The organism is bacterium, assembly GCA_035308905.1.
Taxonomy (GTDB): Bacteria; Sysuimicrobiota; Sysuimicrobiia; order Sysuimicrobiales; family Segetimicrobiaceae; genus DASSJF01.
Map to the genome: position 1 here is coordinate 56,338 of DATGFS010000048.1, position 112,428 is coordinate 168,765.

114 protein-coding genes, 2 tRNA genes and 1 riboswitch (2 of these 117 cut by a window edge) are annotated in these 112,428 nt (G+C 69.8%); of the genes, 70 read left to right on the forward strand and 46 right to left on the reverse strand.

The genetic code is table 11. The annotated features are described in order from the left end of the window. The 14 genes from VKT83_14355 to VKT83_14420 all read left to right on the forward strand — a co-directional run. Positions 1-817: the 3' portion of a Gfo/Idh/MocA family oxidoreductase gene (locus tag VKT83_14355; protein HLY23643.1), read on the forward strand. The gene continues 179 nt to the left of window position 1, outside the view; the window shows 817 of its 996 coding nt (coding positions 180-996); its start codon lies off the left edge, out of view; its stop codon occupies positions 815-817. Continuing rightward, complete coding sequence (locus tag VKT83_14360) at positions 814-2,031, forward strand: Xaa-Pro peptidase family protein (protein HLY23644.1); 1,218 nt, start codon at positions 814-816, stop codon at positions 2,029-2,031. Before VKT83_14355 ends, VKT83_14360 begins: the two co-directional genes overlap by 4 nt. A gap of 105 nt (positions 2,032-2,136) precedes the next feature. Further along, positions 2,137-3,393 (forward strand): Xaa-Pro peptidase family protein, encoded by a 1,257-nt coding sequence (locus VKT83_14365; GenBank protein HLY23645.1) that lies wholly within the window; start codon positions 2,137-2,139, stop codon positions 3,391-3,393. Between the two features lie 19 nt (positions 3,394-3,412). Beyond that, positions 3,413-4,396, forward strand: a complete 984-nt coding sequence (locus tag VKT83_14370; protein ID HLY23646.1) for an amidohydrolase family protein — start codon at positions 3,413-3,415, stop codon at positions 4,394-4,396. Between the two features lie 9 nt (positions 4,397-4,405). Beyond that, complete coding sequence (locus VKT83_14375) at positions 4,406-5,266, forward strand: branched-chain amino acid ABC transporter permease (protein ID HLY23647.1); 861 nt, start codon at positions 4,406-4,408, stop codon at positions 5,264-5,266. 3 nt (positions 5,267-5,269) lie between these two features. Then, positions 5,270-6,259 carry a branched-chain amino acid ABC transporter permease gene (locus tag VKT83_14380; protein HLY23648.1) on the forward strand — a complete coding sequence of 330 codons (990 nt, stop codon included), beginning with the start codon at positions 5,270-5,272 and terminating at the stop codon, positions 6,257-6,259. 23 nt (positions 6,260-6,282) lie between these two features. Beyond that, positions 6,283-7,563, forward strand: a complete 1,281-nt coding sequence (locus tag VKT83_14385; GenBank protein ID HLY23649.1) for an ABC transporter substrate-binding protein — start codon at positions 6,283-6,285, stop codon at positions 7,561-7,563. Between the two features lie 25 nt (positions 7,564-7,588). Beyond that, positions 7,589-8,353: an ABC transporter ATP-binding protein gene (locus VKT83_14390; protein HLY23650.1), complete on the forward strand. Its 765-nt coding sequence runs from the start codon at positions 7,589-7,591 to the stop codon at positions 8,351-8,353. Beyond that, the gene (locus VKT83_14395; GenBank protein ID HLY23651.1) at positions 8,346-9,107 is read left to right on the forward strand and encodes an ABC transporter ATP-binding protein; all 762 of its coding nucleotides are present in this window, start codon (positions 8,346-8,348) and stop codon (positions 9,105-9,107) included. Before VKT83_14390 ends, VKT83_14395 begins: the two co-directional genes overlap by 8 nt. A gap of 2 nt (positions 9,108-9,109) precedes the next feature. Beyond that, a complete protein-coding gene (locus VKT83_14400; protein ID HLY23652.1) occupies positions 9,110-9,940 on the forward strand; it encodes an isochorismatase family cysteine hydrolase in 831 nt (276 codons plus the stop codon). Next, the gene (locus VKT83_14405) at positions 9,937-10,968 is read left to right on the forward strand and encodes an alcohol dehydrogenase catalytic domain-containing protein (protein ID HLY23653.1); all 1,032 of its coding nucleotides are present in this window, start codon (positions 9,937-9,939) and stop codon (positions 10,966-10,968) included. Before VKT83_14400 ends, VKT83_14405 begins: the two co-directional genes overlap by 4 nt. Positions 10,969-10,980: 12 nt before the next feature. Beyond that, positions 10,981-12,078 (forward strand): alcohol dehydrogenase catalytic domain-containing protein, encoded by a 1,098-nt coding sequence (locus VKT83_14410; GenBank protein ID HLY23654.1) that lies wholly within the window; start codon positions 10,981-10,983, stop codon positions 12,076-12,078. Beyond that, complete coding sequence (locus VKT83_14415) at positions 12,075-13,436, forward strand: dihydroorotase family protein (protein ID HLY23655.1); 1,362 nt, start codon at positions 12,075-12,077, stop codon at positions 13,434-13,436. The genes VKT83_14410 and VKT83_14415 overlap by 4 nt, the downstream gene beginning before the upstream one ends. After that, complete coding sequence (locus tag VKT83_14420; protein ID HLY23656.1) at positions 13,433-14,044, forward strand: LysE family translocator; 612 nt, start codon at positions 13,433-13,435, stop codon at positions 14,042-14,044. The genes VKT83_14415 and VKT83_14420 overlap by 4 nt, the downstream gene beginning before the upstream one ends. Here the strand turns inward: VKT83_14420 and VKT83_14425 are convergent. After that, on the reverse strand, positions 14,041-15,252 hold the full coding sequence (locus VKT83_14425; GenBank protein HLY23657.1) for an RNA polymerase sigma factor: 1,212 nt from the start codon (positions 15,250-15,252) through the stop codon (positions 14,041-14,043). The genes VKT83_14420 and VKT83_14425 overlap by 4 nt on opposite strands. A 72-nt stretch (positions 15,253-15,324) precedes the next feature. Then, positions 15,325-15,600 (reverse strand): YciI family protein, encoded by a 276-nt coding sequence (locus tag VKT83_14430; GenBank protein ID HLY23658.1) that lies wholly within the window; start codon positions 15,598-15,600, stop codon positions 15,325-15,327. A 519-nt stretch (positions 15,601-16,119) separates the two neighbouring features. Between VKT83_14430 and VKT83_14435 the strand changes: the two genes are divergently transcribed. The 3 genes from VKT83_14435 to VKT83_14445 all read left to right on the forward strand — a co-directional run bounded on the left by VKT83_14435 (position 16,120) and on the right by VKT83_14445 (position 17,556). After that, positions 16,120-16,710 (forward strand): pyridoxine 5'-phosphate oxidase C-terminal domain-containing protein, encoded by a 591-nt coding sequence (locus VKT83_14435; protein ID HLY23659.1) that lies wholly within the window; start codon positions 16,120-16,122, stop codon positions 16,708-16,710. Between the two features lie 64 nt (positions 16,711-16,774). Continuing rightward, positions 16,775-17,203: a YciI family protein gene (locus VKT83_14440; protein HLY23660.1), complete on the forward strand. Its 429-nt coding sequence runs from the start codon at positions 16,775-16,777 to the stop codon at positions 17,201-17,203. Beyond that, positions 17,200-17,556, forward strand: a complete 357-nt coding sequence (locus tag VKT83_14445; GenBank protein HLY23661.1) for a YciI family protein — start codon at positions 17,200-17,202, stop codon at positions 17,554-17,556. Before VKT83_14440 ends, VKT83_14445 begins: the two co-directional genes overlap by 4 nt. An 18-nt stretch (positions 17,557-17,574) precedes the next feature. Here VKT83_14445 and VKT83_14450 read toward each other — a convergent pair whose 3' ends face one another. Next, entirely contained in the window at positions 17,575-18,174 is a 600-nt protein-coding gene (locus tag VKT83_14450) for a CGNR zinc finger domain-containing protein (GenBank protein ID HLY23662.1), read from the reverse strand. A 115-nt stretch (positions 18,175-18,289) separates the two neighbouring features. Between VKT83_14450 and VKT83_14455 the strand changes: the two genes are divergently transcribed. Then, the gene (locus tag VKT83_14455) at positions 18,290-19,078 is read left to right on the forward strand and encodes a DUF2066 domain-containing protein (protein HLY23663.1); all 789 of its coding nucleotides are present in this window, start codon (positions 18,290-18,292) and stop codon (positions 19,076-19,078) included. Between the two features lie 44 nt (positions 19,079-19,122). Here VKT83_14455 and VKT83_14460 read toward each other — a convergent pair whose 3' ends face one another. Then, on the reverse strand, positions 19,123-19,338 hold the full coding sequence (locus VKT83_14460) for a hypothetical protein (GenBank protein ID HLY23664.1): 216 nt from the start codon (positions 19,336-19,338) through the stop codon (positions 19,123-19,125). Between the two features lie 163 nt (positions 19,339-19,501). Here VKT83_14460 and VKT83_14465 point away from each other — a divergent pair, with 163 nt between their 5' ends. Then, positions 19,502-20,668: a hypothetical protein gene (locus VKT83_14465; GenBank protein HLY23665.1), complete on the forward strand. Its 1,167-nt coding sequence runs from the start codon at positions 19,502-19,504 to the stop codon at positions 20,666-20,668. Here VKT83_14465 and VKT83_14470 read toward each other — a convergent pair. Continuing rightward, on the reverse strand, positions 20,631-21,080 hold the full coding sequence (locus VKT83_14470; protein ID HLY23666.1) for a TIGR03668 family PPOX class F420-dependent oxidoreductase: 450 nt from the start codon (positions 21,078-21,080) through the stop codon (positions 20,631-20,633). The genes VKT83_14465 and VKT83_14470 overlap by 38 nt on opposite strands. Further along, positions 21,062-21,949: an NAD(P)-dependent oxidoreductase gene (locus VKT83_14475; protein ID HLY23667.1), complete on the reverse strand. Its 888-nt coding sequence runs from the start codon at positions 21,947-21,949 to the stop codon at positions 21,062-21,064. The genes VKT83_14470 and VKT83_14475 overlap by 19 nt, the downstream gene beginning before the upstream one ends. Before the next feature lie 210 nt (positions 21,950-22,159). On the opposite strand from VKT83_14475, the gene VKT83_14480 reads away from it, so the two are divergent. The 5 genes from VKT83_14480 (at position 22,160) to VKT83_14500 (ending at position 26,644) form a co-directional block, all read left to right on the forward strand. Continuing rightward, positions 22,160-22,699, forward strand: coding sequence for a sulfocyanin-like copper-binding protein (locus VKT83_14480; protein ID HLY23668.1), 540 nt, complete (start codon positions 22,160-22,162; stop codon positions 22,697-22,699). A gap of 88 nt (positions 22,700-22,787) precedes the next feature. Continuing rightward, on the forward strand, positions 22,788-23,246 hold the full coding sequence (locus VKT83_14485) for a cupredoxin domain-containing protein (protein ID HLY23669.1): 459 nt from the start codon (positions 22,788-22,790) through the stop codon (positions 23,244-23,246). Further along, the gene (locus tag VKT83_14490) at positions 23,243-24,712 is read left to right on the forward strand and encodes a 4Fe-4S binding protein (protein HLY23670.1); all 1,470 of its coding nucleotides are present in this window, start codon (positions 23,243-23,245) and stop codon (positions 24,710-24,712) included. Before VKT83_14485 ends, VKT83_14490 begins: the two co-directional genes overlap by 4 nt. 11 nt (positions 24,713-24,723) lie before the next feature. After that, the gene (locus VKT83_14495; GenBank protein HLY23671.1) at positions 24,724-25,161 is read left to right on the forward strand and encodes a cupredoxin domain-containing protein; all 438 of its coding nucleotides are present in this window, start codon (positions 24,724-24,726) and stop codon (positions 25,159-25,161) included. Positions 25,162-25,204: 43 nt separating this feature from the next. After that, positions 25,205-26,644 (forward strand): hypothetical protein, encoded by a 1,440-nt coding sequence (locus VKT83_14500; GenBank protein ID HLY23672.1) that lies wholly within the window; start codon positions 25,205-25,207, stop codon positions 26,642-26,644. A gap of 66 nt (positions 26,645-26,710) precedes the next feature. Here the strand turns inward: VKT83_14500 and VKT83_14505 are convergent, their stop codons facing one another. The 5 genes from VKT83_14505 to VKT83_14525 all read right to left on the reverse strand — a co-directional run bounded on the left by VKT83_14505 (position 26,711) and on the right by VKT83_14525 (position 33,241). Next, complete coding sequence (locus VKT83_14505) at positions 26,711-27,373, reverse strand: response regulator transcription factor (protein ID HLY23673.1); 663 nt, start codon at positions 27,371-27,373, stop codon at positions 26,711-26,713. Next, entirely contained in the window at positions 27,373-29,103 is a 1,731-nt protein-coding gene (locus VKT83_14510; protein ID HLY23674.1) for a histidine kinase, read from the reverse strand. Before VKT83_14510 ends, VKT83_14505 begins: the two co-directional genes overlap by 1 nt. Positions 29,104-29,342: 239 nt before the next feature. Next, on the reverse strand, positions 29,343-30,962 hold the full coding sequence (locus VKT83_14515) for a thiamine pyrophosphate-binding protein (protein HLY23675.1): 1,620 nt from the start codon (positions 30,960-30,962) through the stop codon (positions 29,343-29,345). After that, on the reverse strand, positions 30,959-32,179 hold the full coding sequence (locus VKT83_14520) for a CoA transferase (protein HLY23676.1): 1,221 nt from the start codon (positions 32,177-32,179) through the stop codon (positions 30,959-30,961). Before VKT83_14520 ends, VKT83_14515 begins: the two co-directional genes overlap by 4 nt. 60 nt (positions 32,180-32,239) lie before the next feature. Beyond that, positions 32,240-33,241 carry a hypothetical protein gene (locus VKT83_14525; GenBank protein HLY23677.1) on the reverse strand — a complete coding sequence of 334 codons (1,002 nt, stop codon included), beginning with the start codon at positions 33,239-33,241 and terminating at the stop codon, positions 32,240-32,242. A 277-nt stretch (positions 33,242-33,518) separates the two neighbouring features. Here VKT83_14525 and VKT83_14530 point away from each other — a divergent pair, with 277 nt between their 5' ends. From VKT83_14530 to VKT83_14540, 3 genes are all read left to right on the forward strand, one after another. Then, positions 33,519-34,151, forward strand: coding sequence for a response regulator transcription factor (locus tag VKT83_14530; protein HLY23678.1), 633 nt, complete (start codon positions 33,519-33,521; stop codon positions 34,149-34,151). A 98-nt stretch (positions 34,152-34,249) separates the two neighbouring features. Further along, complete coding sequence (locus VKT83_14535) at positions 34,250-35,152, forward strand: trypsin-like peptidase domain-containing protein (GenBank protein HLY23679.1); 903 nt, start codon at positions 34,250-34,252, stop codon at positions 35,150-35,152. 42 nt (positions 35,153-35,194) lie between these two features. Next, entirely contained in the window at positions 35,195-35,839 is a 645-nt protein-coding gene (locus VKT83_14540; GenBank protein ID HLY23680.1) for an NAD(P)-binding domain-containing protein, read from the forward strand. Between the two features lie 143 nt (positions 35,840-35,982). Here the strand turns inward: VKT83_14540 and VKT83_14545 are convergent, their stop codons facing one another. Together VKT83_14545 and VKT83_14550 are read right to left on the reverse strand one after the other, a co-directional pair. Continuing rightward, positions 35,983-36,438, reverse strand: coding sequence for a DUF2269 family protein (locus VKT83_14545; GenBank protein ID HLY23681.1), 456 nt, complete (start codon positions 36,436-36,438; stop codon positions 35,983-35,985). Positions 36,439-36,510: 72 nt separating this feature from the next. Further along, positions 36,511-36,627 carry a VOC family protein gene (locus VKT83_14550; protein HLY23682.1) on the reverse strand — a complete coding sequence of 39 codons (117 nt, stop codon included), beginning with the start codon at positions 36,625-36,627 and terminating at the stop codon, positions 36,511-36,513. 112 nt (positions 36,628-36,739) lie between these two features. Here VKT83_14550 and fdrA point away from each other — a divergent pair, with 112 nt between their 5' ends. Continuing rightward, entirely contained in the window at positions 36,740-38,620 is a 1,881-nt protein-coding gene (gene fdrA / locus VKT83_14555) for an acyl-CoA synthetase FdrA (GenBank protein HLY23683.1), read from the forward strand. After that, the gene (locus tag VKT83_14560; GenBank protein HLY23684.1) at positions 38,617-39,873 is read left to right on the forward strand and encodes a DUF1116 domain-containing protein; all 1,257 of its coding nucleotides are present in this window, start codon (positions 38,617-38,619) and stop codon (positions 39,871-39,873) included. Before fdrA ends, VKT83_14560 begins: the two co-directional genes overlap by 4 nt. A 4-nt stretch (positions 39,874-39,877) precedes the next feature. On the opposite strand, the gene VKT83_14565 is transcribed toward VKT83_14560, so the two are convergent. Continuing rightward, positions 39,878-40,891, reverse strand: coding sequence for a hypothetical protein (locus VKT83_14565; GenBank protein ID HLY23685.1), 1,014 nt, complete (start codon positions 40,889-40,891; stop codon positions 39,878-39,880). A 95-nt stretch (positions 40,892-40,986) separates the two neighbouring features. Here VKT83_14565 and VKT83_14570 point away from each other — a divergent pair, with 95 nt between their 5' ends. The 3 genes from VKT83_14570 to accA are packed head-to-tail and all read left to right on the forward strand — an operon-like array spanning position 40,987 to position 44,776. Continuing rightward, positions 40,987-41,811, forward strand: a complete 825-nt coding sequence (locus VKT83_14570) for a cyclase family protein (protein ID HLY23686.1) — start codon at positions 40,987-40,989, stop codon at positions 41,809-41,811. Next, positions 41,808-43,007 (forward strand): CoA transferase, encoded by a 1,200-nt coding sequence (locus VKT83_14575; protein ID HLY23687.1) that lies wholly within the window; start codon positions 41,808-41,810, stop codon positions 43,005-43,007. Before VKT83_14570 ends, VKT83_14575 begins: the two co-directional genes overlap by 4 nt. Continuing rightward, entirely contained in the window at positions 43,007-44,776 is a 1,770-nt protein-coding gene (accA, locus tag VKT83_14580) for an acetyl-CoA carboxylase carboxyl transferase subunit alpha (GenBank protein ID HLY23688.1), read from the forward strand. Before VKT83_14575 ends, accA begins: the two co-directional genes overlap by 1 nt. A 39-nt stretch (positions 44,777-44,815) precedes the next feature. On the opposite strand, the gene VKT83_14585 is transcribed toward accA, so the two are convergent. From VKT83_14585 to cutA, 5 genes are all read right to left on the reverse strand, one after another. Beyond that, on the reverse strand, positions 44,816-45,766 hold the full coding sequence (locus tag VKT83_14585; protein ID HLY23689.1) for a DUF2877 domain-containing protein: 951 nt from the start codon (positions 45,764-45,766) through the stop codon (positions 44,816-44,818). A gap of 78 nt (positions 45,767-45,844) precedes the next feature. Beyond that, a complete protein-coding gene (locus VKT83_14590; GenBank protein ID HLY23690.1) occupies positions 45,845-46,426 on the reverse strand; it encodes a (2Fe-2S)-binding protein in 582 nt (193 codons plus the stop codon). 20 nt (positions 46,427-46,446) lie between these two features. Continuing rightward, on the reverse strand, positions 46,447-47,361 hold the full coding sequence (locus VKT83_14595; protein HLY23691.1) for a xanthine dehydrogenase family protein subunit M: 915 nt from the start codon (positions 47,359-47,361) through the stop codon (positions 46,447-46,449). Further along, positions 47,358-47,846: a carbon monoxide dehydrogenase subunit G gene (locus tag VKT83_14600; protein ID HLY23692.1), complete on the reverse strand. Its 489-nt coding sequence runs from the start codon at positions 47,844-47,846 to the stop codon at positions 47,358-47,360. Before VKT83_14600 ends, VKT83_14595 begins: the two co-directional genes overlap by 4 nt. Then, on the reverse strand, positions 47,843-50,176 hold the full coding sequence (cutA, locus tag VKT83_14605) for an aerobic carbon-monoxide dehydrogenase large subunit (GenBank protein HLY23693.1): 2,334 nt from the start codon (positions 50,174-50,176) through the stop codon (positions 47,843-47,845). The genes VKT83_14600 and cutA overlap by 4 nt, the downstream gene beginning before the upstream one ends. Positions 50,177-50,253: 77 nt before the next feature. On the opposite strand from cutA, the gene VKT83_14610 reads away from it, so the two are divergent. Genes VKT83_14610 through VKT83_14620 form a run of 3 tightly spaced genes read left to right on the forward strand, consistent with a single transcriptional unit; the run spans position 50,254 to position 51,289 of the window. Continuing rightward, complete coding sequence (locus tag VKT83_14610; GenBank protein ID HLY23694.1) at positions 50,254-50,598, forward strand: GIY-YIG nuclease family protein; 345 nt, start codon at positions 50,254-50,256, stop codon at positions 50,596-50,598. Then, the gene (locus tag VKT83_14615) at positions 50,595-50,915 is read left to right on the forward strand and encodes a hypothetical protein (GenBank protein HLY23695.1); all 321 of its coding nucleotides are present in this window, start codon (positions 50,595-50,597) and stop codon (positions 50,913-50,915) included. The genes VKT83_14610 and VKT83_14615 overlap by 4 nt, the downstream gene beginning before the upstream one ends. Beyond that, positions 50,912-51,289: a hypothetical protein gene (locus VKT83_14620; protein ID HLY23696.1), complete on the forward strand. Its 378-nt coding sequence runs from the start codon at positions 50,912-50,914 to the stop codon at positions 51,287-51,289. Before VKT83_14615 ends, VKT83_14620 begins: the two co-directional genes overlap by 4 nt. 19 nt (positions 51,290-51,308) lie before the next feature. Here the strand turns inward: VKT83_14620 and VKT83_14625 are convergent, their stop codons facing one another. Continuing rightward, positions 51,309-51,548, reverse strand: a complete 240-nt coding sequence (locus VKT83_14625) for a glutaredoxin family protein (protein ID HLY23697.1) — start codon at positions 51,546-51,548, stop codon at positions 51,309-51,311. A gap of 259 nt (positions 51,549-51,807) precedes the next feature. Continuing rightward, on the reverse strand, positions 51,808-52,263 hold the full coding sequence (locus tag VKT83_14630) for a DUF302 domain-containing protein (GenBank protein HLY23698.1): 456 nt from the start codon (positions 52,261-52,263) through the stop codon (positions 51,808-51,810). 179 nt (positions 52,264-52,442) lie between these two features. On the opposite strand from VKT83_14630, the gene VKT83_14635 reads away from it, so the two are divergent. The 7 genes from VKT83_14635 to VKT83_14665 all read left to right on the forward strand — a co-directional run bounded on the left by VKT83_14635 (position 52,443) and on the right by VKT83_14665 (position 59,377). After that, positions 52,443-53,417, forward strand: a complete 975-nt coding sequence (locus tag VKT83_14635) for a MoxR family ATPase (GenBank protein HLY23699.1) — start codon at positions 52,443-52,445, stop codon at positions 53,415-53,417. Between the two features lie 58 nt (positions 53,418-53,475). After that, complete coding sequence (locus VKT83_14640) at positions 53,476-54,693, forward strand: VWA domain-containing protein (GenBank protein HLY23700.1); 1,218 nt, start codon at positions 53,476-53,478, stop codon at positions 54,691-54,693. Then, positions 54,690-55,799, forward strand: a complete 1,110-nt coding sequence (locus VKT83_14645) for an XdhC/CoxI family protein (protein ID HLY23701.1) — start codon at positions 54,690-54,692, stop codon at positions 55,797-55,799. Before VKT83_14640 ends, VKT83_14645 begins: the two co-directional genes overlap by 4 nt. A 1-nt stretch (position 55,800) precedes the next feature. Then, entirely contained in the window at positions 55,801-56,388 is a 588-nt protein-coding gene (locus VKT83_14650) for a nucleotidyltransferase family protein (GenBank protein ID HLY23702.1), read from the forward strand. A 26-nt stretch (positions 56,389-56,414) separates the two neighbouring features. Continuing rightward, positions 56,415-57,719 carry an MFS transporter gene (locus VKT83_14655; protein HLY23703.1) on the forward strand — a complete coding sequence of 435 codons (1,305 nt, stop codon included), beginning with the start codon at positions 56,415-56,417 and terminating at the stop codon, positions 57,717-57,719. 66 nt (positions 57,720-57,785) lie between these two features. After that, positions 57,786-58,898, forward strand: a complete 1,113-nt coding sequence (locus VKT83_14660; protein HLY23704.1) for an LLM class flavin-dependent oxidoreductase — start codon at positions 57,786-57,788, stop codon at positions 58,896-58,898. After that, complete coding sequence (locus tag VKT83_14665; protein ID HLY23705.1) at positions 58,898-59,377, forward strand: isoprenylcysteine carboxylmethyltransferase family protein; 480 nt, start codon at positions 58,898-58,900, stop codon at positions 59,375-59,377. Before VKT83_14660 ends, VKT83_14665 begins: the two co-directional genes overlap by 1 nt. A gap of 88 nt (positions 59,378-59,465) precedes the next feature. On the opposite strand, the gene VKT83_14670 is transcribed toward VKT83_14665, so the two are convergent. Beyond that, positions 59,466-59,816 (reverse strand): hypothetical protein, encoded by a 351-nt coding sequence (locus VKT83_14670; GenBank protein ID HLY23706.1) that lies wholly within the window; start codon positions 59,814-59,816, stop codon positions 59,466-59,468. Between the two features lie 56 nt (positions 59,817-59,872). Then, entirely contained in the window at positions 59,873-61,684 is a 1,812-nt protein-coding gene (gene mobB / locus VKT83_14675; GenBank protein HLY23707.1) for a molybdopterin-guanine dinucleotide biosynthesis protein B, read from the reverse strand. 188 nt (positions 61,685-61,872) lie between these two features. Between mobB and fdnG the strand changes: the two genes are divergently transcribed. The 5 genes from fdnG to VKT83_14700 are packed head-to-tail and all read left to right on the forward strand — an operon-like array spanning position 61,873 to position 68,411. Next, a complete protein-coding gene (fdnG, locus tag VKT83_14680) occupies positions 61,873-64,950 on the forward strand; it encodes a formate dehydrogenase-N subunit alpha (protein HLY23708.1) in 3,078 nt (1,025 codons plus the stop codon). Further along, the gene (fdhE, locus tag VKT83_14685) at positions 64,947-65,885 is read left to right on the forward strand and encodes a formate dehydrogenase accessory protein FdhE (GenBank protein ID HLY23709.1); all 939 of its coding nucleotides are present in this window, start codon (positions 64,947-64,949) and stop codon (positions 65,883-65,885) included. The genes fdnG and fdhE overlap by 4 nt, the downstream gene beginning before the upstream one ends. Positions 65,886-65,888: 3 nt before the next feature. Next, a complete protein-coding gene (locus VKT83_14690; protein ID HLY23710.1) occupies positions 65,889-66,716 on the forward strand; it encodes a 4Fe-4S dicluster domain-containing protein in 828 nt (275 codons plus the stop codon). Beyond that, positions 66,716-67,567, forward strand: coding sequence for an NrfD/PsrC family molybdoenzyme membrane anchor subunit (gene nrfD / locus VKT83_14695; protein ID HLY23711.1), 852 nt, complete (start codon positions 66,716-66,718; stop codon positions 67,565-67,567). The genes VKT83_14690 and nrfD overlap by 1 nt, the downstream gene beginning before the upstream one ends. Then, complete coding sequence (locus tag VKT83_14700; protein ID HLY23712.1) at positions 67,515-68,411, forward strand: metallophosphoesterase; 897 nt, start codon at positions 67,515-67,517, stop codon at positions 68,409-68,411. Before nrfD ends, VKT83_14700 begins: the two co-directional genes overlap by 53 nt. Here the strand turns inward: VKT83_14700 and VKT83_14705 are convergent. Next, positions 68,395-68,814, reverse strand: coding sequence for an OsmC family protein (locus tag VKT83_14705; GenBank protein HLY23713.1), 420 nt, complete (start codon positions 68,812-68,814; stop codon positions 68,395-68,397). The genes VKT83_14700 and VKT83_14705 overlap by 17 nt on opposite strands. Positions 68,815-68,940: 126 nt before the next feature. On the opposite strand from VKT83_14705, the gene VKT83_14710 reads away from it, so the two are divergent. From VKT83_14710 to VKT83_14720, 3 genes are all read left to right on the forward strand, one after another. Then, on the forward strand, positions 68,941-69,423 hold the full coding sequence (locus VKT83_14710) for an adenosine-specific kinase (GenBank protein ID HLY23714.1): 483 nt from the start codon (positions 68,941-68,943) through the stop codon (positions 69,421-69,423). Next, positions 69,420-70,118: a ribose-5-phosphate isomerase RpiA gene (gene rpiA, locus VKT83_14715; GenBank protein ID HLY23715.1), complete on the forward strand. Its 699-nt coding sequence runs from the start codon at positions 69,420-69,422 to the stop codon at positions 70,116-70,118. The genes VKT83_14710 and rpiA overlap by 4 nt, the downstream gene beginning before the upstream one ends. A 71-nt stretch (positions 70,119-70,189) precedes the next feature. Continuing rightward, positions 70,190-70,498, forward strand: a complete 309-nt coding sequence (locus VKT83_14720) for an isoamylase early set domain-containing protein (GenBank protein ID HLY23716.1) — start codon at positions 70,190-70,192, stop codon at positions 70,496-70,498. Between the two features lie 93 nt (positions 70,499-70,591). Here the strand turns inward: VKT83_14720 and VKT83_14725 are convergent, their stop codons facing one another. After that, the gene (locus tag VKT83_14725; protein ID HLY23717.1) at positions 70,592-70,774 is read right to left on the reverse strand and encodes a hypothetical protein; all 183 of its coding nucleotides are present in this window, start codon (positions 70,772-70,774) and stop codon (positions 70,592-70,594) included. 184 nt (positions 70,775-70,958) lie between these two features. Between VKT83_14725 and VKT83_14730 the strand changes: the two genes are divergently transcribed. Genes VKT83_14730 through VKT83_14745 form a run of 4 tightly spaced genes read left to right on the forward strand, consistent with a single transcriptional unit; the run spans position 70,959 to position 75,779 of the window. After that, positions 70,959-71,345: a metal-sensitive transcriptional regulator gene (locus VKT83_14730; protein ID HLY23718.1), complete on the forward strand. Its 387-nt coding sequence runs from the start codon at positions 70,959-70,961 to the stop codon at positions 71,343-71,345. A 13-nt stretch (positions 71,346-71,358) separates the two neighbouring features. After that, positions 71,359-73,647, forward strand: a complete 2,289-nt coding sequence (locus VKT83_14735; GenBank protein HLY23719.1) for a heavy metal translocating P-type ATPase — start codon at positions 71,359-71,361, stop codon at positions 73,645-73,647. A gap of 38 nt (positions 73,648-73,685) precedes the next feature. Then, on the forward strand, positions 73,686-73,913 hold the full coding sequence (locus tag VKT83_14740) for a heavy-metal-associated domain-containing protein (GenBank protein HLY23720.1): 228 nt from the start codon (positions 73,686-73,688) through the stop codon (positions 73,911-73,913). A 54-nt stretch (positions 73,914-73,967) separates the two neighbouring features. Further along, positions 73,968-75,779 carry a glycoside hydrolase family 15 protein gene (locus tag VKT83_14745; GenBank protein HLY23721.1) on the forward strand — a complete coding sequence of 604 codons (1,812 nt, stop codon included), beginning with the start codon at positions 73,968-73,970 and terminating at the stop codon, positions 75,777-75,779. Here VKT83_14745 and VKT83_14750 read toward each other — a convergent pair. From VKT83_14750 to VKT83_14775, 6 genes are read right to left on the reverse strand one after another with little or no spacing between them, the layout of a single operon-like run. Further along, positions 75,776-77,137: a dihydroorotase family protein gene (locus tag VKT83_14750; GenBank protein ID HLY23722.1), complete on the reverse strand. Its 1,362-nt coding sequence runs from the start codon at positions 77,135-77,137 to the stop codon at positions 75,776-75,778. The two genes, VKT83_14745 and VKT83_14750, sit on opposite strands and share 4 nt — an antisense overlap. Positions 77,138-77,156: 19 nt before the next feature. Next, the gene (locus VKT83_14755; protein ID HLY23723.1) at positions 77,157-78,077 is read right to left on the reverse strand and encodes a dihydrodipicolinate synthase family protein; all 921 of its coding nucleotides are present in this window, start codon (positions 78,075-78,077) and stop codon (positions 77,157-77,159) included. 51 nt (positions 78,078-78,128) lie between these two features. After that, positions 78,129-79,115 carry an ABC transporter permease gene (locus tag VKT83_14760; protein ID HLY23724.1) on the reverse strand — a complete coding sequence of 329 codons (987 nt, stop codon included), beginning with the start codon at positions 79,113-79,115 and terminating at the stop codon, positions 78,129-78,131. 2 nt (positions 79,116-79,117) lie between these two features. Further along, positions 79,118-80,149, reverse strand: a complete 1,032-nt coding sequence (locus tag VKT83_14765; protein ID HLY23725.1) for an ABC transporter permease — start codon at positions 80,147-80,149, stop codon at positions 79,118-79,120. Between the two features lie 26 nt (positions 80,150-80,175). Continuing rightward, positions 80,176-81,639, reverse strand: a complete 1,464-nt coding sequence (locus VKT83_14770; GenBank protein HLY23726.1) for an ATP-binding cassette domain-containing protein — start codon at positions 81,637-81,639, stop codon at positions 80,176-80,178. A gap of 21 nt (positions 81,640-81,660) precedes the next feature. After that, complete coding sequence (locus VKT83_14775) at positions 81,661-82,866, reverse strand: BMP family ABC transporter substrate-binding protein (GenBank protein ID HLY23727.1); 1,206 nt, start codon at positions 82,864-82,866, stop codon at positions 81,661-81,663. A gap of 155 nt (positions 82,867-83,021) precedes the next feature. Between VKT83_14775 and VKT83_14780 the strand changes: the two genes are divergently transcribed. Continuing rightward, positions 83,022-83,100 (forward strand) — tRNA-Asp (locus tag VKT83_14780). Positions 83,101-83,144: 44 nt separating this feature from the next. On the opposite strand, the gene VKT83_14785 is transcribed toward VKT83_14780, so the two are convergent. Further along, positions 83,145-83,492, reverse strand: a complete 348-nt coding sequence (locus tag VKT83_14785) for a DUF4870 domain-containing protein (protein ID HLY23728.1) — start codon at positions 83,490-83,492, stop codon at positions 83,145-83,147. Here VKT83_14785 and VKT83_14790 point away from each other — a divergent pair. After that, the gene (locus tag VKT83_14790) at positions 83,474-84,721 is read left to right on the forward strand and encodes a glycosyltransferase 87 family protein (GenBank protein ID HLY23729.1); all 1,248 of its coding nucleotides are present in this window, start codon (positions 83,474-83,476) and stop codon (positions 84,719-84,721) included. The genes VKT83_14785 and VKT83_14790 overlap by 19 nt on opposite strands. Here the strand turns inward: VKT83_14790 and VKT83_14795 are convergent. The 7 genes from VKT83_14795 to VKT83_14825 are packed head-to-tail and all read right to left on the reverse strand — an operon-like array spanning position 84,718 to position 92,825. Then, positions 84,718-85,959: an AMP-binding protein gene (locus tag VKT83_14795; GenBank protein HLY23730.1), complete on the reverse strand. Its 1,242-nt coding sequence runs from the start codon at positions 85,957-85,959 to the stop codon at positions 84,718-84,720. The two genes, VKT83_14790 and VKT83_14795, sit on opposite strands and share 4 nt — an antisense overlap. Beyond that, positions 85,947-86,756: an ABC transporter ATP-binding protein gene (locus tag VKT83_14800; GenBank protein ID HLY23731.1), complete on the reverse strand. Its 810-nt coding sequence runs from the start codon at positions 86,754-86,756 to the stop codon at positions 85,947-85,949. Before VKT83_14800 ends, VKT83_14795 begins: the two co-directional genes overlap by 13 nt. Positions 86,757-86,775: 19 nt before the next feature. Beyond that, positions 86,776-88,077, reverse strand: coding sequence for an ABC transporter substrate-binding protein (locus VKT83_14805; GenBank protein HLY23732.1), 1,302 nt, complete (start codon positions 88,075-88,077; stop codon positions 86,776-86,778). A gap of 32 nt (positions 88,078-88,109) precedes the next feature. Further along, complete coding sequence (locus tag VKT83_14810; GenBank protein ID HLY23733.1) at positions 88,110-89,177, reverse strand: branched-chain amino acid ABC transporter permease; 1,068 nt, start codon at positions 89,175-89,177, stop codon at positions 88,110-88,112. Between the two features lie 14 nt (positions 89,178-89,191). After that, positions 89,192-90,082, reverse strand: a complete 891-nt coding sequence (locus tag VKT83_14815) for a branched-chain amino acid ABC transporter permease (protein ID HLY23734.1) — start codon at positions 90,080-90,082, stop codon at positions 89,192-89,194. A 2-nt stretch (positions 90,083-90,084) separates the two neighbouring features. Continuing rightward, entirely contained in the window at positions 90,085-92,019 is a 1,935-nt protein-coding gene (locus VKT83_14820; GenBank protein HLY23735.1) for an AMP-binding protein, read from the reverse strand. Further along, positions 92,016-92,825 carry an ABC transporter ATP-binding protein gene (locus VKT83_14825; GenBank protein HLY23736.1) on the reverse strand — a complete coding sequence of 270 codons (810 nt, stop codon included), beginning with the start codon at positions 92,823-92,825 and terminating at the stop codon, positions 92,016-92,018. The genes VKT83_14820 and VKT83_14825 overlap by 4 nt, the downstream gene beginning before the upstream one ends. Positions 92,826-93,019: 194 nt before the next feature. Between VKT83_14825 and VKT83_14830 the strand changes: the two genes are divergently transcribed. After that, positions 93,020-94,252: a copper amine oxidase N-terminal domain-containing protein gene (locus tag VKT83_14830; protein ID HLY23737.1), complete on the forward strand. Its 1,233-nt coding sequence runs from the start codon at positions 93,020-93,022 to the stop codon at positions 94,250-94,252. A 112-nt stretch (positions 94,253-94,364) separates the two neighbouring features. Here VKT83_14830 and VKT83_14835 read toward each other — a convergent pair whose 3' ends face one another. Beyond that, complete coding sequence (locus VKT83_14835) at positions 94,365-94,634, reverse strand: hypothetical protein (protein HLY23738.1); 270 nt, start codon at positions 94,632-94,634, stop codon at positions 94,365-94,367. 94 nt (positions 94,635-94,728) lie between these two features. On the opposite strand from VKT83_14835, the gene VKT83_14840 reads away from it, so the two are divergent. Together VKT83_14840 and VKT83_14845 are read left to right on the forward strand one after the other, a co-directional pair. Beyond that, a tRNA-Phe gene (locus VKT83_14840) sits at positions 94,729-94,804 on the forward strand. Between the two features lie 449 nt (positions 94,805-95,253). After that, positions 95,254-96,270 (forward strand): methyltransferase, encoded by a 1,017-nt coding sequence (locus VKT83_14845; GenBank protein HLY23739.1) that lies wholly within the window; start codon positions 95,254-95,256, stop codon positions 96,268-96,270. Positions 96,271-96,360: 90 nt separating this feature from the next. Here the strand turns inward: VKT83_14845 and VKT83_14850 are convergent, their stop codons facing one another. Together VKT83_14850 and VKT83_14855 are read right to left on the reverse strand one after the other, a co-directional pair. Further along, entirely contained in the window at positions 96,361-96,915 is a 555-nt protein-coding gene (locus VKT83_14850; protein ID HLY23740.1) for a dihydrofolate reductase family protein, read from the reverse strand. Positions 96,916-96,947: 32 nt separating this feature from the next. Further along, on the reverse strand, positions 96,948-98,012 hold the full coding sequence (locus VKT83_14855) for a sensor domain-containing diguanylate cyclase (GenBank protein HLY23741.1): 1,065 nt from the start codon (positions 98,010-98,012) through the stop codon (positions 96,948-96,950). A gap of 153 nt (positions 98,013-98,165) precedes the next feature. Beyond that, a riboswitch (cyclic di-GMP riboswitch) is annotated at positions 98,166-98,288 on the reverse strand. A gap of 317 nt (positions 98,289-98,605) precedes the next feature. Here VKT83_14855 and VKT83_14860 point away from each other — a divergent pair. Next, the gene (locus VKT83_14860; protein HLY23742.1) at positions 98,606-99,691 is read left to right on the forward strand and encodes a membrane dipeptidase; all 1,086 of its coding nucleotides are present in this window, start codon (positions 98,606-98,608) and stop codon (positions 99,689-99,691) included. Between the two features lie 10 nt (positions 99,692-99,701). Here the strand turns inward: VKT83_14860 and VKT83_14865 are convergent, their stop codons facing one another. From VKT83_14865 to VKT83_14875, 3 genes are read right to left on the reverse strand one after another with little or no spacing between them, the layout of a single operon-like run. Then, complete coding sequence (locus tag VKT83_14865) at positions 99,702-100,307, reverse strand: cation transporter (protein ID HLY23743.1); 606 nt, start codon at positions 100,305-100,307, stop codon at positions 99,702-99,704. Next, the gene (locus VKT83_14870; GenBank protein HLY23744.1) at positions 100,295-100,732 is read right to left on the reverse strand and encodes a type II toxin-antitoxin system VapC family toxin; all 438 of its coding nucleotides are present in this window, start codon (positions 100,730-100,732) and stop codon (positions 100,295-100,297) included. Before VKT83_14870 ends, VKT83_14865 begins: the two co-directional genes overlap by 13 nt. Beyond that, positions 100,710-100,943, reverse strand: coding sequence for a hypothetical protein (locus VKT83_14875; GenBank protein ID HLY23745.1), 234 nt, complete (start codon positions 100,941-100,943; stop codon positions 100,710-100,712). The genes VKT83_14870 and VKT83_14875 overlap by 23 nt, the downstream gene beginning before the upstream one ends. Positions 100,944-101,066: 123 nt before the next feature. Here VKT83_14875 and VKT83_14880 point away from each other — a divergent pair, with 123 nt between their 5' ends. Next, positions 101,067-102,062 carry an aldo/keto reductase gene (locus VKT83_14880; protein HLY23746.1) on the forward strand — a complete coding sequence of 332 codons (996 nt, stop codon included), beginning with the start codon at positions 101,067-101,069 and terminating at the stop codon, positions 102,060-102,062. A gap of 5 nt (positions 102,063-102,067) precedes the next feature. Here the strand turns inward: VKT83_14880 and VKT83_14885 are convergent, their stop codons facing one another. Continuing rightward, positions 102,068-103,054 (reverse strand): VWA domain-containing protein, encoded by a 987-nt coding sequence (locus tag VKT83_14885; protein HLY23747.1) that lies wholly within the window; start codon positions 103,052-103,054, stop codon positions 102,068-102,070. Between the two features lie 109 nt (positions 103,055-103,163). On the opposite strand from VKT83_14885, the gene VKT83_14890 reads away from it, so the two are divergent. The 9 genes from VKT83_14890 to kdpB form a co-directional block, all read left to right on the forward strand. Continuing rightward, positions 103,164-104,528 (forward strand): hypothetical protein, encoded by a 1,365-nt coding sequence (locus tag VKT83_14890; protein ID HLY23748.1) that lies wholly within the window; start codon positions 103,164-103,166, stop codon positions 104,526-104,528. Between the two features lie 107 nt (positions 104,529-104,635). Further along, positions 104,636-106,210 carry an APC family permease gene (locus tag VKT83_14895; protein ID HLY23749.1) on the forward strand — a complete coding sequence of 525 codons (1,575 nt, stop codon included), beginning with the start codon at positions 104,636-104,638 and terminating at the stop codon, positions 106,208-106,210. Then, positions 106,203-106,430 (forward strand): hypothetical protein, encoded by a 228-nt coding sequence (locus VKT83_14900; protein ID HLY23750.1) that lies wholly within the window; start codon positions 106,203-106,205, stop codon positions 106,428-106,430. The genes VKT83_14895 and VKT83_14900 overlap by 8 nt, the downstream gene beginning before the upstream one ends. Beyond that, on the forward strand, positions 106,427-107,017 hold the full coding sequence (locus VKT83_14905) for a universal stress protein (protein HLY23751.1): 591 nt from the start codon (positions 106,427-106,429) through the stop codon (positions 107,015-107,017). The genes VKT83_14900 and VKT83_14905 overlap by 4 nt, the downstream gene beginning before the upstream one ends. Before the next feature lie 41 nt (positions 107,018-107,058). Further along, complete coding sequence (locus VKT83_14910; GenBank protein ID HLY23752.1) at positions 107,059-107,535, forward strand: TrkA family potassium uptake protein; 477 nt, start codon at positions 107,059-107,061, stop codon at positions 107,533-107,535. A gap of 2 nt (positions 107,536-107,537) precedes the next feature. Beyond that, on the forward strand, positions 107,538-108,212 hold the full coding sequence (locus tag VKT83_14915) for a TrkA family potassium uptake protein (protein ID HLY23753.1): 675 nt from the start codon (positions 107,538-107,540) through the stop codon (positions 108,210-108,212). A gap of 262 nt (positions 108,213-108,474) precedes the next feature. Continuing rightward, positions 108,475-108,558, forward strand: coding sequence for a K(+)-transporting ATPase subunit F (gene kdpF / locus VKT83_14920; GenBank protein ID HLY23754.1), 84 nt, complete (start codon positions 108,475-108,477; stop codon positions 108,556-108,558). Further along, positions 108,555-110,372, forward strand: coding sequence for a potassium-transporting ATPase subunit KdpA (gene kdpA, locus VKT83_14925; GenBank protein ID HLY23755.1), 1,818 nt, complete (start codon positions 108,555-108,557; stop codon positions 110,370-110,372). The genes kdpF and kdpA overlap by 4 nt, the downstream gene beginning before the upstream one ends. 10 nt (positions 110,373-110,382) lie before the next feature. Continuing rightward, on the forward strand, positions 110,383-112,428 hold the 5' portion of the coding sequence (gene kdpB / locus VKT83_14930; protein ID HLY23756.1) for a potassium-transporting ATPase subunit KdpB. 45 nt of this gene lie beyond the right edge of the window; the window shows 2,046 of its 2,091 coding nt (coding positions 1-2,046); the start codon lies at positions 110,383-110,385; the stop codon falls past the right edge of the window.

The window sequence follows — 112,428 nt, forward strand, 5'->3', positions numbered from 1 at the left end:
CCTGCTGCGCGACCGCGAGGTCGACATCGTGTACATTTCGACCCCGAACGCGCAGCACGCGGAGCAGGCCCTCGCCGCGGCGCGCGCCGGCAAGCACGTCCTCTGCGAGAAGCCGCTCGCGCTGTCGGTGGGCGACGCGCGGAGGATGGTCGACGCGTTCGAGGCGGCGGGCCTGAAGCTCGGCACGCACTTCCAGACGCGCCACCATACCGCGTTCGCCGAAACGAAGCGTCTGCTGCAGCAGCGCGCGATCGGGGACGTGATCCTGATACAGATCGAGGTGAGCTCCGGCGTGAACCAATTCCGGTCGTGGCGCGCCGACCCGCAGCTCGCGGGGCTCGGCTCGATCAACAACATCGCGGTCCACCCCTTCGATCTGGTGCGCTACCTGTTGGGGGCCGAGGTCCGGGAAGTGACGGCGATCACGGACGTCGGCCGGGCCGCGGACCTGGAGCATATGGTCCTCGCGCTGCTTCGCTTTCAGAACGAGACCTTGGCCTACGTCAACGCGAACCAGAAGGTGCCGAACTTCCAGCCGGACATCGCTATCTACGGCACGGAGGGCCGCATCCTCGGCATCGATTGCACGCGGCCGTTCCTCGACGGCGAGCTGCGGGTCCTCACCGCGTCCGGCGAGCAGGTCACCAAGCATTCCAGCAGGGACGCGGTCGTGCGGTCGATGGCCGCCTTCAACGACGCGGTCGCGCACGATCGCGAGCCGAACGCGTCCGGGTTGGACGGCCTGCGCAGCGTGCAGCTGACCGACGCCGTGATCCGGTCGGCGCGCGAGGGACGCCTGGTCGAGGTCGCGTATTGACCTGGTCGCGCGGCGCGGGGGCCGCGGACTACGAGGCGCGCGTCGACATGGCGCGCCTGCGCGCCGGACGGGTCGAGCGCGCGCGGCAGGCGATCGGGGCGGCGGACCTCGACGCGGTACTCGTCTGGAAGGAAGAGAACGTCCGCTATCTCACGAGCCTGCGCCCGCAGATCATCGCCGGCAAGAACGGCGTACTGAACGGCGCGCTCTGCACGCGCGACGGAACCACGGCACTCCTCGTCTCCGGCGGAGATCGCGACCGCGCCGAGGCCACGATGCCGTGGGTCGGCGATTGGGAGACAATCCCCATCCTCGAAGAGCCCGGCCTCATCCGTCACGTCGCCTCGGAAATTATCCCGGGCCTGCTGCGCCGCCGGGGGCTCCGCGGCGCGCGCGTCGGCATCGACCTGGCGAGCAAGCTGCTGATGGACGCGCTGGCGGAGACGTGCGCCGACATCCGCTGGGTGGACGGCGACGCGGCGATGCAGGCGGCCCGGCGCATCAAGACGGCGGAGGAGCTGGCGGTGATCGAGGAAGCGACGGCGATCGCCGAGGCGGTCACGGCAACCGCGACCGCCGCCGTCCGCGAAGGGGTGCGGGAGTGCGAGGTCGCCGGCGAGGCGCTGCGCACGCTCCACCGGCTCGGCGGCGAGTATCCCCACGTGACGACGCCGTTCGTGGCGAGCGGCGAGCGGATGTCGCCGCCGACGCGGCTCGCGACCGACAAGCTGATCCGCGAGGGCGACCTCGTGTTCATCGACATCGGGGCGATGTGGAACGGCTACTTCGGCGATATCGGCCGGACGGTGGTGTGCGGGGAGCCGTCGCCCGAGCAGCGGCGGATCTACCGCGCGGTGTGGGACGGGCTGCAGGCGGGCATCGCGGCGATGCGCCCCGGCGCGACGAACGCCGAGGTGACGACGGTGATCCGCGACCGCGCGGCGTCGCACGGCGTCGGCGAGCGCTTTCTCAGCCTGTTCATCGGCCACGGGATCGGGTGCGGCTCGAACGAGCCGCCGTATATCGGCGAGGCCTTTCCCGGCGCCGCCACGGTGACCCTCGAGGCGGGGATGGTGTTTGCGGTCGAGCCGCTGATCTGGCTTCCGGACGTGCCGGGAGGCGGGGGCGTCCGGCTGGAAGACATGGTGGCCGTGACCCCGGCCGGAGCGCGCCGGATCTCGCGAAGCCCGTACTGCGCGGCGCTGCTCGCCTAGGCACCGGTCGATAGACTCGCGGGAGCGATAAGACGAGTGCGTCGGAGCGACCCCGGCTACGCGGGGCGGGGCGCCTGGCGCGAACGCAAAAGGGGGGCCACATCGATGACGTACCACCCGTTTATTGCCGGGCAGCACGAGCTCCAGCCCCGGCGCGTCTTCAGCACGTCCGGGACCGATTGGCAGGGCCGCGTCAACTTCGACCGGCTGCGCGGCGAGCGGCTGGCGCGCGCGCGCGAGATGATGGACAAGCACGATCTCGGCGCGCTGATCCTGTTCGTCGGCGAGAACGTCCGCTACGTCACCGGCGTGTACCAGGGCAACTGGAAGAACAACATCTTCATCCGCTACGCGGTGCTGCCGCGCGGCAAGGATCCGGTGCTGTTCGAGACGGTCGGCAGCGACATGGTCTGCGCGCAGATGGACGCGCCGTGGCTGACTGAGGTCCGGCCGGCGATCACCTGGAAGTGGTCCGAGGGCGCGGAGGGGGAGATGGCCGCGCGCATGGCCGGGTCGATCGCGGACGTGCTGCGCGAATCCGGCGTGCACAAGGAGAAGATCGGCATCGATATCATGGACATGGTCGCCTACCAGTCGCTGACGAAGGAAGGGCTCAACATCACGAACGGCTGGCCGGCGATGTCGCAGGCGCGGGTCATCAAGACCCAGGACGAGCTGGAGTGCCACAAGATCGCCGCGGCCCACGGCGACGCCGCGATGTATATGGCGAAGCATGAATGGGCCAGGCCCGGCGTCCGGGAGGCCGAGGTCTGCGCGAAAGTCAACGAATACCTGTACCGCAGCGGCTTCGACTTCGTCTACGATATCATCGTCGCGTCCGGCGGCAACACCAGCCCCTACCGCCGGTGGCACACCGACAAGATCATCCGTCAGGGCGACCTCATGATCATCGACATCAACGCGGTCGGCCCGGGCGGCTACTTCATCGACTTCGTGCGCTGCTGGAAAGTCGCCGCCAAGCCGACCCAAAAGGAGAAGGACCTCTACAAGGAGTGCTACGATTCGCTCTACGCGGCGATCGGCGCGGTCCGCGCCGGGGCGACCTCCGCGGACGTCGCGAAGCACTTCCCCGTCTACGACGATGACAAATACGGCAGCGTCTCGCTGCAGCAGTTCGCGCACAGCATCGGGCTCAGTCTGTACGAGGGGATGTGGATCTCCCGCGCGTACTCGCTCAAGTACCCCGCGGAGCTCAAGAAGAACATGTATTTCGCGATCGAGACGTTCGCGGGGCATCCGGGCCTCGAGCAGACCGTCCGCCTCGAGGAGAACATCGTCGTGACCGACAGCGGCCACGAGCGGTTCACGCTGTGCGAGCACGCCGACGACATGATGGCGTAACGTACCCCGCCGGCGCCGCATGATTGTCGACGTTCACAGCCACGTCTTTCCGGAGCGGTTCCTGGCCGCCCTGGACCGGGTCGGCGCCCGGCACGGCGTCAAGGTGGAGACGCGCGGCGGCGAGCGGATCGTCTGGAGCAGCCCGCGCCAGCGCTCCGCGATCGGGCCGGTCTTCTGGGATGTCGCGGAGCGCCTGGCGGCGCTCGACCGCTGGGGCATCGCGGTCCAGGCGCTGTCGCTTTCTCCGCCGATGCTGTACTGGGCGCCGCCGGACGTCGGGCGCGAGCTGGCCGCGGTGTTCAACGACGAGATCGCCGCGATCAGCCGCGCGCATCCCGGGCGGTTCCTCGCGTTTGCGACGCTGCCCCTTCAAGATCTCGCCGCGGCGGTGGCGGAGGCGGAGCGGGCCGCCCGCGCCGGCTGCCGGGCGCTGTACGTCGGCACGAACGTGAACGGCCGCTACCTCGACGACCCGTCGTTTGAGCCGCTGTGGGAGTGCGCGGTGCGGCGCCGGCTGCCGGTCTTCACCCATCCATTGAACAACGCCGGCGAGGAGCGCATGGGCGAGTGGCACCTCGGCAACTCCGTCGGCAATCCGAACGAGACCGCGCTCGCCGCCGCCCGCCTGATCATGGCCGGCGTCCTCGACCGGCACCCCGATCTCGAGATCGTGCTCGCGCACGGCGCAGGCTCGCTGCCGTTTCTCTTGGGACGGCTCGACCACACCTACGCGGTGCGCCCGGAGGTCCAGGGCGCGCTCCGCCGGCCGCCGTCGGCGTACCTCAAGCGCTTCCACGCCGACACGATCACGCACGGCGACCGCGCCCTCGCCTTCCTGATCGAGGCCGCCGGACCGGACCGCGTGCTCCTCGGCACGGACCTGCCGTACGACATGGCGGACCCTGATCCGGCGGGCCGCCTGCGGCGCCTAGCCCTCGCGCCGGCCGACGCCGCGGCGATCGAGGCCGGCAACGCGGCCCGGCTCCTCGGGCTCGAGCTCTAAGGCCCGGCCGTGGGCGCGTCGTTCTACCTGCAGCAGGCGCTCAACGGTCTCTCCTTCGGCGCCCTGCTGTTCCTGCTCGCGAGCGGGCTCACGCTCATCTTCGGGCTGATGCGGGTGGCCAACATCGCGCACGGCTCCTATTATCTGCTCGGCGCGTACGTCGGGCTGTCGGTCATGCGCTGGACGGGCGTCTTCCCGCTGGCGATCGTGGCCGGCGGGGCCGCCGTCGCGGCCATCGGCATCGTGATGCAGCGGTGGTTCCTGGCGCGGTTCCATCAGCAAACGCTGCCTCAAGTGCTGCTGACGATGGGGTTCGCGTTCTTCTTCTCCGACCAGGCGCTGCTGGTGTGGGGCGGCGATCCGCAGAGCATCCCGGTCCCGAAGGTGCTCTCCGGCACGCTGGTCCTCGGCCCCGTGTACTTTCCGGCGTACCGCCTGTTCGTGATCGCGGTGGGGCTCTGCGTCTTTGTGGGATTGTGGCTGTTGCTCGAGCGCACGCGCCTCGGCGCGACCGTGCGGGCGGCCGTCGACGACGCCGAGATGGCGCGCGGCCTCGGCATCAACGTCGGGCGGGTGATGACCGGCGTGTTCGCGCTCGGCGCGTTCCTCGCGGCCGCGGGCGGGGTGATGGGCGGCGCGTTCCTCTCGATCTACCCCGGCGCCGACTTCGACGTGCTGCCGCTGACGTTCGTGGTCGTGATCATGGGCGGCCTCGGGAGCCTCAAGGGCGCGCTGATCGGCAGTCTCCTCGTCGGGCTGCTCGACAATTTCGGCAAAGCGATGTTCCCCGAGCTGTCCTATTTCACACTCTTCGCGCCGATGGCGCTGATCCTCGCCGTGCGGCCGACGGGCCTCTTCGGACGGGCCTAGCGTATGTGGCGGTCCTACGGCGGTCTCGCCGCCGGCACGGCCGTTATCGCGGCCCTGTGCGCGCTGCCGGCGGTTGCGCCGACCTACTACCTGCACCTGCTCACGCTCACGTTTTGCTACGGGATCATGGCGATGAGCCTCGACCTGCTCGTCGGCTACACGGGACTGGGGTCGCTCGGCCACGCCGCCTATTTCGGCGTCGCCGGGTACGTGGTCGGGGTGCTGGCCACGACGCACGCGTGGGGGTTCTGGCCGGCCGCCGCGGCCGGCGTGCTCGCGGCCGCGTTCACGGCGGCGCTGTTCGGGCTGCTGGCGATCCGCGCGACCGGCCCGTATTTCTTGATCATCACGCTCGCGCTGGGACAGGTCGTCTGGGGACTGGCCTACCGGTGGGTGTCGGTGACCGGCGGCGACAACGGGCTGCGCGGGATCGCGCGGCCGGTGCTGGCGGCCGGGCTCAGCATGGGCCGGATTCAGGTCTTCTACTATTTTGCGATGGCGCTGACGCTCGTCGCGGCCCTCGTGATGCATCTCATCGTGACGTCCCCCTTCGGCCTCTCGCTGCGCGGGATCCGTGAGAGCGAGTCCCGTATGCGCGTGCTCGGCTACAACGTCTTCCTCCACAAATACCTGGTCTTCATCCTCGCCGGCACGTTCTGCGGCCTGGCCGGCGTGCTGTACGCGTACTACAACGGCTTCGTCTCGCCCGCGGACGTGCACCTCGTCGCGTCCGCGAACGCGCTGCTCATGGTGATTCTCGGCGGCTCCGGCACGCTCTTCGGGCCCCTCGTTGGCTCCGCGCTGCTCGTCTTTCTGCAAAACATGCTCAGCGGCATCACGCAGCGCTGGCTGACGATCCTCGGCGCGATCCTCATCCTGGCGGTGATGTACGCGCCCCGCGGCGTGGTCGGCGCCGCGCGAACGCTGCTCGCCCGCGGGGCCCGCGTACGCGGGACCCGGGTTTCGGCCGTCGAACAATCGCACACCACGTAGAACCGGCCACGGAGGTGGGGGGCTTGGCAAGACATCGCATCATGCGGCGGACGCTTCTCAAGGGAGGCCTCGCGCTGGCGGGAGCGGCGGCCGCCGGGGGGCTCGATCGCCTCCGCCCCGTCGTGTACGCTCAGCCGTCGCCGGCGTTCCGCATCGGCTTCATCGCGGATGTCACGGGCAACGTCGCGCCGAGCGGCCGCGATATGCTCGACGGCTTCCAGATGTACCTGTCCGAGAAGAACTCGATGCTCGGCGGAAAGCAGGTCCAGTTGATCGTCGAGGACGCGGGCGGCGTGCCGGCCAACGCGCTGACCAAGGCCCGCAAACTGGTGGAGCAGGACCGGGTCCACCTGCTGACCGCGCCGCTGCTGGCCAACGAGGCCTACGCGGTCCGCGATTACGTCGCGGAGCGGGGGACGCCTATGATCTTCATGGTCGCGTCCGCGGACGATCTCACCCAGCGGAAGGGCGCGCCGAACTTCGTCCGCGTCGGATGGTCGAGCAGCCAGCCCTCGCACCCGTTCGGCGAATACGCGGCGACGACGCTCAAGTACAAAAGGATCGCCGTCATCGGCAGCGACTACGCCTTCGGCTACGAGGTGGTCGGCGGGTTTCAGAAGACGTTCGAAGAGCACGGCGGCCAGGTCGTGCAGAAGATCTGGACGCCGCTCGGCACGCCGGACTTCAGCCCGTATGTCACGCAGCTGCGCCGGGACGTCGACGCCGTCTACGCGACCGAGACCGGCGTGGACGTGATCCGCTTCGCCAAGGCGTACCGGCAGTACGGCCTGAAAGACAAGATCCCCCTCATCGGCGGCGCGCTGCTGTCTGATGAGAGCCTGCTCCGCGGCATGGGCGCACCGGAGGACGCGACCGGCATCATCACCTGCCTGCACTGGGCCGCCGGCCTGACCACGCTCGCGGCGAAGAAGTTCGTCGACGCCTACAACGCCAAGTATAAGAAGGACCCGTCGTACTACGCGGAGACCAACTACACAGGCGGCATGTGGATCGATACGGCCGTGCAGCGCATCGACGGCAAGGTCGACGACCGCGCCGCCTTCCTACGCGCGATGCTGGCCGTCCAGCTGCCGAACGCGCCGCGCGGACCGGTCCGGCTCGACAGCTACCACAACCCCATCCAGAACGAGTACGTGCGAAAGGTCGAGTACCAGAACGGGCGCCTGGTCAACACCGTGATCCACACCTTCCACAACGTCTCGCAGTTCTGGACGTTCGCGCCCGCGGAGTTTCTGAAGCAGCCGGTGTACGACCGCAACTATCCGCCCTGCCGGTACTGTTAGCAGGCGGGCGCCGGCCGGCACGACGGTGACGGGGCAGGCCGTTCTGGAGCTCGACCGGATCTGCCGCCGGTTCGGCGGCCTCGAAGCGATCCGGGACGTCTCCATGTCCGTGCCGGAAGGGTCGCGCCGCGCGATCATCGGGCCGAACGGCGCCGGCAAGACCACGCTGTTCAACATCATCACGGGCGAGCTCGCCGCGACGTCGGGACGCCTCAGGCTCTTCGGCCGCGACGTGACGGGCCTGCCGGCGCACCGGCGGGCCGCGCTCGGGCTCGGGCGCACGTTTCAGATTACCAACCTCTTCGGGCCGCTTACGGTCGAGGACAACATGCTGCTCGCGGTGCAGGCGCTCGGGCCCTCGAAGTACGCGATGCTGCGGCCGCTGCGCCGCGACCGGACGGTGCTCGACCGCGCACGGGCCCTGCTCGAGCCGGCGGGGCTCTGGGAGAAGCGCGACACCGAGGTCCACGTGCTCTCCTACGGCGAGCAGCGGCAGCTGGAGGTGCTGCTGGCGCTGGCCGGGCGTCCGCGGCTCCTGCTGCTGGACGAGCCGGCGGCCGGGCTGTCGCCGGGCGAACGGCGGGAGATGGCGCAGTTCATCAAGGCGCTCGATCCGGGGCTGACGCTCCTGCTCATCGAGCACGACATGGACGTCGCGTTCGAGATCGTCGACGCGATCACGGTGCTGCATTTCGGCTGTGTGGTGGCGGAAGGGACGAAGGAGGCCGTGCGCGCGGATCCGTCCGTTCAGGAGATCTACCTCGGCGCCGAGGCGGACGCGCATGCCTGAGCCCGTCCCGTCTGACGCGGGACCGTCTCGCGGGATGCGCGAGCCTGCCGTGCTGGCCGTCGACGACATCCACACCTATTACGGCGACTCCTACGTGCTGCAGGGTGTCAGCCTCGAGGTGCGGCCCGGCGCCGTCACGGCGCTCCTCGGCCGGAACGGCATGGGCAAGACGACGCTGATCCGGTCGGTGGTGGGGTTCGCGCGGCCGCGGCGGGGCCGCGTGATGTTCGGCGGCCGTGACATCACCCGCGCGCCGAGTCACGAGATCGCGCGGGCCGGCATCGGGCTCGTCCCGCAGGGCCGCCGCATCTTCCCGTCCCTCACCGTGCACGAGAACCTGACGGTCGCGGCGCGCGACGCGAACGGTGCCGGCGGCACGCCGTGGTCGATCGAGCGGGTCCTCGGCCTGTTTCCGCGGCTCGGCGAGCGCGCCGGGCACCGCGGCAACATGCTCTCCGGCGGAGAGCAGCAGATGCTCGCGATCGGCCGCGCGCTCATGACGAACCCGCGCGTGCTGCTGATGGACGAGCCATCCGAAGGCCTCGCGCCGCTGCTGGTCCGGTATCTCGGCGACGCGATCGTCCGCCTCCGCGAGGAAGGGCTGAGCATCCTGCTCGTCGAGCAGAACCTGCCGATGGCCCTCCGGGTCGCCGGCGACGTGTACGTACTCAGCAAAGGCCACGTGGTCTATCACGGCGCGCCGGCGGACCTCGCCGCCGATTCGGCCGTCACGCACCGGTACCTGGGGGTCTAGCGATGACCGAGATTGTCGACCGCCGTCCGTTCGTTGACGCGATCCGCGCGCAGCTGCGTCTCGATCCCGCGAAGACCGCCGTGCTCGCGGTGGACGTCCACCGCGGCCATCTCGACCCTGAGGTGGCAACGATGCCGGTCTCCGCCGCCGACGCGCGGCGCGTGCGCGCCGCGGTGGCGCGCCTGCTGGGCGGCGCCCGGGCGGCCGCCGTGCCGGTCGTCTACGTGCTGCTGACGTACCGGCGTACGACACCGCCGGGGCTGGAGAGCATGGTCAACCCGTTCTGGAAAGCGGTCGAGGCCGCGCGCGAGTCGATGACGCCGGGGCGGCGCAGCACGATCGTCCGCCATAATCAGGAAGGCTCGGTGCAGACCGAGCTGCCGCCGGAACTCGCGGCCCAGCCCGGCGACTACGTGATCCGCAGCAAGAAGCGGCTCAGCGCGTTCTACGGCACCGACCTCGAGACGCTGCTGCGGGCGCTCGGGACGGAGACCGTGGTGATTTGCGGCATCAACACCAACACCTGCGTGCTCTGCACGGCGTTCGACGCCTTCAACCGCGATCTGCGGGTCGTCGTCGCCGCGGACGGGGTCGCCAGCATGTACGGCGACGACCTGCACGTGCTCGGCCTGGAGAACATTCAGCGCTGCCTCGGCTGGGTGCTCCCGGTGGAGAAGATCCTCGCGCAGTTCGGCGGAACGGTCGCCTCACGCGGCGTGCCCAAGACCGGCGCGGCGGAACGCTCCGGCTCACGCCGTAGGCCTGCGCCGGCGTCGCCCCGCTCGCCCGGCACCAGCCGGCGGAAGGCGCCGGCGTCGCACCGGTCACGGTGAAGGCGCAGCTCCTCGACGCCTGGGGCGGACCGCTCCGGTACGGCGAGCACCGCGATCCGGCCGCCGGGCCGGGCGAGGTCCTCGTCGCGGTCCGCGCGTGCGGCGTCGGCTTGACCGTCGTGAACTACATGGGCGGCAGTCTCGGCCGGCCCGAGTCCCTGCCGCGGGTGCCCGGACACGAGTTCACCGGCGTCGTCGTCGAGGCCGGACCGGGCGTGACCGGCCTGCGTCCGGGGGACCGCGTGATGAGCTACTTCTACCTGACGTGCGGCCGCTGTGAGTGGTGTCGGGCCGGCCGCGAACCTCTCTGCCGGAGCCACGGCGGGTACGTCGGCGTGCACCGCGACGGCGGCTACGCGGAGCTGGTCGCGCTGCCCGAGGCCAACGTGCTGCCGCTGCCGGACGGCGTGCCGTTTGTCGGCGGCACGGTGATCCCGGACGCGGTCGCGACCCCCTACCATGTGTGCGCGTCCCGGGCGGCGGTCCGGCCCGGCGACCGCGTGCTCGTCGTCGGCGCCGCGGGCGGCGTCGGCATCCACATGACGCAGATGGCGCGGCTGTTCGGTGGGCGCGTCGTGGCCGTGGACGTCGACGACGGGAAGCTGGAGCACTGCCGGCGCTTCGGCGCGGACGCGACGGTGAACATCACGGCGCCGGACGCGCACGACCGGGCGCGGGCGGCGTTGGACGACGGCGCCACGGTGGCGATCGACCTGGTCGGCAGCCGCGAGACTCTCGCGTGGACGTTTGGACTGCTCGGCCCGGCGGCCCGCATGATCATGCTGACGACGTTCGAAGGGGCCGGCCTCGACGTGGCGCCGCGTCAGATGGTGATGGGCGAGCTCACGCTGCTCGGATCGCGCTACTGCTCCCGGGCGGAGGTGCTCGCGGCGGCGCGGCTGGTCCGCCACGGGCAGATCACGCCGGTCGTCTCCGAGGTGCGGCCGCTCGAGGACGTCGAGGATCTTCACGGCCGGCTGCGTGCCCGCTCGCTGTTCGGGCGCGGCGCGGTCATGATGGAAGCCTAGGCGGAGGGACCCATGCGGGCGATGGCGGTCGTAGAATACGGCGCGCCGCTGCGGCTCCTCGATCTGCCGCGGCCGGCGCCCGGTCCGGGACAGGTGCTGGTGCGGGTGCTCGGCTGCGGAGTCTGCCGGTCGGATCTCAAGATCGCCGACGGGGCGATGCCGTTCTCGTCCTCGCTCCGCCTGCCCCACGTGCCCGGGCATGAGATCGCGGGCGAGATCGTCGGGTTCGGACCGCCGGAGCCGACCGGGGCTACCGGGACGGGGGGCGCCGGCGGCGGGGCCGCCGCGCCCGGCCGTGGCGGTCTGCGGACCGGCGATCGCGTCGTCGTCTACAATTACTGGGGCTGCCGGACCTGTCCGCACTGCCAGGCCGGCGAAGAAAATCTCTGCGAGCGCCTCCGCGGATGGACGGGGTTCACGTCGCCCGGCGGCTTTCAGGAGTATCTCGTCGTGCCGGAGGACTGCGTGCTCCCCTTGCCGCCGAACGTGCCGCCCGAGCACGGCGGCCCGCTGTCGTGCGCGCTCGGGACGGCCTACCACGCAGTGGTCACGCAGGGCGCCGTGCGCGCCGGCGAGAGCGTGGCGATCCTCGGCGCCGGTGGGGTGGGGCTGCACGCGGTCCAGGTCGTGCGCGCCGCGGGGGGGCGCGCGCTTGCGGTCGATCTCCAGCGGCACCGGTTGGACGCGGCGCGAGTGGCCGGGGCGGAGGGGGCTTTTCCCGCGGGGGCCGACGCGGGCGGAGCGGTGCGCGAGGCGACGGGCGGCCGCGGCGCCGATATCGTCGTCGATACGGTGGGGCATCACGGATCGCTGCTCGCCGCGGCGGACCTCGTGCGGACCGGCGGGCGCGTCGTCCTCGTGGGCTATACCGTGGCCGCCGCGGACTACCCGCCGCTGCCCACCGAGCGCGTCGTGCTCGGCCAGATCACCGTGATCGGCTCGCGGTACGTGACGCGGCGCGAACTGCGCCGGGCGTTCGACCTGGTGGCGCGAGGCCTCGTGCATCCGATCGTGGCGGAAGAAGTCCCGCTCGAGCGCGCCAACGACGCGCTCGCGATGGTCCGTGAGGACCGCGTGACGGGGCGCGTGGTCGTCCGCGTGGGGCGATGATCGATCTCGCGGTGCGGGGGGCGACCGTCGTCGGTCCGCGCGGGCGGTACCGCGCCGACCTGCACGTCGACGGCGGCAGGATCGTCGCACTCGGCACGCTCGAGGTGCAGGCGCGCGAGGTCGTCGACGCCGCGGGCCTCGTCGCGATCCCCGGGGTAGTGGACACCCACGTCCACTTCATGGATCCCGGCGAGACGGAGCGGGAGGACTTCATCACCGGCAGCGCCGCGGCCGCGGTGGGCGGCACGACCACGGTCGTCGAGCACACGCACGCGGCGCCGGTGCGCACCGCGGCCGACCTCCGCGGCAAAGTGAGCCACCTCGCCGAGCGATCCCTCGTCGACTTCGCGCTGGCCGCGCACGTGTGGCCCGATCAGGTGCCGCATCTCGACGACCTCTGGGCCGCGGGGCCGGCGTACCTCAAGATCTTCACGTGCGAGACCCACGGCGTGCCGGCCGTGCCGGCCGGGCATCTGCTGCGCGCCTTCCACGACGTCGCGCGGTGGAACGGCATCGTGCTCGCGCACTGCGAGGACGATGCGATCACCCGGGACCGGGCGGAGACGCTGCGGGCGGCCGGGCGCACGGACGGCGGCGTCATCCCGGAGTGGCGCGCGCGCGAGGCAGAGGCGGTCGCGACCGACGAGGTGGCGGCGCTCGCCCGCCTCACCGGCGCGCGCGTCGTGATCGCCCACACGAGCCACGCGCCGATCGTCGATCTGATCGCGGCGGCGCGGCGGGCCGGGGCGCGGCTGTGGGTGGAGAGCTGTCCGCAGTACTTCTACCTCGAGGAGCGCGAGGTGCTCGAGCACGGCCCCTTCCGCAAGTTCACCCCGCCCGCGCGCATTCGGACGCCCGAAGACGCCGACGCGATGTGGGCGCGCCTCGCGTCCGGCGCCGTCACGCACGTCAGCACGGATCACGCGCCGGCCACCCGGGCGCAGAAACAGCACGGGGACATCTGGGCGTGTCCGTTCGGGCTGCCGGGCGTCGAAACGACGCTCTCGCTGATGCTGACCGCGGCCGCGAACGGCCGCGTCACGCTCGAGCGGGTCGTGGACGCGCTGTGCGAGCAGCCCGCGCGGCTGTATGGATTCTATCCGCGCAAGGGGACGCTCGCCCCCGGGGCCGACGCCGACATTACGCTCGTCGACCCCGCCCGCCGGCGGCGGCTCGCCGACGCCGGCGTCGTCAGCAAGGCGGGGTGGACGCCGTACGCGGGCCGCGACGTGACCGGCGCCCCGGTGATGACGTTCGTGCGCGGCCGCCTGGTCGCGCGGGACGGACGGCCGGTCGCGGAACCCGGGTGGGGGCGGTGGCTGCCGGGCGCGGGCGCACGCGAGGGGGCCGCCCCGTGAGCCTCGACTTTCTCGTCACATCGCTGATCGTGGTCGTGTCGCCCGGCACCGGGGTGCTGTATACGCTGGCGGCCGGCCTGTCGCGCGGCTCACGCGCAAGCGTCGTCGCCGCGTTCGGCTGCACGCTGGGCATCGTCCCGCACATGGCCGCGGCGATCATGGGGCTGGCGGCGCTCCTGCACGCGAGCGCCGTGGCCTTCCAGGCCCTCAAGTATCTGGGCGTGATCTATCTACTGTATATGGCCTGGAGCGCGCTGCGGGATCGGGGCGCGCTCCGCGTAGAGGAGACGCCCGGCGCCCGCTCGGCGGCGCAGGTGATCGTCACCGCGATCCTGATCAACATTCTCAATCCGAAGCTGTCGATCTTCTTCTTCGCCTTCCTGCCGCAGTTCGTGAGCGCCAGCGAGCCGCACGCGCTCTCGCGAATGCTGGAGATGAGCGCCGTGTTCATGCTGCTGACGTTTGTCGTCTTCGTGGGATACGGGCTGTTCGCCGCGTCGGTCCGCAGGCACGTCATCTCGCGTCCCCGCGTGTTGACGTGGATGCGGCGCACGTTCGCCGGCGCGTTTGTCGCGCTCGGCATCAAACTCGCGTTCGCCGATCGCTAACCCGGCAGTTCGCTCAGGCGCTTTTGCAGAAACCGCCGCTCCGGCTCCTGCCCCACGAGCGCGAGGGCTCGAGTATACGACGCGCGGGCGTCCGCGGTTCTGCCCAGCCGCCGGCAGAGGTCCGCGCGCGCCGCGTGCGCGAGATGGTAGTCGCCGAGGTCCCCGCGCGCCAGCAGGGCGTCGATGAGCGCCAGTCCGGCCGCGGGGCCTTCGCGCATCGCCACGGCCGCGGCGCGGTTCAGTTCCACGACCGGCGACGGATACGCGGCCTGCAGCACGTCGTAGAACCCGACGATGCGGCCCCAATCGGTCGCCGAGGCGGACGGCGCTTCCGCGTGCACCGCCGCGATCGCCGCCTGAAGCGTGTAGGGGCCGACGCGCCGCGACGCCAGGGCCCGTTCCACGAGGGCCACTCCCTCGGCGATCTGCTCCCGGTTCCAGAGCGAGCGGTCTTGATCGTCGAGCAGCACCAGCTCGCCCGACGGTGAGGTGCGCGCCGCGCGGCGCGACTCGTGCAGCAGCATCAGCGCGAGCAGCCCCATCACCTCGGGCTCCGGCAGCAATTCTAAGATTAGGCGGCCGAGACGGGTCGCTTCGGCGGAGAGGTCCGCCCGCACGAGCGACGGACCGGCCGACGGAGCGTACCCTTCGGTGAACACGAGGTAGACGACGCGCAGCACGCTGTCCAGGCGGGCGGGCAGATCCTCCTTCGGCGGCACCTGGTAGGGGATCCGCGCGTCGCGGATCTTCCGTTTGGCGCGGACGATGCGCTGCGCCATCGTGGGGGCCCCGGCGAGGAAGGCGCGCGCGATCTCCTCGGTTGTAAGTCCGCAGACCTCGCGCAGCGTGAGCGCCGCCTGCGCCTCCGGCGCGAGCGCAGGGTGGCAGCACGTGAAGATCAGCCGGAGCCGGTCGTCCTCGAGCTCGCCGTGCTCCCGTCCGGCCGCGTCGGCGGCGCCGAGTTCGAGGTCCTCGGCGATCTTGACGAGCGACGCGTCGAACCGCGCCCGCCGGCGCAGCGTATCGACCCCCTTGAAGCGGCCCGTCGAGACGAGCCACGCGCGCGGGTTGGCCGGCACGCCGTCGCGGGGCCACTGCTCGACCGCCGCGGTGAAGGCGTCGTGCATCGCTTCCTCGGCGAGGTCGAAGTCGCCCAGCAACCGGATCAGGGTGGCGAGGACGCGCCGCGACTCGGCGCGGTACACCATATCGACCGCCTCACGCGCCTGTTCGGCAGAGTTTCCACTGTGCGGCTTCATCGACAGCGCAATCACGGTCCTTTACCCCGGCTCCTCAACCGGCCGGATCTCGATGCTGCCAAACTGGGCTTCCGGCATCCTGGCCGCGACCCGGACGGCGTCGTTGAGGTCGCGGGCCTGGATCAGGACAACGCGGTGCAGCCGTTCCTCGGGATCGGCGGCGGGGCCTTCGGCGGCGGGGCCTTCGGCGGCGGACAGCCTGCCGTTCCGAACCCGGACGGTCAGGGCGTCCCGGCCGTGCGCCGCCGCCCCATCAGGGTCTTTCTTCTTATTGTAAATCAGGCACGCGTATTTCATAGCTCCCTCGGATAGAAGCGGTAACCGCATACAGTAGTCGTTTGGAGAGGTGTCGGATCGACATGCAGGGCCGGCCCAGGCCGGCGGTAGGCCGGCGGGCATGTCGATTTCGCGCCGCGCGTACGACTATAGAGTGGAAGAAGAACGGAGAGGAGCTTCTGAAGAAGGGGTGCGTGCCGGCATGTGGACCCGGTACCTGGTGCCGCTGGGCCGCGTAGCGTTTGCCGCGGTCTTCATCGTGTTCACGCCGCCCGATTTCACGCCGCAGGGCATCGCCGAGGCCGCGCAACAAGGGGTGCCGCTGGCGCCGGTCTTGGTGCCGCTGGCCGGTCTGATCGCGCTGGCCGGCGGGGCGAGCGTCATTTTGGGGCGCAGTTTGGGTTCTTTCTGGCCAACACATCGAGGATCGGCACCGCGCTGCTCATCGCGTATTTCGGGGCGGGGCCGTTCAGCCTCGACGAGCGCGCCGCGGCGCCGCGGCCAAAGGACTGACCGGCGCCGGGCCCAAAAGCACCCGGCATGGCCGACCCGATTCAGGAGATCGTGCAGGAACGCGAGCGGGCACGGGAGCGCGGCGATCCGCTCGCCGAGGTGTGCTACCTGGTCACCGTGGCGTCGGCCGACCGCGCGGAGGCGCGCGCCCTGACGCTCCGGGACATCACCGAACGCGGCATCGGCGTCATGGTCAACCGCACGAGTCCCAAATGGCTGCAGCTGTCGCAGACCGAGACCGCCACCGTGCTGATCCACTGGCCGAGCGTGCGGCGCCAGTACCGGATCTGGGGAACGGTCGCGCCGATGGAGCCGGAGCGGGTCGACGCGTACTGGCGGCGCAAGACCCACGGCTCCAAGCTGCTGGAGTACTACTATACGGAATTCCAGCCCCAGAGCGGGACGATCGCCTCGCGCGAGGAGTTTCTGGCGGGGATCGAGGCGCTGCGCCGGCGCTATCCGAACCTCGACGCCGTGCCGCCGCCGCCCAGTCTGGCGGGGATCTACGTGGTGCCCCGCGAGATCGAGCTCTGGCACGGCTCGGAGGAGCGGCTCCACGACCGCCGGCGGTACCGCCGGTCCGGCGCGGACTGGGAGTGCACGACGCTCGTTCCGTGATGTCGAAAACGGCCCCGCCCGTTCGACTACATGACGAACGAGACGCGCGAACGGAGGAGAACAGATGCGGTTCATGATGCTGATGATCCCGAAGGGCTACGAAAAGGCGCACCCCGGCGCGGTGCCGAGCGCCGAGGCGGTCGACGCGATGATGAAGTACAACGAAGCGCTGCGGACGGCCGGCGTGCTGCTGGCGCTCGACGGGCTGCACCCGCTCTCGGCGGGCGCGCGGGTGGAGTTCTCCGGCGGCAAGCACATCGTGACGGACGGGCCGTTCATCGAGGCGCGGGAGGCTCTCGGCGGGTACTGGATGATCGACGTGCCGTCGAAGGCCGAGGCCGTCGCGTGGGCGTCGCGGTGTCCGGGAGACGACTGCACGATCGAGGTCCGTCAGGTGTTCGAGATGTCGGAGTTTCCGGAAGACGTCCAGAAGGTCGCGGCCAAGTACCCCGAAGTCGGGCGGCACGTGGAGCAGCGGAAGGAGAAGAAATGAAGTACATGCTTTTGGTCTACGGGAACGAACAGGCCTGGGATGAGGCCGAGCGAGAGCAGTGCTATAAGGATTCCGCGCAGGTGGCGCACGATCTCAGAGCGGCCGGCCTGGACGCCGTCGCCGCCCCCCTGCATCCGGTCGCAACGGCGACGAGCGTGCGCGTGCGGGAGGGCAAGCGGTTCGTCACCGACGGACCGTTCGCGGAGACGCGCGAGCAGCTCGGCGGTTACTTCATCGTCGACGTTCGGGATCTGGACGACGCGATCGCGATCGCCGGCCGGCTCCCGAGCGCGCGCCTCGGCACGATCGAGATCCGGCCGATCATGGAGATCCCCGGCCTGCCCTCGCACTGAGCGGAGCGGCGGCGGCGGTCAGCGCGCCGGTCCCGCCGGACTGGGCCCTCGAGCCGGAGCGCGATGGTGCGATCGGTAGGCCTGCGCCTTCATGCGGTTCCCGCAGATCGACATGACGCACCACCGGCCGGAGCGGTTTTTCGAGTGGTCGTAGAACGCCCAGTGGCAGCGCCGGCACGCCTTCAGCCGGTCCCACGTCCCGTCCATCTGCGCGGCCATCGCGGCGGCCAGCAGGCGTCCCAGCGCGCCGACCACCCCCGCGGCCTCCGGTTCCAGCCGCATCGTCCCGTCGCGCCGGAACCGGATGACGAGGCGCGCATCCCGGGCGAGACGGCCGAGCGCCGCGGCGGCCGCGCCGCCCGCGGGCACGCGGTTGTGTGCGAGGGTGAGCCGCCGAAGGGCTTCGCGGACCTCCAGCGCGCGCCGCAGATCGGCGCCGCCGACGCGCGCGGTGCGCTCGAGCAGCCCGTGCGCCGCCAGCCACCGGCGGAGATCGGCCGGTGCGACGAACTCGTCCGTGCGCAGGCCGAGGTGCGACCGCTCGACGTTGTAGGTGTTGATGAACTGCTGCACCAGGCGCAGCGCTCGCGGCGCCGGCCGCCGTCCCCCCGGTTCCATCCGCACCCCTCCGTTCTGCCGGTCCCATCGTAGCACGGCCGACGGGCGCCGGAGCAGGAGGGATAACCTATGTTATAAAATTGATGGTTACTTGAACCGTGCGAGGTCCAGGCGTATGCGACGGCTGGTGGCGCTGCTTCTGGTTGTTGCCGCACTTCCGTTCACCGCCCGTTCCGGCAGGGCCCAGGACGTGAGCGGTCTCTATCAGGCGACGGCGATCGTTACGGGCTCGGACCGGCGCTACCGCAATGTCGGATTCGCGCGGTGCCTGCGGGAGGTGCTGGTGAAGGTCTCCGGGGAGCCCCGGCTCGGCCGCGATCCGCGGGTCGACCGGCTGGCCGCGGAAGCGAATATCTTCATCGGATCCTTTACCTACGTGGATCAGATGGCCGGCATCAAGCACAAAGACGACCAGGGAACCTATGATCGGCCGTTCGATCTCACCGTGCGCTTCGTCCCGGCGCTGATCGACAAGATCCTCGCGGATCTGGGAGAACGGCCGTGGCCCGGTGCGCGGCCGGCGATCGTGCCGGTGCTCACGATCCGCGGCTACAGCACCGCCTACGCGCTGACCGCGGAGACGCCCGCGGGAGCCGACCTGCGGACCTCCTTCGCCGCCATCGGGCGCGACTTCGGCATGCGGGTGCGGTTCCCGGCCGCGTCCGAGTTCGACGCCGCGGGCGCGGCGGGCCCCTCGACGGGGCAGTCCTCACCCGGCGACGCGGTCGTCGCCGGCACGCTGGTCTTCGAACGGACGCTCCCGGGGTGGGTCGGGGCGTGGCAGATGCGGTACGGCGGGGTCGACTACGCGTGGGGCATTCGCGGCGTCAACTTCGACGAGGCGTTCCGCGACGTCGTGCGCGGCGTGGTGCGGGTCGCATCCGGGCACGGCGCGCCGGATTGACCCAGGACGGATCCCGATCGCGGGCGTCCTAACCGCGCGTCAATCTACGCGTCGTCGTATCGGTCGTATCCCGAGGGATCTTTCACGATCTTCGCCGGTTTCTCGCCGAGCACTTTCTTCAGGAGGTCGAGCGCGTTCCGTTTCGATTCTTCGGCGCTCTCGTCCATCGCCTTGCCCGCTTCCTGGAAGGTCTTGTTGGTGACCGACTTTCCTGTGGGTTCGGCTCCGGCGTGCCCCGCTCCCATGGGGTTGTCCGGCATCTTGCATCCGCAGTTGTAACACATCGCTTTACCCACCCCCAACCGGTTTCCGGCGCGGCCCGACCGTCGCGCCTGGACTCGCTTGTACTTTCTCCTTCGGCGTCGATGATTAACCGACCCTCAACCGAGGACGTCGCACCGCGCCCGGCGTATCTGATCCGGCATGAAGAACAACGCAGCCCGCGCGTCGCAGTTCACAAGGATCGGTTACCTCGACATCCCCGGCGGCGGCCAGGTAGTTGTCGACGGCCGCTGGGCCTACGTCGGGCATATGGCGCCGCCGCACGGCACCAGCATCATCGACGTCGCCGACCCGCGCGCGCCGCGGCTCGTGGCGGAGATCTCGATCCCGGGCAACATCCACTCACACAAAGTGCGCGTGCTCGGCGATCTCATGCTGGTCAACCACGAACGGTACCCGTCGCACGGCGCGGGCCCGTCGGGCGCCCCCGTGGATGAGCCCGCGGTGGGCCTCACGCTCTACGACATCGCGGATCGCGCGAAGCCGCGTCCGATCGGCCGGTTCCCCACCGCGGCCCGCGGCGTCCACCGCTTCGACCTCGCCGGGACGCGCGTCTTTCTCTCGACGGAGTGGGAAGGCTTCTCGACCAACATCCTCTCCATCGTGGACGTGGCGCGCCCGGCGCATCCCGAGCTGGTGAGCCGGTGGTGGCTGCCCGGCCAGCACGTCGCAGCCGGTGAGCGGCCGCCGATCGGCGGCCGCCATTATTGGATGCACCTAGCGCTCGCCCGCGGCGAGCGGGCCTACGCGGCGTGCGGGCAGGCCGGCGCTGTGATCATCGACATCTCGGATCTGCGCGCGCCCCGTACGATCGGCTCGGCGGCCTGGAACCCGCCGTACACGTCTCCGACGCACACCGTCCTGCCGCTGCCGCATTCGATCCGCGGCCGCCGGTTCGCCGTTGTCACCGACGAAGACGTCACGGACGACGTCCTCGAGGATCCGCCGGCGTTCATGTGGGTGCTCGACATCACGAACGAAGCGCGCCCGGTGCCGGTCGCGACCTATCAGGCGGATCCGGAGGGTCTCGTCGTGCCGGGCCGCCGGTTTGGGGCGCACCAGCCGTGGGAGGACGTGGGACCGGACAACGTCGTCTTTCTCGCCTGGTTCAGCGGCGGCGTGCGCGCGGTCGACGTCTCGAACCCCTACGCGCCGCGCGAGGTGGGCTGCTACGTGCCCCCGGCGCCGGACGGCGAGCCCGCGCCGCAGACCAACGACATCTTCGTCGACGGCCGCGGCCTCGTCTATGCGATCGACCGGTACCGCGGTCTCAGCGTCCTCGAGTTCGCCCCGTACGCGGCCAGGTAACGACCCGCACCGGCGTGACGGCGAGCACGGGGCGCTCTTCGAGGCGCATCGTCCGGTACTGACGGTACTTCAGCCGGAGCGCACGCAGCGCCGCGGCATGCCCGGCCGCGCCCGGCCGCAGCACGCGCGCGGTGCCGAAGACGAGGACGTACCAGAGGCGCCGCCAGTCCTCCCGATACGCGTCGACGACTAGGGCGACGTGCGGATTGGCGACGATGTTGCGGACCCGCTTGAGGCGCAACGGGGCCGCGCGCTTCGGTTTCTCGTCGATCGGGGTGTAGAGGCGCCGGCCGACGGCCGCGAAGCAGATCGGAACAACGTGCGGACGGCCGCGCCGGTCCGCGGTGGCGAGCCGAGCCACGCGCGCGCGGGCGAGGACGATCCGCAGACCCGCTACGCGGAGCCCAGCCACCGCTCGGCCAATGTGATGAGGGCGGTGTGGTCCTCGGCGGCCAGACCGGCCTGAGATGCGGCCCGCCAAGCCTGCCGCACCACCTCGCCCAGGATCATCGGGACGTCGAGACCCGCGGCCACGTCGAGGCAGATGTCGAGGTCCTTCAGGTACTGCGCGACCGTGAAGCCGGCGGTAAAGCGGCGCGGCAGCATGTGCTGGGCGACCTTGTTCTCCGTCGTGTAGCTGCGGCCGGTCGAGCGGTTCACGGCCTCGAGCATCCGCTCGGGCGCGAGTCCCGCCCGCCGGGACAGGGCGACGGCTTCGACGGCGCTCCAGATCGTCGTCGCGGACATGAGGTTGTTGATCGTCTTGGCGACGTCGCCGTCTCCGGGCGCGTCGCCGACGTGGACGATCCGGCCGAAGACTTCCAGGACCGGCCGCTGCGATTCGAGGAGCGCCGCGGGCCCGCCCACCATCACGCACAGCGTGCCCTGCTCGGCGCCCCGCACGCCGCCGGAGACCGGCGCGTCCAGGACGCCGACGCCGCGGCCGGCGAGGTCTGCCGCCAGCCGGCGCGTCACGCCCGGATGCGAGGACGTCATCTCGAGGAGCGTCTGCCCGGCGCGGACGGCCGCCACCAGGCCGTCTTCGCCGTACACGGCGCGCTCCACCGCCGGGCCGTCCGGCAGCATCGTGATGATCACGCCGGCGCGGCCGATGGCGTCGCCGATGCTCCCCGCGGCCGCCGCGCCGCCGGCGCGGGCGGCCGCGACCGCCTCCTCGCGAATGTCGTAGGCCGCCACCTCGTAGCCGGCGCCGATCAGGCGCCTGACCATCGGCTGTCCCATCCGGCCTAATCCGATAAACCCGATCCGGTTAGTCACCATAGCGCCTGTATTTCTGTGCCGCGCGGATCAGTTCATGCGGGGACGGCCGTATCGGGTCGGGACCCTATGCGGCGTCACGGCAAATCGCCATCCCAGGCTGGCGGCCTTTCGGGATGGCCGCGGGCCGCCCCGGGACTAGAGTACAGATAACGGCGGTGGGAACAGCGCCGCTCGAGACGCACCGGTCCACCATAGAGAGGGGAGACGGCCATGATGACGGCGAGACTGGCAAGAGTGATCCAGCGGGGGCTCGTAGTGGCGGTCATCGCCGGAGCCGTGGCGATGGTTCCGGGGACGGCGGGCCTGGCCGCCGCGGCGCATACCGTCGACATCTCGATCGTCGCGGGGAAAGACGCGGCCGGTGGGGGGTTCGATTTCAACGGCTACCGCAACGGCGCGATGACGATCACCGTGCCCGTCGGCTGGCAGGTCGCCGTGCACTTTGTGAACGTCAACGACCTGCCGCACAGCGTGGCCGTGCTGGCGGTCGGCGCGGACAAGTCGCCGGCGCCGGGCGGGAGCCCCGTCTTCTCGGGCGCCACGACCAAGGACCTCGCCGGCGGACTTCCCAAGGGCGGGAAGCAGACCTTTACCTTCGAGGCCTCAAAGGCCGGGACGTACGAGTTCGTGTGCGGCGTGTCCGGACATGCGGTCGCCGGGATGTGGGACAAGCTGGTCGTCTCGGCCTCGGCCGAGGCGCCGAGTGTGACGCCGGCCGGCGCGGCGACGCTCACGGTGGGCGGCAACTAAGTCGAGAACGGAAGCGGGGGGCCCGGCGGGGGCCGCGCGTCGCGCGCCCGCCGGGCCCGGTTACACCAAGCTGAGGGGAGGCAGGCTGATGAGAGGCCGACGGTACCTGGCGATGGTGGCGGGCGGGGTGATCCTCGTGGCCGGTCTCTTCGCGGTCCGGCTGGGCGCCTCTCCGCTGCCGCACCCGCGGACCATCACGCTCGAGGCATCGCAGTGGCGGTACACGCCCGGCATCGTGACCGTGAACGAGGGCGATCCCATCACCCTCATTATCAAGGCCAGCGACGTGACGCACGGATTCTACCTCGACGGCTACAACGTGACCGAAACGGTCGTGCCCGGCCAGACGATCACCGCGCGGTTCGTGGCGACACGGAGCGGGCGGTGGATGTTCCGCTGCGCCGTGACCTGCGGTCCGTTCCATCCCTACATGATCGGCTGGCTGCGGGTGCAACCCAACGTCACGCTGCGCTTGGGCCTGCTGGCGCTCGGCGCGATCGGCGCCACCGCGCTGTACGCGGCGTGGGAGGAGGGAAGCGGACGATGAGCGCGGAGAAACGGGTGGTGGCCCGCACGGCGACGGCCGAGGCGGTGGACGCGCCGGCGGCGCCGCGCGACGTCTTCCTCGGATTCGTGCCGGTGGACGCGCGCCTCGAGCTGACCAAGGCGCCGTGGCTGCGGCGCCTGCTGCGAAGCCGCTGGACGACCTTTCTGCCGACGGCGCTGAACCTCTTTCTGTTCCTCGTGATCCTCGCCGCGGGCATCGTGGGGACGCCCGTCGGCAACGCGAACATCGCGATCGTCTTCATCTGGATTTTGTGGTGGTCCGCGCTGATGCTGGTGCTCGTGCCTTTCGCGTCCCGCCTGTGGTGCGGGATGTGCCCCCTGCCGGTGCTCGGCGAATGGGTGCAGCGGTTTTCGCTGGTGGCGCGCCGGTGGCACAAGCCGCTCGGCCTCTCGATCAAATGGCCCAAGAAGCTCCGCAGCATGTGGCTCGTGAACGGCGTGTTTCTCGGCGTCGCCGCGTTCAGCGGGATCATCACCACACGGCCCTGGGCGACCGTGGCGCTCCTCGGCTCGATCATGGTCCTCGGCACGGGACTCTTCCTCGTCTACGAGCGGCGGACGTTCTGCCGCTATCTCTGTCCCGTCGGCGGCTTCCTCGGCCTGTACGCCAACTTCGCCGCGATCGAAATCCGGCCGAAGAGCCAGCCGGTCTGCGTGGGCCACAAGTCCAAGGAGTGCATCCTCGGCAGCATGGCGGGGCACGGCTGCCCGTGGCTCGAGCAGCCGACCAACCTCAAGCGCAATACCTACTGCGGGATGTGCTTCGAGTGCTTCCGCTGCTGCTCGCAGGACAACATGGGCCTGTACGTCCGGCCGTTCGGCACGGATCTGCTCGTGGAGTCGCACCGCGGCCTCGACGAGTCCTGGAAGGCCTTCATCATGCTCGGCGCGGCGGCCGTATACTCCGCGACGATGATGGGACCGTGGGGCACGCTCAAGGACATGGCAAACTTGCGGTCGTTCGGCGGGTGGGCGCTCTTCGCCGTCGGGCTCATCACGGTGCTGGCCGGCGTGCTGCCCGCGCTGCACGGCGCGTCCGCCTGGCTGTCCTGGCGTCTGGCGGGGCGCACCGTGCCGCTCAAGAAAGTGTTCACGAACTTCGCCTACCACCTGGTGCCGATCGGCCTGCTCGCGTGGATCGGATTCAGCTTCGCGATCCTGCTGCCGAACGGATCCTACGTGATCCGGGTCATCTCCGATCCCTTCGGCTGGGGCTGGAACCTCTTCGGCACGGCGCACTTTGCCTGGACCCCGGTGCTGACGAGCTGGCTGCCGGCGCTGCAGGCCGCCTCGCTGCTGTTCGGGTTCGTCTACTCGCTCGATGTGGCGTGGAAGATCGCCCGTCAAACGTTCCCCGCGCCGGCCGCCGCGGCCCGCGCGGTGGTGCCGCAGATCGTGCTGCTGGGCGGGATCACGGCGGCGTTCCTCTGGCTCTTCGTCGGGTAAAGGAGGCCGAGATGCGAACCTTCATGAGGGCGGTATCGATCTGGGGACGGCGGAGGCTGTTCCAGCTCCGCGCGGTCGGAACCGGCGAGATCGTCGCGCTGGCCGTCGTGGCGGTGGTCCTCGTGGTGGGCCCGGCGAGCGTCTTCGCGTACGGGCGGTGGATGGACCGGCACGTCGCCGTGGTGCACGCGCGGCAGTGGCAGTACGCGCCCAATGTGCTGCACGCGACGGCCGGGGTGCCGCTGCGGATCCGGCTGGAGTCGGACGACGTCGTGCACGGATTCAAGGTCATCGGGCTGGACGCCCAGGTGACCCAGCTGATTCCCGGGAAATCAATGGAGTTGACCGTGACGGCGCCGAAGCCCGGTACCTACCTCTACATGTGCACGACCTACTGCGGGTTGAAGCACGCCATGATGTTCGGCAAGCTCATCGTGACGGCTCCGTAGGGAGCTTGTACCAACGCACAACGGACATAGGGGGGAACGCGCTGTGCCTGGGACGCTGAAAGCGCTCAACACGACGATGATGCGCGCGCTCGTTGGTGCGCGCGCCGCCCTGCTCGTCGCCGTCGCGCTCCTCATCGGGTGCGTGTGGGTTCGACCGGCGGATGCCCTGCCGAGCTTCGCCGCGCAAATGGGGGCGCCGTGCAGCGCCTGCCACGTCGGCGGATTCGGCCCCCAGCTCACGCCGTTCGGCATCGCGTTCCGGGCGAACGGGTACACCTGGGGCGGCGGCACCGGTCCCTGGGCGCACATTCCGGTCAACCTCGTCGTATCGCCGACCTACCAAACCCAGGCCGCGGCGCAGCCGGCGGCGCCCACCGGGTACGGCAGCGCCACGAATAACTACTTCAACCTCCTCGGCAGCGGGACGTCCGTGTTTATCGCGGGCGGGCATTCCTTCGGCGGCCAATTCGGCATCGGCGGATTCGAACAGATCGGGTTCATTCAGACGCCGGGCGGGCCGCTGGTTGCCTCCGAGGCGACGTCGGATCTCGCCATCACGAAGCCGATCACCCTCAAGGATCACTCGCTGCTGCTGGGCTTCCACTTCACGAACACGGCGTCCGGTGGGGATCCGTACAACACGCTGTACAACGGCTTCGCCTTCCCGTACATCATTCCGTTCATCGGGCCGTTCCCGAGCGCCAACCCGACGATCGCCGCGCTCGGCACGACCGTCTACGGCATGAGCCTGTATGGGCTGTATGACAACAATCTCTACGTCGAAGCCGGGCTTTACCAGTCGTGGGGCCCGAATACGCTCACCACGATGAACATTGGGGCGTCGAGCCTCGGCACGATCGCCGGCGGGGCGCCCTACTTCCGCATCGCCCGGCAGCAGTCATGGGGCGGCAACTTCCTCGAAGTCGGCGGTATGTACATGAGCATGCCGATGCAGAACGTCCCGGGTGCCAACGCGGTGACCGACCAGAACCAGTACGTCGACTGGGGGTTCGACGCCACCTACCAGCACACGTATGGGCCCAACGTCCTGGCCATCACGAGCAACATCCTGTTTGAGAGCCAGACGCTGACGGCCTCCCAGGCCGCGGGCCTATCCAGCAACGGGACAAACACTCTCACGCAGTTCCGTATCGCCGCCTCGTATTACTGGCACAACACGTACGGGGCAACCCTCGCCTTCACGAGCACGACGGGAAGCACCGATCCGACGCTGTACGCCCCGGCCGCGCTGACGGGCAGCGCGAACGGCAGCCCGAATTCGCAGGCGATCATCGCGCAAGTCGATTGGACGCCGTTTGGCAGCGACACGACCCACGCCGGCTACCCGTGGCTCAACGTCCGGATCGGCCTCCAGTACACGGCCTACCTCTCGTTCAACGGCGGCACGGCGAATTACGACGGCTCGGGGCGCAACGCCGGCGACAACAACACGCTGATGCTGTTCACCTGGTGGGCGTTCTAGCAGTCTAGCAGGTTGGGGCCGGGAGGAGGCGGCCGCGCGCCGTCTCCTCTCCGGGCGCGGCATTCGTTACGGCGACGTCGGATCGCTGTCGATCAGCCGCTCGCGGATCGCGAAGCGGACGAGCTCCGCGCGGTTGTGCAGGCCGAGCTTGTTCATGATGTTGGTGCGGTGGCGCTCGACGGTATTGGGGCTCAGGCCGAGCTGTTCGGCGATCGCCTTGCCGGTTAGGCCCTGTGCGATCAGGGTGAGCACTTCGCGCTCGCGCGCGGTGAGGGCCGGACCGGACCCCTCGCTCCCGCGCTCCCCGGCGCGGCGGTACTCAGTGAGCATGCGCTTCGCCTGCTCGGGCGTGAGGTACGCCGTTCCGGCCGCCGCGGCCCGCACGGCCTCGAGCAGCTGCGCCGGGTCGGCGCCTTTGAGAACGTAGGCTTCGGCGCCGGCGGCGAGCGCCTCGAGAAAGAATCGCTGGTCCCCGTGCATGGTCAGCGCCACGACGTGGACCTCCCCGATCTCCGCCTTCATCCGGCGAATGGCCTCCAGGCCGCCCATCCCCGGCATGTTGAGATCCATGACCGCGACCTCGGGCCGAAGGGTCCGTGCCAGCGCGAGTGCTTCCTCTCCCGTGCCGGCCTCGCCCACCACGGCGATGTCCTGCTTGCTCTCCAGAAACGATCGGATGCCGGCGCGGACGATCCGGTGGTCGTCCGCGATCAACACCCTAATGGGCATCAGGCTTCTTCCACCGGGATGGCGGCGAAGACGCGCGTCCCCGACTGCGGCCGCGACGTCACGGACAGCGTTCCGCCGAGCAGCGCGACGCGCTCCCGCATCCCGGCCAGCCCCCAGCCGCGGCCTTCGTTCGGCACCGCGAGCGGCTCGACGGCGAAGCCCCGGCCGTCGTCCTCGACGACGATTTCGAGTGCGTCCGCGACGCGGGCCAGCGAGATGGCGACGTGCCGGGCTTCGGCATGCCGCACCACGTTCGTAATCGCCTCCTGCGCGAGGCGGAATGCCACGAGCTCGAGCCGGCGGGGAAGGCGATCGTGCTCTTCCAGTCCGGAGACCGTGACGCGCAGGTCGACGCCGGCGGGAGTCAGGTGCGATTCAGCGCACCAGCGGATGGCGGGAATCAGTCCGAGGTCGTCCAGCACCGCCGGACGAAGGTCCAGCATGAGCCGCCGCACGTCCTCGATCATGCCGGAGGTTTGGGCACGGATCGTCTCGAGCCGGGAACGAACTTCCCCCGCCTCCGGCCCCAGCGTGTCCTCGGCGGCGCTCAGCTGCAGCACGAGGGCGCTCAGTCCCTGGCCGATCTCGTCGTGCAGCTCCCGCGCGATCCGGCGGCGCTCGTCCTCCTGCGCGACCACGATGCGCTCGAGCAGCTGGCGCCGGTGGGCGTGCGCGGCGCTGAGCTCCCGCGTGCGGTTGGCCACCCGGTCCTCCAGTTCGCGGTTCCACGCCGCGATCTCTTCGTGCGATGTGCGCAGTTTCACGCGCATCGCTTCGAAGGCCTGGGCGAGGACCCCGACCTCGTCCCGCCGCTCGACGCCGACGGCTTCGTCGAGGTTGCCGCCGGCGATATGCTCCGCGGCGGTCCTGAGGCGCGCTAGCGGCCGCAGGACGCCCTTGGTGTCAAAGAAGGCGAGCGTGGACATGCCCCCGACGATGACCGCGCCAAGGGCCAGCAGGCCGTTCAGCAGCGCGTGCGGCAGCGAGAGCACGACGTCGCGCGGCTCCTCGAGGTTGACGGCCCACCCGGGATAGCCGGGGAGCGGCGTGTAGGCGACGTAGTGCGGGCGCCCCGGAACGTTGTGGAAGGCGATGGCGGTCTGTCCCGGCCGGACCAGCGGCGCGAGGATCGGCAGATGCTCGCTCGCGTGCCCGACGTCCGCAAGCACGGCCGCCGCGCGAACGGTGCCGCTCGGATCCAGGATCTCGAAGTCGGCGGGCCGTCCGGCGCGCTCGTCGAAGGCGCCGGTGAGCGCGAGGCGTTCCAAGTCGACCGCGCCGACGAGCACGTCGCCGTCCGCGAGCGGGACGGTGAGCGCCGTCAAATGAACGTTCGGCGCGACCGGAATCGAAGGCAGCGCGGCGGCGCCGCCCGACGACGCGTCCGCGACCGCCGCGGCAAGATCCGGGGACATCGCCCCGAACCACGCGGCCGGTTGAGCCCAGAGCACCCGGCCGTCCGCGCGCACGATCGCGAGTCCGGCAAATCTGGTCGACCACGCAGAGTTCTCGAGAACCGCGGCCCGCCGGTCGGGGGCGGTCTCCTGGGAGAGCTCCCAGCCGAGATCTTCGAGTTCGTGCCGGTAGCCTCCGAGCATCGCCGCCAGCCGGCCGGCGAGCGCCGTCGCGACCTGTACCCGCTGCTGAATGACGGTCGACGTGCTTTCTTGGACCGCGCGGACCGCGATCACGGCAAAGACGGCCAGAATGACGGCGGTGGCCGCCGCCACGCTGAGGGTGATCCGGGTCTGAAGGCCGAAGGATCGACCCGGCCGCGCCGAAGCCGTTGTGCCGGACGTAGAAACCGTGACACCCCCCATAGATGGACGGCGTTCCGCCTGTCCCTACAGTATGGCGGTGCGGCTTGGCCGCCGCCATCCGGTATGGGTTCGATTAGGGACGTCGGGCCCCGGCCGGATGGCCGCCGGCGGCGCTGTCGCGGGCTACCGCGCCGTCCGCCGTTGCGGCATTACGTCGAGTAGTCGGCGTAGCGCGCGGTCTGGGCGCGGGCGGTCGGATCCGTAATCACGTTGACGATCGCGGGCCTGCCGCTCGCCGCCGCGCGCTCGAGCGCCGGCCGGATCTGCTCGGGATCTTCGACGTACTCGGCGTGGCAGCCGATCGCGCCGAACATCAGGTCGTAGCGGGTGAAACCGAGGTTGCGGCCGGTCTTGGGCCGGTCGATGGCGGTCCAGCCCCCGTTGTTCGAGATCACGCAGATGACCGGCAGGCGGTGCCGGAGGGCCGTGTCCAGTTCCATCGCGTTGAGGCCGAACGAGCCGTCGCCGTGGAGCACCACCACGAGCGCCTCGGGCATCGCGGCCTTTGCCCCCAGCCCGAACGGCAGGCCGACGCCCATGCAGCCGTACGGGCCGGAGTTGAGGCTGTGCGGCGCGTAGAAGGGGATCGCGCTGCGCGCGTAATTCAAAATCTCCTGACCGTCGACGCAGAGCACCGCGTCGCGCGGGAGGAAGTCGCGGACCTCTTTGCACAGCCGGAGCGGGTGGATCGGCCGGCCGCCGGCGGCCATCCGCTCTTCCTGCTCGGCGCGTTTCTCTTCGTCCTCGCCGGCAAGGGACGAAATCCAGGCGGCGCGCCGCTCCGGGTGGAAGCGGCCGCCGCCCGCCGCCACGAGCTGCGCGAGCACGGCCCGGGCGTCGCCCGCGATCCCGGCGTCCACGCGGCGGTTGCGGCCGATCTCGGCGGGGTCGATGTCGATCTGAATCAGCTTCGCCTGCGGGTTCATGCGGGGTGGCCGCGCGTAGCCGATGACGTAGTTCTGGCGGGTGCCCACGAGTACGACGAGGTCCGCGTCCCGCCAGGCGGTGCCCCGCGCGCCGAGGAAGCACAGCGGGTGGTCCTCCGGGATGACGCCGCGGCCCTGGGGGGTGGTGTAGAAGGGAATGCGCGCCTGCTCCACGAGCGCGCGCAGTTCATCCTCGGCCTCGGCCCAGAGCACGCCGCTGCCGCTGATCACAACGGGCCGCTCGGACGCGGCGATCATCGCGACCGCGCGGTCGACCAGTGCCGGATCTCCCAGCGGGCGGCGGCGATCGTCCGGCGCCGAGGTCCACCGCACGTGATCGTCCGGGACCTCGCGATAGAGGACGTCTCCCGGCATATCGAGGTAGACCGGTCCCGGCCGGGCGCCGAACGCGTGGCGGAAGGCCGCATCCACGAACTCGGGGATCCGCCGCGGATCGTAGCACCGCTCCGCCCAGCGGGTGATCGGCCGGAATACCGCGACCTGATCCGTTTCCTGAAAGGCGCCCATCCCGGACTGCGAGACCGGGGTGGAGCCGCCGATCGCGACGACCGGCGCCGAATCCACGAACGCGTTGGCCAGTCCGGTCACGAGGTTGGTCGCGCCGGGACCGCTGCACGCCATGCACACCGCGGGCCGCCGGCGCAGCCGGCTGTAGGCGTTCGCCATCATCGCGGCCGCCTGCTCGTGCCGGACGTCGATCATCCGGATCTCCCGCTGGCTGCAGGCGTTCTCGCAGTCGATCATGGGACCGCCCATCAGGAAGAAGATCACGTCGACGCCGTGATCCTTGAGCGCGCGCGCGAGAATCTCGTTGCCCGTCATATCACGCCCTGCTCGTGGAGCCGGGCCAGCTCGTCGTCGCTCATCTCCAGCAACTCCGTGTACACCTCGCGGTTGTGCTGACCGAGCAGCGGCGCCGCCTGCACCCGGACGTGCGACTGCTCCATCTTGACCGGCCATCCCGGCATCTTGAGTGCGCCCCTCGTCGGATGGTCGACGCTCACAATCGCCTCCCGGCGGTTCAGATGCTCATCCCGCGTCAACTCCAGGGTGTCGAACGTCGCCCCGGCGGGGACGCCGGCCTTGCCGAGGCGGTCCATCGCCTCCCGCTTCGTGTACTGGCGTGTCCACGCGGTGATGGCCTCGTCGATCGGGCCGGCGTTCGCGGCGCGCTGCAGCGGGTTCGCGAATCGCGGGTCACCCTTGAGGTCCTGACGGCCGATCACCTCGAGCAGGCGTTCCCACTGGTGGTTGCCGGCCCGCGTGGTGTAGATGAACACGTAGTCGTTGGGCCCACCCGGGCTGCACGGGTAGATGCCGCTCGGCGCCGTCATGCCGAGCTGACTCTGATTGCCCCACCGCTCCGCCGCGTGGCCGGTCAGCAGCTGCCGGGCGAACGAGATCCGGCAATAATTGATGACGGCCTCCTGCATCGCCACCTCGACGCGCTGCCCGGTCCCGGTGCGCTGCCGCTGGACCAGCGCGGCGAGGATGCCGATCGCCAGGTGCAGCCCGGCGCCGGTGTCGCCGATCGTCGGCCCCGGCTTCAGCGGCGGCTCGTGCGGCAGCCCGGTGAGGCTCATCGCGCCGCCGGCCGCCTGCGCGATCATGTCGAACGCGGGATAGTTGCCGAACGGCCCGTCAGGGGCGAACCCCTTCACCTGCGCATAGATGAGCCGCGGATTGAGGCGGCGGACCGCGTCGTACCCGAACCCCAGACGCTCGATGATGCCCGGCGCGAAGTTCTCGACGAAGACGTCCGCCCGCTCGATCAGGCGGCCCAGCAGGCGGCAGCCGTCGGGGGTCTTGAGGTTGAGCGTGATCGAGCGCTTGTTGGCGTTGAGGAGCAGAAAGTAGTACGAGTCGAGGCCGGGGACGTCGGTCGACGCGGCGCGACCCTGCTCACCCCGGCCGGGCGGTTCGACCTTGATGACGTCGGCGCCCAGCCAGGCGAGCGTCTCGGTGCACGAGGTGCCGGCCTCGAACTGCGTGAGGTCGACGACCCGAACGCCGCTCAGCGCCGTTCCCGCCTCGCTCATTCCCTGCACCTTCCACCGAGCGGGCCGGGCGTCCTCTCGTGGTCGGAGGCCGGCACGCCGCTAGGGCGGCGCGGGCACGTTGATCTGCTTCACCATCATGTCGTTCACGTAGACCAGCGCCACGAAGGGGACGGTTCCGGAGGCGGACGCGGACACCGCGTCGCCCGGCGCGTGCAGACCCAAATCGATGGTCTGCTGCGTACCGTCCGCGTTGACCACGACGAGCCGGACCGGCTGCCGGGCGGGCCCTTGGGGCACGACGATCCGCAAGACCAGCTGCGTCTGCGCCCCCGCGCGCCGTACCGCCGACGTGACGGCCGCCTGCGCCGGCGGCGCGGCGGTTTGTCCCGGAGGAGCGGGGGCCGCCTCCTGGGGGAACAGGTCGACGCGGGCCCCCGCGAGCGCCTGCCGCGCCTGATCCAGGAGCGCCGCCCGCTGCGGTTCGGTCAGCGCGGTGTTCTGGGCGAGCCCGCGCTCCGCGGCGGCGAGCGCCGCTTCCGGCGACGGGTATCCGAGGTACAGCGTGCCCGCCGGCTTGAACGCGCCTTTCAGGTCGCCGTGGATCCGCACGCCGTCGAACATGCCGGTTCCGCCGGTGCCGCGGATGTGGACGGTGGCGTCGGCAGGATCATAGCCGCCCATGCCCTGCACCGGCTGGTCGATGACCACCGACACGGTCGCGTCTCCGGCCGGTCCGTGCAGCACCACAGGGCCGGCCTTGCCCTGGGCGGTAGTCGTCGCGCTCACGAGCACCATCGTCATGTGCGCTTCCATCGTGAGCGACGTCTGACCCTCGAGCGGGATCCCGAGCACCGGGAGGGTGATGTCGAGATCCTCCCGCTGCGTGGTGCTGCCGCTGCTGACCACGGGCGTCGGGACGATGCGGGTTTCGGCTTTGCCCATGTCCGTGATCACGATGTGGCCGCTCACCGGTACGGCCAGGGCGGTGGCGTCGGGTGACGCGGTTTGGGCGCCCGCGCATACGGACAAACCGAAGACCGCCGCGAACGCCAGACCGGCGCCTCCTCGGCGCCGGAGGCTGCGAGCCACGCCGGTAATCATACGATGCCTCCCGCGGATCTTCTGACGGCGCATCTGTGAGGTCGGCCCGTCACGGACAGGTTTTCCCCGGGTTGCGGGCAGACCCATTCGAGCAGATTGTCGAGGCACCACGTACGTCGACGCCGGGCACAAGAAGGGCAACGTCGTCATCACGCTGGCGCCTCGCGATTGAGCGTTTCGTAAATTGCTGCGGCCCTGACACGTAGCCCGCCGTTCCGAGGCTGCGGGGAATCCCGCTGCCTTCCCGCGGCGTTTCGCGCGTCAGCGAGGCTGTTGTATGGTCGCGAACCCCATCAACCTTATTCTCGTCGTCGACGATCCCGACGCGCGGTCGGAACTGGCCGCGCGCCTGGCCGTGCATTCCGAGTGCGCCGTGGTCGGGACGCTGTCTTCGACCGACGACCTCGCGGCGGTCGCAGCGGCGGCAGAACCGGATGTCATCGTTTGGGATCTCGGCGACGACCCCGAGCGGGCACTCGCGCGCCTGTCCGAGGCGCAGACGCCGGGGCTGCCCATTCTCGCCATCGTCGAGGACGATCGCGACGGAGTCCGTGCGCTCGCGCTCGGCGCCGCGGGCCTGCTGTCGCGCGCGGCCGATGCGGAGCGGCTCGTCCTCGCCGCCCGGGCCGCCCTGGGAGGACTTCTTGCGCTCGATCCCTCTGTCGCCGGTATCGCAGGCGTATCACGGGGTTCCCACGCCGGCGCACCGGTCGAGACGCTCACCGGCCGCGAGCGGGAAGTCTTGATGTTGATGGCCGAGGGGCTGGCCAACAAACTGATCGCGGGGCGCCTCGGCATCTCGGAGCACACGGCGAAGTTCCACGTGCATACGATCCTCGGCAAGCTCGGCACGCAGAGCCGGACGGAGGCGGTGGTGCGCGCCGCCCGGCTGGGCCTTATCGCGATCTGAAGCCGGACACTACCTGATCGAACGATGGGTGTGAGGCCGGCGGCGGTCGGCTACGCTCTGAAGCGTACCGACACCAACGCTGAACGAGGGGTGATCATGTGAGCGCTTCACTGACAACGTTTTCCGACGCGCTGGCCGGCGTCGCCGAGACGGCCGGGCCGGCGGTGGTGCGCGTCTCGGGGGGACGCCGGCCATCCAGCGGCGTCGTTTGGTCCGCGGACGGGGTGATTCTGACCACGGAGCACGCCGTGCGGCGTGACGACGAGATCGTGGTGACGCTGAGCGACGGCCGCGAACTCGCCGCCACCCTGGTGGGGCGGGATCCCGGTACGGACCTCGCGCTGCTGAGAGTTCAGGCAGGCGGGTTACCGGTGCCGGGATGGCGGGAGACGGAGGGCCTGAAGGTCGGACAGGTGGTCCTGGCCCTCGGCCGTCCGGGGCGTACGATCCGGGCCCGGCTTGGGATACTGAGCGCGGTCGGACAAGAGTGGCGGGTGCCCGGCGGCGGCCGCATCGACCGGTACGTCGAACCGGACATCGAGCCGGCCTTCGGGTTCTCCGGGGGGCCGCTTCTCGACGCCGAGGGGCGGGCCATCGGACTGAATACCGCGGGGCTCCGCCGCGGGCTCGTGCTCACCATCCCGACGGCCACGCTCCGCCGCGTTGCCGGCGATCTCCTGGCGCACGGCCGCGTGAGACGAGGATACCTCGGCATTGCCGCGCAAACAGTGCCTGTCCCCGCGGCGCTGGAGCAGGCGGTCAACCAGCGCGCGGGCCTCTTGGTGCACGCGGTGGAGCAGGGGAGCCCGGCGGAGCGTGCGGGCATGTTGATCGGCGATCTGGTGTTCTCGATCGGCGGACGGCCGGTATACCGGGCCGACGAGCTGATGGGACTGCTGACGGAGGACCGGATCGGCGCGACGGAGAGCGTCCGGTTCGTGCGCGCCGGCAAGGTGCAAGAGGTCCAGGTCACGATCGGCGATCGGCCCGCGGCCGCCTGAGCGGATTCGGCCTGCGGTATAAGTTTCAACGGAGGCGACGCGATGAACGTCGGCATCTTGGGCAGCGGCAATGTCGGCCAGGCCCTCGGCCGCGCGTTTCTGACGCTCCAGCATCACGTGATGCTCGGCTCGAGAGACGCCGAGAACCCCAAGGGAATCGCGTGGATGAAGCAGTCGGGCGCCCGCGCCTCTCACGGCACCTTCGCGCAGGCCGCGCAGTTCGGCGAGATCGTCGTTCTCGCGACGCTCGGGACGGCGACCGAGAGCGCGATTCGGCTCGCCGGTCCGCAGCACTTCGCGGGGAAGGTCGTCCTTGACGTGACCAACCCGCTGGATTTCTCGAAGGGGACGCCACCCGTGCTCGCCGGCGGGGTGGGAGACTCCGCCGGCGAGCGGAACCAGCGGCTCCTGCCGGACGCGCACGTGGTCAAGGTTTTCAACACCGTCGGAAGCCCCTTGATGTTTCGCCCGCAGCTGCCCGGCGGGCCGCCGAGTATGTTTCTCTGCGGCAACGACGCCGCGGCGAAGAAGAGGGCCGCGGAGATCTGCAAAGACTTTGGCTGGGACGTGGTCGACGTGGGCTCGATCGGGGCTGCGCATTACCTGGAAGCGATGTGTCTCGTGTGGGTGCTCGCGGGGGCCAGCTCCAACAACTGGAATCTAGCGTTCAAGCTGCTGCGCAAGTAGCGACGGTCGCGCCGCCGCAGGCGGGGACCGGCCGGCACGGCCGCCCGTGTTATGATCGACAGCCACGTTCTCGCGGCAAGCGGGGGCCTCTCCGCGTGGTCACCCCTGCTGAACGTGCGGGTGAGGTAGCCCGCCCGCCGGTGTTAGCCGCCGGGCTTTGTCACCATCATGAAGACAATAATCACGGCGATGAGGATGAGCAGGATGCCGAGGGTCCTGCCGCGGGCCGCGCTCCCCTTGAACTCGGGCGAATCGGGGCCGCCGGTCTCGAGCGTCTGTATGCCCCGCCGCAGCGTCGGAGTGTAGCCGGCCGCGGCGATCACAACGAGTATGACATAGAGGATCAGGCTGGTCAGGACCCAGTGCGTGGCGACCGGGATGTGCCCCATGCCGGTCATCGCGAATCCGGTGATCAGCAGCAGCCCGTACGCCGGATTGGCGATCCGGTTGTCGAGCATTCGCACGCCGCGCAGGACGAAGGCGAGATGCTGCCGGTCCCGCCCCGCGAGGGTGAACCAGACCCCGTACGTGATGTTGGCGCCCAACGCGGTGATTGTCAGGAGGACGTGAATCCACTTCACGATCAGGTAGGCACTCATCCGTCACCTCCGCTCACGGGTTGTCCCGCGGCGCTCTAATCTCGATCGGGATGGCGTCGGGCCCCTCGCATATCAAAAACAGGTTCGGTCCGCCCGCCGGTCGGTACAGCGCAGACCGAAGTGCTTTTCGAAGAACTCCCGTGCGGCGTCGACGTCTGCGACTTGAAGGTCGATATGGTTCAGTTTCATGAGGGACACCGTCCTTCCTTCGACGGGAGCGCACGCGTGGGGCAAAGGCCGGGTGCCGCTCCCGTCGAACACAGCGAGCGATGAGCATGCCGCCGGTCGGGTCGATTCTCCGATGATCGTACGCGGTACGGTGCGGCCGAGCGCGTATCACGATTCCGCGGCGCTGATGCGCGTGCAGCAGGCGCTGCGCGGGTTCCCCGGCATCGACGAGGCAGGCGTCGTCATGGCGACGCCCGCGAATCTGGACCTGCTCCGCCAGGCCGGGCTCGATCCGGAGAACCTCACGGCACCCGGCGGCGGCGCAATCCCGGCGCGAGCGATCGTGTCGAACGATCTCGTGGTGATGGTGCGCGGCCCCGGCCCGGCGGAAGTCGAGGCGGCGCTCGGCGCGGTGGATGAACTGCTGGCGCGCCGTCCGGATGCCGGCGCATCCGAGGGTTCGTACCGGCCGCATTCGGTGGCGACGGCCGCGCGGCAGCTCGCGGGCGCGAATCTCGCGCTCGTCTCGGTGCCGGGCCGCTTCGCCGCCGGCGTGGCACGGGAAGCCCTCGGCGCGGGCCTGCACGTCATGCTGTTCAGCGACAACGTCCCGCTCCAGGATGAGGTCGACCTCAAAGGCGCCGCGGTGGAGGGCGACCGCCTCGTGATGGGACCGGACTGCGGCACGGCGATCCTGGGCGGGGCGGCCCTCGGCTTCGCCAATCGGGTGCGGCGCGGCGCGGTCGGCTTGGTGGGAGCGTCCGGGACCGGCATTCAGGAGGTCGCGGCGCTCATCCACCGGCTCGGCGGCGGCATCTCCCACGCGCTCGGCACCGGTGGGCGAGATCTTTCGACGGAAGTCGGCGGGACCACCACGCGGCAGTCCCTCGCGATGCTCGGGCGCGATCCCGAGACGCGCCTGATCGTGCTCGTGTCGAAGCCGCCGGCCGCGGCGGTCGCGGCGGCACTGCTCGAGCAGGCCGCGTCGCTCGGCAAACCCGTCATCGTGATCTTCACCGGGGCGGCGGCGACAGCGCCGGCGGTGTCCGGGAGGAGTCTCCGGCCGGTCCGCACCCTCGAGGACGCGGCGCGCCTGGCCGCGGCGTCAGGCGGCGGCGCCGCCTTGCTTGCGGACGATCGTCCGGCGCTGGACCGCATCGCCGCAAGGGCGCGCGACACAGCGCGGACGCTCGCGTCCACTCAGCAGTATCTGCGCGGACTCATGAGCGGGGGGACGCTGTGCGCCGAGGCCGTCGTGCTGCTCGAGGGGACGCTCAGGCCGCTGTTTACGAATGTAGCGGCCACCCGGGCCCGGCGCCATGAGGGCGCCGGGCCCGGACACGGCCACACGATCCTCGACCTCGGCGACGATCTGTTCACGGTCGGCCGTCTGCATCCGATGCTCGACATGACGCTGCGCGCGGCGCGCCTCAGGCAGGAGGCCGCGGATCCCGAGGTCGCCGTGGTGCTGCTCGACGTCGTGCTCGGGTTCGGCGTCCACCCCGATCCCGCGGGCGCGCTCGCGCCGGTGATCGCGGACGCCCGGGCGGCCGCGCGTTCCGCGGGCCGGCACCTCGCCGTTGTCGCGTCGGTCTGCGGGACCGACGACGATCCGCAGCAGCGAACGCGCCAGGTCGCGCGGCTCGAGTCGGCGGGGGTATTCGTGGAAGAGAGCAACGCGCGCGCCGCGCTCCTCGCCGGCGCCATCGCCGGCCGCGTATTTGACCCCGGCGCGATCGCCGCGATGCTGACCGGAGCAGGGCGGGCGGACGTAGAGGGAACTCCGCGCGATCGGACCACCGCGCCCGCCGCGAACGGGCGCCGCCCCGTCCGTTCTCCGGCGTCCGATGCGGCGGGGGCACTCCTCGCGGGCCCGCCCCGCGTCGTCAACGTCGGGCTCGGCGTGTTCGCCGAGAGCCTTCGGGATCAGGGCGTGCCGGTGATCGATGTCGAGTGGCAGCCGCCGGCAGGCGGGGACGCCGCGCTGCTCGAGCTGCTGGAGCGGTTGACGTGAGCGGCACGCGGACCGGCGAGATGATCGATCGGGCGAACGCGGAGGCGATCGCGCGCGTCATGGCGGCGACCCCGGTGCTGGCGGGAGTCGCCCGGGCGGGCGACGTGATCCCGGCGCTGGGGGACGATCTGCTCCTGCACGCCGGGCCCCCCATCGGGTGGGAGCGGATGTCCGGTCCCGTGCGCGGCGCCGTGATCGGCGCGCTGCTCTACGAGCGGCGGGCGCGCACCGAGGCGGAAGCGGCGGCGCTCGCGGCCTCCGGCCGGATCCGGTTCGAGCCCTGCCACCACCACGCGGCCGTCGGCCCGATGGCCGGCATCATCTCCCGGTCGATGCCGCTCTGCGTCATCGAGAACCGCGCCGGCGGTACCCGCGCCTACACGACGTTTAATGAAGGCTACGGCAAGGTGCTGCGATACGGCGCCTACGATGAGAGCGTGGTCGAGCGGCTGCGCTGGATCGAAGGAACGCTCGGCCCGGTGATCGGCCGCGCCCTCGAGCTCGCCGGGGGCCTCGACATGAAGGCCCTGATTTCCCAGGCGCTCCAGATGGGCGACGAGGGCCACAATCGGAACAAAGCCGGATCCGCGCTGCTCAGCCGTCTCCTCGGGCCGTTCATCGTCCGCTCCGGCGTGCCCACCGCGCAGCAGGCCGAGGTGTTCAGTTTCCTGGCCGGCAACGACATAGCGATGCTGAATCCCGTGATGGCCGCGTGCAAGGCCACGATGGATGCCGCCCACGGCATCGCGCACAGCACGCTGGTGACCACGATGGCCCGGAACGGCACCGACTTTGGCATCCGGGTGAGCGGCTTGGGGGACCGGTGGTTCACCGGGCCGTCTGAGGTGCCGCGCGGCCTCTACTTCCCCGGCTTCACGGCCGAGGACGGGAACCCCGACATGGGAGATTCGGCGATCACTGAGACCGCGGGGATCGGCGCCTTCGCGATGGCCGGTGCGCCCGCGATCGTAACGTTCATCGGGGGCACGGTCCACGACGCGGTTGCGTCGACGCTCGAAATGTATGAAATCACTCTGGCCGAACACGAGGCGTTTCGCATTCCGGCGCTCGATTTCCGCGGCACGCCGGCGGGCATCGACATCCGCAAGGTCATCCGGACGGGCATTCTGCCGCGAATCAACACCGGCATCGCGCACCGGCAGGCTGGGATCGGTCAGGTCGGCGCCGGGCTCGTCAGACCGCCGCGGATCTGTTTTGAAGAAGCGCTGCGGGCGATGGCGGACGCGATTTGAGCTGTCACTCGACGAGTGCCGCGAGGGCCTCGACGCCGCCCCCGAGCGCGTCCCGCGGCCACGGAATGTCGAGGGCGGTCCACCGCCGGCCGGCATCGGTGCTGTGGTAGACGGCGTGGTTGTTCGCCGCGTACACCGCTGCGGGGGCATCGGGATGGGTCGCGAATTGGCTGACCGAGGTCCCCTTGGCGTCGGGGAGGCCCTCCATCGCGGTGCGCCACGCCTTCTCTTCCGACCGCTGGTACACGTACGACTCCGCGTGGGGCGGATCGTACGCGCTCCAGGGGCCGTCCGCGCAGGAGACGATGACGGTGTCCGGATCCTCCTGATCCACTACGATCCCCACGAGGTACCGGTGCCGCAGGCCCTGCATATGACGCGTCCACTTCCGTCCGGCGTCGAGGCTCTCGAAGTAACCGTCGCCCGCGGCGGAGTACACGCGGTTGGGCGCGAGCCGGTGGGTGGCGGCGGTGTGCGTGTCGTACGGTCCGCCTGGCACGCGATCGTCCCATGTCCGTCCGCCGTCCGGCGTGCGGAGGAGCGCTCCGGCCTCGATTGCGACGTAGAGTCGTCCGGTGGCGACCGGATCCGGTTCGATCCAGCGAACGTGATGGGTATCCGGGCGCGGCGGAAAACTCCACTCGGCCTTTGACGGGAGCGCGAGCAGGCCCGCCGACTCGATCCACGACGCGCCGCCGTCCGCCGAGCGGAATACGCCGCTCGGCTCCGTTCCCGCGTACACGACGCCGGCGCCGTCGCCGGACTCCGTCGCACTGACGGCGATGGACATGACGGCCGGGTGCGTGACGCCCGCGCCGGCCGGTTCCCACGATCGCCCGCCGTCGTCGCTCCGCCAGACGCCCCGGCCGAGCGTGCCGCAGTACACGCGCGACGGCGCGAGCGGATCGATCGCGACGCACTCGGCCGAATGTTCCTGCAGGTGATGTTCGACCGTCCAGTCCAGGGCGTGGCGGGCGATCAGCAGGCCCTGTTCGGTCGCAACGAAGAGAGTGAGCATCTACGCTGATTCTACCCCCACGGCATGATTCTCGCGCCGCCGGGTGGAACTGTGTGTGCGCAGCCCGCACGTCCAACTTCGGGGAGGCGTCGCCCATGGCGTTCAAGGCGGCGGATCTGAGCCGGGTCCGCGTGCTCGACTTGTCCCAAAACTTTAGCGTGGACTCGCCGCCGTTCGCGTTCTACGAGGGGCCCACGGTGAAGTGGGTCAAGAAGATGGCGTTCGAGGGCGTCAACGCGCAGTGGATCAGCAGCACCAATCACATCGCGACGCATCTCGATTCGCCCCTCCACTTCAACGATCCGGGGCCGGACGTGGCCGGGATTCCGCTGGAGTCGCTGCTCGGGCCGGCCTGCGTCGTCGATTTGAGCCAGTTCGGCGTGGGCGACTACGACATCTACGGACCGGAGCACTTCGAGCGCTGGGAGCGCAAGCACAAGATCAAGATCCAGCGGGGCGACATCCTCGTGATCCACACCGGTTATCACCACTACTATAACGAGGACTGGTACAAGACGCGCAACCGCGAGCGGCCCAACCTTCCGCGCGCGTTCCTCAAGCATCCCGGCCCGCAACTGGAGTTCTGCGACTGGGTGCTGGATCGGGGCATCCGGTGGCTCGCCGTCGACGCGATCTCGACCGACCATCCGTTCAACACGAACGTCCGGCGGGCGCGGCCCGATCTCGTACCGGAGGTCGAGAAGAAGATCGGGATGTCGATGGACGAGGCGTTCCCGTGGCCCAAAGCCTACCAGGCCACGCATACGTACCTCTTCCCGAAGGGCGTCTTTCACGTGGAGAACGTGGGCGGGATGATCGACGAGGTGCTCGACATGCGCGTGTGGTTCGGCGCGTTTCCGTTCCGGTTCAAGGGCGGCGAAGCGGCGTTCTGCCGCTGCTTCGCGTTCGTGCAGAAGTGACCCCGGCTTCCGCGGGCGGCCCGCTCGCGGGCCTGCTCGTCGCCGACCTCACCCGCGCGCTGGCCGGTCCGTACTGCACGATGATGCTGGCCGACCTCGGGGCCCGGGTGATCAAGGTCGAGACGCCGGACGGCGGCGACGACACGCGTGGCTGGGGCCCGCCGTTTATCGAGGGCGAGAGTGCCTACTTCATGAGCATCAATCGCAACAAAGAGAGCCTCACGCTCAACCTGAAGGACGAGCGGGGGCGGGACCTGCTGTGGCGCCTGCTCGGCGGCGCGGACGTGCTTGTGGAGAATTTCCGGCCCGGCACCATCGACCGGCTGGGGTTCGGCTACGAGACCGTCCGCGCGCGGCTGCCGCGACTCGTGTACTGTTCGATCTCGGGCTTCGGCCAGACCGGGCCGTACCGCGAACGCCCGGCGTACGACCTGATCGTGCAGGGGATGGGCGGGCTGATGGCCATCACCGGCGAGCCGGACGGCAGCCCGATGCGCGTCGGGGTCGCGGTCGGCGATATCTGCGCGGGCATGTTCGCGGCCTACGGCATCCTCGCCGCGCTTCGGGCGCGCGACCGGACGGGGCAGGGGCAGTGGGTCGACGCGGCGATGCTGGACGGCCAGGTCGCGTGGATGACGTATATGGCCGCGAACTATTTCGCGACGGGGGAGAATCCGCCGCGCGTCGGTTCGGCGCACACGAACTTGGTCCCGTACCAGCCGTTCCCGACCAAGGACGGGTTCGTCACGGTCACCGTGGGGAGCGAAGGCCTGTGGCAGCGGTTCTGCCGCGCGCTCGACGTCCCGCTCGCCGACGATCCCCGGTTTGCGACCAACGCCGCCCGGGTCGAGCACCGGCGCGAGCTGCTCGCGGCGCTGGACCCGGTGTTCCGGGGCCGCACGACCGCCGAGTGGCTGGCGCGGTTGGGCGACGCCGGGGTGCCGGCCGGTCCGATCTCACGGATCAACGAGGTGATGACCGATCCTCAAGTGCTGCACCGCGAGATGGTGGTCGACGTCGACCATCCGCGGGCCGGCCGCGTGCGCGTGAACGGCGTCCCGCTCAAATTTTCCGGCACGCCCGGCGCCGTCCGGACGCCGCCGCCGGTGCTGGGCGAGCACACCGAGGCGGTGCTGCGCGAGCTCGGATGCCCGGCGGCGGAGGTCGCGTCGCTGCGCGCGGCCGGGGTCGTCTAGTGCTGCGGCGTCCCCGTCCGGTCCCGGCGCCGATCGCGTGCCCGTCGTGCGGGCTCGAACATCCGGCGCAGGCGCTCGAGGAGCGCCTCTATGTGTGCGCCGGATGCGGCCGCTGCCTCGCGATGCCGTCGCCGTCCCGGATCCGCATGCTCGCCGATCCCCGGACCTTCCGCGAGCTCGACCGCGGCCTCATCTCGGTCGACCCCCTGCAGTTTATCGACCGCAAGCCCTACCGCGCGCGGCTGATCGAGGCCCGCCGCCAGACGGGACTCCGCGAGGCGGTGACGACCGGGCTGTGCCGGATCGGCGGCCGGCCCGTCGTGCTCGTGGTCTTCGACTTCGAGTTTCTCGGCGGCACCATGGGATCGGTGGTGGGCGAGAAGGTGGCGAACGCGTTTCAGCATGCGACGCGCCGCCGGCTGCCGCTCGTCAGCGTCGCCGCGAGCGGCGGCGCGCGGATGCAGGAGGGCATGCTCTCGCTCATGCAGATGGCGAAGGTCGCCGCCGCCGAGGCCCGGCATGACCGCAACGGTCTTGCCTTCATCTCCATCCTGACCGATCCGACCTTCGGCGGCGTGACCGCCAGTTTTGCCACCCTGGGCGACGTCATCCTCGCGGAGCCGGGGGCGCAGATCGGGTTTGTCGGACCTCGCGTGATCGAGCAGACCACAGGAGCCTCGCTGCCCCCGGACTCACACCGCGCGGAGACGTTGTTCCGGCACGGCCTCGTCGATCTGATCGTGCCGCGGGAACGGCTGCGCGCCACGGTCTCGTACCTCGTCGGCCATCTCGACCGTCCCGCGGCGCCGCGCGCCCGCGCCGATCGGGCGCCGGCCGGGGCCCGGGGCGGCGGCCTCGCCGCCTGGGAGGAGGTGCAGCTCGCGCGGCACGTGGCGCGGCCCACGGCGCTCGACTACATCACGCGCATGACGGCCAACTTCGTCGAGCTGCACGGCGACCGGCAGGGCGGCGACGATCCGGCGGTCGTCGGCGGCCTCGCGGAGATGGACCGGCAAACGGTCATGGTGATCGGACAGGAGCGGGGCGGCACCCTCGAGGCCCAGGCCGAGCGGCACCGCGGCATGGCGGGCCCGGGCGGCTACCGCAAAGCCCTCCGTCTGGCGCGGCTCGCCGCCAAGTTTCACCTGCCGGTCGTGACGTTCGTGGACACGCCGGGGGCCGATCCGAGTTACGAGGCGGAGCGGGGCGGCATCGCCCTCGCGCTCGCGGAAAACCTGGCCGTGCTGGCGGGGCTGCCGACACCGATTGTTTCGGTGATCATTGGCGAGGGCGGCAGCGGCGGAGCGCTCGCGATGGCGGTCGCCGACCGGGTGCTGATGCTCGAGCACGCGATCTACTCGGTGATTTCCCCGGAGGGCGCCGCGGCGATTCTCTACCGCGACGTGGCGCAGGCGCAGAGCCTTTCCACGGCCCTCAAGATCACCGCGCACGACCTCAAGCGCCTCGGGGTGATCGACGAGATCATCCCCGAGCCCGAGGGCGGCGCCCATCTCGACCACGCCGCCGCGGCCGCGGCGGTGGCGGCGCACGTCACGGCCGCGCTCCGCGCGCTGCGGCGCGTCCCGGTGTCCAAACTCCCGGACCGGCGATACGAGAAATACCGGCACGTCGGCCGGACCGGTGTCTACTGGCGCGAAGTGGTGAGGGGCGAGATGCAGGAAGCGCTCGACGCGCTGGCCCGCCGCTTCCCGCGCGGCGAAGGCCCCTGGCGGCGGGTGCGGTCGGAGACGGATACGCCGCCGGATTAGCGCGCCGGCGGACGAGTTGGACCGGAAGGGTCAGATCGTCTAAACGGCCGGGGGGTTCGACGCGGCGACCGGTCCGCCCGCCCGCACGGGCGCCCGCCAGGCCGCGGCCCCGCCCAGCAGCGCTCCGATCCCGACCACGAACCCGGTGAGCATATCGGCGCCCGACGTCTCGCCGGTCGCGAGCACCGGCGCCGCCGCGGCGGCAATCCCGGCGCCGCCGCCCGCGGCGAGGGCCGCGAGCAGCGGGTGCCAGCGTTCGCCGACTTGGCCGTCGAACGCGGCGCGGAGATACGCGGCGCTGATCTCGTGGGTCCGCGGGGCCGCGGTCTCGACCAGCAGCGTCGCGATCTCGTCCAACGCGGTGTCCCCGCGCTGCTGCCGGACGAGCGCGAGCGCCAGCAGCACGCCGGCGATGAAGTCGTCGCCGGCCGGAGTCAGTCCGGGTCCGAGCCCGGCGAGGGACGACGCCACGACCTTCAGCCGGCGGCGGTCCCGCTGCGCGAGGGACTCGGCGAGGCCGCCGATCAGCGCGTGGCTGCGGGGAAAATGGGCGACGCGCTCGAGCGGCCCCGGCAGGTCTTCGTCCTCGAGGTGGGGCAGCAGGCGGGCGAGACTTTCGGCCGGGGCGCGGCGCGAGACCTCGCGGCACAGCTCCGCGAGACCGCGGTCGAGCGTCTCCGGGTCCGCCGACAGCGCCGCGTACGCCTTGGGATCCCAGATCGCGGCCCCCTCCAACTCGATGGTGATCAACTCGCCGATGCCGAGGCGCGCACCGTTGGACGCGAGACTCGTGCCGAGCGATAGGCCGTTGAATAGCTGTGCGGGGTCGGCCGGAATCACGAGGTTGAGCGGACCGTTGCCGAGCGGCTGATGGACGATCGCGTAGACCTCGTCGTCCTCGTCGGTCGCGTACACGCTGTGCGGATGGACCGCGATGACCTCGCCGATCCATCCTTCTTGGCGGATCGCGCGTGCGACCCGCCAGCTCATCGATAGCGCCTCGATCGTATGGTCCATGGTGATCGGCTGCCGTTCCGTCTCCTTCGCGTCACCGCGCGCCCGCCGCGGTTACCGCGCCGTTCTGCGCGCGCGGCCCCGCCGTGGGTGTTCGGGAGTTCGCCGACGCCCTCGGGCGCCCTTCTTGGCGGCCGCCCGGCGCGTCTCATCCGCCGGTGCCGTAGATGTTAGCACGGCGGCGGCGGCCGCAACAGCCTTGACAATGTTCTGGTAGCCGGTGCAGCGGCACAGGTTGCCGGCGAGACCCTCGCGGATCTCGCGTTCGGTTGGATGCGGATGATCGCGCAGGAACGCGACCGCGGTCATCAGGAAGCCCGGCGTGCAGAATCCGCACTGCAGCCCGTGGTGCTCCCAGAACGCCTGCTGGATCGGATGCAGCCGGTCCCCGTCCGCGAGGCCCTCGACCGTCCGCAGCTCCGCGCCTTCCGCCTGCACCGCGAAGAGCAGGCACGATCGGACCGCGTCGCCGTTCATCAAGATCGTGCACGCCCCGCACACACCGTGCTCGCAGCCGAGGTGCGTGCCGGTGAGCCCGCAGTCCTCGCGGATGAAGTCGGCGAGCGTCTTGCGCGGTTCGACGCGCCCGCGATACGCGCGTCCGTTGACCGTCAGCGTCACGTCGCGCGGCGTCATGGTGTCGCGCTCCCGCGCCCTCATGCGGCGCTCCCGCCGCGCGTCTTCGGTGCGCGCCGCACGCCCGGCGGCGCGTCCGCACGGCCGAGCGCCTCGCGCAGCGCCCGCACCGTCAGGACGCCCGCGACGTGCCGCCGGTAGTCCGCGGAGGCGTGCAGATCGCCGTCCGGCTCGATCGCGCTCCGCACCGCGTCCGCGGCGTGCTGCCACAGGTCTTCGGACGGGCGGGATCCGGTCAAGAGGCGCTCCGCCGCGTCCGCCCGCACGGGCGCCGGTCCGACCCCGGTGAGCCCGATGCGGGCCTCGGTGATCACCCCGCCGCGGAGCGCGAGCACCACGCCCACGCCCGCGAGCGCGAAGTCCCCGTGACGGCGGGCGATTTCCATCCACGACCAGCCGGCGCCGCGGGGAAGCGCCGGGACCCGCACTTCGGTCAGCAACTCGCGCGCGTCGATCGACGTCGTGAGGTAGGTGACGAACAGGTCTGCCGCGCGGATCGTCCGCGCGCCCTTCGGGCCGCGCACGGTCACTTCCCCGCCGAGGGCCGCGAGCACCGCGGGGATCTCCGCCGCGGGATCCGCGTGCGCGACGCTGCCGCCGATCGTCCCGCGGTTGCGGATCTGCGGATGGCCCACCCAGCCGAGCGCGTCGCGCAGCAGCGGACACCGCGACGCGACGAGGGGGGAGCGTTCCGCGGCGCGCTGGCGCACCAGCGCGCCGATTTTCAGGACTCCGCGCGCCTCCCGCAGCCCGTCGAGTCCGCGCACGCGGTTCACGTCCACGATCACCCGCGGACGCGCGAGGCGCATGTTCATGAGCGGGACGAGACTCTGGCCGCCGGCCAGCACCTTCGCGTCGTCGCCGTGGGCCGCGAGCAAGCCCACCGCCTCCTCGATCGTGCGGGGCGCATGGTATTCGAAGGCGGCCGGCTTCACCGGTCCCCTTGTCCCGACGCGGAGGGATTCGCCGGCGCGGCGCCCGCGGCGCCGCCGAACTGCTGCTCGAGGCATTTGAAGAACTGTCCGATCAGCATCTTCCCGACGCCGCTCAGCATCCGCTGGCCGACGCCCGCGATGAGGCCGCCCACCTGGATGTCGCCGACCCACCGCAGCAGCGTCTCGTTGCCTTGGGGCTCGAGGTCGACCGTGCCTTCGCCCCTCATGAAGCCGGCGCCGCCCGAGCCCTCCAGCACGATCTTGTAGTGCTTCGGCGCCTGCTTGTCGGTGATCGTGAGCGTGCCGGCGTACGTGCCTTTCACCGCCGCGATCCCGATCGAGAGCGTGGCCTTGTACTTGTCGGGCCCGTCCGGCGTGAGCTCCTTCAACCCGGGCGTGCAGCGGCGCAGCGCCTCCGGGTCGTTGATCGTGTTCCACACCGTTTCCACGGGCGCGGGCAGGGTGTTGGTGCCGTCGAGTTTCATCTGGACCTCCGTGCTTCTGTGATCATCTGATAGAGCCGGCTCGGGTTGAGCGGCATCGCCGTCACGTGCACGCCGAGCGGCGCGAGCGCGTCGTCGAGCGCCTGGGCCAGCACCGCGGGCACCGGGATGACCCCGGCTTCGCCCGCGCCCTTCACGCCGAGCGGATTGAGCGGGGACGGCGTTTCGAGGTGGTCGACGTCGATCGGCGGCAGGTCGGCGGCCGTGGGCAGCAGGTAATCCATGAAGGTCGTGCTGAGCGGCTGCGCCTGCTCGTCGTAAACCAGCTGCTCCCAGAAGGCGCCGCCGAGTCCCTGCGCCACGCCGCCGTGGATCTGGCCCTCGAGCACGGTCGGGTTGATCACACGGCCGCAGTCGTGCACGACCACATAACGATGGAAGACCAGGGTGCCGGTCTCCGGGTCGGCCTCGACGATGCAGGCGTGGACGCCGTTGGCGAACGTGCCCTGGGGCGGGGCGAAGTAGCGGATCGCTTCGAGGCCCGGGCCGTCCCACTCCGCCGGCATCGCGAAGCGGAGCGGATTGGCGGCCAGCGCCACGTCGCCGAGCGGCACCGCGCGCGCCGGCACGCCGCGGACAAAGGCCGCGCCGTTGGCCAGCTCGATCTCGGCGGCCGGCGCTTCGAGGATGCCCGCCGCGACGAGCTGGGCCTTTTCGCGCACCGCGTTGGCGGCGAGCGCCACCGCGTTGCCGGCCACCGTCGCGGCGCGGCTCGCGAACGTGCCGGTGCCCCACCCGAACAACCCCGTATCGCCGGTGTGCACGATCACGTCGCGCGGGTGCACGCCGAGCGCGTCCGCGGCGAGCTGGGCGAACGACGTCGCGTGGCCCTGGCCCTGCGTGCCGACGCCCGTCGCCACGGCCACGCGGCCGGACGGCTCGACCGTCACGCGCGCGCCCTCGTAGGGGCCGATCCCCGTGCCTTCGACGTAGCAGCCGATGCCGAGCCCGGCATAGCGGCCTTCCGCGCGCAGCGCCCGCTGCCGCGCCGGCCACCCCGCGTAGTCGATCATCTCGAGCGCGCGCTCGAGGCACGCCGGGTAGTTGCCGCTGTCGTAGCGGAGCGGCGCCTGATCTTGATAGATGAGGCCGACGTCGTACGGAAACGCGTCGGGCGGAATCAGGTTGCGCCGGCGGACGTCGGCGCGGTCGATGCCGAGCTCGCGCGCCACGCGGTCGAGGAGGCGTTCCATCACGAACACGCCGTGCGGCCGGCCGGCCCCGCGATAGGGGCTCACGCTGGTCTTGTTCGTGAACACGGCCTGAAACTCGCAGTGGTAGGCCGGGAGGCGGTACGGGCCCGGGAGCGTCGTGCCGGCGACGATCGGCACGATGAGCCCGTACGGGTTGTAGGCGCCGGCGTCGTACAGGAACACCGTTCGCACCGCCAGGATGCGGCCGTCCGCGTCCACCGCGATCTCCGCGTCGTGGATCTGCTCGCGCTCCTGGTTGGTCGCGACGAAGTGCTCGCGGCGGTCCTCGATCCACTTCACGGGCCGCCCGAGGCGCATCGCGGCGAACGGAACGAGGATCTCCTCCGGATAGAACATCATGACCTTCGCGCCGAAGCCGCCGCCGACGTCGGGCGCGATGACCCGGACAGACTCCTGCAAGAGTCCGAACATCCGCGCGAGCCCGTTGCGGATCGGAATCGGCGCCTGCGTGCTGTCCCAGACGTCCAGCCGGCCGGTGCGCGCGTCCCAGGCGGCGACGACTCCGCGCGTCTCGATCGGGGAGGCGGTGCCGCGATCGAGGATGAGCCGCTCCGCGAACCGGTGCGGGGCGCCGGCGAGCGCCGCCTCCACATCGCCGACGCGCTGCGTGTAGCGGGCGCAGACGTTCGACTCCATGTCCTCGTGCACGCGCGGCGCCCCGGGGGCGGTCGCCGCGTCGAGCGTCGCGACGGCCGGCAGCGGCTCGTAGTCCACCTCGATCAGGTCGAGCGCGTCTTCCGCCGCGTAACGGCTCTCCGCCACGACGAACGCGACGGCCTCGCCCGCGTGCCGGACCGTGTGGGGCGCGAGCGCGTACTGAGTCTTGTGGTGGGTAAGCGCCGGGTGCGGGATCAGCTTCGGCAGCGGGCCGTTCACGGGACCGAGGTCCGCGGCCGTGTACACGGCGAGCACGCCCGGCGCCTGCCGCGCCCGCCGGACGTCGACGCGGCGGAGGCGGGCGTGCGCGTGCGGACTGCGGAGCACCGCGCCGTGCGCGAGGCCGTGGATCTGCACGTCGTCGACGAAGAGGCCGCGTCCGGTCAACAGGCGGGGGTCTTCGTTGCGCGGGATGCGCGCGCCGACGTAGCGCGTGCTCATACGGGTCGCAGACTCATAGGGGAGTCTGCCTTCGATGACTTCGGAGGTGATTCCTATAGTGAAGCGAACTTGGCGGCGTGAACGCGAAGACGCCGCGCCGTCTGCACTTCCTGTACCTGCTTCGCTGCGGGGACCGCACGTATTATATCGGATACACGACCGACCCCGCGCGGCGGCTGGCCGCGCATCGCGCGGGCCGCGGCGCCCGCTACACGCGCGGCCGCGGGCCGGTGCGCCTCGTGGCGCTGTGGCGCGTGGCGACGCTGGGAGCCGCGCTCCGGCTGGAGCGCCGGTTGAAGCGACTCCCGCGCGCGATCAAGCACCGGCTGGCGCAGGGTTTTGTTCCCGACGGCCTGCGGGGCGTGCTGCGGCCCGCCGCTGTGGAGCGCCGCGTGGCCGCGCGGGTCCGGCCGGCGCGATGACGTACTTCGCGGTGTTCCGGCAGCCGGGTCCGGCCTGGGATCCTTCGCGTCCGATGCGCGGGCAGGATCGTTGGGACGCGCACGCCGCGTTCATGGATGGGTTGGCCAAAGAGGGGTTCATTGTCCTCGGCGGGCCGCTCGGCGACGGCTCGGAATTCCTGATGGTCGTCAACGCGGAGAACGAAGCGGTGATCGAAGCGCGTTTCGCCGAGGATCCGTGGGTGCCGATGCGCCTCTTGCGCATCGACCGGATCGAGCCCTGGCAGATTCTTCTCGGCCGTCTGCCCGCGCCGGCCGCACAGGGAGACGAGGGGTGACGCGCCGGGCCGCGAAGCGGCGGCGCTCCCCGGCCGCGTCTCGACGCGCGGCGGGCACCGGTCTCGCCGAGCTGCTCCCGGCGGTGTGGCGCCAGATCTTCGTCGACGGGCTCGCGGAGGTGTCGATCGGCCGGCGTCGCCTCCCGGTCGGCTTCACGACGGCGAAGCACCTCCGTACGGTCGAGGTCCCGTACCGCCGCCACCGCTTGTTCGGAATCGAGCAGAACCCGCGGACGTCGTCCCGTTGGGCGAAGCTGGCGCGGCAGGGAAAGCGGATCATGCAGTTCAACGCGGGCGGCCGCTACGTCGCGAACGTCTGTGAGGGAAAACTCTACCGCTATCCGGCGTGGCGCGCGATGAAGCTGCCCGCCTAGCCGGTCTCCGCCGCCGCGGTTACGCGCGCGGGAAGCGGCTCAACGCCGCCCGCAAGGCCGGCGTCGTGACGATGCCGCTCGCGATCTCGCGGCCGTCGACCGCCACGACGGGAATCCGGTACCGGTAGCGCGCAAACAGGTCGGCATTCTCGGTGATGTCCACGTGCTCGACCCGGTAGGCAAATTCCGCGCGGAGGCGCTCGAGAATCGCGGTCGCCTTGTCGCAGAGCGTGCAATCCGGTTTGCCATAGACGATCACCGTGGCGGGGCCTCGACGTGCACCCTCGCGCGGAACGTCGGAGGCGGCGCCCCCTGACGGGGATCTTCGGCCGGGCGCGCCGTTTGGCTCCATGCCGGATGCTTCCGCACGGCGGCCCCGGGAGGCCTGCCCGGCGGGGCCGGTCTGGTGAGGGCCTCCACCCGTAAACTGTTGACTTTTCTCCGTTCGGGCCGGAGCCAGCACCGGCCCGTTTTCGTTCAGACCAACTCCGGGAATACCGCCGACCGGACCGATGTCTTCACGGTCGTGGCGGGGCCGTAGGGGCGGCGGCCCCCGTCGTGAGGCCGGCGGTTTCCGATCCCAGCTTGTCGATCACCCGGTGCAGGCGCGCCGCGGCATCCTCGGCGATGGGCCGGAGAGCCTCGTTTCCGACCAAACCGAGGGCCGGAATGGGATCCATGACCGACACGACCGAACGTTCCCCGTCTTCATAGACGATGATATTGCACGGTAGAATGAGGCCGATCTCGCGTTCCGCCTGAAGGGCGCGGTGCGCCAGCGGCGGGTTGCAGGCGCCGAGGATCACATACCTCCGGAACTCGACGCCGAGCTTTTCTTTGAGCGTTTTCTGCACGTCGATCTGGGTGAGCACGCCGAATCCTTCGTCCTTCAGCAGCGCAACCGTACGCGTCACGGCCTCGGGGTACGCGAGGCCGACGTTCGTCCCAAATCCGTACCGCGTCTGCACGGCCATGCAAGTCACCTCGGGGTATGTCGTCGCGTGACCGCATTGTCGTCCTGCGGCGCGGGCGGGCGCAATCGGGCCCGCGCAGGACGGCGGATCGGGTCCGGAGCCGACGGCGGGGGGACGAAGGTCGGCCCCCGCAACGTTATGTTATGATGAGCCGGTAATTTTTGTGGCGGAGGGCGCGCGTGGCACAAGCGGTACGGTACCCGGAGGGTTTCGGGGGCATCCCCCAGATCGTCGAGATCCTGGCCCGGCAGGGCTATATCGCCGACCGGGAACTCGCGACGTCGGTGCACCTCAGCGTGGTGCTCCACAAGCCGCTCTTGATCGAGGGCGCGGCCGGGGTCGGCAAGACCGAGGTCGCCAAGGTCATGGCGCAGGCGATCGGCACGGATCTCATCCGTCTGCAGTGCTATGAGGGGCTCGACGTCCACACCGCGCTCTACGAGTGGAACTACCAGCGGCAGATGCTGCGGATCAAACTCGAAGAGGCGACCGGCCGTCCGGTTGAGGAAAAAGAGTCGCTGATCTTCAGCGAGCCGTTTCTGCTGAAGCGGCCGCTGCTGCAGGCGATCACCGCGGAGCACGCGCCGGTGCTGCTGATCGACGAGGTGGACCGCGCGGACGAGGAGTTCGAGGCGTTCCTTCTCGAGGTGCTCTCCGACTTCCAGGTCAGCATCCCGGAGATCGGTACGATTCGCGCCCGGCAGGTGCCGTTCGTCGTGTTGACCAGCAACCGCACCCGCGAGCTCAGCGACGCGCTGCGCCGGCGCTGTCTCTACCTTTGGATGGACTATCCGAACTTCGACAAAGAGCTGCGGATCGTGCACGAGCGCGTCCCGGACATCGACGAGCGCTTGGCCCGGCAGATCTGCGGCTTCATGCAACTGGTGCGCCAGGCGCCGCTCGACAAGATTCCGGGCGTCGCGGAGACGCTCGACTGGAGCGCGGCGCTCATGGCACTGCACCGCGACCACCTCGATCCGCAGGCGATCACGGAGACCCTCGGCTGCCTGTGCAAGGATCAAGAGGACCTCGTCCGCGTGAAGAGCCAGTTTCTGCGTCCGATCCTCGACGCGGTGGAGTCCGTGGAGGCGAGCGGCGATGGATGGACGCCCGAGCGAACCGCCTCGCTCGCAGCCCAGCTTCCTCAGCGCTGATCCCGGGCGGCCCGCGCCGCTTCGTTCCCCGGGCGGTGACGAGGGCGCCGAGGGCGCGGTGAAGTGGACGCGTCCGGGGAGCCTCGCCGCGAACCTGACGCTGTTCGGTCGGCGGCTGCGCGGGCGCGGTCTGCTCGTCGGTCCGGCCGAGACCGGGCTTGCCCTCACCGCGCTCGAGACGATTAACCTCGCCGACCGCGATGCGGTGCGCCTCGCGCTCCGCACCGTGCTGTGCTCGCGCGCGGAAGACCTGCCGGCCTTCGACGAAGAGTTCGAGCGGTTCTGGCAGGCGCCGGCCTTCGGGCCCGTGATGCCGGGACCCGACGAGGACACGGCCGAGACCGACGCCGCGGGAGCCGCGCCGGAGAGCGGGCGCGCCGAGCTCACCGTCACCGATTGGGCCGAGGAAGGCAGTCCCTCCGAGGACGAGCGCTCCGTGCCGGCCTACAGCCCCGCCGAGCTCCGCGCGTCGAAGGACTTCAGCGCGTTCTCCGCCGACGATCTTGAAGAGATCACCGAGCTGATCATGCGGATTGCCCGCCGCATCGCGATGCGCCTGTCGCGGCGGATGCGCGCGGCGCGCCGCGGAGAGCGCGTCGACCTCCGCCGCACGATCCGCCGCAGCCTCCAGTACGGCGGGGACCCCGCGGCGCTGGTGTGGCGCCGGCGGAAGATCCGGAAAGTCCGCATCGTCCTGCTCTGCGACGTCAGCGGCTCGATGGACGTGTACAGCCGGTTCCTGGTGCAGTTCGTCTACGCGCTGCAGGGGGTGGTGGGGCGCGTCGAGTCGTTCTTCTTCAGCACGTCGCTTACGCGGGTGACGGACGCTCTGGCCCATCGGGACATCCGCCACGCGCTGGCGGAGGCGTCGCGCCACGTGCCGGACTGGTCGGGCGGCACCAAGATCGGCGCATCGCTGCGCACCTTCAACGAGCAGTACGGATCGCTGGTGGACGGCCGGACGATCGTCGTGGTCGCCAGCGACGGGTGGGATACCGGCGACCTCGACGTGCTCGTCGCGGCGATGCGCGTGCTGCGCGCGCGGGCCGGCAAGGTGATCTGGCTGAACCCGCTGCTCGGCAGCCCGGGGTACGAGCCGGTGACGCAGGGGATGGCCGCCGCGCTCCCGTTCGTGGACGTCTTCGCCTCCGCCCACAACCTCGCCAGCCTGCGGGTGCTCGAACGGCATCTGCGGCGGCCGCGCGGGGCGCGCGGCCGCGGGTCGGTGCGGCGCGTCCTGCTGCGCGCGCTGGCGAGCCGGGGAGGGTTGGCATGAAGGAGCTGCGGGACATCCTCGACGCGCTGGCCGAGGCGCAGGCCCGGGGAGAACGGACCGCGCTCGGCACGGTGATTCGCGTGCGCGGTTCGACGTACCGGCGCGAGGGCGCGCGCCTCCTGATTCGCGCCGACGGCCGCACGGTCGGGTCGGTCAGCGGGGGCTGCCTGGAGGGCGACATCGCCGAGATCGCGCGCGGGGTGCTCGACTCGGGGCAGGCGCGGCTCGCGCAGTACGATCTGACGTCCGACGACGACGCGGTGTGGGGCCTCGGGTTGGGCTGCAACGGCGCGATCGACGTGTTCATCGAACCCGTCGCGGGCGATCTGCCCGCGCGGCTTCGCCGCGCGATCGACGAGCGGCGGACGCTCGTCCTCGCCACGCTCATCGCCGGGCCGGAGGGGCTCACCCCGGGGGCGCGCCTCTACCTGCCCGAGGACGGTGCCGCGGAAGGGACGCTCGGCGATCCGGCGCTCGACGCCGCGGCGCGGGCGGCGTCACGCACCCAGCTCGACGCCCACAAGTCGGCCGTGGTATCGCTCGCGGGGTCGCGCGGCCCGGCCGAAGTCTTCGTGGAGGTGCTGGTCCCGCCGCTGCCGCTCCTGATCTGCGGCGCGGGGCACGACACCCTGCCGGTGGCGCACCTCGCGCACGAACTCGGCTGGTGGGTGATGGTGGCCGACAGCCGCCCCGCGTTTGCGACGCGCGATCGCTTCCCGGGCGCGGACGAGGTCGTGCTCGCGGACGACGCGGACGTGCCTAAGAAAGTCCGGATCGACCGCAACACATTCGTCGTCGTGATGACGCACAACTTCCTGCACGACCGGACGCTGCTGCGCGCCCTGCTCGGAACGCCGGCCCGGTACATCGGCCTGCTCGGCCCCCGCGCGCGCACCGACCGGCTGCTCGCGGACCTGGCGCGCGACGGGGTGCCGGTCGACGACGGGCAGCGCGCGCGCCTGTTTGCGCCGGTCGGCGTGGACCTCGGCGCGGAGTCGCCCGAAGAGATCGCCCTCAGCATCCTCGCGGAGATCCTGGCCCTCCACAACGGGCGCCGCGTCGCGTCCCTGCGGGAACGCGGCGGGCCCATTCACGCGCGCGCGTAACGTGATCGCGGCGATCGTGCTCGCCGCGGGACGGGCCACGCGCATGGGCGAGCCCAAGGTCTTGCTGTCCCTAGGGGACCGGACGCTGCTCGCCCACGTCATCTCGGCCGCGCGGGGATCGGACTGCGCGGCTGTGCTCGTCGTCGCGGGATCGCACGCCGCCGAGGTGCGGCGCGAAGCGGAGCCTCTGGGTGTCCGCGTGGTCGTCAATCCGCGGTACGCCGAAGGCATGGCGACGTCGCTCGCGGCCGGGATCGCGGCGCTGCCGCCGGACTGCGAAGCCGTGGTGGTCCTGCTCGGTGATCAGCCGCGCGTCGGCGCCGAGACGATCGACCGCCTCATCGCCGCCTACCGCGCGACCGGAAAGCCGATGGTCTTGTCCCGGTACGGTGAGGTCGCCGGCGCCCCGGCGTTGATCGCGCGTCCGTTGTTCGCGGACGTCGCGGGCCTCACGGGGGATGCCGGCGCGAGAGGGCTGGCCGCGGGCCGCCCGGATCAAGTCGCCGAGGTGCCGCTCGCTCCGGACGAGGCGTGGGACGTCGACACGCCGGAGGATCTCGCCCGGCTCAGGCAGGCTAACAAACCGTGACACCTCGGCGCGCGACGCGGGTCCGGGTGTTGGCTCCCGACTCCGCCGCCGGTGCCCCCGCGGCGCCGCGGCTTGGTCTCCGCGCGAACCTGGCGCAGTTCGGCCTTCTCGTGCTTATCAACGCTTTCGTGGGCGGGATGGTGGGGCTTGAACGCGCGGTCCTGCCGCTTATTGCCGAACGGGACTTTGGTCTCGCATCGCGGAGCGTTATCCTCTCGTTTCTGATCAGCTTCGGAATCGTGAAGGCGCTGACCAACCTCGTCGCCGGCCGGTATGCCGGGGTCGTCGGCCGCAAGCGGCTGCTGGTCGCCGGCTGGCTCGTAGGCCTGCCTGTCCCGTTCATGATCATGTGGGCGCCGTCCTGGGGCTGGGTCACCGCCGCCAACGTGCTCCTGGGAGTCAACCAGGGCCTCTGCTGGTCGATGACCGTCATCATGAAAATCGACTTGGTCGGCCCGAGGCGTCGCGGGTTCGCGATGGGCCTCAACGAGTCGGCCGGTTACGGCGCGGTGGCGCTGGCGGCCCTGGCGTCGGGGTATCTCGCCGCCGCCTACGGGCTGCGACCGGTACCTTTCTATCTCGGTGTGGCGTTCGCGGCGCTGGGATTGGCCCTGTCGGCCGCCTTTGCGCGCGACACCACCGAGCACGCGGGACACGAAGCCCGCGTGCACCACGAGGGCGCGGCCGTCCCGCCGTCGTTTGGCGAGATCTTCGCCCGAACCAGTTGGCGCGACCGGACCCTGTCCGCCTGCAGTCAGGCGGGACTGGTGAACAATTTGAACGACGGGATGGCCTGGGGTCTCCTCCCGTTGTTCTTCGCCGCATCCGGCCTCAGCGTTGCGCGCATCGGTGTGCTGGCCGCCATCTATCCGGCTGTGTGGGGGGTTGGGCAGCTCCTGACCGGGGCGCTCTCGGACATCTGGGGCCGCAAGTGGATGATTGTCTTGGGAATGTGGGCCCAGGCGTTCGGGATTTGGCTCATCGTTGTCGCCCCGCGACTGAGTGCCGGCGGCGGGCGCTTCGGGCTGTGGGCGGCGGGTGCGGTGCTGCTCGGTGCGGGCACCGCGCTCGTGTATCCGACACTGCTTGCCGCGATCGGTGACGTCGCCCATCCCTCCTGGCGGGCGTCCGCGGTCGGTGTCTATCGTCTCTGGCGGGACCTGGGATACGCGATCGGCGCGCTCGTGTGCGGAGTGGTGGCGGATCTCTTCGGACTGTCCTGGGCGATCGTCACGGTCGGTGGATTGACATTCCTCTCCGGCGTCCTGGTGGCCATTCGGATGGCGGATGCGTCTTCGACGGTGCGGCCGGCGGTGCCACGCGTGGTTTGACCGGCAGAGGGAATCCCACCGGCAGTTTGTGAACCATGAGCGCACGAGTTGTCGCGGAGGCCGCCGATGAGTGTCCAGCTCGGACTGTTTACGATGCCGTTCCATCACCCGAGCCGCGACTACGCCGTGATTCTCGAAGAAGACCGGCAGGCCGTCGTGCTGGCCGACGCCCTCGGGTACTCCGAGGCGTTTGTGGGCGAGCACTTCACGTCGTGGAGCGAGCGCATCGCCGACCCGCTGCAGTTCTTCTCGACGGTGATCGAGCGGGCGCCTGCGATTCGCTTCGGCACCGGCGTGCTGAACCTGCCGCAGGCGCATCCGCTGACCGTCGCGGCGCGGGTCGCGCAGTTCGACCATCTCAGCGGGGGACGCTTCATCATGGGCGTCGGGTCCGGCGGATTGGTGAGCGACCTCGAGGCGTTCGCCGTCACCGACGCGGAGGCGCGCGTGCGCATGCTCGCCGAGGCCGTCGACATGATCCTGGCGATCTGGCGCGAGGATCCCCCGTACGACCTGCGCGGGCACGCCTGGACGATCTCGCTGAAGGACGGGATCTGGCCGGAGTTCAAAGTGGGCTGGATGCCGAAGCCGTATCAGCGGCCGCACCCGCCGATCGCGCTGTCCCTCGTGACCCCGAATTCGGCGAGCGCCCGCGTCGCCGGGGAGCGCGGCTGGATTCCGATCTCCGGCAACTTCTTCAACAAGCGGTATCTGCGCGGACACTGGGAGCGCTACGCGGAGGGGTGCGAGGCGGTGGACCGGCGGCCCGATCCCGCCGTCTGGCGCGTCGCGCGGTGCGTGCTCGTCACGGACACGGACGCGGAGGCCGACGCGTACCTCGCCGATTCGACGAACGGGCTGTCCTACTATTACACGTTCTTCCGGCACAGCTTCAGCCTGGGCCGGAAGGCGCTGTTCATGGTCAAGCCGGATCCGGAGATGCCCGACGAGGCGGCGACCGTCGACGCGATCAAGCGCGCGCAGGTGATCGCGGGCGCCCCGGATCGCGTGCTCGACCAGCTCGTCGCGCTGCGCGATGAGATCGGCCACTTCGGCACGCTGCTCATGACCGGACACGACTGGGATCGGCCGGCGCTGTGGCGCCGCTCGATGGAGCTGCTCGCGCGGGACGTCATGCCGCGATTCCGCCGGCACGCCGACGCGACGCGGAAACCTTGATGCCGCGGGGACATGGGGACGCGAAGGATACGGCCGCGGTGATCGCGCCGCCGCCGCTGATCTACCTGGCGGGGCTGGTCGTCGGGCTCATCGTCGGCGCGGCCGTCCCGACCCCGTTTCTCGCGCGCGGCGCCGCCTCCGTGGTCGGCGCGGTGCTCATCGCGGCCGCCCTGTGGCTGGCCCTGTGGGGCGTGCGCACCATGCGGCGCGCCGGCACGTCCGTCCGGCCGGACGTCCCCACGACGGCGCTCGTTACGACCGGGCCGTTCGACTTCAGCCGCAACCCGTTGTACGTATCGCTCGCGCTTTTGTACGCCGGAATCGCGATCACCGCCCGATCGCTGTGGGCGCTGCTGCTGTTGATTGTGGTGCTGGCCGTGGTGGACCGGGGGGTCATCGGTCGGGAAGAGCGGTACCTTGAGCGAAAGTTTGGTGTCGACTACCGGGAGTACAAAACACGAGTCCGGCGCTGGCTGTGAGCGGTTTGGCGTTTTGCGAAACGTCGGGGCCGGAGCCTTACCCGAACGAATCAGCGTTTCTTCAGAACGTGGGTACCAGCCCCGCCCGTTACCACTCGTCGTCGCTGCCGGGCTCCCAATCGTCGTCGTCTTCGACGATCTGGCTGCGCGGATCTTCGTCTTCCCCGAGCCAGTCCATCTCCTCGTCGTCTTCGTGCTGGGCGGCAGGAAGCGGCTCGCGCACGGCCTCCGCTTCGACGGTTTGGGCGGCGCGGGCGGCCGCCGGCGCCGGTCCGCGCTTCGCGGGGGTGCGGGCTTCCGGGGTGCGGGTCGCCGCCTTGGTGGCGCGGGCGCTGGAGGTCTTCCGGCCGGTCCGAGTCGTCGTCCGGGCCTGACCGCGGGCCGGACTCGTTCTGGCCCTGGCCGCCGTCTTCCGCCCACGTGTCGCCTTGCGGGTCATTCCTTCACCTCCAAGTCGGGAATCACGCCTACCTATTATACTGCCGGAGTCAATTGTTACCGCCGCGCCGCGACGGAGTCAAGCAGGGCGACGATTCGTGCGGTGATGCGATCGAGTGTCTTCTCGAACGCGGGCTCGGAGAGGGCGGCGGCGGCGGGGATGGTCATCCACGGCTCGCCCGCCCCCGCTCCCGGCTTGGGCGGGCCGATCTGAACGATCGGGTGCCCCGCGGCTCCGAAGCCCTCGATGAGCACCACGTCGGGCGCGTCGTGCGCGGCCCCGGCGGGCCCGCGGATCAGTGATGCCAGCGGCATCTCCCCGGAGATGCGGATCGTAGTTTCCGACGGCCCGGCCAGGACGACCCGCAACGCGCCCGCCTCGATCATCCGCGCGCTGTCGCTCTTTGGCCGGTCGATCTGGAATCCGTGCGCGGCGTGCTTGATCGCGCCGACGCGGAGCCCGCGCGCCGTGAGCCGCCTGATGAGCCCGACGGTCGCGGCGGTCTTCCCGCTGCCGGATGCCCCCACGAGGCCGATGACGAGCGGGCCGGGCGTTGCCGCGGCGATCCGGAAGTATTCGCGGTCTTCAGGCCGGTTAAGACGCATCACCGCCACGCGGGAGCCCGGCGCGAGGGACGGCGTTCCGCCCGGCAGCAGCACGAGGGCATTCGCCGCCGTAAGCAGCGTCAGGCGGCCGAGCGAGGCGTCGGTGAGCAGATGGACGGTGCGCTCGTCGGCCGCGTCGAGCCGTCCCCACAGGGCGCGCAGCCGGTCCGTCGGCCGCGCCCATCCGTCCGCGAGCGCCATCATCTCCACGGGCCGCACGACGAAGCGCGCGCCCGCCAGGCGGCGGAGCACCGGCCGCACGAGAAGATGGAAGGCGGCCAGACAGGCCACCGGCGTTCCCGAGAGCCCGATCGCCCACGTGCGCCCAGCCCGCGCCGCGAAGAACGGCCCGCCCGGTTTCAGGTCGACGCGCCCGGCGTACCGCCGCGCGCCGAGATCCAGCCACGTGCGATGCACCAGGTCGTAGCGGCCGACCGAGACGCCGCCGGTCGACAGCACGACATCGTAGCGATCCTGCATGGCCGAGAACGCGCGCGCCGTCTCCCGCGGACGATCGGGGATGATGCCGCGGTACTCGACCTCGCATCCGGCCGCGGCGAGCTCGCCCGCGATCGTCACGGCGTTGCTGTTGACGATGCAGCCGGGCGGCGGCGGCGGCCCCCCGGCCGCCAGCTCGACGAGCTCGCTGCCCGTGGCGACGAGCGCGACGCGCGGCCGGCGGTAGACCGAGACCGCGGCCACGCCGCACGCCGCGAGCGCGCCGCAGGCCGCGGGCGGAATCGGTTCGGCCGGCGCCGCCAGGATGTCCCCCGGCTGAATTTCCTCGCCGGGCTCGGCGACGTGGCGTTTCCCCGGCGCGGCGCGGTCGAGATGGAGCGCCGTTCCATCCGCGCGCACCGCTTCGAGCGGCAGCACGCGGTCGCCCCTGCGGGGCACGGGGGCGCCCGTGGTGATCGACCAGGCCTCGCCGCGCGCCGGTCCCGGCCCGGGTGGCTCGCCCATGACGGACGTTCCCGTGATCCGGAGCGTGACGGACCGGCCTTCCGCGGCCCGGGCGATGTCCGCGTCGTGGCAGACGTAGCCATCCATCGCGGCGCGCCGGATGCGGGGCACGGCCGCGGGCGCGCGAACGCGTCCCGTCGCGATTCGACCCGCCGCCTCCCACACCGGGACGGTCTCGGCCGGAAGGGGTTGGACCGCGGCCAGGAGCCGTTCCAAGACCTCTTGAAGGTCGGCGCCGGGAGCGCCGCGCGTCACCACGGCCGGTCTTTTCCACGCCGCGCTGCGCAGGCCTCCCCGCACGACGGCGCCGGCCCCGCGCGGCGGGGAAGGAGGCCCGGCTGAATCGTGGAATAGGGCCCCCAACTTCACAGTCCCTCACGGACACCCGGGGAGGACCGGTACGAAAACCCGATTACATCCCCGTTTCGCCATCCCGCCACATCACGGCGGCGTTCCATGAAATTGACCCCACGGAGGAGGCGTACGCGATGACCACCGCGGTTACCCGTCGTGGTTTGCTCAAGTTGGCCGGTGCCGGCGCGGGCACGGCGGCGTTCTCGGCGCTCGGCTTCGATCTCGCCGAGGCCACCGAGGTCAAGCAGCAGCTTCACATCGCGGGCGCGACGGAGTCGCACTCCCTCTGTCCCTACTGCGCGGTCGGTTGCTCGCTGATCGCGTACACGCGCAAGCGCGCCGACGGCAGCACGGAGATCCTCCAGATCGAAGGCGATCCGGACAGCCCCGTCAACGAGGGCCGACTCTGCCCGAAGGGAGCGAGCGCGATGTCGATCGCGACCTCGAGCCGGCGGGTGGACCAGCCGCTCTACCGCGCCGCGGGCGAGACCGCCTGGAAGCCGGTCTCGTGGGATTTCATGCTCGACCGCGTGGCGCGCCTGATGAAGGACGCCCGCGACCGGACGTTCGTGACCCAGGACGCCAAGGGCAATACCGTCAATCGCTGCGAGGGGATCGGATTCGCCGGCGGCGCCGCGTTCAGCAGCGAGGAGGGCTATCTCGCGACCAAGATCATGCGCGGGCTGGGGGTGGTCCACTTAGAGCAGCAGGCCCGTGTTTGACACGGGCCCACGGTGGTCAGTCTGGCCGCCACGTTCGGAAGAGGAGCAATGACAAATCATTGGAGGGACATCAAGAACGCTGACCTGATCCTGATCAACGGCGCGAACCCCGCGGAGGCCCACCCCGTGGGCTTCCAGTGGTTCGTGCGCGCCAAGTTGGATCCCAAGCGCGGCCCGGGAAAGGGCGGCGGGGCGAAGATCGTCCATGTGGATCCGCGGTTCACGCGGACCTCCGCGCTCGCGGACACTTACCTCCGGATCCGCACCGGCACGGACGTCGCCTACTTCGGCGGGCTGATCAACCACGTGCTCCAGAACAACCTCCACCACGCCGAGTACGTGCAGCACTACACGAACGCGTCGTGGCTCGTCAAGGACGGCTATGGATTCAAGGACGGCCTCTTCTCCGGGTACGATCCGGCCAAGCGGACCTACAACGTCGCGACGTGGGGCTACGACGCGGACGCGCAGGGCATCGCGAAGCGGGACATGACCCTGCAGCACCCCCGTTCGGTCTTCCAGCTGCTGAAGGCCCACTACGCGCGGTACACGCCCGAGATGGTGTCGTCGATCACCGGGATCCCCAAAGACGACTTCCTGAAGGTGGCGGCGCTGGTCGGGGAGATGGGCAAGCCCGACAAGGTCATGACGATCGTCTACGCCGTCGGCCTGACGCACCACACGACCGGCGTGCAGCTGATCCGTTCCGGCGCACTCTTACAATTGCTCCTCGGCAACATGGGCCGCCCGGGCGGCGGCATGAACGCGGAGCGCGGCCACGCGAACATTCAGGGCAACACCGACCACGCGATCTCGTGGGAGATCCTGCCGGGGTATCTCGCGATCCCCGCGCCCGGCGAGAAGAACCTCGCCGACTACGTCAAGGAGAAGGCGCCGAAGAAGTCCGACCCCAACTCGTGGAACTTCTTCGGGACGAACTACAAGAAGTTCATGGTCAGCCTGCTCAAGGCATGGTACGGCGACGCCGCGACCAAGGACAACGAATTCGCGTTCGACTACATCCCGAAGCCGGCCGGGAACTCATCCTGGATCTCGTTCTACGACGACGCGCTGCGCGGCAAGATGGACGGGATCATCCTCAACGGGATGACCGCGACGAGCATCGGCCCGGATTCGAATCAGGTACTCCAGGCGCTGGCCAACCTCAAGTGGCTGGTCGTGATGGACCCGCTGCCGACGACGAGCTCGGAGTTCTGGCACGGGCCGGGCATGAACCCCGCCGACGTCAAGACCGAAGTCTTCATGATGCCGGCGACCCACTGGATCGAGAAGGACGGGTCGTTCGTAAACAGCGGCCGCTGGTCGCAGTGGAAGGACCAGGTGATCCCGCCGCAGGGCCAGGCCCGCCACGACCACTGGATCATGGCCGACCTGTTCAACCGCGTGAAGGCGCTCTATCAGAAAGAAGGCGGCAAGTTCCCGGATCCGATCATGCATCTGACCATGAACTACAAGGATCCGCTGAAGCCGGAGCTCGACGAGATCGCGCAGGAGGTCAACGGCAAGGATCTCGCGACCGGCAAGCGGCTCGCCACGTTCGCCGCGCTCAAGGACGACGGCACCACGATCGCCGGTGACTGGATCTACACCGGCAGCTATCCCGAGAGCGGCAACCTCATGAAGCGGCGCGACGGCGTGCAGGACCCGAAGAAGAACGACCCGACCGGCATGGGCTTCTACGCCAACTGGGCATGGAGCTGGCCCCTCAACCGCCGGGTGCTTTACAACCGCGCCTCCGCCGATCTCGACGGCAACCCGTGGGATCCCGAGCGCGCCGGCATCAAGTGGAACGGGCAGCGGTGGGTCGGCGACGTGCCGGACTACCCGCCGGCGATGAACCCCAAGGACCCCAAGGCGTGGCTGCCGTTCATCATGACGGGCGAGGGCACCGGCCGGCTGTTCAGCAACACTCCCCTCGACGGACCGTTCCCGGAGCACTACGAGCCGATCGAATCGCCGGTGGAGAACCCGCTGCACCCGCAGAACTCCGCGAACCCGGTGGCGTTCCTGTACGACCAGGCCGCGGGGCGGCCGAACCGGTTCGGGACGGTGGCCGATTACCCATACGTCGCCACGACGTACCGGCTGACCGAGCACGAACACTACGTCACGCAGCACGTCGAGCACCTCGTCCAGTTGCAGCCGGAAGCGTTTGTCGAGATTCCCGACGGCCTGGCCGCGGAGAAGGGCATCAAGAACGGGGACATGGTGCGCGTGTCTTCGAAGCGCGGCAAGGTCGAGGCGCGCGCCATGGTCACGAAGCGCCTCGGCCCGCTCACCGTGGCCGGCAAGCAGGTGTGGCAGATCGGGATTCCGATTCACTGGGGCTTCGTCGGCATTTCGGCGGACCAGCATCCGGACAAGTCGCAGCACTGGCTCGCCAACACGCTCACGCCCTTCGTCGGCGATGCCACCGCTCGGACGCCGGAGTTCAAGGCGTTCCTGGTCAACCTGGAGCGCATGGGATGAGGGCACCGGCCGTGCTCGCCACGCCCTGGGCCGCCCGGCGCGACCGGGCGGACGTCCTGCGCGAGCGCTACCCGTTCGCGCGAGAGCCGCTCGCGCTGTACCGGGCGCTCGTGGACGTGCAGGAGCCTGTCTGGTCGGCCGCCCGGCTGGACGCGCCGTCCGCGGCGGACGTGCCCGGGTACGCGGCGGAGCGACTGCTGCCGCGGGTCATCGAGGCGACCGCCGCGGCGGGACCGAGGGCGCTCGCGGAGATCGTTCGTGCGCAGTTCGCCGGGGCGCCGGCGGATGCGCGCGCGGAGATGATCCGGCGCTGGCTCGACGGGGAGGAGCAGACGCCCGTCGAGCGCTACCTCGCGCGTGCCTCCGTCGGCCCGGTGCTCGAGGCGCTCGGGGATCGTGCCGCGGACGCATGTGCCGCCGGCCGCGCGGATCGCGAGGCCCGCGACCCGCGGCATTGTCCGGTGTGCGGCGCGCTCCCCCAACTCGCCTTTATCGCGGCGCCGCCGGAGTCGCTCGCCGCGGGGCCGCGGTCGCTCCAGTGCTCGCGCTGCGGGACGGCCTGGGCTTATCCGCGGCTGACCTGCGCGTCATGCGGAGAGCAGGATACGGCGAAGTTGACCGTGCTGGCTGAGGAAGGCGCGGACGAACGGGCCCTCACCGGCAGCACCGTCCGCGGTCTTCGCGGTCGGTCCGACCCCGGCGGCCCGGGGCCCCGCTCGCGCGGGACTAGCCGGCGGGATGCGCCGGCGTCGCCGCGTTTTCCGCACATGCGGATCGACGCCTGCGCCGCCTGTTCCAGGTATCTCGTCTCCATCGACCTCGGGCGCGATCCGCGCGCGGTGCCCGCGGTCGACGAGTTGGCCGCGATTCCGCTCGATCTCCATGCCGTGGACCGCGGTTTCATCAAAATCACACCGAATCTGATGGGGGCGTGAGCCATGCCTGAGGCCGTCGGCTTTTTCACCGACTCGAGCGTCTGCATCGGCTGCAAAGCCTGCGAGGTCGCCTGCAAAGAGTGGAACGGGCTCCCCGGCGACAAGCCGAAGTTTATGGACAGCTACGACAACACCGGCGCGCTCGACGAACAGAACTGGCGGCACGTCCAGTTCATCGAGCGGATGGACGACAAGCCGGTCCAGACCGGCAACGGCGCCGCGTGGCTCATGCTCTCCGACGTCTGCAAGCACTGCAAACACGCGAGCTGCATGGAGGTCTGTCCGACCGGCGCGATCGTGCGGACCGAGTTCGACACGGTGTTCATCCAGCAGGACGTCTGCAACGGCTGCCGCTACTGCATCTCCGCGTGCCCGTTCGGCGTGATCGGGTTCAGCGCGCAGACCGGCACCGTGCACAAGTGCACGTTCTGCTACGACCGGCTGCAGGCCGGCATGACGCCGGCGTGCGCGCAGGCGTGTCCGACGCAGTCGATCCAGTTCGGGCCGCTCGCTGAGATGCAAAAGCGCGCCGACGCGCGCCTCGCCGCGCTGCACGACCAGGGGTACGCGCAGGCGTCGCTCTACGGCCGCGACGAGGCGGTCTACGGCGGGCTCAACGCGTTCTTCTTGCTGATGGACAAGCCCGAGACGTACGGCCTGCCGAACGCGCAGAATGCGGTGCTCCCGCGCCGGAACAACAAGGGCGGCTACTTCGGCATGGTCGCGACGGCGCTGCTCGGCGCGGTGGCCGCGGTCGTCGCCTTCCGCGACCGGCGCATGAACGAGCTCGGGCGCGGCAAAAACGGCGCGACGGCGGGAGGGACCCGGTGATGGCGGAACATTTTGTCCGGCCGCCGGACTGGACGTGGTACATTCTGGCATACTTCTTCTTCGCCGGCCTGACCGGCGGCATGTACGCGATCGGCGCGATGCTGCGGCTGTGGGGGCGGTCCGGCGACGAGACCGTCGCGCGCACGGCGTTTCTCTGGGCGTTCCCGATCCTGGTCGTCTGCCCGATTCTCCTGACGATCGATCTCGGGAAGCCGCTGCGGTTCTTCCACATGCTGGTATCGACGACGCCGGGGCAGGGCGGGCTGATCTTCCATTACTGGAGCCCGATGTCGGTCGGCAGTTGGGCGCTGCTGGTCTACGGCGTCTTCGCGTTTGTGTCGTTCCTCGAGGCGGTCCGCGGGCGTCCGGGCGGCGGCCGGCTGTTCACCGCCATCGGGGGGCTCCTCGGTCTCTTCGTCGCGTCGTACACCGGAGTGCTGCTGAGCGTGTCCAATCAGCCCCTCTGGAGCGACACCTGGACGCTCGGCGGGCTGTTCCTCGCCTCCGGGCTGACCGGGGCGGCGGCGCTTCTGGCCCTGGTCGCCCGCAGCGAGGCGGCCGCCGCGGGCACGGACGCGCGGCTCCGGGTCGCCGACGGCTATTTCGCGCTGATCGAGCTCGTCTGGATCCTGCTGCTGTTCGCGACGCTCGCCGCGGCCGGGACGCTGTCGGTGGCGCTGCGGGCGCCGTGGATCGTGCTGTGGCTGGTCGTGCTCATCGGCCTCATCCCGCCGCTCATGGCGCTCGGCGGCCGGGAGCGCGCCCGCCGCGGCGGGGCGCTGGTCGCCCTGCTGGCGCTTGTCGGCGTGCTGGCGCTGCGGGCCGCGATCATCTTCAGCGCGCAGGGTTAGCGCCGCCGACTTCACCGAGTTCGGTGCCGCCGTAGACCGGGTCCAGGTCGGCGTCGTCGCCGATATCCACTGCGGCCCGGACCGGGATGTCCTGCCGGGCAGTCGAACTCCCATGCTGCTCGATCGCTTCATCGCGGCGATGCGGGACGCGCGCCCCGCGTGCATCGTCGACTTGGGCGACCGCATCAACAGCGTCGCGGCCGGCCAGGACGGTGTCCGGGAACGGTACGTCCGCCGGCGCCTCGAGGATGCCGGCGTGCCCGTGTACCACGTGCTCGGCAACACCGATGTCGAGCATCTCCCCAAGCACGACGCGCTGGCCGCGGTTAAAAAGGGGTGGGCGGCGGAACTGATCGATCTCGGGCCGCTGCGCCTGGTCTTGCTTGATACCGTCGACCCCGCGGTCGACGTCAGCGGGGTCCCCGGTCGAGGGTCGGCCGGCGGCTCGATGGGCGCCGCGCAGATCGACTGGCTTCGCGCGGTGCTGGCCGAGCGCGCGGCGCCGTGCCTGGTGTTCGGCCACCATCCCCTCGACGAGCCCGCGCTCGACGGACACCATTACTTTGCCGCCAGCCCGCCGCTCGCCGCCGTGCGGAACCGCGCCGAGGTCCGAGCGGTCCTCGAGGGTGCGCCGGCCGTGACCGCGGTGTTCTCCGGCCACCTGCATTGGACCCGCGCGGCCCAGATCAACGGGATTCCCTACGTGACGATCGGCTCGCTCGTCGACACGGCGTATACGGGCGGCGAGCCCGCCGGTGCGTACGCGCTCGTGACCGCCGGTGCGGGCGCGCTGGAGGTCGGCGTCTTCGGCCGCGCGCCGGCCGAGTTCACGTTTCCGCGGTGATCCGCCAAGTATAGGTCAGTTCGGCGCTCGCCCGCAGCATCGCGGAGACCGAGCAGTACTTTTCCTGGCTCAATTCCACGGCGCGGCCGGCCTGCTCGGGCTTGAGGTCCCTTCCGCGGAAGATGTACTCGAGACGGACGTGCGTGAAGATTCTTGGGTGCTCATCCCGGCGGTCGCCGGACACGCGGATCTCGAGGCCGGCGAGCGGCGCGCGCATCTTGCCGAGAACGGAGACGACGTCCATCCCGGTGCAGCCCGCGAGCGCGAGGAGGAGCGTTTCCATGGGCGACGGCCCCTGCCCGGTGCCGCCGTGCTCCGGCCGCGCGTCCAGGGTGATGGTTCCACCGGACTCCGCGGCGCCCCCGAAGCGCATTCCGCCCTCCCAGCGCAGCGTGGCGTCCATGCCGTCACCGTCCTTTCTCGATTCGGGGGACAGTTCGACACGATCGCCAGGAAAGCACCTTTGAACGGGTGAAGGAGACAGGGCGTCGGCGCGGCGCACACGGGAGTCGCGGAGGCACGAACCTCGATGGAGACGTACGTGGTGCGGGTGGAGAACCCGGACGGGCTCAATGTGATTCTGGGCCAATCGCATTTCATCAAGACGGTTGACGACCTGCACGAAGCGCTCGCCGGCGCCGTGCCGAACATCCGGTTCGGGTTGGCGTTCTGCGAAGCCAGCGGACCGCGCCTGATCCGCACCAGCGGGACCGCGCAGCCTCTGGTCGATCGCGCGGCGGGGGCCGCGAAGGCGCTCGGATGCGGACACGTGTTCGTCGTCTTTCTCGACGGCGCGTTTCCGATCAACGTGCTCGGGGTGATCCGCGAGGTACCCGAAGTGTGCCGGATCTTCTGCGCCACCGCGAACCCGCTCGAGGTCGTGGTGGCGGAAACCGAGCAGGGACGCGGGGTGCTGGGCGTGATCGACGGTGAGCCTCCGCTCGGTGTGGAGGGGCCCGACGACGTCCGCGCCCGGCGGGAGCTTCTCCGGAAGTTCGGTTACAAGTTGTGAGCGGAGACGGCCCGGGCGGGCCGCTCGAGCGGTACAAGCGTGATGCCGCCCTGGCTGCGGTCGCCGCGGAAGTGCGGGACGGCATGCTGGTGGGTCTCGGCAGCGGCTCGACCGCCGCGTACGTCATCCGCGAGATCGGGCGCCGCGTCCGCGAGGGCGGGTGGCGGATCCGAGGCGTGCCCACCTCCGAGCGCACGGCCGAGATCGCCCGTGAGGTTGGGATCCCGCTCGTTGCGCTCGAGGAGGCGCCGGACGTCGTCATCGACGGCGCGGACCAGATCGATCCGTCCCTCGCCATAATCAAGGGCGGCGGGGGGGCCCACGCCCGGGAGAAGATTGTCGCCACGGCGGCCAGGCGGGCCGTCATCGTCGCGGATTACACGAAGGCGGTTCCGCACCTCACCGGTCCGGTGCCCCTTGAGGTGCTCCCCTTCGCCGCCTCCTGGATCATGCGGGTGCTGCCCGAGCGGATCCCGGGGGCGGAGGCCCGTCGGCGGACGCGGGACGGCCGGCCGTTCGCGACCGACAACGGCAACCCCGTTATCGATCTCACCTGCGGCGTCATCGAGGACCCGGCCGCGGTGGCCGCGACCCTCGAACACATGCCCGGTGTTGTCGAGCACGGCCTGTTTGTCGGGATCGCGCATGTTGTGTACTTCGCCGGCCCTAAGGGAATAAAGATAGAAAAAATCTAGCGGTGCGATGTTTAGCCTTAACATTGCTCTGGGAAAATACTTTAGGAACGAATCCCCAGAGGCGGTGACATATGGCTACGCTTATACCGGTGACGTTTCGCTTTCCGGCGCGGCTGATGCCGACCGCACGGGCTGTTTCGGTGATCGGTTCCTTCAACGGCTGGAATCCCCAGGTGCATCGTCTACGCCGCACGCCCGATAACGAGTGGGCCGTGACGGTGTACCTGTCGCCCGGCCGCGCCGTGTACTGCTTCTCGGTGGACGGCGTGATGTGGCTCGATCCCGCCGATGAAGGACGCGTTCCCAACGGGTGGGGCTCGGAGTACTCGGTCAGGCACGTCGCGTCGGGGGTGGAGGCGGCCTTCGCGCATTCCGCCTAACGGCTCGTTCTGAGCTCGGTAAAAAACGAAGCCGGCGTCCCGATCGGGACGCCGGCTTCGTTTCACGCTGCCGCCGGCAGCGCCGGCTCCGGCTTAGAACACCAGCCAGTGAAGCAGGGGAATGGCCAATAGGCCATACCCAAACGCCAAGAAGGATCCCGCGATCAGGTGCTGCACTTCGTCCGTCACGCGAAGGACGCGCAGCGTCAGCGCGGTCAGCGGCAGACCCCACCCCAGCATGATGACTCCGGCCAGCCCCACATGCGCAACCGACATCCGGCTCTCCCCCCGAAGACCACCAGAGCGGCTTCATCCTAGCACAAAGCCGCGGCCCCGTTGAAGGGGACGCCGGCCGCCCGGCCGGCAGCGCGCCGCCGCCGTGGCGTTGACACCGCCGGTGCCGGTCCGCTATTGTATGAGCACCCCCCCACCCCTAGGGGGGAGGGAGGCTTGTCCCCCGATGCCGCGAAACGTGACCGGGCTCGACCCCAAGGCCAAGGCCCAGATTCTCGCGCGGCTGCGCAGCATCGAAGGGCACTGGCGCGCGGTCGTCCGGATGGTCGACGAGGACCGGTATTGCGTAGACGTCATCAAGCAGATCAGCGCCGTGCAGAGCGCCGTCGACAAAGCGACGGCCCTGCTGCTCGAGCGGCACCTCAACCACTGCGTGACCGGCGCGATCCGGTCGGACAATCCCCGTCAGCGCGAGCGCGCCATCGCCGAGCTGCTCGAGGTCTTCGAAAACCGCCGGCAGTACGCGTCGATTACATCGTTGCCGGCGCGCGTTGGCTCGCGCCCGCAGGCCCGGAGCCGGCCGGCACGGTCGAACGGCGGCGGCGCCTCGTAGACCGGAGAATGCGATGACGGCGGAAACGCGCGCGGCCACGGCCACGGTCGATCTCCCCATCGAGGGGATGACGTGCGCGTCGTGCGTTCGCCGAATCGAGAAGTCCCTGCGCCGCGTCGACGGGGTGAGCGAGGCGATGGTGAACCTCGCCGCGGCCAAGGCGCGCGTCGTCTTCGATCCGGCCGTGGCCACCGTGGAGCGCCTCGGCGCCGCGGTGGAGCAGGCCGGGTATGCGGTGGGACCCGCGCCGGAGGCCAGCGCGGCGTCGGGAACGCCGGCGGCGCCCCGATCCGGGGAGGACGATCCGGCCCAGCGCGAGCTGCGCGACTTGCGCGTCAAGTGGCTCACGAGCCTGATGGTGGGCGCGGCGATGATGGCGCTCATGTATCTCCCCCTTCACCTCGACATGACGCTTTGGGCGCCGGTGCTCCTGATCGCGGCCTCGGTCGTGCAGTTCTGGGCGGGCGCGGTGTTCTATCGCGCGGCATGGGCCGCCGCGCGCCACGGCGCGGCCACCATGGATACGCTGATCGCGCTCGGTACGGGCGCGGCATACGGCTACAGCGCGTTCGTGACGCTCTGGCCGTCGCTGGCGCGGCGCTGGGGATTCCCGCCCCATCTCTATTACGACTCCGCGGTCATCATCATCGCCCTGATTCTCCTCGGGCGCTGGCTGGAGCGCCGTGCGATGAAGCAGATGGGGGCGGCGATCACCGCGCTGATGAGCCTGCGTCCCAGGACCGCGCGCGTCGTTCGCGAAGGCGCCGATCGGGATGTGCCGGTGGAGACGGTGCTCGCCGGTGATCTGATCCGCGTCCGGCCGGGGGAGACGCTGCCGGTCGACGGGGTCGTGCTGGAAGGGGCCTCGGCCGTCGACGAGAGCATGCTGACCGGAGAAAGCCTGCCGGTCGACAAGGCGCCCGGCGACACCGTGATCGGCGCGACGCTCAACACGAGGGGCTCGTTCGTCTTCCGCGCGACCAAGGTCGGGAAGGAGACGACGCTCGCGCAGATCGTCCGCCTGGTCGAAGAGGCGCAGGCGTCGAGCGCGCCGATTCAGCGGCTCGCCGACGCCGTCGCCGGCGTCTTCGTGCCGGTGGTGCTGGCCGTCGCGCTGCTGACGTTTGCCGGCTGGCTGCTGCTGGGGCCGGAGCCGCGGCTCACCTTTGCCCTCACCGCGGCGATCGCCGTCCTCATCATCGCGTGCCCCTGCGCGCTTGGGCTCGCCACCCCGACGGCGATCATGGCCGGCACCGGCACGGCGGCGGAGCACGGGGTCTTGATCCGCGGCGGCGGGGCGCTGGAGCAGGCGCGGCGGGTGACCAGCATCGTGCTCGACAAGACCGGCACGCTGACGGCGGGCCGGCCCGAAGTCGTCCGCGTCCTGCCCGCCGGCGGTATCGAAGAGTCGGACGTGCTGCGGCTCGCGGCGGGCGCGGAGCGCGGGTCCGAGCACCCGCTCGGCGGCGCGATCGTCGCCGCCGCTCAGGCGCGGCGTCTCCACATCCCGCAGGCGGAGCGGTTCGAGTCGATCACGGGGAAGGGGATCACCGCGATCGTGGAAGGCCGCCGGCTGGCCATCGGCACCCGCGCCTTTATGGACGAGATCGGCGCCGCGCTCGACGGCCTGGGGGACCGTGCCGCCGAGATCGCCCGGACGGGCGCCACCCCGATGTTTTTGGCCGTGGATGGCCGCGGCGCGGGTCTGATCGCCGTGGCGGACCGGATCAAGCCCGGGGCTCGGGAGGCGGTCGAGTCGCTGCGGGCGCTCGGGCTCGAGGTGTGGATGGTGACGGGGGACCACCGGCTCGCGGCCGAGGCCGCCGCCGTCGAGGCGGGGATCGATCCCGCACACGTGATGGCGGAAGTCGCGCCGCGCCAGAAAGCGGAGAAGGTCAAGGCGCTGCAGGCCGCCGGGCAGGTGGTGGCGATGGTCGGCGACGGGATCAACGACGCGCCGGGGCTCGCGCAGTCCGACCTGGGCATCGCCATCGGGACGGGGACCGACGTCGCGATGGCGGCGTCCGACGTCACGCTCGTCGGCGGCGAGCTGCGCAACATCGCCGCGGCGATTGCGCTGTCACGGGCCACGGTCCGCGTCATCAAGCAGGGGCTCTTCTGGGCGTTCGCCTACAACGTGGTGCTCATCCCCGTCGCGATGGGCGCCCTCTACCCGTTCTTGCACGTCCTGCTGAACCCCGTCTTCGCGGCGGGGGCGATGGCGATGAGCAGCGTCAGCGTCGTGACGAACGCGCTGCGGCTGCGCGGATTCCGCTGGCCGATCAGCGGCCAGCAACCGTGAAATCGAAGCCGGACCGGCGATACGGGAGGAGAGCGTCTATGACACGGGTCGTGCTGCGGGTGCCGGATATCTCATGCGAACATTGCGAGCGGACCATCACACAGGCGCTCGGGCGCACGGCCGGCGTCCGCGCGGTCGAGGTCGACATCCCGGCCAAGGAAGTCCGCGTCTCCTACGACGAGGGGTCCGTCGATCTCGGGCGGCTCAAAGCGGTGCTGCAAGCGGAAGACTACCCCGTTGCCTCCGCCGCCCCGGCGGACTCGTAGGGAGTGCATTCTCAGGCCGCGCCAAGTCAACCACGTCGGGGGAACAATGAGAACGTGGGATACCTGCCCATCGAACGGTATGGTGTGGTCGGTGATCTTCGAACGGCGGCTCTGATCGGGGTCAACGGTTCCGTCGATTTCCTGTGCTTTCCCCGGTTCGACTCGCCGTCCATCTTCCAGGCGCTGCTCGACGACGAGCGGGGCGGCCGGTTTGCCATCACGCCGCTCGTCGAGGACGTCCGGCACCGGCAGCACTACCTGTGGGATTCCAACGTCTTGCTGAGCCGCTTCCTGGCCGCGGACGGCGTGGCGGAGATCTCCGATTTCATGCCCCTCGAGCCGCCCGGCGGCGCGCCGCAGCTCGTCCGCCGCGCGAAGACCGTGCGCGGCGAGGTCCGGTACCGGCTCCTCTGCGCGCCGCGATTCGACCACGCCCGCGCCCGGCACCGCGCGGTCGTGACCGAGGATGGCGTCGTGTTCACCCCAGACGCGACGGACCTGCCGGCGCTGCGACTCCGCGCCGAGGTGCCGATGCGCGTTCGCAACGGCGACGCGGTCGCGGAGTTCACCCTGGCCGCGGGCCAGACGTGCGCGTTCATCCTCGAAGAGGCCCGGCAGGGTGAGGCTCCGGCGGCCGAGTTTGGTGGCTACGTCTCCCAGTCGTTCAAAGACACCCTCAACTACTGGCGCCGGTGGATCGCGCGGTCGACGTATCGGGGCCGCTGGCGTGAAATGGTGAACCGGTCCGCGCTCGCCTTGAAACTCCTCACCTCCAGCGAGTTCGGGTCGATCGTGGCGGCGCCGACGTTCGGTCTGCCGGAAGTCGTGGGCGGCGAGCGCAACTGGGACTACCGGTTCACCTGGATCCGCGACGCGTCGTTCACCATCTACGCGCTGCTGCGCCTCGGCTACACGGACGAGGCACGGGCGTTCATGCACTGGATCGCGCTGCGCTGTGAGGACATGAACCCCGACGGGTCGCTGCAGACGATGTACGGCATCGACGGCCGCCGGGACCTGACCGAAGCGGCGCTGCCGAACCTCGCCGGGTACAAGGGATCCAGCCCCGTCCGCACCGGCAACGACGCGTTCCGCCAGCTGCAGCTCGATATCTACGGCGAACTCGTCGACAGTATCAATCTCTACGACAAATACGTGGTGCCCATCTCGTCGGGGTTCTGGGAGGGGCTCACGCGGCTGATCGAGTGGGTCTGCGACAACTGGCGGCAGGCGGACGAGGGCGTCTGGGAAGTCCGCGGCGGCGCCAAGGAATTCTGCCAGTCACGCGTGATGTGCTGGGTCGCGCTCGACCGGGCGCTGCGGATCGCCCGGCGCCGGTCGTTTCCCGCACCGATCGGGCGCTGGCACGACATCCGTGACGAGATCTACCACAGCGTCTTCCACGACTTCTGGGATCCCACGCGGCAGGCGTTCGTGCAGCACAAAGGCGCGTCCGCGATGGGCGCCGCCAATCTCCTAATGCCGCTCGCGCGGTTCGTGAGCCCGGTGGACCCGCGCTGGCTCTCCACGATGCGCGCGATCCAGCACGACCTCGTGGACGACTCGCTGGTGTACCGCTACCGGGTCGAGCAGGCGCCGGACGGTCTGCGGGGGCACGAGGGTACGTTCAATATGTGCTCGTTCTGGTACGTCGAGGCGCTGTCGCGGTCCGGCGACATCGAGCAGGCGCGGCTGCTCTTCGAGAAAAACTTCGGGTACGCGAACCACCTGGGCCTCTACTCCGAGCAGTTGGGGGCCTGCGGCGAGCACCTCGGCAACTTTCCCCAGGCGCTGACGCACATCGGGCTCATCAGCGCGGCCTACGATCTGAACCGCCGGCTCGAGGCCGCCGGGCAGGGGACTTAGGGACGCACGAACGTGCCGTCGCCCGGGCGCGCGACGACGCGCGTCTGCTCGTAGGCGGGCCGGCCGCGCACGAAGGTGTGCGTGACGCGGCCGCGCAGCGCCATGCCCTCGTACGGCGTCCAGCCGACGCCGCTGTGTAGCTCGGCGCCCCGCACCGTCCAGGTGGCCTCGGGGTCGAGCACGGCGATATCCGCGTCGGCGCCGGGCGCCAGCACGCCCTTGCGCGGGAACAGGCCGAAGTTTCTCGCGGGCTGCTCGGCGAGGAGGCGCGCGGCGTCGAGAATCGAGATCCGCCCCGCCGCGACCCCCGCGTGGTGGAGCAGCGGCAGCAGCGTCTCCACGCCCGGGGCGCCGGACGCGTTCGCGAAGATGTCGGTCCGGTCGCTCTTCTGCGCCCGCGCCCAGGGCGCGTGGTCCGACGTCACCCAATCGACCCGCCCGGCCGCGAGATACGCCCACAGGCCCTGGACGTCTTTGCGCGACCGCAGCGGCGGATTGATCTTGGCGTAAGGCCCGAGCCGTTCCATCGCCTGTTCGTCGAGCACGAGATACTGGATGCAGGTTTCCACGGTCGCGTGCACGCCGTCCGCCCGGTAGCGCTCGACCAGGTCGAACGACCGCGTCACGCTGGCGTGGACGATGTGGACGTGCACGCCGGCATGAAGGGCGAGTTCCAGCACCCGGTTGACCGCCTCGGTCTCCGAGACCGGCGGCCGGGTCCGGCCGTGGGCCATCGGGCCCGTGTCACCGGCCGCCCGTGCCGCGGCGGTCGCGCGATCGACGATGTCCTGGTTCTCACAGTGCACCGCGACGAGCCGTCCGGTCCCGGCGATGCGGCGGAACGCCTCGAGTATCTCGCCGTCCGGGATCCGCGGAAAGCGGATCGGATGCGATTCGTACGTTGAGATCTTGAAGGCGCAGGCGCCGGCCCGGGCGAGCGGCTCGATCGCGTCGAGGCCGCCTTCCTTGCGGATCGTGCCGTAGAGCGCGACGTCGCAGACCGCTTCCGCGCCGACGTCTTCGACCTTGCGCTCGAACGTTTCGACGTCCGGGACGGCCGCGGGCATGTCGTACGGCATGTCCACGACGGTCGTCACGCCGCCGGCCACGGCGGCCGCGGTGCAGTGCGTGATCCCCTCCGCCGGTTCGCTCCGGGTGTGCACGTGCGTGTCCACGGCGCCCGGCAGGACATACGATGTCCCGGTCTCCACGGTCCGGGCGGCGGCCGGGAGGCCGCCGCCCGCGTCGCCGATCGCCGCGATACGGCCGTCCTGCACCGCTACGTACCCGTCCTCGAGCACCCGCTCGGGCAGGACGACGCGGCCGCGAACGACGAGATCGCAGCGCGCCTGCGACATCAGCCGCTCCGCCGGGCCGTCAACGCGCCGCCGCCGGGCTGGACGCCGGCTCGAGGTGTCCGCGCGCGACGAGGTGCCCGACGATCCGGTCGAGCTGCCGCAGCGTCATCGCGTCCGCGACGGCGCCGGGATGCCGGACGGTGGCGGTGCGGATCGCTCCGCGCCGGACGAGGATTTCCTTGCGCAGCGAGACCCCGATGCCGGGCTGAAACTCGAACCGCGCCAGGTTGACGAAGTCGTAGAACAGGGCCGCCGCTCCCGCCGCGTCGCCGGCGCGGTGGAGGCGGTAGAGGCGGACGAGCAGTTCGGGGTAGGCCAGCCCGCTCATGATGCCCACCGCGCCGCGCTCGAGCTCTTCGAAGGCGTAGAGTCCGCCGAGCGCGCCGAAGATCCCAAACGTCTCGCCGGCGAGCGCGCGGATGCGTTCCATCTTGGGCCCGGTCGGCGCGTCCTCGAGCTTCACGTACTCGACCCGCTCCAGCTCCTTGTAGAGGCGCGCGAGCAGCGCGGGCGTCATGAGCACGTCGGTCGCCGGCGGGTAGTCCTGGATGATCAGCGGGACCACCGCGGCCTTCGCGACGCGCTCGTAGTAGCCGAAGAGCACGCCCTCGTTTTGGATGCGCGGCGGCGTCACCAGCAGCGCGTCCGCGCCGAGGCCCTCGGCCCGGCGGCACGCCTGGATCGCCGCGTCGGTGCCGTTTGCGCCGGCGCCGACGACGAGCGCCTTTCCCGCCGGCAGCGCGCGCCGGAACGCCTCGACGACCTGATCGCGCTCCGCGTCCGTCAGCCGGTCGACCTCGCCCATGACGCCGAGAACCGCCAGCCCGTCGACGCCGCACCGGAGCATGAACGCCGTCATCGTCTGAATGCTCTCGACGTCGATCCGTCCCTGCTCGTCGAACGGGGTGGGGGTAATCGGAAAAATCCCGGCCAGTGCCATCGTCGATCCTCCGTGAGAACGCGTGCGCTATGGCTTCGTCGGGCGGGCCGGCTATTCTTGCTCCAACGGGGCGCCGAGCGACGCGGGCGGCGACGACTGCAGGGCGCGCAGCGTGCGGAGCAGCCTGCGGCGCGCGCCGGGCGGCAGCCGGTGCAGCGCGCGGTGAATCCGCTCCGAGTTGCCGAGCGCCACGAGCAGCAGCGCGAGGATCATCAGCGGGAAGGGCAGCGTGGGGAACACCTGGGTCGGAACGCGCGGCATCAGACTCTGCAGCACCGTGCCGAGGGTCTGGAGCAGCACGAACAGGTACGCGCCGCCGGCTCCGCGCAGCGGATCCCAGTTCCCGAAGATCACGATCGCGAGCACGATCCATCCGGTGCCCTCGATCCCGTACGGACGGCTCCAGCCCGGTTTGACCGCGAGCGAGAAGGCGGCGCCGCCGAGCCCGACGAGCGCCCCGCCCGCGACCGCGTACAGGTACCGCGTGCGCGTGACCGCGATGCCGCGCGCCGCGGCCGCCGCCGGATGCTCGCCGACCCCGCGCAGGACGAGCCCGGGGGCCGTCTTGGCGAGATACCACCAGACGGCCGCGGTCGCGACGAAGCTCAGGTAGACGAGCGCGTCCTGCTGGAACAGCACCGGTCCCACAAGCGGCCATTGCGCCAGGACCGGGACCGGCGCGGGCGAGACCTGCGGCCCCGGTACGTGCGCCACCGGCGCGCCGAGCAGATACGCCAGGTTCTGGCAGAGGAGCGTCAGCACGAAGCCCGTCGCCACCTGGTGCTGCCGGAGGGTGAGACTCGCGAACGCGACGACGAAGCCGGCCGCGGCCCCGACCGCCATTGCGGCGGCCGCGCCCGCGGGAACGCTTCCCGCCGCGCGCGCCGCGGCGAATCCCGTCATTGCGCTCAACAGCAAGAGGCCGTCCAACGATAGGTTGATGACCCCCGATTTCTCCGCGAGGGTCTCCCCGAGCACCGCGAAGATCACCGGTGGCGACGCGGCGACGACGGCGGCGATAAGCGGCACCGGATCCACCGTCAGGTCCCCTCGCGCAGGAATCGAGTCTGGAAGCCTCTCAACAAGATCACACACAGCACCAGCAGGCCCTGAAGCACGCCTCCCATCGAGGAGTCGAGCTGCATCGCCAGCGGGAGCTGCAGGCTGCCCATTGAGATCGCCGCGAACGCGGCCGCGATCGCCGCGCAGGCCACGGCATGCTGCCCCGCGAGCAGCACCACGAGGATCGCGAGGTATCCGTTGCCGGCTGAGATCAGCGGAAACAACTGGTGCCGGGAGTAGGCGCCGGCGACCAGGGCGAACCCGGCGAGCCCCGCGAGTGCGCCGCAGAGCGCGAATGCGCGGAGGGTCTCCCGGGTCGTCGCGATGCCTCGGAGCTGCGCGGCCCGCAGACTGTGTCCGATCGCGGTGAGGTAGAGGCCGAAGTAGGTCCCGCGGAGCGCCGCGGAGACCGCGCCGATCGCCGCGAGCCCCAGGAGGACTTCGATTGGCACGGCGACGCGCGAGACCCGGAGCGCCGGCAGCCACAGCGCCGGGTCAAACGGCAGGGTGCCGCTCGTCGACGCGATGCCGGGGCGCGCCCACGGGCCCAGCACCAGGTACACGGTGAGGCTGCCGGCGATGAAGTTGAGCCCCAGGCCGCCGAAGATCTCGTTCACGCGTCCGTACGCCCGAAGCGCGCCGGCCAGGAGCGCCCAGAGCGCGCCGCCCGCGGCTCCGGCGAGGCCGGCCGAGACGAGCGCGAGCCAGGGCGGTCCGAGGTGCTCCAACGCGCGCAGGGCGCCGGTCGCACAGACGGCGCCGAAGATCACCTGGCCTTCGATCCCGATGTTCCACAGGCCCGCGGCAAAGGTGACCAGCAATCCGGCGGCCGCGAGAAGCAGCGGGGCCCAGGCGGCCAGGACGAACGTCGCGCGCTCCGGCGATCCGACGGCGCCGGCGAGGATCAGACTGTACGCCTGCGCGGGCGACGCCGACACGATTCGAAGCACGGCCGCGCCGGCGAGTGCCGTCGCGGCGAGGCCCGCCGCGGCGAACCCCAGACGCCGCACGACAGGCGGGACGGCGCGGCGGCGGCTCAGAGTCCCTTGCCTCCGATGAGTTCTCCGAGTTGCGCGACGGTGGCGCGGCGGGCGTCGATCGGCGCGGAGACGCGGCCGCCGGAGAACACCACGATCCGGTCGCTGCGATCCAGGAGCTCGTCGAGATCCGAAGACGAGAACACGATCGCCGTGCCGTGGGCGCGCCGGTCGAGCAGCCGCCGCCAGATCTCCTCCGCCGATTCCAAGTCCAGGCCGCGCGTCGGATGTTCCATGAGGAGCACGGTGAGGCGCGCGGGCAGCAGCGCGAGCAGCGCCCGCTGCTGGTTGCCGCCGGAGAGCGCGCGCACGTCCGTGTCGGGCGTGCCGCGAATGTTGAACTCACGGATGCGCCGGGCCGCGGACCGGACGGCCTGCCGCCGGTCGACGAACGCGGATCGCCGGGGCTCCGCGATCGCGGCGTGTTCCGCCACCGTGAGCCCGGGGATCAATCCCTCGCCGAGGCGTCCGGCCGGAACGTACCCGATCCCCGCCGCGAGAAAGTGTTGGTAGGGACGGCCGGTCAGGTCGCGTCCGCCGATGAGGATGCGCCCGCCGATCGGCGGGATCAGTCCCGCGCACACCTGGAGCAGCAGCCGCTGTCCGCTTCCCTCGAGGCCCGCCAAACCGACGACCTCGCCGGCCGAAACTTGAAGAACGACGTGCTCGAGGGTGAGGAGCGTGTCGCCGACCGCGAGATCGGCGAGGTCGAGCACCGTCGGGCCGAGCCGGATCCGGGGCCGCGGCGCCCTGGGCAGGTCGCGGCCGAACATCAGACGCACGAGCGTGCCGGTCTCGCACGGGATCGGCGCCTCGCCGGCGACCCTGCCGTGGCGCAGGACGGTGACGCGGTCGCAGATCTCCTGGACCTCTTCCAGTTTGTGGGACACGAAGAACACTACGCGGCCCTGCGCGGCCATGGCGCGCAGGGCCGCGAAGAGCTGCGTCCGCTGCGACGCGGAGATCGCTGTGGTCGGCTCGTCGAGGATGAGCACCTGCACGCCGAGCCAGAGGAGGCGCACAATCTCCAACTGCTGGCGTTCGGCCACGGTCAGATGGTCGCACCGGGCCTCCGGGTCGAGGGCGAAGCCGAACCGCGCGGCGAGGTCCCGCAGCGCGTCACGGGCCCGGCGGCGGCGCGGGACGAGCCCGACCGGCGCGCCGACCAGGAAGTTGTCCAGGACGCTCATCGACGGGAAATCGAGCGGATCCTGGTGGACCATGCCGATGTGGGTGCGGAGCGCCTGCGACGCCGAGCCGATCCGCACCGGCGTGCCGTCGAGCAGGATCTGACCGCCGTCCGGGGCGAGCGTCCCGGACACGATCTTCATCAAGGTGCTCTTGCCCGCGCCGTTCTCGCCGAGCACCCCGTGGATCGTGCCGGCTTCGGCCGCGAGGGTGATGCCGTCGTTGGCGCGCACGGCGCCGAAGGACTTGCGAATCTCCCTCAGTTCGACGCGCATGCGGCCGTTCGAGCCGCGGCGCTATTTATTGGCGCCGGTCATGCCCTCGAGAAGCTGCGGCATGTACCAGATCTGCGCGTCGCTCGCGATCTGGCCCGCGCTCAAGTACGCGGAGCCGTCCGCCAGGCGCAGCGGCCCCTTCCACAGCACGATCGAGCGGCCGCCCATCCCTTTGACCAGCGCGTCGAGCCGCGCGCCGGTCGTGGCGCTCAGCGGGGTGCCCTTCTCGAAGCCGACCGCCGAGGTGTCCGGGTTGTTGATGTTCGTCCAGTCGGGACCGTTCCAATCCCAGTACTGCTGGTAGGTGCCGTTTTGCACCATCGTGATCGCCTTCACGTACGCCGGGCCCCAGTTGAAGTAGGGGACCCCAAGACACACGCTCGGCGCCTCCGCGCAGGCGTGCTGGAAGTCGTACGGAACCGCCCAGACGCGCTTGCCGGCCTTCGCCAGTTTGTTGGCCTCCACCAGCGCCTCCGTCGTGTCGATGCCGGACATCACGACGTCGTAGCCGCTGCCGAAGAAGTCGTCGGCGACCTTCGTCGGATCGAGCGTCTGCCCGGGGATGTTGAACCAGAAGCCGATCCAGGTCACTTTGAAGATCAGGGCGCCCGCGGGCCGGCGGAGATAGGTCGTCCAGCAGTACCGCGCCCCGAGGTACGCGGAGTCGGCCAGCCGGCGGGTCTCGTCGTTCGCGAGCGGGCCGAGGAAGCCGATCTTGCCCGTGCGCGTCGTCAGCGCGGCGGCGCAGCCCCCGAGCATCTTCATGTACTCCATGCGGCCCATGAAGTTGCTCTCGTTCGGCGGCGCCTTGTAGTCCCGGCCGGCCTTCCAAGCGTGGTCACCGGAGACGTTGATGATCGGCAGCTGCGGGTGCGCCTTCGCGGCCTCCAGCGTCCCGTCCTTGAAGTCGTCCGACGTGGTCACGACCAGCCGCGCGCCCTTGGAGATGAGGTCGTCGACCACCTGGGGCACGGTCACCCCGGGCTTCGCGGCCGGGTTGACGTTGTCCACGTAGATCATTTTGGCGCCCGGGACCTTACGCTCGGCGTACTGCGCGCCGATATAATGGGCCTCGCTCCAGCCGTGGTCGTTCCGCGGCCCCACGAGGACGATGCCGAACGGAACGCCCGCGGCGGCCGCCGTCGCGGTAGGGGCGACGCCCGGGGGAGCCAGCATGACACCGAGCAAGACCGTCGTGACGAGGACGCACGCGGCAACTCTCCACATATGGGGAAGCGCGCTCCTTTCCGGATCGAGGGATGAGTCAGAGCAGACTAGACCGGTCGGGATGGTAGTTCCCGGCAAGCGCGGGTTTCCCTACTTTGGTTGACAGGGCGGCGCGGGGGTTCTACCATGACTGATGGCGGGAGTGCCGCTTGCGCGGGGGCGTGGTGTAGCCTGGTTTAACACATCTGCCTGTCACGCAGAAGATCGCGGGTTCAAATCCCGTCGCTCCCGCCAGACCAAACTCAGCCAGGTTTCTTTACGATTCCCCGGTCACGGCCTCAGGTCCGGTGCTTCCGTGCCAATCGGCTTACGATAGGAATTGCAACGTCCTTGGCATTGTAGGCTTGGATCGCATAAAAGAGCGACAGCACGATGAACGTCGGCCACAGGACAGGGTACACGAGAAAGAGCCAGTGCAAGTGTGGGAGGCCGGCGCCGATATTCCACAGGATATAGATGCACACCCAGGCGGCCGCCCAGTACAGTGCATGCCATCCGTGGTAGCGCATGAACGGGTCCTTCTTGAGGTCGGTCAGAAGGATGACGAGTGCGACGACCCAGATTGGGTATGCCAGAGCGGCCAGCAACCGCTTCGAATCATCCGCCGGTGCGGATTGGCTACTCATCGCCGTCTTGTCATTCTTGGAGTGCGCCGGAAATCCTTGACGCCGCCCGCTGGACCGCGCTGACCCTCGGCATTCACGCGGCGATCCTGCTCGCACCGCTGCTGGGGGTCGGCCTGTACGGGCAGTTCGGCGCGGCCGGACTGCACGACGTTCGGATCTATTTCGACTACGCGTCGCGGGCGCTCAGGGGCGCCGTCCCGTATCGTGACTACCCGGTCGAATATCCGCCGCTCGCCGTACTGCTGTTTGTGATCCCGCGCCTCGCGAGGGGCCGGTTCGAGACGTATGCCTTCCTGTTTGCCGCGGAAATGTGGCTCTTCGATGGGCTGGCCGTATATCTTGTCGCACGATACACGGCGGCGCGTGAGGGCGTCCGGGCGGTGCCGGTGCGGCTCGCGTGGTACACTGCGTCGTTCGCCGCGCTCTACCCCGTCGTCGGGAATCGCTACGATCTGGCGCCGGCCGCGGTCGCCCTCGCGGGCGCGCTGGCCTGGCTCGGGGGGCGGCCGGTCCCCGGCGGGCTGCTCGCCTCCGCCGGCACGCTGATGAAGATCTTCCCGGCGGTCGCGGTGGCGCCGGCAGCCGTGTCCGAACTCGCCGCGGCGCGCGTGACGCGTGTCCGCGGTCTCCGCACGTTCGGCGCGGCGACGGTGGTTTGCGGAGCGGCATGGTACGCGCTGGACGGAGCCAGAGCGGTGACGTACCACGTGGAGCGGGGCTTGCAGATCGAGACGGCGTGGGCCGGAGCGCTGATGCTGGCGGACAAGATCCTCGGAATCGTCCCGGCGTGGCGCTACAGTCACTCATCGGTGGAACTCGTCGCGCCGGGTGCTGGAGTCCTCGCGGCCTTGGCAATCCCGGCGCAGATCGCCTTGGCCGGTGGTGTGATCTGGCGGTTCGCGCGATCGGGCCGGGGCGATCCGCTGCGGTACGCGGCCGCCGCCGTCCTGGCGCTGATCGTGCCGGGCAAGGTGCTCTCGCCGCAGTATCTCGTCTGGCTCGTGCCGTTTGTCCCGGTGCTCGGCGGACCCGCCGGACGGGCCGCGCGCCCGCTCTTCGTGATCGCCTGCGTCGCGACGACGTTCGAGTATCTCGCGACGCGACACCTGGCGTCTTTCGAGCTATGGGCGGTGCTCGTCCTCAACTGCCGGAACGCGCTGCTCGTCGCGCTGCTGGCCGTGCTCCTCGGCCGAGGAAGGGCGGGAGAGCCGGAGCCCGCGGGCGGCTAGGACCAGCGGCGCTCGTCGACGAGGATACGCTCCGCGCCGGTCAATGTTCCAGGGGGCACGATCTCGATGGCCGCGCGGAGGCGCGTCGCGTCGTGAACCGCGGCCAGCACGCGCTGCGCCAGCGCGTCGTCGGGCCGCTCGATCTCGAGCCGCGCCACCAAATCGTCCAGATGGCCGCTGCGGCGCACGGCGAACTGGTAGCGGGCGACTTCGGGGTGGCGCGCCATGACCGATTTGAGCGTGGCGGGATGGACGAACAGCCCGCGCACCTTCACCGCGTCGCCGCTCCGGCCGAGGATCCCGCGCAGGCGCGGCGCCGTCCGGCCGCACCGGCAGGGACCGGCGGCGTAGACGGACAGATCGCCGGTGGCCAGGCGCAGCAGGGGATACGTGGGATCGAGCACCGTGACGACGATCTCGCCGGGGTCTTCGGGGCCGACCGGGGCGCCGGTCTCGGGATCGACGAGCTCCACAACGCAGCGCTCGCCGAGATGCAGGCCGTCGGGGTACGGACACTCGTAGGCGATGATCCCCACGTCGGCGGTGGCGTAGGCCTGCCGCGTGCGAATCCCGCGCGACTCAAACCGCTGCCGCAGCGAGTCCGGCAGCGGCTCCGCGGAGACGAAGGCGACTTCGAAGGCAAGCGCGACGTCCAGCTCGTCGGCCTTCTCCAACAGACTCGCCAGGAAGCTCGGCGTGCCGGCATACCCGGTCGCGCCAAGCTGCGCCGCGGCGCGACACTGGATCTCGGTGTTGCCGGTGCCGCCCGGAATCACCACCGCGCCGAGCGCGAGCAGCCCGCCTTCCATGATGGAACCGGCCGGCGTCAGATGATACGAGAAGGAGTTGAGGACCACGTCGCCCGCCCGGATGCCGGCGGCGTGCATCGCCGCGGCACAGCCCCAGGGATCCGGCGCCGGGCCTTCCGGTTCGTAGATCGGCCCCGGCGAGGCGAACATTTTGCGCATTCGGTCCCGCGCCGCCCATCCGCCGAGCGGCGGGCTCCCGGCCTGCTCCGCGGGAAGCGCGTCCTTCCGTAAAAGTGGGACCCGGCGCAGCCGGTCGAGCGTCGGAGTGCCCTCCAGCAGGCCGGCGCGTTCGGCCGCCTGCCGCGCGGCGGGCGCGGACGTCTCCGCCAGGACGTCGCCCAGCCGGCGCATCTGCCGGGTCAGACGGGCGTCGGCCGGGCCGGCTTCGTCGGGCGAGTAGAGCGAGTCGGCGCGCGTCAGGAGAGCCACCGCTTGCGGCGCCGGTAGTGCTTCACCTCGCGGTAGTTGCGCCGCTCCCCTTCGCCGGAGAGACCCAGATAGAACTCTTTGATGTCCTCGTTCTCCCGAAGAGACGCCGCCGTGCCGTCGAGGGCGATCCGGCCGTTCTCCAGCACGTAGCCGTAGTCCACGATCTCCAGCGCCCGCGCCGCGTTCTGTTCCGCGAGCAGGATCGCCACACGCTCCTCGCGGTTCAGCCGGAGAATGATCTGGAAGATCTCCGCGACCAGAAGCGGCGCGAGGCCCATCGACGGCTCGTCGAGCAGGATGAGCCGCGGCCGCGCCATGAGCGCGCGGCCGATCGCCAGCATCTGCTGCTCGCCGCCCGAGGTGTAGCCGGCCCGCACACGGCGCCGCTCCGCGAGCCGCGGGAAGTAGCGGTACACGGTCTCGAGGTCGGCCCGCACGCCGGCCGCGTCGCGGCGGACGTAGGCGCCGGTCAGCAGGTTCTCTTCGACGGTGAGATGCTCGAACGGCCGGCGGCCTTCCATCACCTGCACGACGCCGCGCCGGACGATGTCGGCGGGGTCGCACGTGTCGAGGCGTCTGCCGGCGAAGTGGATCGTCCCGCGCGTCACCGCGCCGCGTTCGACGCGAAGCAGGTTCGAGACCGCCTTGAGGGTCGTGCTCTTGCCGGCGCCGTTGGCCCCGAGGAGGGCGACCATGCCCCCCTCGGGGACCACGATCGAGACGCCTTTGAGCACAAGAATCACGCGGTCGTAGACGACCTCGATGTTGTTGACGTCGAGCAGCGCCGCGGCGGACACGTCGGGTGTGGCGGGCCGCCTAGCGCTTCTGGTTGCGGTATTCGGCCGCGGACTTCGCGATCTGCGCCCGCACCAGGTCCGCGTACGGCTGCCACAGCCCCGGGATGCGCACCCACTTCTGGCCGTCCCACCGCTGGAAGTACGCGCTCGAGACGCCGCCGTGATCGTCCGGCGTGAGCGTCACCGGCGGGATCATCCCGGTGAGCCCGAGTTCGTGCAGCCGGGCCTCCGTGAAGTTGAGGTGCTCCAGGCCCCACCGGACCTTGTCGCCGGTGACCGGCAGGCCGAACTGCTTGATGGCGTTGTGGACCGCTTCCGAGAAGACCGCGGCCTCGATCACGCCGCGGTTGTAGTACACGGTCCCCACCCGCGCCTCGTCGATGTTGCCCTTGCCGTTCTTGTACACGGTCGCCAGGATCTGCTGGATCACCGGGAAGTTCCGGCCGACGCCGGTGAAGTTGGACGTGACGTAGTTCTTGGAGAGGTCGGCGGCCGGCCGGACGTCTTCCTCCGAGCCGCACCACCACACGCCCATGAATTTGTCGATCGGGAACGCGACCTGGTGCATCGCCGTGAACGGCACCGTGCAGGACTGGCCGAAGTTCCACTGGATCACGTAATCGGCGCGGAACCGGCGGGCCATGTCGACCCAGGCCGCGCTTTGCTCGAGTCCGGGCGCCGGCAGCGGGAAGTTGCGGAACTCGAACCCGAATTTCGCCGCCAGATCTTGGAACATCGGGATCGGCTCCCGGCCGTAGGGGATGTCGAGGTGGAGGAGGGCGATGCGCTTGCCCTTCAGGCTGCCCTCGCCGCCGACCGAGGCCGCGATGTACCGGATGAAGCTCGACGCCTGGCTCCAATAGTTGCCGAGCACGGGGAAGATCCACGGGAAGGTTTTACCGTCGGTCGCGTCCGACCGGCCGTATCCGATCGTGACCATGGGGATCTTGTCCGCGATCGACCGGTCGACGAGCGCGTAGGTGATGCCGGTGCTGGAGGGCCACACGACCACCATGTCCTTCTTCGTGCGCTCGTAGCACTCGACGCCGCGGGCGGTATCGTAGGCGTCCTCGCATTCGCTCCATTGAACCTTGAGCCCGTCGAGCCCGCCCCTCGCATTCAGCAGCGCGAAGTAGTCCTCGCGCCCGCCGGCGAACCCGCTGCCGCCGGCCGCGTACGCCCCGGTCCGGTAGATCGGCTGCGGTACGGTCAGCACGCCGCCGGACGAGGCGCCGGGCGCAGGCCCGGAGGCGACGAGCAACGCCAGGATGGCCGCGAGGCTTGCCGCGGCGGAGCCACTCCACAGACGACGCATCCTCATCGATATCCCTCCTTGCGAGATGTCGTGCACCGCTAGTACGCGAACGGCCACAGCCGCAGGTAGTCCTTGATCGTCTTCCACAGCCGCGCCAGACCGAGCGGTTCGAGCACCAGAAACAGGACGATCATCGTGCCGAAGATGAGGTCTTCCAGGCTGGAGACGAGGCCGTTGGCGGCGCCGCCGGCGGCGAGCGCCCCGGCCTTGTGGACGCCGACGCTGACGAGAATCGGCAGCAGCGTGACGAAGCCGGCGCCGAGGAACGACCCGACGATGCTGCCCATGCCGCCGATGATCACCATGCCGAGAATCCGGACCGAGTTGACGAGGTCGAACTCCTCGATGTTGGCCGAGCCGTACCAGCAGAAGACGACGAGCGCGCCCGCGACCCCGGCGTAGAAGGCCGCGACGACGAACGCCAGCACCTTGTACTTCAAGAGGCGGATGCCGATGATCTCGGCGGCGATGTCGCGGTCCCGGATCGCCATCCACGCGCGGCCGATCCGGCTGCGCGTGAGGTTCATGCCGAAGACGGTGAGGAGCGCGACGACGGCGAGCGCGAGATAGTACTGCCGCAGCGCCGTGTCCAGCACGAGGCCGCCCACGCGGACGGTCGGCGTGTTGATCGTTGCGAACACGCCGCCGCTGATCCACGGGACGTGCTGGATCGTCCACGTGATCAGAAACTGCGAGGCGAGGGTGGCGACGGCGAGATAGAAGCCCTTGATCCGCAGCGACGGCGTGCCGGCGGCGGCGCCGACCGCGGCGGCGATGAGTCCCGCGCCGAGCAGCGCCAGCGGCAGCGGCACCCCGTACCGGCCGTAGAGGATCACGCCGGCGTAGGCGCCGACCGCCATGAACGCGGCCTGCCCGAGCGACAAGAGGCCGGCGTAACCGGTGAGGAAGTTCAGGCCGAGCGCGGCGAGCGAGAAGACGAGGAACGGGATCAGGATGCCGCGCAGCCAGTAGGTCCCGAGGACCGGCGGCAGCAGCACCGCCGCCAGGACGAGCGCGGCCGTGCCGAGCCGGTCCGCCGGCAGCGGAAACAGCGCCGCGTCCTGGGCGTAGGAGGTCCGGTAGACTCCGCACTCCCGGTAGAGCAATGCCGCCTCCCCGCCTAGACGCGCTCGATGACCGGCCGTCCGAACAAGCCGTACGGCCGCACCATCAGAAACACGAGGGCCACGAGATAGGGGAAGATCTCCTGCACGCCGCCCCCGACCAGGGGACCGATGAAGCCCTCGGCGAGGTTCTCCGTGGCGCCGACGATCAGCCCGCCGACGATCGCGCCCGGAATACTGTCGATCCCGCCGATGATCAGCACCGGCAGCGCCTTGAAGGCGATCAAGGACACCGCAAACCCCACGCCGATGCGGTTGCCCCACAGGATGCCCGCCGCGATCGCGACGAGTCCCGACAGCGTCCAGGCGACCACCCATACGCGGCGCAGGTCGATCCCGACCGACATGGCCGCTTCGTGATCGTCCGCGACCGCGCGCAGGCCGAGGCCGAGCTTTGTCCGCTGAAAGAACCAGATGAGGGCGGCGACGATCACCGCGACCGCGCCGGCGGCGAACAGGTCGACGCGGTTGATGAGGATGCCGGCGGCCTGGATCGGCTCCGCCGAGATGCCGAGCGAGAGCCGATGCGGCTCCGTGCCCCAGAGCGCCTGCGCCAGGCCGCCGAGCGCGAAGGTCACGCCGAGCGTGGACATGGCGAGCGCGAGCGGCGGGCGTCCCGCGAGCGGCCGCAGCGCCAGCCGCTCGACCGCGACAGCCAGCGCGGTCATGAGCGCCACGACGAAGAGGAGGGCCAGCGGCCACCCGAGCCGGGGCAGCACGCTCACGAGCGCAAGCGCCGCGAAGAACGTCATCGCGCCCTGGGCGAAGTTGAACACGTCGGACGCCTTGTAGATGAGCACGAAGCCGAGCGCGACCATCGCGTACAGCACGCCGACGAGCAGCCCGCTCACGAGCAGTTCGAGGCCGAAACTGAGGTCCGCGGACACGGTCAGGCGCGGGTCGGCGCCGCCGAGACCGGCTCAGGGTCCAGGGTGTGGATCCGCAGCGAGCGGGAGACCTGCGCTTCCCGCCCGTCCTCGTAGCGGACGGTCGCGCGCACCGCGATCTCCGACGCGGCGGGATCGTAGAGCGCCTCGATGATCGGCGCGTACTTCTCGCCGATAAAGCGCCGGCGCACCTTGCGGGTGCGCGTGATCTCCGCGTCGTCCGGGTCCAGCTCTTTGTGGAGGATCACGAAGCGGCGGATGCGGAGCGGCGGGGCGAGCAGCGCGTTCACGCGCCGGACCTCGTCCGCGACCAGGCCGGCGACGCGGGGGTTTTGGGCGAGGTCGGTGTAGCCCGAGTAGGCGACCTGCCGCCGCTGCGCCCAGTTGCCCACGACCTCGGGGTCGATGTTGATCATCGCGGCGACGTACGGGCGCTCGTGCCCGACGGCCACCGCTTCTTTAATGTAGGGACTGAACTTCAGCTTGTTCTCGACGTACTGCGGCGCGAACACCGTGCCGTCCTCGAGGTGCGACACGTCCCTGGCCCGATCGAGGATGACGAGGTGCCCGTCCGGGTCCAGGAGGCCTGCGTCCCCGGTCCGCAGCCACCCGTCCCGCAGCGCTTCCGCCGTCGCCGCCGGGTCGCGGAAGTACCCGGAGAAGAGTCCCGGAGAGGCGATCAGAACTTCGCCGCCGTCGTCGACGCGGAGCCGGACGCCGGGAATCGGCGGGCCCACCGTGTCGGGCTTGACTTGGGTCCCGGGCTGAACAGTCGCCGGGGTGCTGCACTCCGTCATCCCGTAGAGCTGGGTCAGATTCACCCCGATACCGCGGAAGAACTCGAGCACCTCGGGTGCGATCGGCGCGCCCCCGGTGATGGCCACGCGGATGCGGCGGAGGCCGAGCTGGTCCCGCAGCGCCGCGAAGACGAGCGGTTCGCCGACGGCACAGCGCACCCGGTCGGCCGCCGTTGGGCTGCCGCCCTGCAGCGTCGCGCGGGCCGTTCGCATCGCCGCGGCGACGAGCCGGCGGGTGACCCCGCGCTTCAGCCAGTCGGCGTCCTCGATCCTGACCTGGCACTGCGCGAGCAGGCTCTCCCAGATGCGCGGCGGCGCAAACGTCACCGTCGGGCCGATCTCCCGGAAGTCCGCCCGCACCGTCTCCACGCTCTCCGGACAGTTGATCGTCGCACCGCTCAGCAGTGCGACCACCACCGAGAAGAACGTGTCGCCGACCCAGGCCATCGGCAGGTACGCGAGCATTTGGTCCGTCGGCCCGACCGGCACCACCTGGAGGAAGCTCCGGCCGGTCTCGATGAGCGCGCGGTGCGAGAGCATGACGCCTTTTGCGGCGCCGGTCGTTCCGGACGTATAGCTGATCAGCGCGACGTCTTCGGGGCCGAGACCGTCGATGAGCGCGCGAAACGCGGCGGGGCCGCCGCCATCCGCTTCACGGCCGAGCGCGAACACCGTGTCGAGGCCGCGGAGGCCGGGCTCGGCGTAGTGGCGAAGGCCCTTCGGATTCTCGTACAGGAGATGCTCGACCGACGGCAGCTCCCCCCGCACTTCCAGGATCTTGTCGATCTGCTCCTGGTCCTCCGCGACGACGATCCGCGCGCCGGCGTGGGCGATCGCGTACCGGAGCTCGTTCGCGGTCGCGTCCTGATAGACCGGAACCGGGATGCCGCCGAGCGTCTGCGCCGCGAGCATCGCCCAGTAGAGCTCCGGCCGGTTGTCGCCCACGATGGCGAGGCGATCGCCGCGCCCGAAGCCAAGCCGCGCGAACCCCAGGGCGAGGGCGTGCACGCGGTCGAGGCTCTCGGCCCACGTGTAGGACTGCCAGATGCCGTACTCTTTCTCGCGCACGGCGATCCGGCCGCCGCGCTCCTGCGCGTGGGCGAGGAGCAGCGCGGGCAGCGTCGTCATCGCCGCCGTCATCGCACGGCTCCGGCCGCGGGCGCCACCGGCGCCCCGCCGAGATAGGCCCGCAGCACCTCGGGATTGGCGCGGACGTCGTCCGGGGCGCCTTCGGCGATCTTCCTGCCGTGGTCCAGCACGACGACGCGATGCGAGATGTCCATCACGATCCCCATGTCGTGTTCGATCAGCACGATCGCCGGCGCCCACTCGTCGCTGATGTCGAGGATGAACCGGACCATGTCCTCTTTCTCCTCGCGGTTCATCCCGGTCATGGGCTCGTCGAGCAGCAGGACGGTCGGCTCCGCGGCGAGCGCGCGTCCGAGGTCGACGCGCTTGCGCAGCCCGTAGGGGAGCGTTCCCGCCGGGGCCTTGCGGATGTGGGAGATCTCGAGAAAGTCGATGATGCGCTCGGCCGCTTCGCGGTGCCGCAGCTCTTCCCGTTCGCCCCAGCCCCAGTAGATGCCGGCGGCCAGGACCCCCCCGCGCATGTGGATGTGCCGCCCGACGAGGATGTTTTCGAGGACCGTCATGCCGCCGAACAGGGAGACGTTTTGGAAGGTGCGGGCGACGCCGCGGCGGGCGACCTCGTCGGGGGACCGGCCCGTGATCTCCCGGCCGTCGAGGACGATCCGCCCCGCCGCCGGCCGGTAGACCCCGCTGATCGTGTTGAGCAGCGTGGTTTTCCCCGCGCCGTTGGGACCGATCAGGGCGAGGATCTCGCCTCCCCGAACCTCGACGCCGACCCCCGAAAGGGCCGTCACACCGCCGAATCGGACGAGCACGTCCTCTGCTCGAAGCCTCGGACCGCGGTCCCCGTTGAGCATCACGGCTCCGGGTGGAAAGTTGTCACGCCGCGTTCGCCGCATCGCGCCGGGACTCCTGCGCTTTGGGACCCCGGGGTTAGAGCTCCGCCGGGACAGGGTATTGTTCATTGTAAGCACCCCGGGGCTGGTCCCCGGGGTTGTGTGTGCGTCGCTACACCGGTACTGAGTTTCCAATAAGGACGGTGAGAGTACCGATGAATAGAACACGCGCGGTGTGGATCGCCCTCGCCCTGGTGGCGGCGATCTCGGTCGCGGCGCCGATGCCTTCGGGCGCCCAGGGCGTAATCAGGGTGTTTGTCGACGGTCAGCCCGTCAACTTCGACGTGCCTCCGACTGTGATTCAGGGCCGCGTCCTCGTTCCGCTGCGCGGCATCTTCGAGCGGCTGGGCGCGACGGTGGACTACAACGCCGCGAACCAGCACATCCTGGCGGTCCGCGGCGGACAGACCGTCGAGCTGACGGTGGGGTCGCGCCAGGCCGCCGTCAACACCCAGCCGCAGCTGCTGGACGTACCCGCGTTTACGATCAACGGCCGGACGATGGTGCCGCTCCGCTTCATCAGCGAAGCCCTCGGCGCCGGCGTGCAGTGGAACGCGGCCAACGCCACGATCTTGATCAACAGCGGCGGCGGCGCGCCGACCGCCGCGGCACCCCCTGTCACGCCGTCGGGTGAGGTCACCGGGCGGCTGATGGCGGTGACGACCGGACAGAACCCCCAGGTTGTCGTGCGTGCGAACAACCAAGACTACACGTATACCGTAAGTCCGCAGACGGCGATCTACCGATTCAACGCCGCCACGAACGCCGGCGGCTCGGCGCCGCTCGGCGCCCTCCACGCCGGCGATCAGGTTGTAGTCGATGCGAGCGGCAACCAGGCAACCAAGATCACAGCCACCTATCGCGTGGTGCCGGCCGGCCGTATTGCCTCCATCAACGCCGGCAACCGGACGGTCACGCTCGCGAACGGTCAGCGCTACGTTGTGCTGCCCGACGCCGTGATCACGCTGAACGGCCAGGCCGCGGACTTCAGCGCGCTGCAGAACGGCCGGGCGGCGCGTTTCTCCGTGGTGCAGGGAACGAATCAGGCGTACGAGGTCGCCGTGACGACCCCGGCGGCAGCGACGCCGGTGCCGACCGCGCTGACCGCGCCGACGATCACGTCGCCCGGCAACGGGCAGCGGGTCGGGACGAGCGTGACTGTTCAGGGACAGGCCCAGCCCGGCGCGCTGGTCGTCGTGACGGCCCAGCCGCGGCTCCTGGGGCAGGTGGTACGCGTGTCGACAACCGCGAACGCCAACGGGGCGTGGCAGGTGGCGTTGAACCTGACCTCGATTCCGCTGGTGGGCACGCCCTACGTCGTCAGCGCGGCGCAGATCGTGAACGGCGCGCAGTCCGACGCGGCGAGCATCGAAGTGAACGTGCAGTAGCGCTCTTGAGACTCGGTCGGGCCGCCCGCGGGCGGTCCGATCGACCGGTATGAAGAGAGCGGGGCGGGTCCTCAGAGAGGACCCGCCCCGCGGCGCTTATGCTGCGGCGATGCTAGACGGCCTTCTGCAGACTTTCCTGCGCGACTTCTTTGCTGAGATCGCGGATCGCCAGCGTCACCGCGCGGCGCGCGCCTTCATGATCCTGGAGCGCTTCCGCCGGAATCTCGGCCGTTTTGGCGTGCGCGCCCCGCGAGAACTCGACGCCGATGACGCCCTCGCGCGCTTCGCTTACCTTGCCAACGCCGATGTCGTCGCGGCCCGAGCCGGCCACCGCCTCTTCGAGGGTACGACGATACTGTTCCAGATCCTTATCGCGCAACATTCTCCCACCTCCGTCTCCGGTGAGAAGTATTTACCCGCCCTTGCCGCTTTTGCAGAGGGTAGGCTATACTCTGATTCGGCCCGCAAGCGTTTGTGCCGGGGTAGCTCAGGTGGTAGAGCAGGGGACTGAAAATCCCCGTGTCGGCGGTTCGACTCCGTCCCCCGGCACCATCAGAAATACAAGTAGGACAAGGGCTGGTGCTCGATTTCCTGCCGCCACTGGCGGCGGGACGCATGGACGCCCTTCGTGCGTCCCAAATGCTGTAGATATGCTGTACCGTGAAATCTGCACCGCTGGTGCGAACAGATGGCGTGGCACCCGTCACGCCGGACGGTGCTAATACAACGCACCCCCACACGGGACGAGTGAGCACCGGCCGTCTCACGGCAGCGAGAACGCCCACTCGTGTCGCTGTAGCCGGGCCTCCAATTCCGCGACGCGCGCCCCCCGCTCGGCCAGTCGGTCCGAGCAGCCACGCCACGTAGTGTTCGGCGTCATGTTCGAGCAGACCGTTACCCGCGCGCCCTCTCCGCCTCGGACTCGACCAGCGGGGTGTTGATCAGCATCGACGAAATACCACGTTGCTCTCGCAAGTCTGTTGCAGAAAGGGGACGCGACGATGGACACGGGCGACCAGAGGCCGTCCGCTGCGCTTCTGGATTTGGTCAACGGGTTCAGGGTGTCGCAGGCGATCAACGTCGTCGCGACCCTCGGGATCGCCGATCTCTTGAAGAACGGTCCGCGGAGCAGCGATGACCTCGCGGCGGCGACGGGGACCCACGCGGACACGCTGTACAGGCTGCTACGGGCGCTCGCCAGCGTGGGGGTGTTCCGGGAGGAGGCGGACCGCCGCTTCATGCTGACGTCGCTTGGCGAGTGCCTGCGATCCGACGCAGTCGAACCCGTGGGGCCCTATGCGGTTCACATTGGCGAGCCGCGACTGTGGCAAGCGTGGGGGCACCTTCTCGAAAGCGTGCGGACCGGTGAAAACACCTTCCGCCTCGTTCACGGTGTGGACGCGTGGGAGTACCGGCGGCGCAATCCAGAGGCGGGAGCAATTTTCGACCGCGCGATGACGGGGCAGTCGCGCCTCCAGGCGAATGCCGTGCTCAAGGTCTACGACTTCGAGCGGTTCCGGTGCGTGGTTGACGTCGGCGGCGGGCATGGTCTGCTCTTGTCCGCGATCCTCGCCAAACATCGGGCGCTCCGCGGCGTGCTGTTCGATCAGCCCCATGTCGTGTCCGGTGCTGAGCCTGCGCTGCAAGCCGCGGGCATTGCGGATCGTTGCCAGGTCGTTGGAGGAGACTTCTTCGAGGCTGTTCCCGGCGGCGGTGACGCCTACGTGTTGAAGTTCATCCTCCACGACTGGGAGGACGCGCACGCGACGGTCATTCTGCAGTGCTGTCGGCGTTCCATCGCGCCTACCGGGAGGCTCTTAGTCATCGACGCCGAGATCGCCCCCCCGAACGAGGGCTCCAGGAGCAAGTTCCTCGACCTCAGCATGTTGGTGCAATACGGAGCACGAGAGCGCACGCGCGAGGAGTGGGCGGCTCTCTTTGCCGCGTCCGGTTTCCAACTCATTGCCGCGACCCCGACCGAAGCCGGGTTGAGCGTCATCGAGGGCATCCCGGCTTAGCGCCGGAACACCGCCCCCGCCGCAGTGGGTGCGGCCGACCGTGGTCGTCCAGGTCGAGTACAGCCACCGTTCTGGAGGGATGGGGAAGATTCACTGTTTCAAGTAACGAAGCGCAACGCATCCTGACTTAAATGTCTCGGACTCAACAAGTTTTAGTTGTAATCTTTCTTGTAGGCTGCTACCGTCCAACAACCGTCTCCCCTCTCCTACAATTATCGGCTGAACGACAAAATGATATTCATCAACCAGACCGAGCTCTATCAGTTGTGAAGGAATACTTACACCACCGGTCAAAATATTTTTGCCTTGTTCTTTTTTCAATTTGAGTATTTCGTCTTGAAGCTCCGTACGAACAATTCTCGTATTGTTTCCTTCGGCGCTGTCCAATGAGCGGGAAAAAACAATTTTGTTGATGGAGTCAAATGTGTCGGCAAATTCGTTCGTTGCTTTTGTCATAGAGTGGGTCTTTGCGACATCAGGCCAAAACGGAACCATCAATTGATACGTCTTACGCCCAAAGACGAGTAGGTCAACATCTCGCATGAGGTGCGTAAAATATTCATGTATTTCTTCATTACCAATTGTTTTGGTGTGGTCGCAGCAGCCATCTAACGTAATGTTGATTGCGAAGATTACATTTCTCATTTTCGCCTCGGATTGAGCAGCATTGGGAGCGATCAATCCATGACTACGCGGTTACCGCCGGCACGCTTCGCTTGGTACATCGCGCGATCGGCCGCCTCCAACAGGGCATCGGCCAGAGCGTCGGCGGCGACTCCGCTGTTGGAACACGTGGCGACGCCGAAACTCGCCGTGACGCGCGTCAGCTGATTCTCGATATCGGTCATGGCTTGCCGTACCCGCTCCGCGACCAGCGCCGCGTTCCGCTTTCCGGCTTCTGGAAGCAAGAGCACAAACTCGTCTCCGCCGAAGCGGGCAGCCAGGTCCATCTCCCGACATGAGCCCCGCAAGACCGCAGCGACCGCCCGCAGCACCTCATCGCCGTGAAGATGGCCGAACTGGTCGTTGATTTTCTTGAACGCGTCGATTTCCACAAACACGACCGACACCGGGTGTCCCGACCGGCGAGACCGTGCGAGTTCCCGCTCCAGCGCCCGGCGTAGCGTCCTGCGGTTCGCGAGTCCCGTTAGGCCGTCGGTGGCCGCCTGTTCCCGAAGCTGTTCGTGGAGCCGGGCCGCTTCCAGGGCCGCCGCCACATAGCCCGCCACGGCGACGAGCACGTCCAGGTCCGCCTCATCGAATGCCGCCGTTTGGCGGCGCACGGCGCTTAGGATGCCCGTCACGCGGCCGCGGGTCACGAGGGGTGCATAGATGGCGGAACGGGCCCCCGTGTCCCGCCAGCACACCCGTCGATCGGCGGCCAGGTCAGACACGAGCAGGGGTTGGCGGGCGCCGGCCACCGAGCCGTGGACGCCCTTTCCCCGAGGAATCGCGCGCCCCCGGCTACGTGCGCACAGCCCCGAGGCGGCCCTAATGACGAACGCATTCGGATCGTTCTCGTCCACGAGGGCAACGGAGCACGCATCAAACCCGACGTCGTCGCGCAGCGCTCGGAGCGCGTACTGGAGCAGGGCCTGGAGGCCGAGGATCGCGGTGGACTTGCTGGCAAAAGCAGCCAGGAAGGCGACCCTTTTGTCCAGGCCGCCAGAGGCCGATGCGCCGGGCAGCCCGCTGCGCCTGTGCGTGCCGTGCTTCGTGCGGCGGAGAATGGCGTGGGGCATCACAACGCAGGTCCTGCCTGACCATCTGAGCAGTGCGATGAAGCCATGCCGCCCCCTTTGGTGCGGATCGCCGGTCCTGCGTGTCCTGTACCTTCGCAGGTCCTCGCATCTTCAGACCGCAAATAACAAAGCCGAACGACGTGAACGTTCGGCTTCGGCAACCCGGCTGACCCGGCAAAACAGTCCCGGTACTACCGGCTTTGGCAGCCCGGCTGATTGCACGGCGGCCCCGTGGCTTTGCGCCCCCGCGTTACCGCGAGTTTGCCTTTATCCACCGCAGCCTCTCAGCGGTGTCTATCCGCTGTCTCTTTTACAACTCTGGCACAGTGCTCGCGCGCGCTTGCTGCTGCTGTATCTTTGCCACATCGAAGCAAAATCTTAACTTCATTCTAACTTCATCGACGGTTTACTTGTAGATTCGGAGTAAAGTGGGGAGCGGAAAGGAGGTTGCGCAAAAAAAACCATTCGGGGCTCCGCCGGCCGCACGGTGAGGAGAGCGCCGCCCGCTTCGCCCCGCCCTCCGCGTCCCCGCGAAACGCCTTATGATCCTTTCGCTATGATGATCGTACCTTCACTCTTCGAGGGTACTTCATGTGTTGATTGTCGACGCCCACCTCGATCTATCGATGAACGCGCTGCAATGGAACCGCAACCTCCTCAACTCGGTCTACACTATCCGCGCCGACGAAAAGAACACGCCGGGCAAGGGCCGCGGACAGGGCACGGTCGCCTATCCCGAGATGCGCCGCGGACGCGTCGCGCTCAGTTTTGCGACGCTGATCGCGCGGTCGACGGGCCGGCCGGAGCCCCATATCGATTTTGCGAGCACCGCGCAGGCCTTCGGCACCGCTCACGGACAGCTGGCCTACTACCGGGCTCTGGAGCGCCAGGGGCACGTCCGCATCTTGACCGACCTCCGGGGCCTCAGCGCGCATGTCGCGGAGTGGGAGGCGTGGGATGCCGCTCATCCTGAGGACGACGGCAGCGCCACGCCGCCGCTTGGGTTTGTCATCAGTATGGAGAGCGGGGATCCGATCCTCGAGCCGCGCGACCTCGCGGAGTGGCACGCCGCCGGTCTGCGGGCCGTCGGTCTGGCGCACTACGGTCCCGGCCGCTTCGCCGGCGGAACGTCCACCGAGGCGGGTCTTTCAGAGCTCGGCGCGGCGCTCCTCGCCGAGATGAGGCGGCACGGCACGTTGGTGGACCTGACCCACTCGTCCGACGAGGCGTTTTGGGAGACGCTCGACCGCTGGGACGGCCCGGTACTGGCCAGCCACAACAATTGTCGCGCCCTCGTGCCGCACCAGCGGCAGTTCTCCGACGAGCAAATCCGCGCCATCGTGGCGCGCGGCGGGGTGATCGGGGTCGCGTTGGACTGCTGGATGCTGAAGGCCGGGTGGCGGCACGGCGACAGCAACGAAGGCGTCACCCTCCAGGATGTCGTCGCCCACATCGATCATATCTGTCAGGTCGCGGGCAGTGCCCGGCACGCCGCGATCGGCACCGACCTCGACGGCGGATTCGGCCGCGAAGGGTCTCCGCGCGACCTCGACACGATCGCCGATCTCCAGAAGATTCCGGCGCTGCTGGCCGGACGCGGGTACCGGCCCGACGACGTCGCGCCGATCATGCACGGGAACTGGCTGCGGTTCCTGCGCGGCGCGTGGGCGCCGGTGTAGCGCGCTCCGTCTAGGGGCCGGGGGAGACCGCCGCCGCGCTTTCGTGAAGCGCGTGCCGCGCTTCTCTAATGCCGTAGTATACGATGACGAGGGACGCCAGCGGGTCGGCCCACCACCAGCCGGCAAGCGCATTCAGCGCCAACCCGATCAGTACCGCGCCCGCGAGATACGCGTCGACGAGTGTGACGCGCGATTCTGTTCGCAGCACTTCATTGCCCAACCGCTCTCCCGTGACGCGCTTGCCCTGCGCGAGCAGCAGCATGGCGACGAAGGTGGCGGCGGTCCAGACGATCCCGCTCACAGAGGCCGCGGGGTGCGTCTTCGTCAGCACGGTGTAGGCCAGCTGCGACGCGATGTAGACGACGAGCAGCACGAAGGCGATACCGATCAGCCTCAGTGCGGTGCGTTCGCGGTCGAGCCGGATGCCCAAGAGATGCCAGACGACGACCACCGACGCGAAGATCTCGATGAGGGAATCCAGGCCGAAGCCGGCGAGCGCGACGGAACGGGCCGCGTACGCCGCGAAGGCGAGGATGACGACGCCCACCACGTTCCAGCCGAGCGTGGCGTATTCAAGGAGTAATCCCAACCGAGTGAGCTGCGCTACGGTGTCCACAACTGAACCCGCGGAAAGGCTCCGAGATCCCGGTCATTGAGGGTCCACGCCGGCAGTCTCAGGCGGATCGCGAGGGCGGCGACCAGCACATCTTCCAGCGAGCCCTTCCATCCCGGGCCGAGCGCTCCAACCAGCGCGACTGTATCGTCGAAATCGCGTTGAGTCGGAAAGACAATTTCCAGTGCCCTGCGCATGTGTGCGAGAGCGGTTTGCGCAACCGCCGCGCCGGCCTCGCACAACAACCATTTGTAAACCTCGAACATAACGGGAAGGGGAATGATGAGGCGGGTGCGGGCTGCGAGCAATGTGTCAAATCCCGTCCGTGCGATCGCATGGTCGCGATCGGACTGATAGGATAGCGCGATAATAGGTCCGGCGTCGAGGACGATGCCGGACGGGAGCCTATTGCTCGCGTTCGCGGCCAATCGTGCTGTCCTCGGCGCGGTCCCTGGCCCCGGGGCCTGAAGCGCGGCGTACCAGCCCCGCCAGCCGCAGAATGCGGTGCGGGTCGTTGCGCGAAATGAGCGCATCTACCGCCTGTTGAATGACGGAGGAGATCGTCGTCCCGGGACGCGTGCGAACATAGGTGAGGAGCCGGCGATCGAGAGCCTCCGGAAAGTAGATTGTCCGTTTCATGCAACGTCACCCGTGCGGTATCCTACTATATCCTACACAGGGGCGCAAGTTCCGATTCCAAATGGTACGCTGCGAACGGCAAGTGCCTCGGCCCGCAATACCTACCGGTCAGGAGGACCTCGAATGCCACTTTTTTCTAGGACGCTCGGTCGGACCGGACTTGGCGTTTCGGCGCTCGGCCTCGGCTGCATGGGGATGTCCGACGTATATGCGGGACGCGACGACGAGGAGTCGATCGCGACGATTCATCGCGCGTTGGATCTGGGCGTCACGTTCCTCGACACTTCGGACGCGTACGGCGTCGGACGCAACGAGGAGTTGGTCGGCCGGGCGCTCCGCGGGCGGCGGGACGGCGTGGTGCTCGCCACCAAGTTCGGAAATTTGAGGAGCGCCGGCGGCGCCTTTGCCGGCATCAACGGCCGCCCGGAGTACGTCGTGCAGGCCTGCGACGCGAGCCTCCGCCGGCTCGGCATCGATGTGATCGATCTCTACTACCAACACCGGGTCGATCCGAACACGCCCATCGAGGACACCGTTGGCGCGATGGCGCGATTGATCGAGCGGGGGAAGGTACGCTACCTGGGTCTTTCCGAGGCCGCTCCCGCGACGATCCGGCGCGCCCACGCCGTTCATCCGATCACCGCATTGCAGACGGAGTACTCATTGTGGAGCCGCGACGTGGAGCAAGAGATCCTTCCGGCGTGCCGCGAACTCGGCATCGGCTTCGTGCCGTACAGCCCGCTCGGACGCGGCTTCCTCACCGGCCGCTTCCAAAAGTTCGAAGACCTCCCGGCCGGCGATGCGCGCGCGGCCCGGATGCCGCGTTTCCAGGCGGAGAATTTCCAGCGCAACCTCACTCTTCTCAAGCGCGTGCAGAACTTCGCCAAAGAGAAGCGCTGCACGCCGGCCCAACTCGCGCTTGCGTGGGTCCTCGCGCAGGGCGCGGACGTCGTGCCGATTCCCGGGACGAAGCGCCGCGCCTACCTCGAGGAGAACCTCGGCGCCGTCGACGTCGCGCTCACCGCGGACGACCGCGCTCGCATCGCCGAGGCGATCCCGGCGGGCGCCGCCGCCGGCGACCGGTATGATGCGCGGGGGATGCAGGGACTGAATCGGTAGCGGGGTTACGACAGCAGCGGCTGCGACCGTACGGAGAGCGCCACCGCTGCGAGGAGCGCCAGGGCCACCAATGCGCCCACCGCGCCGGTGACCTCGACGGGCTGCACCTTCCAGCCGGCGGCGCGGCTGACCGTACGGTAGATATCCTTCAGCTCTCCGGCGGATGACGCGTGGTGGTACGTGCCGCCGGTCCGGTCCGCGATGGCCTGCAGGGTGGCCTCGTCGAGCGGCCCGCCGATCATGAAGCCGGTCGTCGAGCCGAGCGGCTGGCCGATCCCGACGGTGTACACTGTCACCTGCTGGCGGCGTGCCCACTCCGCGGCGTCGAGCGGGTCGATCCCGCTGTTGTTCTGGCCGTCCGACAGGAGCACCACCACGCCGGGCGGCTTCGAGGCTCCGGATACCGGAGGCGGCGACCCGTCGTGCGGCGGCCGCGTGCGTTCCGGCAGCGCGGCCACGGCCTCGATGAGCCCTTCGCCGATGGCCGTGCGGTGCCTGACGGTGATTCCGTCGATCGCCCCCAAGATGCGGCCGCGGTCCTCCGTGGGAGAGGCGACGAGGACCGCGTCTCCCGCAAACGTCACGAGCCCCACGGGGATCCCGCGCGGCAGACCCGCCACGAATCCCTTGGCGGCGGTCTTCGCGGCTTCCAACCGGGACGGCGTGATATCCTGCGACAGCATGCTGCCGCTGACGTCGATCGACAGCACGATCGCGGATCTGTTGACGGGCTGCGGCATCGGTATCGTGGGCCGGGCAAGGGCAAGCACGGCCGCCCCGATCGCCGCGATGAACACCGCGGCGGCCGTCAGGCGCCGGCGGCGGCCGCGACGATCCGCCGCCGCGACCATCTCGAGCGCGGGAAACGTGATGGACTGCGGCGCGCGGCGGCGCAGCATCCAGGCATAACCCGCGGCGAGTGCCGGAACCAGCAGAAGCCCCCAGAGGAATGCGGGCCAGAGGAACATGAGTCCCGTTACCGTCCCCGTCACGTCAAGGCCGCGACCGCCGCGTCACTTCCATGACTCAAGCGCGCTTTCCCTGCCGCCGGTTTTCCCGAGACGGTCGCGCGGAGCGGGGGACTTGGGGGAATATAATCCGGTGATGGATACTCGATGCCGACCCCGTCGCGCGCGCGGTGCGGCGCGCCTGGCCCCGGGTTTCATTCTCCTGAGCGCCGTGCTCGCGCCGGGGATCGCGACCGCCCAGCTTCCGGCGACCCTCCCCTCAGCGGACGGCACCGCGGCGGTCGCGCCGGCGGCCGGTCCGTCGGAGATTACGCTGCCCGCGGTTCGCGCGCTTCGCCTCGCCGTGCCGACGTCAGGTCTGCCGCAGCCCGCGGGGCCCGCGACGGTCTCCGTGGCCACCGACGTCGGCGCCGTCCCCCGCCGGACCACCTTCTCGCTGCGCCAAGTCCCGGCCGACGTGACGGTGGACTTCGATCTGCCGCGCGGCATCATCTCGGTCGCCGGCACCCGCGTCGGATCGTTCACCCCGGTTGCGCCGTTGACCGACAATCTGAAGTTTCCGGTCGACGTGACGATTCAGCGGGGCGGGAGCAGCGTCGCGATGCACCGCGACATCATGCTCCTGCTGCCGACCGTCATCGTCCCCGGATTCTCCAACGAGAAGCGCACCAGCCCCGACCCGCTGGTCGTGAGGCGATTCGCCCAGTACGGATACACGGACGCGGCGCCGCACCCGACGCTGTTTTGGTATCCGTATCAGTCCCACCGGATCGGCCTTGAAGAAGGGGCGCACGCGCTGGCCGCGTACGTCCGGCGTGTCGTGCTGCCGGCCGCCTACGCGGCCAAGATCAACGTGGTCGGCTACAGCGTCGGCGGCTTATTTGCCCGCTGGCTCATCGCGTACGACTTCGACGGGTGGACGGCGCTGGTGAATCGGCTCGTGATGGTCGCCGTTCCGAACGAGGGCGCGGTCATGCCGTACGTGGGCGCTCACGCGCCGTCGTTCTTGCCGTTCGCGGCGTCGGCGAAGACACCGCTCGGGCGCGTGATGGATCCGGTCTTTCCCTTCTGGCGCGCGACGGCCGCTGATCCATGGTCGCTCCCGGCCGATGACGGCAACCCGGCGCTCAACGCGCTGAACGCGCGCCCGTTCCCGGCGGGCCTTCGTCTCTACAACCTGTACGGCAACAACGATCCGAGCCGGACCGGCGGTCCCCAGACCGCGATCGGCGTGACCGGGCAGCTGCCCGGGGCGACGCTGTCGTATGGGCCGGGCGACGGGATCGTGCTGACGGCGAGCGCCCTCGGCCTCCCCATCAATGGGTCGCCCGGCCTGCCTGAGTTGGCGGAACGCGCCGTGCGCATCGACGTGGGACGTGTGTACCACATCCACGTGCTCGAAGTGGGCGCCCCCAAGGCGGCCGCGGTGCTGCAGGACCGGGTCGAGACGGCCGCCGAGGCGGCGGGGACGCCGCAGCACCCTCAGCCGTCCCGCTGAACCGCATCCGGTCCGCGCCCCGGCCGCGGGCCATTGTGCACGTCCGGGACGGGTACTATAATCGGCCTTCGTGAGATTCTTCGTCCCGCTGCTACCGCGGGAGCCCCGTGGCTGAGACGATCCCAGGACATCCGGCGGCCGGCGAACCCCATCTACGCCGGGACATCAGCGTCTGGGGCTCGTTCATGTGGGGCTACGCCGACGTCGGGGCCGATATCTACGCGGCCCTCGGCATCGTCGTCGCCGCGTCGATGGGGCTCGCGCCCCTTGCCTTCGCAGTCGCCGGAACCGTGTACGTCCTCATCGGGCTCGCGTATACCGAACTCGCCAGCGCGTACCCCGTCGCCGGAGGCGGTCAGTACTACACCGCGCGCGGCCTCGGCGATTTGTGGGGGTTTATCGCCGGGTCGGCGCTGCTCCTGGATTACACGATCGACATCGCGCTCTTCGCCGCGGCGTCGGCGGGGTATGTGAATTTCTTCATTCCGGCGATTCGTGACTTCTCCGTAGCGCTCGGGCCGTTCCGGCGCATCAACCCGCTCTGGGCCGGCGAGACCGTCGTCCTGATTCTGTTCCTCGTGTGGCTCAATATCCGCGGGATCCGGGAATCGTCGCTGTTCAATGAAATCATCGGCGCGGTCGACATGGTGACCGAGTCCCTCGTCATCATGCTCGGGTTTCTGTTCGCCTGGAAGCCGGAACTGCTGGTCCACCAATTCGTGACGCAGCAGCCGACGTTCGGGCAGTTCATGTACGGATCGTCGCTGGCCATTATCTCCTACGTCGGCCTCGAATCGATCTCGCAGGCGGCCCAAGAGACGCGGCGGCCCGCGACGATCATCCCCCGCACGTCGTTGGGGCTCATCTTCAGCGTCCTGTTGTTCGCGATGGCATTTTCCACATTGGGGATCGGCATGCTGCCCTGGCAGGAGATCGCCGCGCATCAGGGCGACCCGGTGGCGCTGCTTGCCCACAACATCCCGTTCATCGGGGCCGTCGCCGGTCCGTTTGCCGCGATGCTCGGCGGCACCATTCTCCTGATCTCCGCCAACACGGGCGTGATGGGGAGCTCCCGGCTGACGTTTTCCATGAGCGGCCTCGGGCTGGCCAGCAGTTGGATGAACGCCGTGCACCCCCGGTACCGCACGCCTTACCGGACGATCATCCTCTTTTCGGCGATGGCCGTCGTCGAGGCGCTGCTGGCATTCCTGACCCCGCAGGCGCTGGACACGCTGGGCAACATGTACGCGTTCGGCGCAACCCTCGCGTACCTGCTGGTCTTCGTGTCGCTCGTGCGGCTGCGCTTCGTGGACCCGGTTACGCCGCGGCCGTATCGCGTGCCGTTGAACTTGCGATGGCGGCGCCGGGGCGGGGAGGATGTGCACATTCCGGTGCTCGGGTTTTTCGGCATCGTCGGCGTCGGGCTGATTCTCTTCGAGGTGATCCTGACCCATCAGATCGGACGAATCGCCGGCCCGGGATGGGTGCTGCTGTGCCTCGCCTACTACGTCTGGTACCGGCGGCGGCAGGGGCTGCCGGTGGCGCGCAGCGTGCCGCGCCACTGGGAGGAGCAGCAGCGCCGGATCTTGCGGGACGCCGAGGAGTTCGATCTGCTCGAGCAGTACGAGATGGCGCTGGCGCAGCGCGACCGGGACTTTGCCAGGAGGCGGTATCATGCGTGACGCGGACGCCGCGGCCGGCCGTCGCGGAGTCAGCGCCGTGGACGCGTACCGGACGGTGACGAGCGTCCTGACGATCGTCCTCGGCATCGTCATCCTGGCGCGCACCCTGCCGCTCGGCGTGCACGTGCAGGCGCTGCTGGTGGGTCTCGGTTTCGTGGGCCTCGGCGCGTACCGCCTGTCGTTTGTGATCGCGTACCTGCGGCGGCGGACGGCGCGATGACCGGCGGTGTGCCGATCAGCCCGCTCGGCGCCGTGCTGGCGGCGACGTTTGCGACCAGCATGACCGTGCTGCTCGCCTGGATGCTGCGCGTGCCCCGGCCCGTATCGGCCGAGATTGCGCGGGCGGTGCGGTCTGTCGGCGCCGTGAGAACGATCTTCGTGCCGATTTTGGAAGCGTACTATTCGGAGCGGGCGGTCGAACTCGCGAGCCGGCTCGGCGAGGGCCAGAAGGCCACGATCCTCCTGGGGTTCGTCGTCGAGGTGCCCCGCACGCTGAGCCTGGGCGTCGCGCTGCCCAAAGTTGAGGAGCGGGGACGTCGCGCGCTCGAGCAGGCCAGCCAGATCGTCGCGAACCATCACCTGCAGTCGACGACGGAGATGATCCGCGCCCGGGAGGCGGGGGAGGGCATCACGCGAACGGCGCGGGATCATGACGTCGACCTCATCGTGCTCGGCATCTCGCCGGAGATCGGGTTCGTCGAAGGGTCGACGGAGCGCGTTGCGGAAGCGCTGTTTCGGCACGCACCCTGCGAGGTCATTATCGACCGGCTTGCCGAGACCAGCATCGGAGCCGCGCCGAGGTCATAGACCGGTTTTCCCGCCGGACGCAGAGAGGGGAGTCAGAGGCGATGCACGTGGTGATCCTGGGGTGTGGACGGGTGGGTGCGATGCTCGCCTCGTTGCTGGAGCTCGAGGGACATACGGTGGGCATCATCGACCGCGATCCGGAGTCGTTTCGCCGGCTCAGCGAGGGGTTCGGGGGCAAGACGATCCTCGGCGTCGGGATCGATGAGGATATCCTTCGCAAGGCCGGCATCGAGCGGGCGGGGGGATTCGCGGCCACGACCAACGGGGACAACACGAACATCATGTCGGCGCAGATCGCGAAGATGAAGTTCAAGGTCCCGCGCGTCATCGCCCGGATCTACGATCCGCTGCGCGCGGAGGCGTACCGCGAACTGGGCATCGACACGATCTCACCCACACTGTTGGGCGCGGGACTCTGCATGGACTTCCTGGCCGCGCGGCCCTGGCGCAGCATCGAAGAGTACCACGCCGTGCGCGAAACGCGCCTGCTTTCTGCGGAACCTGAAGGGAGCGGGTAACCATGTACGTGATCGTGGCGGGGGGCGGGAAGGTCGGCTACTATCTCACGAAGGCGCTGCGCGACATCGGACAGGAAGTGACCGTCATCGAGAAGCTGCGCCGGCGCTTCGTCATTCTCAAGGAGGAGTTCGGCGACGGCGCGCTGATCGGGGATGCCTGCGAGGTCCGTACACTGGATCAGGCGGGCGCGGTGCGCGCGGACCTCGTCGCGGCCGTGACCGGCGATGACGAGGACAACCTGGTCATCTGCCAGATGGCCAAGCGCAAGTTCAACGTCAAGCGCGTAATCGCGAGGATCAACAATCCGAAGAACGAGGTGACGTTCCGGCTCCTCGGGATCGACGAAACGGTGAGTTCGACCAAACTGATCTACAGTCTCATCGAGCAAGAGGTCGAAGTCGGCGACGTCATCCCGCTGACGGCGCTGCGGCGGGGGAACTTGGAGCTGGTCGAAGTGGCGGTTCCGCAGAACTCACCCGCCGCCAACAGGAAAGTTCGGGACCTCCCCCTTCCCCGTGGATGCACCCTCGGGATTCTTGTGAGAGGCGAGACGGCCGAGGTGATCAATCCGGACACGCTCCTGCGCCCGGGAGACGATCTGGTGGCGATTATCCCGTCGGCCGGGGTTCAGGCGTTCCGCCAGGCGCTGCTGGGACGAGGTGTGCCCGCGACCTAAGCACAGCCGGCGCCGCGCGGTCGGTCCGGCGCCGAGGCTCCGCAACGCTGTATTCGCTCGGCCGCGCAAATTTACGATTTCTTAACCTGTTAGGGTGGCTTCATGACCCCGCCGTAACGCGGTTCGTGGTACGGTGCCCCCTATGAGCGGTACGGGAGGTCGTGTATGACGGATGTCTTGATGATTGGCCTGATGGTTGTCCTGCTGCTTTCGACTCTCGTCTGGGTCCCGGGATTGACGCGGCTCATAGGACGGTGAGGGCATGGTCGTGCTCGCCGGCATCTTGTCGGCAGGACTTTTCATCTATCTCGTCTGTGCGCTCCTGAAGCCGGAGTGGTTCGTATGACGGCGATGGGGGTGCTGCGCATTCTCCTCGCGCTCGCGGTGGTTTTCGCGCTGGTCCGGCCGCTGGGTCTCTACATGGCCCGCGTCTATATGGGCGAGCGCACGCTGTTGGACCGCGTGCTGCGGCCGCTGGAACGGCTCTTCTACCGGTGGTCGCGCGTGGACCCGGACGAGGACATGTCGTGGCAGACGTATTCGATCGCGATCCTTCTCTTCACGTTCGCCGGCATGCTGCTGTTGTACGCGCTCCAGCGGACGCAGGCCGTCCTCCCGTTCAACCCGCAGAAGCTGCCGGCCGTTTCTCCGGATCTTTCGCTCAACACCGCGGTCTCGTTCGCGACCAACACCAACTGGCAGAACTACAGCGGCGAGACGACGCTGAGCTACTTCGTCCAGATGGCGGGGCTCACGGTCAAGAACTTCGTCTCCGCCGCGGCCGGGCTTGCGGTGATGGTCGCGCTCTTCCGCGGGCTCACGCGGCGGTCGGCGAAGGCGATCGGCAACTTCTGGGTCGACCTCGTGCGGAGCAGCCTGTACATCCTGCTCCCGATGTCGGTCGTGCTGGCGCTGCTGCTGGCGTCCCAGGGCGTCGTCGCGACCCTGTCGCCGTACCGGACCGCGGCGCTCCTTCAGCCGGTGACATACGAGGAGCCGGTCACAGACGCGAACGGGAAACCGGTGCTCGACGCGCAAGGTCACCAGAAGACCAAGCCGGTGACGGTCACCGATCAGGTGATCGCGGTGGGGCCCGCCGCGTCTCAGATCGCGATCAAGCAGCTCGGCACGAACGGCGGCGGCTTCTTCAACGTCAACTCGGCGCATCCGTTCGAGAACCCGACCCCGTTTTCGAACTTCCTGGAGCTGATCGCGATCCTCGTGCTGCCGGCCGCGGTCTGTTACACGTTCGGCAAGATGGTCGGCGACACGCGGCAGGGGTGGGCGATTCTCGCCGCGATGACGCTGATGTTCCTGCCGCTGCTCGCGATGACCGAGGGGTTCGAACAGGCCGGCAATCCGCTGATCGCCCATTTCGGCGTCGATCAGCGGGCGGGTCCCGCGCAGTCCGGCGGCAACATGGAAGGGAAGGAGACGCGGTTCGGCGTCCCCGATTCCGCGCTGTGGGCGACGGCGACCACCGCCACGTCAAACGGCTCGGTCAACTCGATGCACGACTCGTACACGCCGCTCGGCGGGATGGTGCCCCTGATCGCCATGCATTTGGGCGAGGTCGTCTACGGCGGCATCGGCGTCGGGCTGTACGACATGCTGATGGTGGTGATCCTCGCCGCGTTCATCGCCGGCCTGATGGTCGGCCGCACGCCGGAATACCTCGGCAAGAAGATCGAGGCCTTCGAGATGAAGATGGCGTCGGTCGTGGTGCTGGTAATGCCGCTGATCGTCCTGATCGGCACGGCGCTCGCGGTCGCGACCCCGGCCGGCCGCGCCGGCGCCTCCAACCCCGGCCCGCACGGCTACAGCGAAATCCTCTACGCTTTTACCTCGATGGGCAACAACAACGGCAGCGCGTTCGCCGGCATCAACAGCAACACGCCGTTCTACAACGACGTTGGCGCGGTCGTGCTCTGGCTCGGACGGTTTTGGGAGATCGTGCCGGTTCTGGCGGTGGCAGGCGCGATGGCGGCCAAGAAGGTCGTGCCGCCCAGCCCCGGCACCCTGCCCACGCACACCGGGCAGTTCGTGCTGTGGCTCGCCGCGGTGACCGTGGTCATCGGGGCGCTCAGCTTCCTCCCGGCGCTCGCGCTCGGCCCCATCGTCGAGCACTTCCTGCTCTACGCCGGCGCGGTCTTCAAGTGAGGGTACACCAATGAGCGCACAGGCACCGGCAGCGCACCGTCACGCACAGGCGATGCTGTGGCGCACCGCGATCCGGGACTCGTTCCTCCGGCTCGATCCGCGGCAGCAGCTCCGCAACCCCGTCATGTTCGTGGTGGAGGTCACGAGCGCGCTCACGACCGCGCTGTTTGTCCAGGCCCTGTTCGGGCGCGGTGAGGCTCCCGCGCCGTTCATCGGCAGCGTGTCGGCCTGGCTGTGGTTTACGGTCGTGTTCGCAAACTTTGCCGAGGCCCTGGCGGAAGGGCGGGGGAAGGCCCAGGCCGAGGCGCTTCGCCGCGCGCGCCGCGACACTCCGGCCAAGCGTCTCAAGCGCCCCGAGCGCGAGGCGCCCTATGAGACCGTGTCGTCCACGACGCTTCGCAAAGGCGACGTGGTGCTCGTCGAGGCCGGCGGCGTGATCCCCGGCGACGGCGAGGTGGTCCAGGGGATCGCGTCGGTGGACGAGAGTACGGTCACCGGCGAGAGCGCGCCTGTGATCCGCGAGTCGGGGGGCGACCGCAGCGCCGTCACGGGCAGCACGCGGGTGCTGTCCGACTGGCTCATCGTGCGGATCACCGCGAACCCGGGCGAGGGCTTCATCGACCGCATGATCGCGCTGATCGAAGGCGCGCGCCGGCAGAAGACGCCGAACGAGATCGCGCTCAACATCCTGCTGGCCGGATTTACGATTCTCTTCCTCGTCGTCTGCGCCACGCTGCTGCCGTACTCGGTCTACAGCGTCGGGGCGGCCGGCCGCGGGACGCCGGTGACGATCACGGTGCTCGTGGCGCTGTTGGTCTGCCTGATCCCGACCACGATCGGCGGGCTGCTCAGCGCGATCGGGATCGCCGGCATGGACCGCATGATCAAGCGGAACGTCATCGCGCTGTCCGGACGCGCGGTCGAGGCCGCGGGCGACGTGGACGTCCTGCTGCTCGACAAGACCGGGACGATCACGCTCGGCAACCGGCAGGCCGTGGAGTTCATCCCCGTGGACCACGCGGACCCCGGCGAGCTCGCCGAGGTGGCGCAGCTGGCGTCGCTCGCGGACGAGACGCCCGAGGGCCGGAGCTGCGTCGTGCTGGCGAAGGACCAGTACGGCCTGCGCGGCCGGACCGTCGGGACCGGACCGGAGGCGCCGCAGGGGATGGCGTTCGTGCCGTTTACGGCGCAGACCCGGATGAGCGGCGTCAATTTCGACGGCCTCGTGATCCGGAAAGGCGCGCCCGACGCCATCATCGAGCACGTGCGGGCGCTCGGAGGGAGCGTGCCTCAGGACCTCAACACCGTGGTCGAGCGGATCGCGCGCTCGGGCGGCACGCCGCTCGTCGTGGCCCGCAACAACAAGATCCTCGGGGTCATCCACCTCAAGGACATCGTGAAGGGCGGGATCAAGGAGCGGTTCATCCAGCTGCGGCGGATGGGCATCCGGACGGTCATGATCACCGGCGACAACCCGCTGACCGCGGCCGCGATCGCGGCCGAGGCCGGGGTGGACGACTTCCTGGCCCAGGCGAAGCCGGAAGACAAACTTCGCCTGATCCGCGAGCAGCAGGCCGGCGGACGCCTCGTCGCGATGACGGGGGACGGAACGAACGACGCGCCGGCGCTGGCCCAGGCCGACGTGGCGGTGGCCATGAACACCGGCACGCAGCCCGCCCGCGAGGCGGCGAACATGATCGACCTCGACAGCAACCCGACGAAACTGATCGAGGTGGTGGAGATCGGCAAGCAGCTGCTGATGACGCGGGGGGCGCTCACGACGTTCAGCATCGCGAACGACGTGGCGAAGTACTTCGCCATCATTCCCGCCGCGTTCGCGTCGACGTACCCCGCGCTGGGCGCGCTCAACTTCATGCGCTTGACGACGCCGCAGAGCGCGATCTCGTCGGCGGTCATCTTCAACGCGCTGATCATCGTCGCGCTGATTCCGCTGGCGCTGCGGGGGGTGCAGTACCGGCCCGCGGGGGCCGCGCGAATTCTGCGCGACAACCTGCTAGTCTACGGGGCCGGCGGGGTCATCGCGCCGTTCATCGGC

Bases quoted from the DNA above. Each gene is read 5' to 3' on its own strand.
- VKT83_14365 (HLY23645.1), top strand. From the start codon at position 2,137: ATGACGTACCACCCGTTTATTGCCGGGCAGCACGAGCTCCAGCCCCGG.
- VKT83_14370 (HLY23646.1), top strand. From the start codon at position 3,413: ATGATTGTCGACGTTCACAGCCACGTCTTTCCGGAGCGGTTCCTGGCC.
- VKT83_14380 (HLY23648.1), top strand. From the start codon at position 5,270: ATGTGGCGGTCCTACGGCGGTCTCGCCGCCGGCACGGCCGTTATCGCG.
- VKT83_14395 (HLY23651.1), top strand. From the start codon at position 8,346: ATGCCTGAGCCCGTCCCGTCTGACGCGGGACCGTCTCGCGGGATGCGC.
- VKT83_14400 (HLY23652.1), top strand. From the start codon at position 9,110: ATGACCGAGATTGTCGACCGCCGTCCGTTCGTTGACGCGATCCGCGCG.
- VKT83_14410 (HLY23654.1), top strand. From the start codon at position 10,981: ATGCGGGCGATGGCGGTCGTAGAATACGGCGCGCCGCTGCGGCTCCTC.
- VKT83_14415 (HLY23655.1), top strand. From the start codon at position 12,075: ATGATCGATCTCGCGGTGCGGGGGGCGACCGTCGTCGGTCCGCGCGGG.
- VKT83_14425 (HLY23657.1), bottom strand. From the start codon at position 15,252: ATGGTGTACCGCGCCGAGTCGCGGCGCGTCCTCGCCACCCTGATCCGG.
- VKT83_14430 (HLY23658.1), bottom strand. From the start codon at position 15,600: ATGAAATACGCGTGCCTGATTTACAATAAGAAGAAAGACCCTGATGGG.
- VKT83_14435 (HLY23659.1), top strand. From the start codon at position 16,120: ATGGCCGACCCGATTCAGGAGATCGTGCAGGAACGCGAGCGGGCACGG.
- VKT83_14440 (HLY23660.1), top strand. From the start codon at position 16,775: ATGCGGTTCATGATGCTGATGATCCCGAAGGGCTACGAAAAGGCGCAC.
- VKT83_14445 (HLY23661.1), top strand. From the start codon at position 17,200: ATGAAGTACATGCTTTTGGTCTACGGGAACGAACAGGCCTGGGATGAG.
- VKT83_14450 (HLY23662.1), bottom strand. From the start codon at position 18,174: ATGGAACCGGGGGGACGGCGGCCGGCGCCGCGAGCGCTGCGCCTGGTG.
- VKT83_14455 (HLY23663.1), top strand. From the start codon at position 18,290: ATGCGACGGCTGGTGGCGCTGCTTCTGGTTGTTGCCGCACTTCCGTTC.
- VKT83_14460 (HLY23664.1), bottom strand. From the start codon at position 19,338: ATGCCGGACAACCCCATGGGAGCGGGGCACGCCGGAGCCGAACCCACA.
- VKT83_14465 (HLY23665.1), top strand. From the start codon at position 19,502: ATGAAGAACAACGCAGCCCGCGCGTCGCAGTTCACAAGGATCGGTTAC.
- VKT83_14475 (HLY23667.1), bottom strand. From the start codon at position 21,949: ATGGTGACTAACCGGATCGGGTTTATCGGATTAGGCCGGATGGGACAG.
- VKT83_14480 (HLY23668.1), top strand. From the start codon at position 22,160: ATGATGACGGCGAGACTGGCAAGAGTGATCCAGCGGGGGCTCGTAGTG.
- VKT83_14485 (HLY23669.1), top strand. From the start codon at position 22,788: ATGAGAGGCCGACGGTACCTGGCGATGGTGGCGGGCGGGGTGATCCTC.
- VKT83_14490 (HLY23670.1), top strand. From the start codon at position 23,243: ATGAGCGCGGAGAAACGGGTGGTGGCCCGCACGGCGACGGCCGAGGCG.
- VKT83_14495 (HLY23671.1), top strand. From the start codon at position 24,724: ATGCGAACCTTCATGAGGGCGGTATCGATCTGGGGACGGCGGAGGCTG.
- VKT83_14505 (HLY23673.1), bottom strand. From the start codon at position 27,373: ATGCCCATTAGGGTGTTGATCGCGGACGACCACCGGATCGTCCGCGCC.
- VKT83_14515 (HLY23675.1), bottom strand. From the start codon at position 30,962: ATGACGGGCAACGAGATTCTCGCGCGCGCGCTCAAGGATCACGGCGTC.
- VKT83_14520 (HLY23676.1), bottom strand. From the start codon at position 32,179: ATGAGCGAGGCGGGAACGGCGCTGAGCGGCGTTCGGGTCGTCGACCTC.
- VKT83_14525 (HLY23677.1), bottom strand. From the start codon at position 33,241: ATGATTACCGGCGTGGCTCGCAGCCTCCGGCGCCGAGGAGGCGCCGGT.
- VKT83_14530 (HLY23678.1), top strand. From the start codon at position 33,519: ATGGTCGCGAACCCCATCAACCTTATTCTCGTCGTCGACGATCCCGAC.
- VKT83_14540 (HLY23680.1), top strand. From the start codon at position 35,195: ATGAACGTCGGCATCTTGGGCAGCGGCAATGTCGGCCAGGCCCTCGGC.
- VKT83_14545 (HLY23681.1), bottom strand. From the start codon at position 36,438: ATGAGTGCCTACCTGATCGTGAAGTGGATTCACGTCCTCCTGACAATC.
- VKT83_14550 (HLY23682.1), bottom strand. From the start codon at position 36,627: ATGAAACTGAACCATATCGACCTTCAAGTCGCAGACGTCGACGCCGCA.
- fdrA (HLY23683.1), top strand. From the start codon at position 36,740: ATGATCGTACGCGGTACGGTGCGGCCGAGCGCGTATCACGATTCCGCG.
- VKT83_14565 (HLY23685.1), bottom strand. From the start codon at position 40,891: ATGCTCACTCTCTTCGTTGCGACCGAACAGGGCCTGCTGATCGCCCGC.
- VKT83_14570 (HLY23686.1), top strand. From the start codon at position 40,987: ATGGCGTTCAAGGCGGCGGATCTGAGCCGGGTCCGCGTGCTCGACTTG.
- VKT83_14585 (HLY23689.1), bottom strand. From the start codon at position 45,766: ATGAGCTGGCGGGTCGCACGCGCGATCCGCCAAGAAGGATGGATCGGC.
- VKT83_14590 (HLY23690.1), bottom strand. From the start codon at position 46,426: ATGACGCCGCGCGACGTGACGCTGACGGTCAACGGACGCGCGTATCGC.
- VKT83_14600 (HLY23692.1), bottom strand. From the start codon at position 47,846: ATGAAACTCGACGGCACCAACACCCTGCCCGCGCCCGTGGAAACGGTG.
- cutA (HLY23693.1), bottom strand. From the start codon at position 50,176: ATGAGCACGCGCTACGTCGGCGCGCGCATCCCGCGCAACGAAGACCCC.
- VKT83_14615 (HLY23695.1), top strand. From the start codon at position 50,595: ATGACGTACTTCGCGGTGTTCCGGCAGCCGGGTCCGGCCTGGGATCCT.
- VKT83_14630 (HLY23698.1), bottom strand. From the start codon at position 52,263: ATGGCCGTGCAGACGCGGTACGGATTTGGGACGAACGTCGGCCTCGCG.
- VKT83_14645 (HLY23701.1), top strand. From the start codon at position 54,690: ATGAAGGAGCTGCGGGACATCCTCGACGCGCTGGCCGAGGCGCAGGCC.
- VKT83_14660 (HLY23704.1), top strand. From the start codon at position 57,786: ATGAGTGTCCAGCTCGGACTGTTTACGATGCCGTTCCATCACCCGAGC.
- VKT83_14665 (HLY23705.1), top strand. From the start codon at position 58,898: ATGCCGCGGGGACATGGGGACGCGAAGGATACGGCCGCGGTGATCGCG.
- VKT83_14670 (HLY23706.1), bottom strand. From the start codon at position 59,816: ATGACCCGCAAGGCGACACGTGGGCGGAAGACGGCGGCCAGGGCCAGA.
- fdhE (HLY23709.1), top strand. From the start codon at position 64,947: ATGAGGGCACCGGCCGTGCTCGCCACGCCCTGGGCCGCCCGGCGCGAC.
- VKT83_14690 (HLY23710.1), top strand. From the start codon at position 65,889: ATGCCTGAGGCCGTCGGCTTTTTCACCGACTCGAGCGTCTGCATCGGC.
- nrfD (HLY23711.1), top strand. From the start codon at position 66,716: ATGGCGGAACATTTTGTCCGGCCGCCGGACTGGACGTGGTACATTCTG.
- VKT83_14705 (HLY23713.1), bottom strand. From the start codon at position 68,814: ATGGACGCCACGCTGCGCTGGGAGGGCGGAATGCGCTTCGGGGGCGCC.
- VKT83_14710 (HLY23714.1), top strand. From the start codon at position 68,941: ATGGAGACGTACGTGGTGCGGGTGGAGAACCCGGACGGGCTCAATGTG.
- VKT83_14720 (HLY23716.1), top strand. From the start codon at position 70,190: ATGGCTACGCTTATACCGGTGACGTTTCGCTTTCCGGCGCGGCTGATG.
- VKT83_14725 (HLY23717.1), bottom strand. From the start codon at position 70,774: ATGTCGGTTGCGCATGTGGGGCTGGCCGGAGTCATCATGCTGGGGTGG.
- VKT83_14730 (HLY23718.1), top strand. From the start codon at position 70,959: ATGCCGCGAAACGTGACCGGGCTCGACCCCAAGGCCAAGGCCCAGATT.
- VKT83_14735 (HLY23719.1), top strand. From the start codon at position 71,359: ATGACGGCGGAAACGCGCGCGGCCACGGCCACGGTCGATCTCCCCATC.
- VKT83_14740 (HLY23720.1), top strand. From the start codon at position 73,686: ATGACACGGGTCGTGCTGCGGGTGCCGGATATCTCATGCGAACATTGC.
- VKT83_14750 (HLY23722.1), bottom strand. From the start codon at position 77,137: ATGTCGCAGGCGCGCTGCGATCTCGTCGTTCGCGGCCGCGTCGTCCTG.
- VKT83_14755 (HLY23723.1), bottom strand. From the start codon at position 78,077: ATGGCACTGGCCGGGATTTTTCCGATTACCCCCACCCCGTTCGACGAG.
- VKT83_14770 (HLY23726.1), bottom strand. From the start codon at position 81,639: ATGCGCGTCGAACTGAGGGAGATTCGCAAGTCCTTCGGCGCCGTGCGC.
- VKT83_14775 (HLY23727.1), bottom strand. From the start codon at position 82,866: ATGTGGAGAGTTGCCGCGTGCGTCCTCGTCACGACGGTCTTGCTCGGT.
- VKT83_14785 (HLY23728.1), bottom strand. From the start codon at position 83,492: ATGAGTAGCCAATCCGCACCGGCGGATGATTCGAAGCGGTTGCTGGCC.
- VKT83_14805 (HLY23732.1), bottom strand. From the start codon at position 88,077: ATGAGGATGCGTCGTCTGTGGAGTGGCTCCGCCGCGGCAAGCCTCGCG.
- VKT83_14820 (HLY23735.1), bottom strand. From the start codon at position 92,019: ATGACGGCGGCGATGACGACGCTGCCCGCGCTGCTCCTCGCCCACGCG.
- VKT83_14825 (HLY23736.1), bottom strand. From the start codon at position 92,825: ATGCTCAACGGGGACCGCGGTCCGAGGCTTCGAGCAGAGGACGTGCTC.
- VKT83_14830 (HLY23737.1), top strand. From the start codon at position 93,020: ATGAATAGAACACGCGCGGTGTGGATCGCCCTCGCCCTGGTGGCGGCG.
- VKT83_14835 (HLY23738.1), bottom strand. From the start codon at position 94,634: ATGTTGCGCGATAAGGATCTGGAACAGTATCGTCGTACCCTCGAAGAG.
- VKT83_14845 (HLY23739.1), top strand. From the start codon at position 95,254: ATGGACACGGGCGACCAGAGGCCGTCCGCTGCGCTTCTGGATTTGGTC.
- VKT83_14850 (HLY23740.1), bottom strand. From the start codon at position 96,915: ATGAGAAATGTAATCTTCGCAATCAACATTACGTTAGATGGCTGCTGC.
- VKT83_14855 (HLY23741.1), bottom strand. From the start codon at position 98,012: ATGCCCCACGCCATTCTCCGCCGCACGAAGCACGGCACGCACAGGCGC.
- VKT83_14875 (HLY23745.1), bottom strand. From the start codon at position 100,943: ATGAAACGGACAATCTACTTTCCGGAGGCTCTCGATCGCCGGCTCCTC.
- VKT83_14880 (HLY23746.1), top strand. From the start codon at position 101,067: ATGCCACTTTTTTCTAGGACGCTCGGTCGGACCGGACTTGGCGTTTCG.
- VKT83_14900 (HLY23750.1), top strand. From the start codon at position 106,203: ATGCGTGACGCGGACGCCGCGGCCGGCCGTCGCGGAGTCAGCGCCGTG.
- VKT83_14905 (HLY23751.1), top strand. From the start codon at position 106,427: ATGACCGGCGGTGTGCCGATCAGCCCGCTCGGCGCCGTGCTGGCGGCG.
- VKT83_14910 (HLY23752.1), top strand. From the start codon at position 107,059: ATGCACGTGGTGATCCTGGGGTGTGGACGGGTGGGTGCGATGCTCGCC.
- VKT83_14915 (HLY23753.1), top strand. From the start codon at position 107,538: ATGTACGTGATCGTGGCGGGGGGCGGGAAGGTCGGCTACTATCTCACG.
- kdpF (HLY23754.1), top strand. From the start codon at position 108,475: ATGGTCGTGCTCGCCGGCATCTTGTCGGCAGGACTTTTCATCTATCTC.
- kdpA (HLY23755.1), top strand. From the start codon at position 108,555: ATGACGGCGATGGGGGTGCTGCGCATTCTCCTCGCGCTCGCGGTGGTT.